103 protein-coding genes, 5 tRNA genes, 1 pseudogene and 1 riboswitch (1 of these 110 only partly in view) are annotated in these 114,711 nt (G+C 71.0%); of the genes and pseudogenes, 77 read left to right on the top strand and 32 right to left on the bottom strand.

What is annotated here, in order from left to right:
• Positions 1-143: 143 nt before the first annotated feature.
• On the bottom strand, positions 144-1,757 hold the full coding sequence (locus tag ACZ53N_RS06660; protein ID WP_469139856.1) for a purple acid phosphatase family protein: 1,614 nt from the start codon (positions 1,755-1,757) through the stop codon (positions 144-146).
• A gap of 130 nt (positions 1,758-1,887) precedes the next feature.
• Here ACZ53N_RS06660 and ACZ53N_RS06665 point away from each other — a divergent pair, with 130 nt between their 5' ends.
• From ACZ53N_RS06665 to cimA, 4 genes are all read left to right on the top strand, one after another.
• Positions 1,888-2,928, top strand: a complete 1,041-nt coding sequence (locus tag ACZ53N_RS06665; protein WP_469139857.1) for a 3-isopropylmalate dehydrogenase — start codon at positions 1,888-1,890, stop codon at positions 2,926-2,928.
• Positions 2,929-3,190: 262 nt separating this feature from the next.
• Positions 3,191-4,297: a branched-chain amino acid aminotransferase gene (locus tag ACZ53N_RS06670; RefSeq protein WP_469139858.1), complete on the top strand. Its 1,107-nt coding sequence runs from the start codon at positions 3,191-3,193 to the stop codon at positions 4,295-4,297.
• Between the two features lie 160 nt (positions 4,298-4,457).
• Positions 4,458-5,798, top strand: coding sequence for an MFS transporter (locus ACZ53N_RS06675; RefSeq protein WP_469139859.1), 1,341 nt, complete (start codon positions 4,458-4,460; stop codon positions 5,796-5,798).
• Positions 5,799-6,187: 389 nt separating this feature from the next.
• Positions 6,188-7,822 carry a citramalate synthase gene (gene cimA / locus ACZ53N_RS06680; RefSeq protein ID WP_469139860.1) on the top strand — a complete coding sequence of 545 codons (1,635 nt, stop codon included), beginning with the start codon at positions 6,188-6,190 and terminating at the stop codon, positions 7,820-7,822.
• Between the two features lie 63 nt (positions 7,823-7,885).
• On the opposite strand, the gene ACZ53N_RS06685 is transcribed toward cimA, so the two are convergent.
• The gene (locus tag ACZ53N_RS06685) at positions 7,886-8,533 is read right to left on the bottom strand and encodes a TetR/AcrR family transcriptional regulator (protein ID WP_469139861.1); all 648 of its coding nucleotides are present in this window, start codon (positions 8,531-8,533) and stop codon (positions 7,886-7,888) included.
• A 109-nt stretch (positions 8,534-8,642) separates the two neighbouring features.
• On the opposite strand from ACZ53N_RS06685, the gene ACZ53N_RS06690 reads away from it, so the two are divergent.
• On the top strand, positions 8,643-10,160 hold the full coding sequence (locus ACZ53N_RS06690; protein ID WP_469139862.1) for an FAD-dependent monooxygenase: 1,518 nt from the start codon (positions 8,643-8,645) through the stop codon (positions 10,158-10,160).
• Between the two features lie 12 nt (positions 10,161-10,172).
• Here the strand turns inward: ACZ53N_RS06690 and ACZ53N_RS06695 are convergent, their stop codons facing one another.
• Positions 10,173-10,802: a YceI family protein gene (locus tag ACZ53N_RS06695; RefSeq protein ID WP_469139863.1), complete on the bottom strand. Its 630-nt coding sequence runs from the start codon at positions 10,800-10,802 to the stop codon at positions 10,173-10,175.
• A 218-nt stretch (positions 10,803-11,020) separates the two neighbouring features.
• On the opposite strand from ACZ53N_RS06695, the gene ACZ53N_RS06700 reads away from it, so the two are divergent.
• From ACZ53N_RS06700 to ACZ53N_RS06710, 3 genes are all read left to right on the top strand, one after another.
• Entirely contained in the window at positions 11,021-13,423 is a 2,403-nt protein-coding gene (locus tag ACZ53N_RS06700) for a polysaccharide lyase 8 family protein (protein ID WP_469139864.1), read from the top strand.
• 199 nt (positions 13,424-13,622) lie between these two features.
• Positions 13,623-15,206 (top strand): acyl-CoA carboxylase subunit beta, encoded by a 1,584-nt coding sequence (locus ACZ53N_RS06705; RefSeq protein ID WP_130880088.1) that lies wholly within the window; start codon positions 13,623-13,625, stop codon positions 15,204-15,206.
• Positions 15,207-15,217: 11 nt separating this feature from the next.
• The gene (locus tag ACZ53N_RS06710; RefSeq protein WP_130880089.1) at positions 15,218-15,415 is read left to right on the top strand and encodes an acyl-CoA carboxylase subunit epsilon; all 198 of its coding nucleotides are present in this window, start codon (positions 15,218-15,220) and stop codon (positions 15,413-15,415) included.
• A 229-nt stretch (positions 15,416-15,644) separates the two neighbouring features.
• On the opposite strand, the gene ACZ53N_RS06715 is transcribed toward ACZ53N_RS06710, so the two are convergent.
• The 8 genes from ACZ53N_RS06715 to ACZ53N_RS06750 form a co-directional block, all read right to left on the bottom strand.
• Complete coding sequence (locus ACZ53N_RS06715; protein WP_130880090.1) at positions 15,645-16,226, bottom strand: GTP-binding protein; 582 nt, start codon at positions 16,224-16,226, stop codon at positions 15,645-15,647.
• Positions 16,207-16,728: a DUF742 domain-containing protein gene (locus ACZ53N_RS06720; RefSeq protein ID WP_130880091.1), complete on the bottom strand. Its 522-nt coding sequence runs from the start codon at positions 16,726-16,728 to the stop codon at positions 16,207-16,209. Before ACZ53N_RS06720 ends, ACZ53N_RS06715 begins: the two co-directional genes overlap by 20 nt.
• Before the next feature lie 84 nt (positions 16,729-16,812).
• A complete protein-coding gene (locus ACZ53N_RS06725) occupies positions 16,813-17,235 on the bottom strand; it encodes a roadblock/LC7 domain-containing protein (protein WP_130880092.1) in 423 nt (140 codons plus the stop codon).
• Between the two features lies 1 nt (position 17,236).
• The gene (locus ACZ53N_RS06730; protein ID WP_469139865.1) at positions 17,237-20,299 is read right to left on the bottom strand and encodes a sensor histidine kinase; all 3,063 of its coding nucleotides are present in this window, start codon (positions 20,297-20,299) and stop codon (positions 17,237-17,239) included.
• 329 nt (positions 20,300-20,628) lie between these two features.
• The gene (locus ACZ53N_RS06735) at positions 20,629-21,210 is read right to left on the bottom strand and encodes a GTP-binding protein (RefSeq protein WP_130880094.1); all 582 of its coding nucleotides are present in this window, start codon (positions 21,208-21,210) and stop codon (positions 20,629-20,631) included.
• Entirely contained in the window at positions 21,191-21,601 is a 411-nt protein-coding gene (locus ACZ53N_RS06740; protein WP_130880095.1) for a DUF742 domain-containing protein, read from the bottom strand. Before ACZ53N_RS06740 ends, ACZ53N_RS06735 begins: the two co-directional genes overlap by 20 nt.
• Before the next feature lie 104 nt (positions 21,602-21,705).
• Entirely contained in the window at positions 21,706-22,119 is a 414-nt protein-coding gene (locus ACZ53N_RS06745; protein WP_165451611.1) for a roadblock/LC7 domain-containing protein, read from the bottom strand.
• A 9-nt stretch (positions 22,120-22,128) separates the two neighbouring features.
• The gene (locus ACZ53N_RS06750; RefSeq protein ID WP_469139866.1) at positions 22,129-25,650 is read right to left on the bottom strand and encodes a sensor histidine kinase; all 3,522 of its coding nucleotides are present in this window, start codon (positions 25,648-25,650) and stop codon (positions 22,129-22,131) included.
• A gap of 471 nt (positions 25,651-26,121) precedes the next feature.
• On the opposite strand from ACZ53N_RS06750, the gene ACZ53N_RS06755 reads away from it, so the two are divergent.
• From ACZ53N_RS06755 to ACZ53N_RS06800, 10 genes are all read left to right on the top strand, one after another.
• Positions 26,122-26,313: a hypothetical protein gene (locus ACZ53N_RS06755; protein WP_469139867.1), complete on the top strand. Its 192-nt coding sequence runs from the start codon at positions 26,122-26,124 to the stop codon at positions 26,311-26,313.
• A gap of 88 nt (positions 26,314-26,401) precedes the next feature.
• Positions 26,402-27,184 carry a fumarylacetoacetate hydrolase family protein gene (locus ACZ53N_RS06760; RefSeq protein WP_184739495.1) on the top strand — a complete coding sequence of 261 codons (783 nt, stop codon included), beginning with the start codon at positions 26,402-26,404 and terminating at the stop codon, positions 27,182-27,184.
• A complete protein-coding gene (gene gltX, locus ACZ53N_RS06765; protein ID WP_469139868.1) occupies positions 27,177-28,655 on the top strand; it encodes a glutamate--tRNA ligase in 1,479 nt (492 codons plus the stop codon). The genes ACZ53N_RS06760 and gltX overlap by 8 nt, the downstream gene beginning before the upstream one ends.
• 299 nt (positions 28,656-28,954) lie before the next feature.
• A tRNA-Gln gene (locus ACZ53N_RS06770) sits at positions 28,955-29,029 on the top strand.
• A gap of 49 nt (positions 29,030-29,078) precedes the next feature.
• Positions 29,079-29,151 (top strand) — tRNA-Glu (locus tag ACZ53N_RS06775).
• A 63-nt stretch (positions 29,152-29,214) separates the two neighbouring features.
• Positions 29,215-29,287: transfer RNA gene (locus tag ACZ53N_RS06780), tRNA-Glu, on the top strand.
• Between the two features lie 12 nt (positions 29,288-29,299).
• Positions 29,300-29,371: transfer RNA gene (locus tag ACZ53N_RS06785), tRNA-Gln, on the top strand.
• A gap of 26 nt (positions 29,372-29,397) precedes the next feature.
• A tRNA-Glu gene (locus tag ACZ53N_RS06790) sits at positions 29,398-29,470 on the top strand.
• A gap of 88 nt (positions 29,471-29,558) precedes the next feature.
• Positions 29,559-30,452, top strand: coding sequence for an MEDS domain-containing protein (locus tag ACZ53N_RS06795; protein WP_469139869.1), 894 nt, complete (start codon positions 29,559-29,561; stop codon positions 30,450-30,452).
• On the top strand, positions 30,442-31,410 hold the full coding sequence (locus ACZ53N_RS06800; RefSeq protein ID WP_469139870.1) for an anti-sigma factor RsbA family regulatory protein: 969 nt from the start codon (positions 30,442-30,444) through the stop codon (positions 31,408-31,410). The genes ACZ53N_RS06795 and ACZ53N_RS06800 overlap by 11 nt, the downstream gene beginning before the upstream one ends.
• Before the next feature lie 60 nt (positions 31,411-31,470).
• On the opposite strand, the gene ndgR is transcribed toward ACZ53N_RS06800, so the two are convergent.
• Positions 31,471-32,199, bottom strand: coding sequence for an IclR family transcriptional regulator NdgR (gene ndgR, locus ACZ53N_RS06805; protein ID WP_469139871.1), 729 nt, complete (start codon positions 32,197-32,199; stop codon positions 31,471-31,473).
• Between the two features lie 128 nt (positions 32,200-32,327).
• Between ndgR and leuC the strand changes: the two genes are divergently transcribed.
• The 4 genes from leuC (at position 32,328) to ACZ53N_RS06825 (ending at position 35,600) form a co-directional block, all read left to right on the top strand.
• Complete coding sequence (leuC, locus tag ACZ53N_RS06810) at positions 32,328-33,770, top strand: 3-isopropylmalate dehydratase large subunit (RefSeq protein WP_469139872.1); 1,443 nt, start codon at positions 32,328-32,330, stop codon at positions 33,768-33,770.
• A gap of 6 nt (positions 33,771-33,776) precedes the next feature.
• Positions 33,777-34,370, top strand: a complete 594-nt coding sequence (gene leuD, locus ACZ53N_RS06815) for a 3-isopropylmalate dehydratase small subunit (RefSeq protein ID WP_130880105.1) — start codon at positions 33,777-33,779, stop codon at positions 34,368-34,370.
• A 169-nt stretch (positions 34,371-34,539) separates the two neighbouring features.
• Positions 34,540-34,785 carry an SCO5555 family protein gene (locus tag ACZ53N_RS06820; RefSeq protein WP_130880106.1) on the top strand — a complete coding sequence of 82 codons (246 nt, stop codon included), beginning with the start codon at positions 34,540-34,542 and terminating at the stop codon, positions 34,783-34,785.
• A gap of 125 nt (positions 34,786-34,910) precedes the next feature.
• Complete coding sequence (locus ACZ53N_RS06825) at positions 34,911-35,600, top strand: HU family DNA-binding protein (protein ID WP_469139873.1); 690 nt, start codon at positions 34,911-34,913, stop codon at positions 35,598-35,600.
• A gap of 114 nt (positions 35,601-35,714) precedes the next feature.
• Here the strand turns inward: ACZ53N_RS06825 and ACZ53N_RS06830 are convergent, their stop codons facing one another.
• Entirely contained in the window at positions 35,715-35,939 is a 225-nt protein-coding gene (locus tag ACZ53N_RS06830; protein ID WP_469139874.1) for a hypothetical protein, read from the bottom strand.
• Positions 35,940-36,127: 188 nt separating this feature from the next.
• On the bottom strand, positions 36,128-36,772 hold the full coding sequence (gene cofC / locus ACZ53N_RS06835) for a 2-phospho-L-lactate guanylyltransferase (protein WP_469139980.1): 645 nt from the start codon (positions 36,770-36,772) through the stop codon (positions 36,128-36,130).
• A 173-nt stretch (positions 36,773-36,945) separates the two neighbouring features.
• On the opposite strand from cofC, the gene ACZ53N_RS06840 reads away from it, so the two are divergent.
• From ACZ53N_RS06840 to ACZ53N_RS06850, 3 genes are read left to right on the top strand one after another with little or no spacing between them, the layout of a single operon-like run.
• Complete coding sequence (locus ACZ53N_RS06840; protein ID WP_469139875.1) at positions 36,946-37,704, top strand: lysophospholipid acyltransferase family protein; 759 nt, start codon at positions 36,946-36,948, stop codon at positions 37,702-37,704.
• Positions 37,701-38,702 carry an NAD(P)H-dependent glycerol-3-phosphate dehydrogenase gene (locus ACZ53N_RS06845; RefSeq protein ID WP_130880110.1) on the top strand — a complete coding sequence of 334 codons (1,002 nt, stop codon included), beginning with the start codon at positions 37,701-37,703 and terminating at the stop codon, positions 38,700-38,702. Before ACZ53N_RS06840 ends, ACZ53N_RS06845 begins: the two co-directional genes overlap by 4 nt.
• A gap of 46 nt (positions 38,703-38,748) precedes the next feature.
• The gene (locus tag ACZ53N_RS06850) at positions 38,749-39,903 is read left to right on the top strand and encodes a D-alanine--D-alanine ligase family protein (protein WP_469139876.1); all 1,155 of its coding nucleotides are present in this window, start codon (positions 38,749-38,751) and stop codon (positions 39,901-39,903) included.
• Between the two features lie 51 nt (positions 39,904-39,954).
• Here ACZ53N_RS06850 and ACZ53N_RS06855 read toward each other — a convergent pair whose 3' ends face one another.
• Positions 39,955-40,458, bottom strand: a complete 504-nt coding sequence (locus tag ACZ53N_RS06855) for a DUF3515 domain-containing protein (protein WP_469139877.1) — start codon at positions 40,456-40,458, stop codon at positions 39,955-39,957.
• Between the two features lie 20 nt (positions 40,459-40,478).
• A complete protein-coding gene (locus ACZ53N_RS06860; protein ID WP_130880113.1) occupies positions 40,479-40,712 on the bottom strand; it encodes an Lrp/AsnC family transcriptional regulator in 234 nt (77 codons plus the stop codon).
• Between the two features lie 146 nt (positions 40,713-40,858).
• On the opposite strand from ACZ53N_RS06860, the gene ACZ53N_RS06865 reads away from it, so the two are divergent.
• Together ACZ53N_RS06865 and thiD are read left to right on the top strand one after the other, a co-directional pair.
• Positions 40,859-41,830: a thiamine-phosphate kinase gene (locus tag ACZ53N_RS06865; protein WP_130880114.1), complete on the top strand. Its 972-nt coding sequence runs from the start codon at positions 40,859-40,861 to the stop codon at positions 41,828-41,830.
• A 27-nt stretch (positions 41,831-41,857) separates the two neighbouring features.
• Entirely contained in the window at positions 41,858-42,658 is an 801-nt protein-coding gene (thiD, locus tag ACZ53N_RS06870; protein WP_469139878.1) for a bifunctional hydroxymethylpyrimidine kinase/phosphomethylpyrimidine kinase, read from the top strand.
• 176 nt (positions 42,659-42,834) lie between these two features.
• Here thiD and rpmB read toward each other — a convergent pair whose 3' ends face one another.
• Positions 42,835-43,020: a 50S ribosomal protein L28 gene (gene rpmB, locus ACZ53N_RS06875; protein ID WP_078645170.1), complete on the bottom strand. Its 186-nt coding sequence runs from the start codon at positions 43,018-43,020 to the stop codon at positions 42,835-42,837.
• 334 nt (positions 43,021-43,354) lie between these two features.
• Between rpmB and ACZ53N_RS06880 the strand changes: the two genes are divergently transcribed.
• The 9 genes from ACZ53N_RS06880 (at position 43,355) to mutM (ending at position 52,771) form a co-directional block, all read left to right on the top strand.
• Positions 43,355-45,016, top strand: coding sequence for a DAK2 domain-containing protein (locus tag ACZ53N_RS06880; protein WP_469139879.1), 1,662 nt, complete (start codon positions 43,355-43,357; stop codon positions 45,014-45,016).
• Positions 45,017-45,176: 160 nt separating this feature from the next.
• On the top strand, positions 45,177-47,339 hold the full coding sequence (recG, locus tag ACZ53N_RS06885) for an ATP-dependent DNA helicase RecG (protein ID WP_469139981.1): 2,163 nt from the start codon (positions 45,177-45,179) through the stop codon (positions 47,337-47,339).
• A gap of 186 nt (positions 47,340-47,525) precedes the next feature.
• The gene (rsmD, locus tag ACZ53N_RS06890; protein ID WP_469139880.1) at positions 47,526-48,125 is read left to right on the top strand and encodes a 16S rRNA (guanine(966)-N(2))-methyltransferase RsmD; all 600 of its coding nucleotides are present in this window, start codon (positions 47,526-47,528) and stop codon (positions 48,123-48,125) included.
• Positions 48,126-48,151: 26 nt separating this feature from the next.
• A complete protein-coding gene (coaD, locus tag ACZ53N_RS06895) occupies positions 48,152-48,631 on the top strand; it encodes a pantetheine-phosphate adenylyltransferase (protein ID WP_469139982.1) in 480 nt (159 codons plus the stop codon).
• A gap of 111 nt (positions 48,632-48,742) precedes the next feature.
• On the top strand, positions 48,743-49,840 hold the full coding sequence (locus ACZ53N_RS06900; protein ID WP_469139983.1) for an ATP synthase F0 subunit B: 1,098 nt from the start codon (positions 48,743-48,745) through the stop codon (positions 49,838-49,840).
• A gap of 273 nt (positions 49,841-50,113) precedes the next feature.
• On the top strand, positions 50,114-50,707 hold the full coding sequence (locus tag ACZ53N_RS06905; protein WP_469139881.1) for a YceD family protein: 594 nt from the start codon (positions 50,114-50,116) through the stop codon (positions 50,705-50,707).
• A 2-nt stretch (positions 50,708-50,709) separates the two neighbouring features.
• Positions 50,710-50,883, top strand: coding sequence for a 50S ribosomal protein L32 (gene rpmF / locus ACZ53N_RS06910; protein WP_030087884.1), 174 nt, complete (start codon positions 50,710-50,712; stop codon positions 50,881-50,883).
• A gap of 19 nt (positions 50,884-50,902) precedes the next feature.
• Positions 50,903-51,748, top strand: a complete 846-nt coding sequence (gene rnc, locus ACZ53N_RS06915) for a ribonuclease III (protein WP_469139882.1) — start codon at positions 50,903-50,905, stop codon at positions 51,746-51,748.
• Positions 51,749-51,871: 123 nt separating this feature from the next.
• Positions 51,872-52,771, top strand: a complete 900-nt coding sequence (mutM, locus tag ACZ53N_RS06920; RefSeq protein ID WP_469139883.1) for a bifunctional DNA-formamidopyrimidine glycosylase/DNA-(apurinic or apyrimidinic site) lyase — start codon at positions 51,872-51,874, stop codon at positions 52,769-52,771.
• A gap of 28 nt (positions 52,772-52,799) precedes the next feature.
• On the opposite strand, the gene ACZ53N_RS06925 is transcribed toward mutM, so the two are convergent.
• Positions 52,800-53,222: a winged helix-turn-helix transcriptional regulator gene (locus tag ACZ53N_RS06925; protein WP_469139884.1), complete on the bottom strand. Its 423-nt coding sequence runs from the start codon at positions 53,220-53,222 to the stop codon at positions 52,800-52,802.
• Positions 53,223-53,329: 107 nt separating this feature from the next.
• Between ACZ53N_RS06925 and ACZ53N_RS06930 the strand changes: the two genes are divergently transcribed.
• Positions 53,330-53,914 (top strand): flavodoxin family protein, encoded by a 585-nt coding sequence (locus ACZ53N_RS06930; RefSeq protein ID WP_469139885.1) that lies wholly within the window; start codon positions 53,330-53,332, stop codon positions 53,912-53,914.
• A gap of 126 nt (positions 53,915-54,040) precedes the next feature.
• Here the strand turns inward: ACZ53N_RS06930 and ACZ53N_RS06935 are convergent, their stop codons facing one another.
• Positions 54,041-55,183: a CAP domain-containing protein gene (locus ACZ53N_RS06935; RefSeq protein WP_469139886.1), complete on the bottom strand. Its 1,143-nt coding sequence runs from the start codon at positions 55,181-55,183 to the stop codon at positions 54,041-54,043.
• 132 nt (positions 55,184-55,315) lie between these two features.
• On the opposite strand from ACZ53N_RS06935, the gene ACZ53N_RS06940 reads away from it, so the two are divergent.
• The 4 genes from ACZ53N_RS06940 to ACZ53N_RS06955 all read left to right on the top strand — a co-directional run bounded on the left by ACZ53N_RS06940 (position 55,316) and on the right by ACZ53N_RS06955 (position 61,710).
• A complete protein-coding gene (locus ACZ53N_RS06940; protein ID WP_469139887.1) occupies positions 55,316-55,597 on the top strand; it encodes an acylphosphatase in 282 nt (93 codons plus the stop codon).
• Between the two features lie 407 nt (positions 55,598-56,004).
• Positions 56,005-56,211, top strand: a complete 207-nt coding sequence (locus tag ACZ53N_RS06945) for a hypothetical protein (protein ID WP_045933597.1) — start codon at positions 56,005-56,007, stop codon at positions 56,209-56,211.
• 275 nt (positions 56,212-56,486) lie between these two features.
• Complete coding sequence (gene smc, locus ACZ53N_RS06950; RefSeq protein ID WP_469139888.1) at positions 56,487-60,083, top strand: chromosome segregation protein SMC; 3,597 nt, start codon at positions 56,487-56,489, stop codon at positions 60,081-60,083.
• A 208-nt stretch (positions 60,084-60,291) separates the two neighbouring features.
• Complete coding sequence (locus ACZ53N_RS06955; RefSeq protein WP_469139889.1) at positions 60,292-61,710, top strand: sugar porter family MFS transporter; 1,419 nt, start codon at positions 60,292-60,294, stop codon at positions 61,708-61,710.
• A 563-nt stretch (positions 61,711-62,273) separates the two neighbouring features.
• Here the strand turns inward: ACZ53N_RS06955 and ACZ53N_RS06960 are convergent.
• The gene (locus ACZ53N_RS06960; protein WP_469139890.1) at positions 62,274-63,737 is read right to left on the bottom strand and encodes a purine-cytosine permease family protein; all 1,464 of its coding nucleotides are present in this window, start codon (positions 63,735-63,737) and stop codon (positions 62,274-62,276) included.
• A 209-nt stretch (positions 63,738-63,946) separates the two neighbouring features.
• Here ACZ53N_RS06960 and ftsY point away from each other — a divergent pair, with 209 nt between their 5' ends.
• A complete protein-coding gene (ftsY, locus tag ACZ53N_RS06965) occupies positions 63,947-65,182 on the top strand; it encodes a signal recognition particle-docking protein FtsY (RefSeq protein ID WP_469139891.1) in 1,236 nt (411 codons plus the stop codon).
• Positions 65,183-65,300: 118 nt separating this feature from the next.
• On the opposite strand, the gene ACZ53N_RS06970 is transcribed toward ftsY, so the two are convergent.
• A complete protein-coding gene (locus ACZ53N_RS06970) occupies positions 65,301-65,969 on the bottom strand; it encodes a bifunctional DNA primase/polymerase (protein WP_469139892.1) in 669 nt (222 codons plus the stop codon).
• 407 nt (positions 65,970-66,376) lie between these two features.
• Between ACZ53N_RS06970 and nsdA the strand changes: the two genes are divergently transcribed.
• The 5 genes from nsdA to ffh all read left to right on the top strand — a co-directional run bounded on the left by nsdA (position 66,377) and on the right by ffh (position 74,140).
• A complete protein-coding gene (gene nsdA, locus ACZ53N_RS06975; protein WP_469139893.1) occupies positions 66,377-67,936 on the top strand; it encodes a transcriptional repressor NsdA in 1,560 nt (519 codons plus the stop codon).
• Between the two features lie 313 nt (positions 67,937-68,249).
• Complete coding sequence (locus tag ACZ53N_RS06980) at positions 68,250-69,527, top strand: ammonium transporter (RefSeq protein WP_469139894.1); 1,278 nt, start codon at positions 68,250-68,252, stop codon at positions 69,525-69,527.
• Positions 69,524-69,862, top strand: a complete 339-nt coding sequence (locus tag ACZ53N_RS06985; RefSeq protein ID WP_469139895.1) for a P-II family nitrogen regulator — start codon at positions 69,524-69,526, stop codon at positions 69,860-69,862. Before ACZ53N_RS06980 ends, ACZ53N_RS06985 begins: the two co-directional genes overlap by 4 nt.
• A gap of 61 nt (positions 69,863-69,923) precedes the next feature.
• Positions 69,924-72,425: a [protein-PII] uridylyltransferase gene (locus ACZ53N_RS06990; RefSeq protein WP_469139896.1), complete on the top strand. Its 2,502-nt coding sequence runs from the start codon at positions 69,924-69,926 to the stop codon at positions 72,423-72,425.
• A gap of 176 nt (positions 72,426-72,601) precedes the next feature.
• Positions 72,602-74,140: a signal recognition particle protein gene (gene ffh, locus ACZ53N_RS06995; RefSeq protein WP_469139897.1), complete on the top strand. Its 1,539-nt coding sequence runs from the start codon at positions 72,602-72,604 to the stop codon at positions 74,138-74,140.
• Between the two features lie 121 nt (positions 74,141-74,261).
• On the opposite strand, the gene ACZ53N_RS07000 is transcribed toward ffh, so the two are convergent.
• Positions 74,262-75,089 carry a class I SAM-dependent methyltransferase gene (locus ACZ53N_RS07000; RefSeq protein WP_469139898.1) on the bottom strand — a complete coding sequence of 276 codons (828 nt, stop codon included), beginning with the start codon at positions 75,087-75,089 and terminating at the stop codon, positions 74,262-74,264.
• Positions 75,090-75,487: 398 nt separating this feature from the next.
• Here ACZ53N_RS07000 and proS point away from each other — a divergent pair, with 398 nt between their 5' ends.
• The 18 genes from proS to ACZ53N_RS07090 all read left to right on the top strand — a co-directional run bounded on the left by proS (position 75,488) and on the right by ACZ53N_RS07090 (position 90,283).
• Positions 75,488-76,900, top strand: coding sequence for a proline--tRNA ligase (gene proS / locus ACZ53N_RS07005; RefSeq protein WP_130880134.1), 1,413 nt, complete (start codon positions 75,488-75,490; stop codon positions 76,898-76,900).
• Positions 76,901-77,141: 241 nt separating this feature from the next.
• The gene (locus ACZ53N_RS07010; protein ID WP_130880135.1) at positions 77,142-77,732 is read left to right on the top strand and encodes a hypothetical protein; all 591 of its coding nucleotides are present in this window, start codon (positions 77,142-77,144) and stop codon (positions 77,730-77,732) included.
• 154 nt (positions 77,733-77,886) lie between these two features.
• The gene (rpsP, locus tag ACZ53N_RS07015; protein ID WP_130880136.1) at positions 77,887-78,327 is read left to right on the top strand and encodes a 30S ribosomal protein S16; all 441 of its coding nucleotides are present in this window, start codon (positions 77,887-77,889) and stop codon (positions 78,325-78,327) included.
• A gap of 2 nt (positions 78,328-78,329) precedes the next feature.
• A complete protein-coding gene (locus ACZ53N_RS07020) occupies positions 78,330-78,569 on the top strand; it encodes an RNA-binding protein (RefSeq protein WP_362211881.1) in 240 nt (79 codons plus the stop codon).
• 124 nt (positions 78,570-78,693) lie between these two features.
• Positions 78,694-79,305, top strand: coding sequence for a ribosome maturation factor RimM (gene rimM, locus ACZ53N_RS07025; RefSeq protein WP_469139899.1), 612 nt, complete (start codon positions 78,694-78,696; stop codon positions 79,303-79,305).
• A complete protein-coding gene (gene trmD, locus ACZ53N_RS07030; protein ID WP_469139900.1) occupies positions 79,305-80,180 on the top strand; it encodes a tRNA (guanosine(37)-N1)-methyltransferase TrmD in 876 nt (291 codons plus the stop codon). The genes rimM and trmD overlap by 1 nt, the downstream gene beginning before the upstream one ends.
• Positions 80,181-80,312: 132 nt before the next feature.
• Positions 80,313-80,660: a 50S ribosomal protein L19 gene (gene rplS / locus ACZ53N_RS07035; RefSeq protein WP_130880139.1), complete on the top strand. Its 348-nt coding sequence runs from the start codon at positions 80,313-80,315 to the stop codon at positions 80,658-80,660.
• Positions 80,661-80,705: 45 nt separating this feature from the next.
• On the top strand, positions 80,706-81,578 hold the full coding sequence (lepB, locus tag ACZ53N_RS07040) for a signal peptidase I (RefSeq protein WP_469139901.1): 873 nt from the start codon (positions 80,706-80,708) through the stop codon (positions 81,576-81,578).
• Complete coding sequence (lepB, locus tag ACZ53N_RS07045) at positions 81,571-82,548, top strand: signal peptidase I (RefSeq protein WP_469139902.1); 978 nt, start codon at positions 81,571-81,573, stop codon at positions 82,546-82,548. The genes lepB (ACZ53N_RS07040) and lepB (ACZ53N_RS07045) overlap by 8 nt, the downstream gene beginning before the upstream one ends.
• On the top strand, positions 82,490-83,527 hold the full coding sequence (gene lepB / locus ACZ53N_RS07050) for a signal peptidase I (RefSeq protein WP_469139984.1): 1,038 nt from the start codon (positions 82,490-82,492) through the stop codon (positions 83,525-83,527). The genes lepB (ACZ53N_RS07045) and lepB (ACZ53N_RS07050) overlap by 59 nt, the downstream gene beginning before the upstream one ends.
• Positions 83,528-83,609: 82 nt before the next feature.
• Entirely contained in the window at positions 83,610-84,350 is a 741-nt protein-coding gene (gene lepB, locus ACZ53N_RS07055; RefSeq protein WP_469139903.1) for a signal peptidase I, read from the top strand.
• The gene (locus ACZ53N_RS07060) at positions 84,343-84,831 is read left to right on the top strand and encodes an NUDIX hydrolase (protein ID WP_469139904.1); all 489 of its coding nucleotides are present in this window, start codon (positions 84,343-84,345) and stop codon (positions 84,829-84,831) included. Before lepB (ACZ53N_RS07055) ends, ACZ53N_RS07060 begins: the two co-directional genes overlap by 8 nt.
• Before the next feature lie 39 nt (positions 84,832-84,870).
• Positions 84,871-85,179 (top strand): DUF2469 domain-containing protein, encoded by a 309-nt coding sequence (locus ACZ53N_RS07065; protein WP_009714730.1) that lies wholly within the window; start codon positions 84,871-84,873, stop codon positions 85,177-85,179.
• 166 nt (positions 85,180-85,345) lie between these two features.
• A complete protein-coding gene (locus tag ACZ53N_RS07070) occupies positions 85,346-85,705 on the top strand; it encodes a YraN family protein (protein ID WP_469139905.1) in 360 nt (119 codons plus the stop codon).
• The gene (locus ACZ53N_RS07075) at positions 85,705-87,321 is read left to right on the top strand and encodes a YifB family Mg chelatase-like AAA ATPase (protein WP_469139906.1); all 1,617 of its coding nucleotides are present in this window, start codon (positions 85,705-85,707) and stop codon (positions 87,319-87,321) included. Before ACZ53N_RS07070 ends, ACZ53N_RS07075 begins: the two co-directional genes overlap by 1 nt.
• Positions 87,318-88,574, top strand: coding sequence for a DNA-processing protein DprA (dprA, locus tag ACZ53N_RS07080; RefSeq protein WP_469139907.1), 1,257 nt, complete (start codon positions 87,318-87,320; stop codon positions 88,572-88,574). Before ACZ53N_RS07075 ends, dprA begins: the two co-directional genes overlap by 4 nt.
• A gap of 240 nt (positions 88,575-88,814) precedes the next feature.
• Positions 88,815-89,651 (top strand): RNA polymerase sigma factor WhiG, encoded by an 837-nt coding sequence (whiG, locus tag ACZ53N_RS07085; protein ID WP_469139908.1) that lies wholly within the window; start codon positions 88,815-88,817, stop codon positions 89,649-89,651.
• A 92-nt stretch (positions 89,652-89,743) separates the two neighbouring features.
• Positions 89,744-90,283, top strand: coding sequence for a TetR/AcrR family transcriptional regulator (locus tag ACZ53N_RS07090; protein ID WP_184739516.1), 540 nt, complete (start codon positions 89,744-89,746; stop codon positions 90,281-90,283).
• 285 nt (positions 90,284-90,568) lie between these two features.
• Here ACZ53N_RS07090 and ACZ53N_RS07095 read toward each other — a convergent pair.
• Positions 90,569-91,108: pseudogene (locus tag ACZ53N_RS07095) on the bottom strand (peptidoglycan DD-metalloendopeptidase family protein); the annotation flags it as partial.
• A gap of 314 nt (positions 91,109-91,422) precedes the next feature.
• Here ACZ53N_RS07095 and rpsB point away from each other — a divergent pair.
• The 9 genes from rpsB (at position 91,423) to ACZ53N_RS07140 (ending at position 101,161) form a co-directional block, all read left to right on the top strand.
• On the top strand, positions 91,423-92,304 hold the full coding sequence (gene rpsB, locus ACZ53N_RS07100) for a 30S ribosomal protein S2 (RefSeq protein WP_365371563.1): 882 nt from the start codon (positions 91,423-91,425) through the stop codon (positions 92,302-92,304).
• 95 nt (positions 92,305-92,399) lie between these two features.
• Complete coding sequence (tsf, locus tag ACZ53N_RS07105) at positions 92,400-93,236, top strand: translation elongation factor Ts (protein WP_130880151.1); 837 nt, start codon at positions 92,400-92,402, stop codon at positions 93,234-93,236.
• Between the two features lie 162 nt (positions 93,237-93,398).
• Positions 93,399-94,178: a UMP kinase gene (gene pyrH / locus ACZ53N_RS07110; RefSeq protein WP_130880152.1), complete on the top strand. Its 780-nt coding sequence runs from the start codon at positions 93,399-93,401 to the stop codon at positions 94,176-94,178.
• Positions 94,179-94,347: 169 nt separating this feature from the next.
• Entirely contained in the window at positions 94,348-94,905 is a 558-nt protein-coding gene (frr, locus tag ACZ53N_RS07115) for a ribosome recycling factor (RefSeq protein ID WP_130880153.1), read from the top strand.
• Positions 94,905-95,987 (top strand): phosphatidate cytidylyltransferase, encoded by a 1,083-nt coding sequence (locus tag ACZ53N_RS07120; RefSeq protein WP_362211920.1) that lies wholly within the window; start codon positions 94,905-94,907, stop codon positions 95,985-95,987. Before frr ends, ACZ53N_RS07120 begins: the two co-directional genes overlap by 1 nt.
• A 98-nt stretch (positions 95,988-96,085) precedes the next feature.
• Positions 96,086-97,192 (top strand): dual-specificity RNA methyltransferase RlmN, encoded by a 1,107-nt coding sequence (rlmN, locus tag ACZ53N_RS07125; protein ID WP_130880155.1) that lies wholly within the window; start codon positions 96,086-96,088, stop codon positions 97,190-97,192.
• Positions 97,193-97,230: 38 nt separating this feature from the next.
• Positions 97,231-97,336, top strand: a riboswitch (TPP riboswitch).
• Positions 97,332-98,414: a thiamine ABC transporter substrate-binding protein gene (locus ACZ53N_RS07130; protein WP_469139909.1), complete on the top strand. Its 1,083-nt coding sequence runs from the start codon at positions 97,332-97,334 to the stop codon at positions 98,412-98,414. (Overlaps the previous riboswitch by 5 nt.)
• 71 nt (positions 98,415-98,485) lie before the next feature.
• Positions 98,486-100,099, top strand: a complete 1,614-nt coding sequence (locus ACZ53N_RS07135) for an ABC transporter permease (RefSeq protein ID WP_469139910.1) — start codon at positions 98,486-98,488, stop codon at positions 100,097-100,099.
• Positions 100,100-101,161: an ABC transporter ATP-binding protein gene (locus tag ACZ53N_RS07140; protein ID WP_469139911.1), complete on the top strand. Its 1,062-nt coding sequence runs from the start codon at positions 100,100-100,102 to the stop codon at positions 101,159-101,161.
• 73 nt (positions 101,162-101,234) lie between these two features.
• Here ACZ53N_RS07140 and ACZ53N_RS07145 read toward each other — a convergent pair whose 3' ends face one another.
• From ACZ53N_RS07145 to ACZ53N_RS07170, 6 genes are all read right to left on the bottom strand, one after another.
• Entirely contained in the window at positions 101,235-102,170 is a 936-nt protein-coding gene (locus ACZ53N_RS07145) for a hypothetical protein (RefSeq protein ID WP_469139912.1), read from the bottom strand.
• 142 nt (positions 102,171-102,312) lie between these two features.
• Complete coding sequence (locus ACZ53N_RS07150; protein WP_469139913.1) at positions 102,313-103,485, bottom strand: LOG family protein; 1,173 nt, start codon at positions 103,483-103,485, stop codon at positions 102,313-102,315.
• A 123-nt stretch (positions 103,486-103,608) separates the two neighbouring features.
• Positions 103,609-104,811 carry a hypothetical protein gene (locus ACZ53N_RS07155; protein ID WP_469139914.1) on the bottom strand — a complete coding sequence of 401 codons (1,203 nt, stop codon included), beginning with the start codon at positions 104,809-104,811 and terminating at the stop codon, positions 103,609-103,611.
• Entirely contained in the window at positions 104,793-105,530 is a 738-nt protein-coding gene (locus ACZ53N_RS07160) for an ABC transporter ATP-binding protein (RefSeq protein WP_469139915.1), read from the bottom strand. The genes ACZ53N_RS07155 and ACZ53N_RS07160 overlap by 19 nt, the downstream gene beginning before the upstream one ends.
• Positions 105,531-105,936: 406 nt before the next feature.
• The gene (locus ACZ53N_RS07165) at positions 105,937-107,316 is read right to left on the bottom strand and encodes an aspartate aminotransferase family protein (protein WP_469139916.1); all 1,380 of its coding nucleotides are present in this window, start codon (positions 107,314-107,316) and stop codon (positions 105,937-105,939) included.
• Positions 107,301-107,789: an Lrp/AsnC family transcriptional regulator gene (locus ACZ53N_RS07170; protein WP_469139917.1), complete on the bottom strand. Its 489-nt coding sequence runs from the start codon at positions 107,787-107,789 to the stop codon at positions 107,301-107,303. The genes ACZ53N_RS07165 and ACZ53N_RS07170 overlap by 16 nt, the downstream gene beginning before the upstream one ends.
• A 177-nt stretch (positions 107,790-107,966) precedes the next feature.
• On the opposite strand from ACZ53N_RS07170, the gene ACZ53N_RS07175 reads away from it, so the two are divergent.
• Positions 107,967-109,418, top strand: coding sequence for a gamma-aminobutyraldehyde dehydrogenase (locus ACZ53N_RS07175; RefSeq protein ID WP_469139918.1), 1,452 nt, complete (start codon positions 107,967-107,969; stop codon positions 109,416-109,418).
• A 99-nt stretch (positions 109,419-109,517) separates the two neighbouring features.
• Here the strand turns inward: ACZ53N_RS07175 and ACZ53N_RS07180 are convergent, their stop codons facing one another.
• The gene (locus ACZ53N_RS07180; RefSeq protein ID WP_469139919.1) at positions 109,518-110,195 is read right to left on the bottom strand and encodes a TetR/AcrR family transcriptional regulator; all 678 of its coding nucleotides are present in this window, start codon (positions 110,193-110,195) and stop codon (positions 109,518-109,520) included.
• A 67-nt stretch (positions 110,196-110,262) separates the two neighbouring features.
• Between ACZ53N_RS07180 and ACZ53N_RS07185 the strand changes: the two genes are divergently transcribed.
• Together ACZ53N_RS07185 and ACZ53N_RS07190 are read left to right on the top strand one after the other, a co-directional pair.
• Positions 110,263-111,780 carry an MFS transporter gene (locus ACZ53N_RS07185; RefSeq protein WP_469139920.1) on the top strand — a complete coding sequence of 506 codons (1,518 nt, stop codon included), beginning with the start codon at positions 110,263-110,265 and terminating at the stop codon, positions 111,778-111,780.
• A 41-nt stretch (positions 111,781-111,821) separates the two neighbouring features.
• Positions 111,822-112,985: a polyamine ABC transporter substrate-binding protein gene (locus tag ACZ53N_RS07190; RefSeq protein WP_469139985.1), complete on the top strand. Its 1,164-nt coding sequence runs from the start codon at positions 111,822-111,824 to the stop codon at positions 112,983-112,985.
• Between the two features lie 67 nt (positions 112,986-113,052).
• On the opposite strand, the gene ACZ53N_RS07195 is transcribed toward ACZ53N_RS07190, so the two are convergent.
• Both ACZ53N_RS07195 and ACZ53N_RS07200 read right to left on the bottom strand, forming a co-directional pair.
• Positions 113,053-113,757, bottom strand: a complete 705-nt coding sequence (locus tag ACZ53N_RS07195) for a glycerophosphodiester phosphodiesterase (protein ID WP_469139986.1) — start codon at positions 113,755-113,757, stop codon at positions 113,053-113,055.
• A gap of 248 nt (positions 113,758-114,005) precedes the next feature.
• Positions 114,006-114,711, bottom strand: partial view of an adenosine deaminase gene (locus ACZ53N_RS07200; protein WP_469139921.1) — the 3' portion only. Its footprint extends 317 nt past the window's final position; the window shows 706 of its 1,023 coding nt (coding positions 318-1,023); the start codon falls outside the window, past its right edge — the gene reads right to left on this strand; its stop codon occupies positions 114,006-114,008.

The following is a 114,711-nucleotide window of genomic DNA, read 5'->3' on the forward strand; positions in this document are numbered from 1 at the left end:
GACCTGCGGCGGCGGGCGCCCTGCGGGCGCGTCCTCAATCGCCGGACGGGCTTGAATAAGCCCGTCCGGCGATTGAGGACACCGCCGCGCAGCGGTGGTGCGCGTGAGGCGGCCCGCAGCCGCTGATTCTCCTCCGCTGCGCGTCACGCCGCGCCCGCGCTCCGCGTCACCTCGCCGTGCTGGTCCTTCTCGGCTCCGCTCCGCGTCACCTCGAAGTGATCCACCCGTGCTCCGCTCTCCGCCAGCGCCGTCACCCGCAGTCGCGGGTGGCGGCCCGGCTCGGCCTCGACGGCGAGGAACGAGAAGCCGGTGTAGCGCACACGTGACCACTCCACCGTCTCCGGGCGCTTCACCCGGCCCTTCTCCCAGTGGTAGCTGGCGACGCCGTCGAGGTCCTTCACATGGCCCTCGTAGCTGTCCGGCACCGGGAAGTCGTACAGCGCCTTGCCCGCCCCGCCCGCGGTGACGTACACGATGCCCTCGCGCGTCGAATCGACGCTCCCGCCGATCGGGACCTTCCGGCCCACCCGCCTGCCCCGGATCGCGTCGGTCCGCTCGTAGACGTGGTTGTGCCCGTTGATCACCAGATCCACCTGGTGCTTCTCGAACAGCGGCAGCCACGCGTCACGCACCCCGCCGTCCGACGCGTGGGCCTTCGTCGTCGAGAACGCGCAGTGGTGGAAGAAGACGATGAGGAAATCGATCCCGCGCCGCCCACGCAGCTCCCGCAGCCGCCGGTCCAGCCAAGCGGTCTGTCTGCCGCCGGTGTAGCCGGTGTTGGCGGCGATCTCGTAGGAGACGTCGTTGGCGTCCAGCGCGACGACACCCACGTTTCCGTAGGTGAAGGAGTAGACGCCCGGCGCGTGGCGCGGGTCGAAGCCGTTGTCCGGCAGGGTCCAGCGGGCACGCTGACCGCCGTAGCCGTTGGGGGAGTACCAGGCCTCCATGTCGTGGTTTCCGGTGGTCACCATCCACGGCACCCGCGCCGCCACCGACTCGGTCTGGGCGAGGAACTGGTCCCACACCCGCGCGTCGTAGACGTCCGTCGGCTTGCCCGCGCCGCTGGAGTCGGCGTAGCAGATGTCGCCCGCGTGGAGATGGAACGCCGGGTCCTGGCCGAGGATCAGCTGGTCGTTGGCGAGCGCGTCGTAGCTGACGCCCTGGTCGCCGAAGGCGGTGAAGACGAATCTCTCCGCGCTCTCCGGAGCGGTGCGGAAGGTGCCGATGGTCGCGAAGTGGCGCGGGTCGGCGGGGTCGTGGCCGGTGTGGCCGACGCCGTAGTAGTAGGTCCTACCCGGGCGGAGGCCGTCCAGCGCGGCATGCAGATAGACCTGGTCGACGGCCGGGAGCTTGTTGCTGAGCGCCGGCGTGTGCAGGTCGCGTACCTCCGCGTCGATGCGCAGGCCGAGGTCCCACGGTTCGAGGCCCACCCGGACGAACGGACCCTTGACCGCGAACGGCACCTGCCAGGAGATCCGCATCTGCGTCTTCGGGTCGGCGCCGAAGGCGAGATGGCGGCCGAAGGGCGCGACCAGCGAGCCGTCCACCCGGGCGGTCGCGGGCGCGCCGACCAGGGCGGGGCCGGCGTACGCGCCCGCGCCGCCGAGGACGCCCACCCCGGCGACCGTGCCGGCCGTGGCGGCACCGGCGCGCAGCATCCCGCGCCGGGTGAGCTTCGTCCGCAGGTACTCGTGCTGCTCGGCCATCGTCATCCGGACGGCGAGGTGATCGGGGATGCCTACCCGTGGTGTCTCCATGCTCGAAAACGTCCCAGGAACGAGCGACACCGTCCCGTACTTGGGGTGAACGTGACCTGACCGGACCGCCATCTGTCCGGATCGTGGACATTGCGTGTCAACCACCGGGACGGCGGAGTACGGTCCCGCTATGTCTCGCACCATGCGCCTCGCAGTGATCCCCGGTGACGGTATCGGCCAGGAAGTCGTGGCCCAGGGCCTCAAGGTCCTCAGGGCCGTCCTTCCTCCGGACGTGAAGCTGGAGACCCGGGAGTACGATCTCGGCGCCCGACGCTGGCACGCGACCGGCGAGACCCTGACGGACGCCGAGCTCGAATCCCTCAAGGACCACGACGCGATCCTGCTCGGCGCGGTCGGCGACCCCTCCGTGCCGTCCGGCGTGCTGGAGCGCGGGCTGCTGCTCAAGCTGCGCTTCGCCTTCGACCACTACGTCAATCTGCGTCCGTCGAAGCTCTTTCCGCACACGTCCACCCCGCTCGCCGGGCGCCCGGAGATCGACTTCATCGTCGTCCGCGAGGGCACCGAGGGCCCCTACGTCGGCAACGGCGGCAGCCTGCGCACCGGCACCCCCGACGAGGTCGCCACCGAGGTCAGCCTCAACACGGCGCTGGGCGTGGAGCGCGTGGTGCGCGACGCGTACGAGCGCGCGCAGGCCCGGCCGCGCAAGAAGCTGACCCTCGTCCACAAGAACAACGTCCTCGTCTACGCGGGCCACCTGTGGAAGAACGTCTTCGACCGGGTCGGCCGGGAGTACCCCGAGGTCACCACCGACTATCTGCACGTCGACGCGGCGACGATCTTCTTCGTCACCCAGCCCGAGCGCTTCGACGTCATCGTCACCGACAACCTCTTCGGTGACATCCTCACCGACCTCGCCGCCGCGGTCACCGGTGGCATCGGGCTGGCCGCCTCCGGGAACATCAACCCGACCGGGGCCTTCCCGTCGATGTTCGAACCGGTCCACGGCTCCGCGCCCGACATCGCCGGCACCGGCAAGGCCGACCCCACGGCCGCCGTCCTCTCCGTCGCACTCCTGCTGCGCCACCTCGGCCACGAGGCGGAGGCGGCCCGCGTCGAGGCCGCCGTCGCCGACGACCTCGCCGCCCGCGGCGCCGGTCCCCGGACGACGGACGAGATCGGCGACGCGCTCGCCGCACGAGTATCCGGCTGACCCGGCCGCCACGGCTCCCGGCGCCATCCTCGACAGCAGTGCTGCACATGCAGAGCACCGCTGTATGAGATGGGTCGCTGTGCTACCGCGCGGTTGGGTGCGACCATCCATCCAGGGCCGCGCGCAGTTTTTTCGTCCACGGCCCCACGGGAGAGATAATCGAACGTGGGGCCGCGGCATGAGGGGAAGCTCGGACGTCCTCGAGCCGATCGGGACGGAATGAGCGCGGTCCGCCACACACCAAGGTGAAGGACACGCATTCATGACGACGCCCACGATCGAGCTCAAGCCCTCCTCGCACCCGCTGTCCGACGCGGAGCGCGAGAAGATCCTGGCCGCCCCTGGTTTCGGCCGGCACTTCACCGACCACATGGTCACCATCAAGTGGACCGAGGGCCGGGGCTGGCACGACGGGCAGCTCGTCCCGTACGCGCCGCTGTCGATCGACCCGGCCAACATGACCCTGCACTACGCGCAGGAGATCTTCGAGGGCCTGAAGGCCTACCGCCGCCCCGACGGCTCGGTCGCCACCTTCCGGCCCGAGGCCAACGCCGAGCGCTTCCAGAAGTCAGCCCGCCGCCTGGCGATGCCGGAGCTGCCCGTCGAGACCTTCATCGAGGCCTGTGACGTGCTCGTCGAGCAGGACAAGAAGTGGGTGCCCGAGCACGGCGGCGAGGAGTCGCTCTATCTGCGCCCGTTCATGATCGCGACCGAGGTCGGCCTCGGTGTGCGGCCCGCCAACGAGTACCTCTTCATCGTCATCGCCTCGCCCGCCGGCGCGTACTTCCCCGGCGGCGTGAAGCCGGTGTCCGTCTGGCTCTCGGAGAACTACGTCCGCGCGGTGCCCGGCGGCATGGGCTTCGCCAAGACCGGTGGCAACTACGCGGCCTCCCTGCTCGCCCAGGCCGAGGCGGCGGAGAAGGGCTGCGACCAGGTGGTCTGGCTCGACGCCCTGGAGCACCGCTGGGTCGAGGAGATGGGCGGCATGAACCTGTACTTCGTGTACGGGGCCGAAGCCAATGAGCAGCCCAGGATCGTCACCCCCGAGCTCACCGGCTCGCTCCTCGCCGGCGTCACCCGTGACTCGCTGCTGAAGCTGGCCAAGGACCTCGGCTACGAGTCCGAGGAACGCCGCATCTCCACCGACGACTGGAAGCGCGACACCGAGAACGGCACGCTCACCGAGGTGTTCGCCTGCGGCACGGCCGCGGTCATCACCCCGGTCGGCTCCGTGAAGTCCGCGGGCGCCGAGTGGACCCAGGCCGACGGCCAGCCGGGCGAGGTCACGATGAAGCTGCGCGAGGCGCTGCTCGCCATCCAGACCGGCAAGGCCGAGGACACCCGCGGCTGGATGCACCCGCTGGGCTGAGCCCCGCTCTTCGCCGCCGAGGCCGCCCCGACGAACCGTCGGGGCGGCCTCGGCCGTACGGGCTCCGAGGACGGTCGTGAACGCAACGCACGCAAGTTGGCATGATCGTTGCCGCCGTGCCCCTTGTCCGACACGTGTCGCTCCGCCACCGTGATCGACCATGGGACGACAGCACTGGAAGAAGATCTGGGTCGGCTCGGCCGGCAACATGGTCGAATGGTTCGACTGGTTCGTGTACGCCAGCTTCGCCACCTATTTCGCGGGCGCCTTCTTCCCCTCGGGTGACGACACGGCCAAGCTCATGAACACCGCGGGGCTCTTCGCCGTCGGCTTCTTCATGCGCCCCCTCGGCGGCTGGCTGCTCGGCCGCGTCGGCGACCGGCGCGGCCGCAAGTCGGCGCTCACCTTGACCGTCACTTTGATGTCGGCCTCCGCCGTACTGATCGCCATCGCGCCGACCTACGCGGTCGCGGGCTACGGCGGCGCGGCGGTCCTGCTGGTCGCCCGGCTGCTCCAGGGCCTCTCGGTCGGCGGCGAGTACGCGGCCAGCGCCACCTACCTCACCGAGGCGTCCGCGCCCGGCCGCCGCGGCTTCGCCTCCAGCTTCCAGTACGTGTCCATGACCGCGGGCCAGCTCGTCGGCCTCGGCCTGCAGATCCTGCTGCAACACACCCTGTCCGACAGCGCGCTGCACAGCTGGGGCTGGCGCATCCCCTTCGTCGTGGGCGCGCTGGGCGCGGCCGTCATCTTCTATCTGCGGCGCAACATGCTGGAGACGGAGGTGTACGAGGAGTCGGGCGGGACGACCGAGGAGGACCGCGGCACGATCAAGGCGCTGCTGCGGCACAAGCGCGAGGCGTTCCTCGTCGTCGCGCTGACCATGGGCGGCACGGTCGCGTACTACACATACACGACCTATCTCACCAAGTACCTCTCCAACAGCGCCGGTCTGTCGAAGCAGACGGCGACGCTCGTCAGCTTCTGCGCCCTCTTCGTCTTCATGTGCCTGCAGCCGCTCGCGGGTGCCCTCTCGGACCGCATCGGCCGCCGCCCGCTGCTCGTCACCTTCGCCGTGGGCTCCACCTTCCTGACCGTGCCGATCATGACGCTGCTCGGCCACGCGGGCTCCTTCTGGCCGGCGCTGGGCCTGGCCCTGCTGGCGCTGATCGTCGTCACCGGCTACACGTCGATCAACGCGTGCGTGAAGGCGGAGCTGTTCCCCACGGGAGTACGGTCGCTGGGCGTGGCCCTGCCCTACGCCATCGCCAACGCGCTCTTCGGGGGGACGGCGGAATACGTGGCGCTGTGGTTCAAGAAGGGTGGCATCGAGTCCGGCTACTACTGGTACGTGGCGGGCTGCGCGGCCGTCTCGCTGGTCGTCTACCTCACCATGCGCGAGACACGGGACATCGACCTGAAGAACGTCGGCACCACGGGGTCCGTGATTCCGGCCAGAGCGGCGACCGAGGACACGGCGGAGCCCAGCCGTCCCGGTGCCTGACGACGTCACGGGCCCGCGAAATTCAAGCCCGCCCGGCGTTTGAGGGCGACCCTGACCGCGTCATGGGATCCACCCGAACCGCCGGAGGCACCCGCATCCGCATTGTGAGACTCGGCAGCGCCGACACGAGACACCGTGCCAGGATGGCGCCATGCTCTCGTTCGCCATGATTATTGGCAGCAGGCGCGCCGGTCCGCAGTGACCGCCTCGTACCCAACCCGTACGACGCGGACACCGTCGTCCCAGACCCGCGCGCAGACCTCTCGCACCCGCGAGAGGTCTTTTCGTTTCCCGGCCCACCACGCCGGAGGCGTATCGCGCGGGATCATAGGGGGACGGTGGAACCGGTTATTCCGGTAGACCGAGATCTCGACAGGAGTCAGAGCAGCATGACGGACGCACCCGAGGACGGCTTTCCCGCCGAGGACGGCCTTCAGGTCGACGACAGCTTCCACGTCTTCGACACGACGCTGCGCGACGGCGCACAGCGCGAGGGCATCAGCCTCACCGTCGCGGACAAGCTGACCATCGCCCGGCACCTGGACGACTTCGGCGTCGGCTTCATCGAGGGCGGCTGGCCCGGCGCCAACCCCCGCGACACCGAGTTCTTCCAGCGAGCCGCCGCCGAGATCGACTTCCGGCACGCGCAGCTCGTCGCGTTCGGCGCCACGCGCAAGGCGGGCGTACGGGCCGAGGACGACCCGCAGGTCGCCGCGCTGGTCGACTCCGGCGCCCCGGTCGTCACACTGGTGGCCAAGTCCCATGACCGGCACGTCGAACTCGCCCTGCGCACCACGCTGGAGGAGAACCTCGCGATGGTGCGGGACACCGTCTCCTACCTGCGGGAGCGGGGACGTCGCGTCTTCGTCGACTGCGAGCACTTCTTCGACGGCTACCACGCCAACCCCGACTACGCGACGCGAGTCGTGCGCACCGCGCACGAGGCGGGCGCCGACGTGGTCGTGCTCTGCGACACCAACGGCGGCATGCTCCCCGCCCAGGTCCACAAGGTCGTGGCGGCCGTGCTGGCCGGGACCGGCGCCCGGCTCGGCATCCATGCCCAGGACGACACCGGCTGCGCGGTGGCCAATACGCTCGCCGCCGTGGACGCGGGCGCCACGCATGTGCAGTGCACCGCCAATGGCTACGGCGAACGGGTCGGCAACTCCAACCTCTTCCCCGTGGTCGCGGCGCTGGAGATCAAGTACGACCGGCGGGTGCTGCCGGCGGGAAAGCTGGCGGAGATGACGCGCATCTCGCACGCCATCGCCGAGGTCGTCAACCTCACGCCCTCCACCCACCAGCCCTATGTGGGGGTCTCCGCCTTCGCCCACAAGGCGGGACTGCACGCATCGGCGATCAAGGTCGACCCCGATCTGTACCAGCACATCGACCCGGAGCGGGTCGGCAACACCATGCGGATGCTCGTCTCCGACATGGCCGGGCGGGCGTCCATCGAGCTCAAGGGCAAGGAGCTGGGCATCGACCTCGGCGGCGACCGCGCCCTGGTCGCGCGCGTCGTCGAGCGCGTCAAGGAGCGTGAACTCGCCGGATACACGTACGAGGCAGCCGACGCGTCCTTCGAACTGCTGCTGCGCGCGGAGGTCGAAGGCAGAGCCCGCCGCTACTACCGTGTGGAGTCCTGGCGCGCGATCGTCGAGGACCGCCCCGACGGTACGCACGCCAACGAGGCGACCGTGAAGCTGTGGGCCAAGGGCGAGCGCATCGTCGCCACCGCGGAGGGCAACGGCCCGGTCAACGCCCTCGACCGCGCGCTGCGCGTCGCGCTGGAACGCATCTATCCGAAGCTGGCCGCCTTGAAGCTGACGGACTACAAGGTCCGCATCCTGGAGGGCAGTCTGGGCACGGGCTCGATCACCCGGGTCCTGGTCTCCACGAGCGACGAGCACGGCGAGTGGTCCACCGTCGGTGTCGCGGAGAACGTCATCGCCGCGTCCTGGCAGGCGCTCGACGACGCCTACGCCTACGGTCTGCGGCGCGCGGGGGTCGAGCCGCAGGAGTAGCTCCGGGGCCCTGGGGCGGGTGGCGCCGTGCGGCGCGCCCGCTCGGCGCCTCTGCCGTCGCCGTCAGCCGTAGTGGACCGCCAGGCCGCCGTCGAGCAGGTCGTAACCGAGGTCGGCGGCGGCGTGCGCCTCGGGCAGCGCCTGCTCGGCGGTGCGGCCGTCCGTGATCCTGCGCCAGTTCGCCTCGGCCAGACGCCGGTGGAGGGTGATGACCTGGGCGGCCGCGAGCCCGGCCGTGAACCGGGCCCCCGGCGCGCCGTCGTCGGCGGTCTCGTAGAGCGCCTCGGTCAGCTCCTCCTCGTCCCGGCCGGTGTAGCGCACGAGTCGGGCCAGCAGGCTGGGCGTGGTGTAGAGCATGTCGTTGAACGCCCGTATCCGGGCGTCGTCGTTGAGACCCGTGATCGGATCGTGGGCGTCGAGCCGCGCGTGGAAGTGGGCGCGCAGGGCGGCCAGCGGAGACTGGCCGGCGGCCCGGTCGCGCACGACGCGGGCGGACTCGCCCTGGTGGTCGGCGATCCGGTGCAGGGCCAGATCCTCCTTGGCCGGGAAGTAGCGGAACAGGGTCGGCTTGGACACCTCCACCGCGGCCGCCACGTCCGCGACCGACACCTGATCGAAGCCGCGCTCCAGGAAGAGCTCGATCGCCGTGCTGGACAGCGCCTCTCGTGTGCGCTGTTTCTTTCGTTCCCGCAGTCCGGTCGCCTCGTTCACGCGGCCCACCCTACCAGAAATTCTCGTTACCAAGAAAGATTCGTTACCCGGTTGCATTTTCTGCTCCGTGGGCCTTTCATGGAGACACCGAACGACGGAGGGACACCGCATGACATCCACAGTGCTGATCGTGGGCGCCGGGCCGACCGGGCTGACTCTCGCTTGCACGATCGCCCGGGCCGGGGTGCCGGTCCGCATCATCGACAAGTCCCCCGCCTTCCACCGCACTTCACGCGCCAAGGGCCCCAATCAGCGCAGCCGCGAGGTGTTCGCGGACCTCGGCCTGGCGGCGGAGTTCGATGCCGCGGGCGTGGAGCGCACGGTGCTGCGCAAGTACCGGGGAGGCGTCCCGCTGGCCGACGCCGAGATCTTCGCGGGAGCGGTCCCGACGCCCACCGCGCCGTACGGAAAGGGTCTGTCCCTGCCGCAGTGGCGCACCGAGGAGATCCTCCGCGCCAAGCTCGCCGAGTACGGGGTCGAGGTCGAACTCGGCTGCGAGGTGGCCGGGTTGACGCAGGGCGAGGAGAAGGCGACCGTCACCCTCGCGGACGGCCGAGGCATCGAGGCGTCGTACGTCGTCGGGTGCGACGGCGGGCGCGGTGTGCTGCGCAAGGCGCTCGGCGTGCCCTTCGAGGGCGAGTCCGAGGACGAGGAATGCATGGTGATCGGGGACGTGGAGGCCGACGGGCTGGACCGCGCCTACTGGCACCAGTGGTTCGACGAGGACGGCGCGATCATGCTCTGGCCCATTCCGGGCACCAACTCCTGGCAGCTCCAGGGGACGCCCGAGCGCGATGCCGGGGGCTGCTTGGTGGCACCTTCGCTGGATACCTTCCAGCGCCTCTTCGACCGGCACGCGCGGATACCCGGGGTGCGGCTCGCCAACCCCACCTGGATCTCGACCTACCGCATCAACGTACGGATGGCCGGGCGATTCAGGGTCGGTCGCGCCTTCCTCGCGGGCGACGCGGCCCATGTGCAGCCGATAGCGGGCGGCCTCGGGATGAACACCGGCATCCAGGATGCCTTCAACCTCGGCTGGAAGCTCGCGCTCGTCGCCAAGGGACAGGCGGGGGAGGGGTTGTTGGACACGTACGAGGAGGAGCGCCTCCCCGTCGCGGCCTGGACGCTCCGGACCACCGATGAGCGGATGCGGGTGGTGCGGGAGGCCGTCAAGGAAGCGGGCGTCGGCACGGAGGTGGTCGTCGACGACGCGGCCACCACGCTGGGTGTGGGCTACCGCTGGAGCTCGCTGGCCCACGGTGGGGAGACGGCGGGCGACCGGGCGCCGGACGCGCCCTGCGTGGACGCGGTCACCGGCCGGCCGGTGCGGCTCTTCGACGTCTTCGCCGGACCGCGTTTCACGCTGCTGGGTTTCGGCGAGGACAGCGCCAAGGCGCTGGCGGAGGTCGCGGGGGAGTGCGGTGCCTTTGTTCGCACCTGCCTTGTCGACGGGGGGCCCGGGGAGGGGCTCGCGGATCCCGAGGGGCATGCCCGCGCGGCGTACGGGGTGGCGGAAGGCCGGGGAAGTCTTGTGCTCGTGCGGCCCGACAACCACATAGCGCTGAGCGCGGCCGGTGACCGAGGCGCCGACGTCATCGACTGTCTGCGGCGCCTCGGTCGCTGATCCGCACGGGGGTCAGGCCTGGGTGGCGGTCTTGACGGCGGAGATGTCGAAGGTCAGCTTCACCTTGTCGCTGACCATCACGCCACCGGTCTCCAGGGCCGCGTTCCAGGTGAGGCCCCAGTCGGAGCGCAGGATCTCGGCGCTGCCCTCGAAGCCGACGCGCTCGTTGCCGTAGACGTCGGTGGCCGAGCCGTTGAACTCCAGGTCGATGGCGAGGGGGCGGGTGACGTCCTTGATGGTGAGGTCGCCGGTGATCCGATAGCGGTCGCCGCCGAGCTGCTCGGCGGTGGTGGAGCGGAAGGTCATCAGGGGGAACGCCGCTGCGTCGAAGAAGTCGTCACCGCGCAGATGGGCGTCGCGGTCCTTGATGCCGGTGTCCACGCTCTCGATCTTGACGTCGATGCGCGCCGTCGAGCGGGACGGGTCGGTGCCGTCGAGGTGGAGGCTGCCCTCGTGATCGGCGAAGGAGCCCTTCACATTGGTCACCATGGCGTGGCGGACGGTGAAGCCGATGCTGCTGTGGGCCGGGTCGATGGCGTAGTCACCGGTCAGGGACGCCAGCGCGGGGTCCACGTCGAGGACGGCGGTGACGCCGGGGGAGGCGACGGTGGTGGTGCTGCTCTTGCGGCTGAAGATGCCCATGACGTGCTCCTGGAGAAGTCGATAGTTGTTGAAGGTTCAACGAGAACGACGGTAACTCCATCTGGTTCAACTTTCAACATCTGGGTGGGGATTTTTCAGAAGGCCTTCGGGAAAGGGGGTCGGCCATGGCCGAGTCGGGGGTATTGCCGCACGTGCACAGGCCGTGCCACGGTGTGGCCCCGGTACCGCCCGCACCCCGTGCCCCGGGAGGACCCGCCGTGCCGTCTGCCCCGAGCTGGACCCGCCGCGGCTTCCTCGCCGCCTCCGCCGTGACCGCCCTCGGCCTCACCGCGGCCCGGCCACCGGACAGGGCCGCCGCGGCAGCCGCGGGCGCGGATCAGGCCGACGAGTTCCGGGTGCTGCGGGAGAGATGGCGCGACCTCATGCTCGGCACCGGGTTCGACGCCTCGGCCGAGCCGTACGCCTCGGCCCTGCGCCGCACCGGCGACCTCGCCCGCGCCCACCGGACGGGCATGCGGCCCGGCCCCGCCTGGCTCTGGCCCGACGCGCCCTTCGACCCGCCCGCCGGCATCACCCAGAGCTATGCGCGTCTGCACACCATGGCCCAGGCCTACGCCCAGCCCGGCACCGGCGGCACCGGTGACGCCGGGCTCGCCGCCGACGTCATCGCCGGGCTCGACCACCTCCACGAGCGGGTCTACCACCCCGGAACCACCCGCTACGGCAATTGGTGGGAGTGGCAGATCGGCAGCCCCCGACTGCTCCTCGACACCCTCACCCTCCTCCACGACCACATCGACCCCGGCCGGCGCGCGGCCCAACTCGCCGCCGTCGACCACTTCGTCCCCGACGCGATGCTCGGCGCCTACACCGGCACCAGCACCGGTGCTAACCGCGTCGACCTGTGCCGCGTCGTGGCCGTGCGCGGCATCCTGGGCGGGGCCCCCGCCAAGGTCGTCCTCGCCCGCGACGCCCTCTCGCCGGTCTTCCCCTACGTCACCAAGGGCGACGGGCTCTACGCCGACGGCTCCTTCATCCAGCACACCTGGGTCGCCTACTCCGGCACCTACGGCTATGTGCTGCTCGACGGGCTGGGACGGCTCTTCTCCCTGCTGCGCGGGTCGAGTTGGGAGATCACCGACCCCCGCCGCCAGATCATCCTCGACAGCGTCGAGCGGGCCTACGCCCCCCTGCTGTACAACGGCCTGATGATGGACAGCGTCTCCGGCCGCGCCATCAGCCGGGGGGCGCAGACCGCCGACCCCCGGCTGCTGATCCAGGGCGACCACCAGCGCGGCCACGCGCTCATCGCGGCCATCGCACTGCTGGCCGGCGGCGCGAGCACGGCGGAGCGGGACCGCTGGCACGCCCTGGTCAAGGGCTGGATCGCCCGCGACACCACCAGCCCCGTCCGCTCCGACCCCCAGTTCGGCGTCGCCGACCTGGCCCGGCTCGCCGCCGTCGCCGACAGCCCGGCACCCGCCGCCCCCGAGCCCGTCGGACACCGGCTCTTCGCCGCCATGGACCGGGCCGTCCACCGGCGTCCGGGCTGGGCCGCGAACATCGCCATGGCATCCGACCGCGTCAGCCACTACGAGAACGGCAACGGCGAGAACCCGCGCGGCTGGCACACCGGCGCCGGAATGCTCTACTGGTGGGGCCGCGACCACGGCGGCGGCCAGTACACGGACGGCTTCTGGCCCACCGTCGACCCGTACCGGCTGCCCGGCACCACCGTCTCCACCAAGCCCCTCGCCGACAACGAGGGCGGCGGCTGGGGCGAACCCAAACCCGCCGCGCGCTGGGTGGGCGGCGTCACCGACGGGGAGTTCGCCGCCGTCGGCCAGCATCTCAAGGGGCTCGGCTCCACCCTGGAAGCCAGGAAGTCCTGGTTCTGCGCCGCCGATTCCGTCATCTGCCTCGGCGCCGGGATCACCGCGCACGACGGCGTCCCCGTCGAAACGGTCGTCGACAATCGCAACCTCGGCGCCACCGGCACCCCGCGGCTCACCGTCGACGGCACCCCCCAGCCCCACGACGACGGCTGGTCACAGTCCTACGCGCGTGCCCACTGGGCCCACCTCGAAGGACACGGCGGCTATCTCTTCCCCGGCGGCACCCCGCTCACCGCAGAGCGCCGATCGCGCACCGGCGCCTGGCGGGACATCAACACCGGCGGCAGCCCCGACCGGATCACCCGCCGCTATCTCGCCCTCCTGCGCCCCCACGGCACCGACCCCGCGGACTCCTCGTACGCCTACGCCCTCATGCCGGGCGCCACCCTCCGCGAGGCCGCCGCCCACGCCAGGGACCCGCACCGGCTCACGATCCTCGCCAACTCCCACGACTGCCAGGCCGTCCAGTTGCCCGCGCAGGGACTCACCGCGGCCAATTTCTGGTCCCCGGGCACGGCCGGTACGCTCTGCGTCACGGCCCCCGCGGCCGTGCTCGTCCGTCGGCGGGGCCGCACCGCGACCCTCCACCTCGCCGACCCGCTGCGCGCGGGCACCCCGATCGACCTCCTCTGGACCCGGCCCGTGCGCCGGGTCACCGCGCACGACACCTCCGTCCGCGTGCTCGCCACGGGAGCCGCGCTGCGGCTGCGCGTCCAGCCGGGCACGGCATGCGCGTCCCACGCCTGCGAGGTGGTCCTCGGCTGAGGCTCCGCCGTCAAGACGCTCGCCCTACGGCTCGTGACGTGGAGATTTGTGGGATACCCACAGCGCTGTGAGCCCTCGCCGGGTGTGGTGAAGTGATAAAGCCCGTGTGGCTTTCTGTGATGCCTGCCCACCAAACAGCGCATGACGTTGTATGGAACCGACATGAGTTTCCAGCACCCCCGGCACGTACCGTCTATGCATGAGCAATCTCGAAGGTGCGCCCGTAGAGGCGAGTGACGTCCGTGGGCGCGTCGCCGAGCTGCACGCCATCCGCGAGCAGGTTCGGCGTGGCCCCAGTGACCGGGCGACCGAGGCCCAGAAGGCCAAGGGCAAGCTGACGGCTCGCGAGCGTATCGACCTCCTCCTCGACGAAGGCTCTTTCTCCGAGGTGGAGCCGCTGCGGCGGCACCGTGCTTCGGGCTTTGGCCTGGAGGCGAAGAAGCCCTACACCGATGGTGTGATCACCGGGTGGGGGACGGTGCACGGGCGTACGGTTTTTGTGTACGCGCATGATTTCCGGATCTTCGGTGGTGCGTTGGGTGAGGCCCATGCGACGAAGATCCATAAGATTATGGACATGGCGATCTCGGCGGGTGCTCCGCTGGTGTCGTTGAACGACGGTGCGGGTGCGCGTATCCAGGAGGGCGTTTCGGCGCTGGCCGGGTACGGCGGGATCTTCCAGCGCAATACGAAGGCGTCGGGTGTCATCCCGCAGATCAGTGTGATGCTCGGCCCGTGCGCGGGTGGTGCGGCCTACAGTCCGGCGCTGACGGACTTCGTGTTCATGGTCCGTGAGACCTCGCAGATGTTCATCACCGGCCCCGATGTGGTGCGGGCCGTGACGGGCGAGGAGATCACCCAGAACGGCCTCGGCGGCGCCGATGTGCACGCCGAGACCTCCGGCGTCGCGCACTTCGCCTACGACGACGAGGAGACCTGCCTCGAAGAGGTCCGCTACCTCCTCTCCCTCCTCCCGCAGAACAACCGCGAGAACCCGCCGCGGGTCGCCTCCGAGGACCCTGCCGACCGCACCGGCGACGCCCTCCTGGACCTGGTCCCGGCGGACGGCAACCGCCCGTACGACATGCGCAAGGTGATCGAGGAGCTCGTCGACGACGGCGACCACCTGGAGATCCACGAGCGCTGGGCCACCAACATCATCTGTGCGCTGGCCCGGCTCGACGGCCAGGTCGTGGGCATCGTCGCCAACCAGCCGCAGTCCCTGGCCGGTGTCCTGGACATCGAGGCCTCGGAGAAGGCCGCGCGATTCATCCAGATGTGCGACGCCTTCAACATCCCGATCATCACTCTTCTGGACGTCCCCGGCTTCCTGCCCGGGGTGGACCAGGAGCACGGTGGAATCATCCGCCACGGCGCGAAGCTGCTGTACGCGTACTGCAATGCCACGGTTCCGCGTATTTCGGTGATCCTGCGCAAGGCGTACGGCGGCGCGTACATCGTGATGGACTCCCAGTCCATCGGTGCGGACCTGACGTACGCGTGGCCGACCAACGAGATCGCCGTGATGGGCGCGGAAGGCGCGGCAAACGTGATCTTCCGGAAGCAGATCGCGGAGGCCGACGACCCGGAGGCCATGCGCGCCCGCATGGTCAAGGAGTACAAGGCGGAGCTGATGCATCCGTACTACGCGGCCGAGCGCGGGCTGATCGATGACGTGATCGACCCCGTCGAGACCCGTTCGGTGCTGATCAAGTCGCTGGCCATGCTCGCGACGAAGCACGCCGATCTGCCCTCGCGCAAGCACGGCAACCCGCCCCAGTAAGGGAGAAACACATGAACGACACGCTCGTACGCGTCGAGAAGGGCACCGCCGACGCCGAGGAACTGGCCGCGGTCACCGCCGTCCTCCTCGCCCGCGCCGCGGCCGGCAACGGCCACGAGGCCCCCGCCCGCCCGCGCCGCTCCTCCGCCGGCTGGCGCCGCCTGGAGCGCACCCCGGGCTTCCGGGCCCCGCACAGCTGGCAGGGCTGACGCGCCTCCGGCCGGGGGTCCGGGGGGTGCTCCCGGGTATGCGCAGCCGGGCCCCGCACAGCTGGCAGGGATGAGCCCAGGGGCCGCTACAGCGGCCCACCACACAGCGAAAGGTCCCCGCACTCGAATGAGTGCGGGGACCTTTTCGTCTGCGCGACCGAAAGCGATGGCTGTGCGGAGGTGCTGACACTCGGGCGTCAGCAGATCCGCACAGCCATCCCTGACCGCTCTACCGCAGCCGGGCCATGAGGGCGTGCTCGACGAGCGTGATGAGTGCGCTCTTGGCTTCGTTGCGGTGGCGGGCGTCGGTGGTGATGATCGGTGCGTCGGGGCCGATCTGGAGTGCTTCGCGGACTTCTTCGGGGTTGTAGGGCTGGTGTCCGTCGAAGCCGTTGAGGGCGATGACGAAGGGGAGGCCGCTGTTCTCGAAGTAGTCGACGGCGGGGAAGCAGTCGGCGAGGCGCCTGGTGTCGACGAGGACGACGGCGCCGATGGCGCCGCGGACCAGGTCGTCCCACATGAACCAGAAACGGTCCTGACCGGGCGTACCGAAGAGGTACAGGATCAGGTCCTGGTCCAAGGTGATGCGGCCGAAGTCCATGGCCACGGTCGTCGTGGTCTTGTCCGGCGCGTGCGTGAGGTCGTCGATCCCCGCCGAGGCGGAGGTCATGACGGCTTCGGTGCGCAGCGGGTTGATCTCCGAGACCGCGCCGACGAACGTGGTCTTGCCCACGCCGAAGCCACCGGCCACCACAATCTTCGCGGAGGTGGTGGAGCGGGCTGCCTCGCCGCTAGAGGTTCCGAAGTCCACTGAGCACCCTTTCGAGCAGTGTCACGTCAGGCTGGCCGCCGGCGGACTCGTCGCCGCCGGGCTGATGGATGGCGACGAGTCCGGCCTCCGCCAAGTCGGCGACGAGGATTCGGGCGACGCCGAGCGGGATGGAAAGAAGTGCCGAGATCTCGGCGACCGACTTGATCTCACGGCACAGTTGGCAGATGCGCTGGTGTTCCGGCAACTGCCCTTGGAGCTGGGACGGCTGAGCCGTGGTGTGCACCAGTGCCTCGATGGCGAGCTGGTAGCGCGGCCGCGTACGGCCGCCGGTCATCGCATACGGTCGCACCAGCGGGTTGTGCGCGCCCCCCGAGGGGGTCGCACGCCGGTGCTTCTGGGGCTGCGCGGGTGCCGAGTACGGCGACCGCGGAGCCTCCGGCTGAGCTTGGTGGCTCGGTGCGGAGGGGAAATTGAAGCGGTTCAGCGGGGGCTGAGCCTGCTGTTCATTGCCGTACGGGTAACCGCCGGGGGGCGTTGCCACGTCTCCTCCTCCAACTTGCCTGTCTGATGCTGGTCGCGCCACCGCACCTTATGGGGCGGTGGCGCGAAACGCACTGCCTCTTTGCTAGTTGAGAAGGCTCCCCTGCAATTCGGCGCGGAGGTCGGGCGTGAGCACACTGCCCGCGCGGTCGACCAACAGAGCCATCTCGTAGCCCACGAGGCCGATGTCGCACTCGGGGTGCGCCAGCACGGCCAGCGAGGATCCGTCGGAGACGGACATGATGAAGAGGAAACCACGCTCCATCTCCACCACGGTCTGGTTGACCGCGCCGCCCTCGAAGATCCGGGAGGCACCCGCGGTCAGCGAGGTCAGGCCGGAGGCTACTGCCGCCAGCTGGTCGGCGCGGTCCCGCGGGAACCCTTCGGACATGGCCAGAAGAAGTCCGTCGGCGGAGACCACGACGGTGTGGGACACCCCTGGGGTGTTGTCCACGAAACTGGTGATCAACCAGTTCAGGTTTTGCGCCGCCTGGCTCATCGGGCTCACACTAACGCTCCTGATCGTAGGTGCCGCCGGGGCCGAAGCCCTGGTCGTGTTGCTCATGTGCGGAGGTATCGGTCCCCGCGCTGCGCCCCTGCTGGACACCGCGGCGCAGGTTGCTCAACCTGCCGCGGACGTCCTCCGGGGCGCGGGATATCTGGGGGCCGCCCTGCGGGGTCGTTTCCGCCTTGCCCTCGACCAGGTTGGCCTTGGGAACCCGGCGGGGGAGACCGGAAGAGGTAATTCCACCGGCCTTCGGCTCACGGAGCTGCTCGGCGCGGTGCCAGCGCTCGTCGTTCGCCGACTGCCAGTCGGACTTATCGGCCTCGGGACGCTGCTGTGGGTCCTGCTGGGACTGCTCCGGTTCTCCGCCGGCCCCCGCGGCGCTCTCGCCCGACTCGGATTGCTGCCACTGCTTCCCGCGGCGCGGCAGACCGGACCCGGTCAGCGAGTGGGAGCCGCTCGAAGAGGGGCCCGGACGGTCGAACTCTACGCGCTCCGGCTGGGCCGTGTCAGCGGACGGCAGGGATTCCGAATCGGCTCCGCGACCCTGCTCGTAGCCGTGCTGGTACGGACCGGCTTCGCTCCACTCGCCTTGGGGGGCGGGGGTGTTGTAGTCGCCGTAGCCCTGCTGGTCGCCGTACCCGGAATCGGTATAGCCGGCTTCCGTATACGACTGCTGCCCGGTGTGCTCCGGCTCCTGCGCGAAGCCCTGCTGCTGGTCGTAATCCGGCTGCTCGTAACCCTGCTGGTCGTATCCCTGCTGCGGAACCTCGTCGCGGAACAGCGGACGGCTGTCGGCGGCCTGCGCCTCCAGCGCCGCGCGCCGCTCCTCGCGCATCAGCGAACGGCCGACCGGGTCCAGCGAAGGTCCGGTGCCGGCGTCCGGCCGGGGCTCGTAACGGGAGTCGTCGAAGCCCAGTTCGGCGGCGGTGCGCAGCCGGGGGCCCGTCGGCGCGGCAGGCGCGGCCTGCTGCTCGGGAACGGCCCGGGAGGTGAGCGTGAAGTCCTGGGGGGACATCTCGTCCAGCGAGCCGCCACCACCGTGCGTGATGGCGTCCGGCAGCATCACCAGCGAGGTGGTGCCGGCCTGCTCGCCCGACGGGCGCAGCTGGACGCGGATGCCGTGGCGGGTCGCCAGGCGGCCGACCACGAACAGACCCATGCGCTGGGCGATCGCGACGTCCACGGTCGGCGGATTGGCCAGCCGGTGGTTGATGTCGGCGAAGTCCGTGGGCGTCAGGCCGATGCCCTTGTCGTGGATCTCGACCATCACGCGGCCGTCGGGCAGCCGGGTCGCGGTCACCCGGACCTTGGTGTGCGGGGAGGAGAACGTGGTGGCGTTCTCCAGCAGCTCGGCGAGCAGATGCACGAGGTCGGTCACGGCAAGGCCGTGGATCTCGGCCTCCGGGACACCGCTCAGCTCGATGCGCTCGTACGCCTCCACCTCGGAGGAGGCGGCGCGGAGCACGTCCACCAGCGGGATCGGCTGGTCCCAGCGGCGGCCGGGCTCCTCGCCCGCGAGGACGAGGAGGTTCTCGCCGTTGCGCCGCATACGGGTGGCCAGGTGGTCCATCCGGAAGAGGTTTTCCAGCTGGTCCGGGTCCGCCTCGTTGTTCTCCAGGTCCGTGATGAGCGTCAGCTGACGCTCGATGAGGGCCTGGTTGCGGTGCGAGAGGGTCGTGAAGATCGCGTTGACGTTGCCCCGCAGCAGTGCCTGCTCGGCGGCCAGTCGCACCGCTTCGCGGTGGACCTGGTCGAAGGCGCGGGCGACCTCGCCGATCTCGTCACCGGTGTTGATCGGGATGGGCTCGATACGGGTGTCGACGTGACCGGGGTCGGTACGCGAGAGCTGGTCGACCAGGGCCGGCAGCCGCTGCTCGGCGATCTCGAAGGCGCCGCTGCGCAGTCGCAGCATGCTCCGGCTCATCGAGCGGGCCATCTTGCCCGCCACCACGAAGGCGGCGAACAGGGCCAGCACCATGATCGAGGAGTTGATGATCGCTTCCTGCTGGGCGTCCGAGGCGACCTTCTCGGCGTCGGCCACGGCCCGGTCGGCCAGCTGCACCTCGATGTAGCGGTACGCGTCGAACTTGCCCGTCGCGGTGGTGAACCAGGACTCGGCGGTGATGCCCTTGGCCTTCAGCGCCGCGGGCGGCGTGGTGGAGATGGCGGCGTACATCTTGTCCTGCTCGGTCACCTGGGCCTTGTCGGCCAGCGCCTTGTTGAGCCGGTTGATGTCGTCGTCGGTGCCCGCCTGGACGTACTCGCCGTGGGCGATGTACTCCAGGAAGTTGTAGGAGACGAAGGAGGTCGTCAGCTTCTCGCGGTTCTGCGCGCTGCCGGGCTTCTCCAGCAGGTGGGCGCCGATGGAACGCTGCAGCGACTCGGCGGCCTTGGCGAGCTGTACGGCATAGACCATGCGGCCGAAGGAGCTCGCGTTGTCCGTGCCGAGGCCCAGCTCGTTGGAGAAGGCCATGAGGGGACGCTGGATGGCGCCGTAGCCGTCCTCGGTGTCGGCACCGGCCAGTGCGGAGGAGTACGCGGCGCTGCGGAGCCTCGGCAGCCCGGCTTCAGCGTCACGCAGCAGCTTGAGGCGGCGCTTGACGCTCGGGGTGGCCGGCATGCTCTTGACGGCCTTGTCGAACTCGGCCCGGGCGGCGTCCGTCGCGTCCCGCGTCTTCTTGATCACCGGGTCGTCGCGGTGGCCCTCGAGCAGCGGCAGCGCCGTCTGGTCGCGCTCCTCGAGCACGGCGTGGGCGTACGTGGCCGCGGCCCGCACCCCTCGCGCGGTGTCCGTGGCGTCCTGCGCCTCGTTCCAGGTGTCGACGGAGGTCTTCACATGAAGGCCACCGAAGACCAGGGCGACGAGCACCGGGATCAGCAGAATGACGTTCAGCCGGGTGGGCACCCGCCAGTTGCGTGGGGAGAACCTGCCGCCGCTGCCCTTCATGGGCTCGGCGGGGGCTTCGGGCACGTCAGAGGGCAACGCCGCTGAGCGCGACGGTGGGGTGAAGTTGCCCCGCTCGTCCCGCGCCTGCTGCGTGGCGCCCGTCTTTCTACGCCTCACTCGACCAACAACCTCTCGGCGTCGGCACCTGACCTGTGCCGTGTATTTCCGCTGAGCCGTGACTGCTCAGCCCCGGAATTCCAGCACGGCAGGCAGGTGCATTCCAAACAGTGGGCACGGCCGCCGGACACGACGATTTGCCCGACATAAAACGGGCATTAAGAGCGAGCGGCGCCAAATGACGGGCGAATTGTGTGCAGAGCGAAGTTGACCGAACGCGCCGAGTGGTCACGTCCGGTCAATTCTCTTGTTGAAATGTTATGAACCCCGGGCGACGGTCCGTGGTCAATAACACAAAACCGCCCATCGCAACTGTGGGACGCGCAAAGCTACTTGAGCCGGGCCATGAGGGCGTGCTCGACGAGCGTGATGAGTGCGCTCTTGGCTTCGTTGCGGTGGCGGGCGTCGGTGGTGATGATCGGTGCGTCGGGGCCGATCTGGAGTGCTTCGCGGACTTCTTCGGGGTTGTAGGGCTGGTGTCCGTCGAAGCCGTTGAGGGCGATGACGAAGGGGAGGCCGCTGTTCTCGAAGTAGTCGACGGCGGGGAAGCAGTCGGCGAGACGTCTGGTGTCGACGAGGACGACGGCGCCGATGGCGCCGCGGACCAGGTCGTCCCACATGAACCAGAAACGGTCCTGACCGGGCGTACCGAAGAGGTACAGGATCAGATCGTCATCCAGTGTGATGCGGCCGAAATCCATCGCCACCGTGGTGGTGGTTTTGTCCTGGACATGGCTCAGGTCGTCGATCCCCGCCGAGGCGGAGGTCATGACGGCTTCGGTGCGCAGCGGAGAAATTTCCGAGACCGCACCGACGAATGTCGTCTTGCCCACGCCGAAGCCGCCAGCCACCACGATCTTCGCCGAAGTGGTGGAACGGCCGACGCTCCCGCTAGAGCTTCCGAAGTCCACTGAGCACCCTTTCGAGCAGTGTCACATCCGGCGTTCCACCGGACTCGCCGCTGCCGCCCGGCTGGTGGATCGCCACCATTCCGGCCTCCGCCAGGTCCGCCACGAGGATCCGTGCCACGCCCAGGGGCATGTTCAGCAGCGCGGAGACCTCCGCGACCGACTTGACCTCCTGGCACAGGTGGCAGATCCGCTGGTGCTCGGGAAGCAGCCCCGCGAGGTGGGCCGGGTCGGCCGTGGAGCTGACCAGTGCCTCGATGGCGAGCTGGTAGCGCGGCCGGGTACGGCCCCCGGTCATGGCGTAGGGGCGGACCAGCGGCTGGTCGCCTTCACTCCCGTACGACGCGTGATGATGCGAGGCGCCGTACGGGCCGGGCGAGGCGGGCGGGGTCATGAATCCTCCGGACGGGACAGCAGGATGGCAATAATGCCGTCGAGCGGGGGCCGGTGGGGGGTTTTCGGCCGTACGGTCGGACGGTATTTGCGGTATGCGTACGGTCAGTTCAGCAGACTGCCCTGAAGCTCCGCGCGGAGATCAGGCGTCAGCACCGTGCCCGCGCGGTCGACGAGCAGGGCCATCTCGTAGCCCACCAGGCCGATGTCGCACTCGGGGTGCGCCAGCACGGCCAGGGACGAACCGTCCGAGACGGACATGATGAAGAGGAAACCACGCTCCATCTCCACCACGGTCTGGGTGACGGGGCCGCCCTCGAAGATCCGGGAGGCCCCGGCCGTGAGGGAGGTCAGACCGGAGGCGACAGCCGCCAGCTGATCGGCGCGGTCGCGCGGAAAGCCTTCGGACATCGCCAGAAGGAGTCCGTCGGCGGACACCACCACCGTGTGGGACACCCCCGGGGTGTTCGCCACGAAGTTGGTGATCAACCAGTTCAGATTCTGCGCCGCCTGGCTCATCGGACTCAACTAACGCTCCTGCTGGTAAGTGGGGCCAATGTTGTGACTGCCGGTGGTCGAGCCGTTTCCGGCCTGACGACCCTGCTGGATGCCCCGGCGAAGATTGGTCAGTCGGCCGCGTACGTCATCGGGCGCACGCGAGACCGCCGGACCGGTCGGGTTGTTCTGTTCCTGTTCCTGCGCGGCACCCTCGACGAGGTTCGCACGCGGCACGCGCCGCGGCAGACCGGAAGAGGTGATACCGCCGGCCGCCGGCTCGCGGAGCTGTTCGGCCCGCTGCTGGCGTTCGTCGTTGGGGTTGCGCCAGTCGTCCGCCGGAGCCTGCTGAGCCTTGGGGGCCTGCGGGTTGCGCGGCGTGCGCTGGGCCTTGGGGGCCCGGTCGCCCTGCGGAGTGGGCGTCGGCTGCGGCTCGCGCCGCGGCAGCGACCGCCCGTTCTTCGCGGGCTGCCCGGCCGCCGGGGCGGACGTGTTCTGAGCGGTCCCGGCGTTCTGGGCGTTCCCGCCCCGGCGCCAGTTCGACTCCAGCTCCTCGAAGAGCGGCGCCCGCCCGTCGCCGGGCCCGGCCGCCGGCAGCTGGCCCGACTCGGGCCTGCCGCCGGGCTGCGCGAACTGCCCGGTGTCACCGGGGCGCTCGAACTGGCCGGTGGTGTTGTTCTGCCCGTTGTCGACGCCACCGACCTGCGGGAACGACGACGTGTCGGCGGGAGAGCCGGGCAGCGCGAACTGGCCGGTGTCACCGGGGCCGGCGGACGGCTGCGCGCCCGTCGGCCGGGGGAACTGGCCGGTGGTGTTGTTGCGGGGCTCGTCGGCGGCGCCGATCCGCGGGAACTCGGACGTGTCACCGGGACCGCCGGAGCCGGGCCGCGGGGTGCCGGGCTGCGGGAACTGACCCGTGGTGTCCGGGCGCGCGGGCTGCGCGAACCGGCCCGTGTTCTCCACGTCCTCGTGGCCGCGCGGGCTGTCCTGCGCCGAGCGCCGGGAGCCGCCGTCCGAGGCCAGGGGCCAGTCGTCGACCGGGGCGGCCGGAGCCGGGGTGCCGGAAGCGGGCGTGGGGGCCGCGGGCGACTGCTCGTTGCCCCAGCTCGGAGCCGTGCGGCCGGGAAGCTCGGGAGCCGCGCCGCGAGCGGGCAGCTGCGCACGACGGCCGCCGCGGTCACCGGCGGGCGGGGTGGCGGAGGGGCCACCCGTGTTGCCCCGGGGCGGAAGCGCGGGACGGTCGCCGCCGCGCGCTCCGCTGTCGAAGAGGCTGCCGCCAGTCGAGCCGGCACCGGCACCGGTACCGCCCGCCGGAGCGGGGCGCGTCGGCAGACCCTTGTCCGTCGTACCGGGACGACCCGGCAGCGCGGTCCGCGGCCCGCCGGCCGGGGGAACCTGCCGACGGGGAGCCTGGCCGCCGCCCATGAGGCCGGCCTGTCCGGCGCCCGGGTTGCCGCCGCCCATGGCGGGCTGGCCCGGCATGCCCGGAACCGGCTTCTTGCCGCCCTGGGCGACGTCGACCGGCAGCATGACGAGCGCGGTCGTGCCGCCCGAGTCGGAGGGCCGGAGCTGAATGCGGATGCCGTGTCGCAGGGACAGACGGCCGACCACGAACAGACCCATGCGTCGGGAGACGGAGACGTCCACCGTGGGCGGGCTGGCGAGCCGCTCGTTGATCGCGGCCAGGTCCTCGGGGGACAGGCCGATGCCGGTGTCGTGGATCTCGACCAGCACCCGGCCGTCGGGCAGGGCGTGACCGGTGACCTTGACCTTGGTCTGCGGCGACGAGAAGGACGTCGCGTTCTCGAGCAGCTCGGCGAGCAGGTGCACGAGGTCGTTGACCACGCGGCCGGCGACCTCGGTCGGCGGCACACCGCTCAGCTCGATGCGCTCGTACTGCTCCACCTCGGACGCGGCGGCACGCAGCACGTCGACGAGCGGCACCGGGCGGGTCCACCGGCGGCCCGGCTCCTCGCCCGCGAGGACGAGGAGGTTTTCGCCGTTACGGCGCATACGGGTCGCGAGGTGGTCGAGCCGGAAGAGCGAGGAGAGCTGGTCGGGGTCGGCCTCGCGGCTCTCGAGCTCGGAGATGAGCGAGAGCTGACGCTGGATGAGGCCCTGGCTGCGGCGCGAGAGGTTGGTGAACATCGCGTTGACGTTGCCTCGCAGCAACGCCTGCTCGGCGGCGAGGCGGACCGCCTCGCGGTGCACGTCGTCGAAGGCCGCGGCCACCTTGCCGATCTCGTCCCGGCTGTGCACACCGACGGACTCGACCGTGGTGTCGACATCCTGCGGGTCCGTCTCGGACAGCTGCTTGACGAGCTCGGGCAGACGTTCCTGGGCGACCTTCTGGGCGGTGTCCTGCAGTCGGCGCAGCGACCGCACCATGGACCGGGCCACGACGAACGCGCCGACGAGCGAGATGCCGAGGACCAGGATGATCAGCACACCGTTGAGGATGGCGTCCTGCTGGGCGTCGTCGCGGAGCTCGCGCGCCTTCTGGTCCATCTGGGACAGCAGGGTCTGCTCGATCTTGGACATCTCTTCGAGCTTCACGCTGTCCTGGTCGTACCAGTCCATGTACGTGTACGGCGCGGACTTGAGGCCCTCGGTCTTGCCGAGCGCGCGCTCGGCGAAGGTGTTCGCCGAGGTGATCTCCGTCTGGCCGCCGTTGAGAGCCTGGAGCAGTTCGGCGGAGTCGCCGGCGCGGATCGCGGTGAAGCGGCGCAGCGCCTCGTCCTCGCTGTCCAGCGCGTTCTTGCCGTACTGCAGGTCGTTCGCGGAGAGCCGCGCGCCCTTGGGGTTGGCGAGCGCGGCGCTGATCACGGCCCGCTGGATGGAGGCGTACTCCTTGGCGGAGGAGAACGTCGCCAGCGCACGGGTGCTGGTGATCATGTCGCTGTTGCTGGTGGCCTGGGCCATGTCCTGGGACAGCGACAGCAGCGAGGTGATCAACGCGTTGTAGTCGTTGACCGTCTGCGCGATGTAGTCGGTCTCCTGGTACGCCCGCAGACGGTGATTCTTGATCTTGTCGAGCTGCTTGGTGATGTCGACAAGGGTCGTCTGGACGCCGATCATCGTCGTGTCGTTCGACTCGACCTTGGTGGTGGCCTGCCGGAACGCGTCGATGGCGCGGTCGGTCTTCTCGCGCGGGGCGACGACCCGGTCGTCCTTGTCGTTACCGCCGACCAGCGGACCCGCGGACTTGTCGCGCTCCTCCTGGAGCGCGTCCGCGAGCTGAGTGGCCTTACCGGTCATCTCGGTGAGGATCTTCATGTGGTCGAGCTGGTCGACGTTCTCGAGCGAACCGTCGATACGTAGCGCACCCAGGGTCGTCGCGGCGACCACGGGCAGGGCTAGCAGGGAGACCAGTCGGGTGCTGATGCGCCAGTTGCGCAGGGCTATTCGTGAGCCCGGCCCGTTCGGCTTTTTCGCCTTCGGCTTGTCGGCGGGCTCGCCACCGTTCGGCGCGTCGGCGGGCGTGCCGCGGTCGGTCGCACCGCGCGGCTCCGGCTCCGCCGCAGCGCTGCCATCCCTCTTGAAACGTCCCTGCACTAGCGTCGCAACCTCTGGACCAGGCGTCCCTCCGGATGAGCGGCGGGACGGTGTCGAGTCGTGGGGGGACCGCGGTTGCCCCCTGGCGGTCCGTGGAATTCCAGCACAGTGCCGGATCTCCAACAAGGCCGGTGCACGGCACCGGGAATGGCGTGACGCTATGTGCGGAATGGGTCACCAGATGTAGAAAGCTGCACCCCTTAAAACGCCCTCAATCCGGCAATTCACCCCCCGGACCTGAAGGGGTGCCCGGTGTCCCAGTCGCCATGATCAGGAGCGGAACGTCTGGTTCAGCCCTGCAATGTCCGTTTCGCGAGGGTGAAATGTCCGACCGATATGCGGCATTTTTTGAGGTACTCGTGAGCAAACTCACAGCAGACTCAGGACTTCTCCAGCGGGCCGGTGGGGAAGGGCAGGCCTAGCCTGGACCTTTACACCCGCTGCGAAAACGACAACGCGAGGCCACTCACAGTGAAGACGACGACGCCGTCCCGGAAGACCGCCAACCCGCGCCGCACCACGCTCGCGCACCTCGAGGACGCCGCGGGGCTCAGCGCGGCGGGCGACCTCGTCCGCGAGCACGCCGTCGAGCTGCCGGCCGTCACCGCCAACCCGCGCCGCACCGTCCTGATGACCGCGCCCGTGACGGTCCCCCAGGGCTGACCCACGGCGGCGCACGGGCCGTCGGCGACCCCCGCGATAGCCTGGGGTGTCAGTCTCCGGCCGGACCAGATAGGGGCAAAAGCTTCCCGTGCGCATCGCCAGGTTCTCCATCGACGGCAACGTCGCCTTCGGTGTCGTGGAAGGGGACGCCTCCACAGAAGGCGGCCCCGTCCTCGACATCATCAAGGGCCACCCCTTCGCCGAGTTCGAGCGCTCGGGGCAGAAGATCCCGCTGAGCAAGGTGCGGCTGCTGCCGCCCGTCCTGCCCAACAAGGTCGTCGCCATCGGCCGCAACTACGCCGAGCACGCCGCCGAGCTGGGCAACGAGGTTCCGGACGCCCCCGTCGCGTTCTTCAAGCCGTCCACCGCGGTCATCGGCCCCGGCGACCCCATCGCGTACCCCTCCTTCTCCAGCGAGGTGCACCACGAGGCCGAGCTGGCCGTGGTCATCGGCCGCATGTGCCGCGAGGTCCCGCGCGAGCGCGTGAAGGACGTCATCCTCGGCTACACCTGCGCCAACGACATCACCGCGCGTGATGTCCAGGAGCGCGAGAAGCAGTGGGCCCGGGCCAAGGGCTTCGACACCTCCTGCCCGCTGGGCCCCTGGGTGGAGACCGAGCTGGACCCGAGCGACCTCGGGATCATGTGCACGGTCAACGGCCAACAGCGCCAGCTGGGCCGCACGAGCGACATGGTCCGCTCCATCGAGGACCTGATCGTCCACATCACCGAGGCGATGACGCTGCTCCCCGGCGACGTCGTCCTCACCGGCACCCCGGCCGGGGTCGGACCCCTGAACGTCGGCGACGAGGTCGCCGTCACCATCGAAGGCATCGGCACTCTCACCAATAAGGTGATCAAGCGTGGCTAGCGCAACTCCCGTACGCGTCCGTTTCTGTCCCTCGCCGACCGGCAACCCCCATGTGGGTCTGGTCCGCACCGCCCTGTTCAACTGGGCGTTCGCCCGCCACCACGGCGGCACCCTCGTCTTCCGCATCGAGGACACCGACGCGGCGCGCGACTCGGAGGAGTCGTACCAGCAGCTGCTGGACTCGATGCGCTGGCTGGGCTTCGACTGGGACGAGGGCCCCGAGGTCGGCGGCCCGCACGCGCCGTACCGCCAGTCGCAGCGCATGGACATCTACCAGGACGTCGCGCGGAAGCTGCTGGACGGTGGGCACGCCTACTACTGCTACTGCACCACCGAGGAGCTCGACGCCCGCCGCGACGCCGCCCGCGCCGCCGGCAAGCCGTCCGGCTACGACGGCCAGTGCCGGGTGCTCACCCCCGAGCAGAAGGCGGCGTACGACGCCGAGGGCCGCACCTCGATCGTCCGCTTCCGGATGCCCGACGAGCCGATCACCTTCACCGACCTGGTCCGTGGCGAGCTGACCTTCACCCCGGAGAACGTGCCGGACTTCGGCATCGTCCGGGCCAACGGCGCGCCCCTCTACACGCTCGTCAACCCCGTCGACGACGCGCTGATGGAGATCACCCACGTGCTGCGCGGCGAGGACCTGCTGTCCTCCACGCCGCGCCAGATCGCCCTCTACCGGGCGCTCGCCGAGATCGGCGTCGGCAACGGCACCACCCCGCAGTTCGGCCACCTGCCGTACGTGATGGGCGAGGGCAACAAGAAGCTCTCCAAGCGCGACCCGCAGGCGTCCTTGAACCTCTACCGGGAGCGCGGCTTCCTCCCCGAGGGCCTGCTGAACTACCTCTCCCTGCTCGGCTGGTCCCTCTCGGCCGACCAGGACATCTTCACGATGGACGAGATGGTCGCGGCGTTCGACATCAAGGACGTCAATGCCAACCCGGCTCGCTTCGACCTCAAGAAGTGCGAGTCGATCAACGGCGACCACATGCGCCGCATGGACGTGAAGGCGTTCATCGAGGCCTGCGGCCCCTGGCTGAAGGCCCCGTTCGCCCCGTGGGCCCCCGACGCCTTCGACCAGGCGGTCTTCGAGGCCATCGCCCCGCACGCGCAGACCCGGCTGACGGTGCTCTCCGACATCACCGCCAACGTCGACTTCCTCTTCCTCGACGAGCCGGCCCACGACGAGGCGTCCTGGGCCAAGGCGATGAAGGAGGGCTCGGACGCGCTGCTGCGCACCGCGCGCGCCGAGCTGGAGGCCGCCCAGTGGAACCCCGAGGCCCTCAAGGCGGCCGTCCTCGCCGCCGGTGAGGAGCACGGGCTCAAGCTCGGCAAGGCCCAGGCGCCGGTCCGCGTCGCGGTCACGGGCCGCACGGTGGGCCTGCCGCTGTTCGAGTCGCTGGAGATCCTCGGCCGTGAGCGCACCCTGGCGCGCATCGACGCCGCTCTGGTGAAGCTCGCCGACTGACGGGACAGGGCCGCTCAGGCGGCCACAGGGCCCGTTCGCGGGCCCGGGGGCCCGTTCCCGCGGTTGTTCGACCGCGGGGGCGGGCCCTGTCGCCTGTGGCGGCCCGTGCGGCCGTGCGGGTGCGGGTACGGGCGCCGCGCGAGGTGTCGCGGGGCGCCCGGGCAGGCCCGGCGGGTTATCGGTTTTGGAGCCCCGTCCACCTTCGGGTAATGTTCTTCCTGCGCCGCCCGAGAGGGCCGAGAGGCCGGAGCGGACGGTGCAAGCCCGAGCAAGACCCTTTAACTGAGGTCGAGTTCTGGTGGGGTATGGTGTAATTGGCAGCACGAGGGTTTCTGGTTCCCTTAGTCTAGGTTCGAGTCCTGGTACCCCAGCCAAAGGAAATTCGATCGAATTTCTTTTGGTAAATTAGTAAGCGCAGTGCGAGCCCCCGTTGTGTAGCGGCCTAGCACGCCGCCCTCTCAAGGCGGTAGCGCCGGTTCGAATCCGGTCGGGGGTACAGATCCTGAATTCCGTCACCATCCGGACAACGTCCGGAGGCGATGATGAATGGATCGCTAGGGCCCCCGTTGTGTAGCGGCCTAGCACGCCGCCCTCTCAAGGCGGTAGCGCCGGTTCGAATCCGGTCGGGGGTACTGGTATCACCATGGGATATGGTGTAATTGGCAGCACGAGGGTTTCTGGTTCCCTTAGTCTAGGTTCGAGTCCTGGTATCCCAGCGCAGATAGCTCTGCAAACAAAGCTAGCCCCCGTTGTGTAGCGGCCTAGCACGCCGCCCTCTCAAGGCGGTAGCGCCGGTTCGAATCCGGTCGGGGGTACAAGAAGAAAAAATGCCTTTCGCGCAAGCGGAGGGCATTTTTTCGTGCGCTCTTCCGCGCCGCCGGATGTCGCCCCGATAATTCCCGCATGGTCCATCCCCACGGCGGCCGCCGCCGGGTCCACGTCGGCGATCTCCGGCCCGGCGACCACGTGTGCCTCCTCTTCGACTCGGACGAGGAGCGGGCCCTGCTCCTCGGCGACTTCCTGCTCGGGGGCCTGGACGCCAAGGACAAGATCCTCTATCTCGCGGGGGAGGGCGGCCCGGCCGGCCACGAGGCCCTGCTGGACCGCTGCCGCTTCCCCGCCGGGCCGCCCGACCTGTCCGGACAGCTGGAGATCGTGGGCCCGGCCGAAATCTCCTCGGACCGCGGGGAGTTCGAGCCCGCCGTCCTCCTGGACCGGCTCCGGGCCGCCGCCGACCGCGGCCGCCGGGAGGGCTACCGCGCCCTGCGGGTCGCGGCCGATCTGGGCGCCCTCCTGCACGACGGGCGCGACGTGCACCGCTTACTGCGGTACGAAGCCCTGCTGGCCGCGGAGTTCATCGACGACGAGGCGCTGGCCGTCTGCCAGTACGACCTCCGCCGCTGTGACCCCGCCGCGCTGGACACCCTCGCGGCCGCCCACCCCAGGAGCGTCGAAGTGGATCCACTCGTCCGCACGGCCGACCTGGTCGTCGTCCGCACCTTCAGCCCCCCGGGCCTGCGGATCGAGGGGGCGGTCGACGCCGGCTCGCACGGGCACCTCAGGGAGGCCCTGCAGTCGGTCGCGGCGGTCAGGGGCGACGTCCGACTGGAGATGTCCCGGGTGGAATTCCTGGACCTCGGCGGGCTGCGGCTGCTGATGACCTTCGCCAGGGCCCGCGCCGCCCGCCACTACGCCGTCGAGCTGACGGGGCTGCTGCCGCATCTGCTGCGCGTCATCACTCTCATCGGCTGGGATCGGACCCCCGGCCTCCGGCTGGGGGCCGCGCATGCCTACTGACCACGCCGACGGGACCGGATTCGTCCATCACGCCTGCCTGTACGGGAGCGACGAGCAGTTCCTCGCGACGGCCCTGCCGTTCGTCCGGGACGGGCTGGTGGCCGGGGAGCCCGTCCTGGCCGCGACGACGCCCGCCAACATCGAGCTGCTCCGGGACGCCCTCGGCGAGCGGGCGCACGCCCTGGACACCGCCGAGACCGCGTACTTCGGCCGCCGGCCCGTGGAACGCGTCTCCGCCTTCCTGCGCTACCACGACCGCCGGGCCCGGCCCGGGCGGCGCGTGCGGATGCTCGCCGAGCCGGTGTGGGGCGGCAGATCCGACCGTCAGATCGCCGAGTGGAAGCGGATGGAGTCCGGGCTCAACGTGCTGCTCGCACAGCTGCCGGTCTGGATGATCTGCCCGTACGACACCCGGGCCGTGTCCGCCGACGTGGCGGCGGCCGCCTGTGTCACCCACCCGGTGCGGACGGACGGCGGCCGGGCACAGCCCTGTGCCGGCTACACGGACCCGATGGCGTACGCGGAGGCCATCGGACCACCGCCGGAGACCGCCCCCGCCACCGCCGCGCGGATGGGCCCGACGGCCGACACCTCGGCGGTACGGCTCTTCGCCCGTGAGCGGGCGGCCGCGGCGGGTCTGACGGGCGAGCGGCTCGCCCTGGCCGAGTTCGCCGTCGCCGAGGCGGCGGGCTATCTGCTGGCCGCCGACGGCGCCCGGGTCGCCCTGCGCATCTGGGAGGAGCCGGGCGCCCTGGTCTGCGAGCTGCTGCGCGAGGACCCCCACGGCGCGAGCGTGCCGGTCTTCGCCGGCTTCCTGCCGCCCGACGAGGCACCGGACCCCGAGGACGGCCTCTGGCTCGCGCGCACCCTCAGCGAGACCCTCGAGGTGCGCGCCGAGGGGCCCCGCACCCGCCTCGGCCTGCGCCTCGCGGGCCTGCGTGACGCGGAGTGCGCATGACCGCACGAAAGGTCACCCCCGGACGGCCGGCCGTCCGCGGGTGACCCGGTCGGCGCGGCTTCAGTTGTTGCGGCGCAGGGCCTCGCTGAGGCGCAGGGCGGCGTCGATGACCGCCTGGGCGTGCATCCGGCCCGGGTGGCGGGTCAGCCGCTCGATGGGGCCGGAGACCGACACGGCGGCCACCACGCGGTTCGAGGGGCCGCGCACGGGGGCGGAGACCGAGGCGACACCCGGCTCCCGCTCGCCGATCGACTGGGCCCAGCCCCGGCGCCGGACGCCCGAGAGCGCGGTCGCCGTGAAGCGGGCGCCCTGCAGACCGCGGTGCAGCCGCTCGGGCTCCTCCCAGGCCATGAGCACCTGGGCCGCCGAGCCCGCCTTCATCGGCAGCGTCGAGCCGACCGGCACGGTGTCCCGCAGTCCGGACAGCCGCTCCGCCGCCGCCACACAGATCCGCATGTCGCCCTGGCGGCGGTAGAGCTGCGCGCTCTCGCCCGTCACGTCCCGCAGATGCGTGAGCACCGGCCCGGCCGTGGCCAGCAGCCGGTCCTCACCGGCCGCCGCCGCCAGCTCGCTGAGCCGGGGGCCGAGGATGAAACGGCCCTGCATGTCCCGCGCCACCATCCGGTGGTGCTCCAGCGCCACCGCGAGCCGGTGCGCCGTCGGCCGGGCGAGCCCGGTCGCCGCCACCAGCCCGGCCAGCGTCGCCGGACCGGACTCCAGAGCGCTCAGCACCAGAGCAGCCTTGTCGAGAACGCCCACGCCACTCGAGGCGCCACCAGAGTTGTCCATGAAACGATATTCGCGTCTCACAGTGTGAAACGCAAGTTCAATTTTCCGAGATTGGCGCCAACCTGGACGGACAGGACCCCACTGGCACACGAGTTGGGTCGGCAGCGACGCCGGCCGGAGGGACAGCGATGGGACGGACACTCGCGGAGAAGGTCTGGGACGACCACGTCGTCACGCGCGCCGAAGGCGAGCCCGACCTCCTCTACATCGATCTGCACCTGCTGCACGAGGTCACCAGCCCGCAGGCCTTCGACGGTCTGCGCAAGGCCGGCCGCGGCGTCCGCCGCCTCGACCTGACCATCGCCACGGAGGACCACAACACCCCCACCCTCGACATCGACAAGCCCATCGCGGACCCGGTCTCCCGGGCCCAGCTGGAGACGCTGCGCAAGAACTGCGCGGACTTCGGCGTCCGGCTGCACCCGCTGGGCGATGTCGAGCAGGGCGTCGTCCACGTCGTGGGCCCGCAGCTGGGGCTGACCCAGCCCGGCACCACCGTCGTCTGCGGCGACAGCCACACCTCCACCCACGGCGCCTTCGGCGCGCTGGCGTTCGGCATCGGCACCAGCCAGGTCGAGCACGTGCTGGCCACCCAGACGCTGCCGCTCGCCCCCTTCAAGACCATGGCCGTCACCGTCGAGGGCGAGCTGCCGGACGGCGTCTCCGCCAAGGACCTGATCCTCGCCGTCATCGCCAGGATCGGCACCGGTGGCGGCCAGGGCTACGTCATCGAGTACCGCGGCTCCGCCATCGAGAAGCTGTCGATGGAAGCCCGGATGACCGTCTGCAACATGTCCATCGAGGCGGGCGCCCGGGCCGGCATGATCGCCCCCGACGAGACCACCTTCGCCTACCTGGAGGGCCGGGCCCACGCGCCCCGGGGCGCGGACTGGGACGCCGCCGTCGCGTACTGGCGCACCCTGCGCACCGACGACGACGCGGTCTTCGACCACGAGGTGGTCATCGACGCCACCGAGCTCTCCCCGTTCGTCACCTGGGGCACCAACCCGGGCCAGGGCGCCCCGCTGTCCGCCGACGTTCCCGACCCCGCCTCGTACCAGGACGCCTCCGAGCGGCTGGCAGCCGAAAAGGCCCTGGAATACATGGGGTTGACGGCGGGTCAGGCGCTGCGCGACATCCGGGTGGACACCGTCTTCGTCGGCTCGTGCACCAACGGCCGGATCGAGGACCTGCGCTCCGCCGCCGATGTCATCGGGGGCCGGAAGGTTGCCGACGGCGTCCGGATGCTGGTCGTCCCCGGGTCCGTGCGCGTGGCGCTGCAGGCCGTCGAGGAGGGGCTGGACAAGGTGTTCACCGCCGCCGGCGCCGAGTGGCGGCACGCGGGATGTTCGATGTGTCTGGGTATGAACCCCGACCAACTCGCGCCCGGCGAGAGGTCCGCGTCGACCTCCAACCGCAACTTCGAGGGCAGGCAGGGCAAGGGCGGACGCACCCACCTGGTCTCGCCCCAGGTCGCCGCCGCCACCGCCGTACTGGGCCATCTGGCCTCCCCGGCGGACCTCTCCGGTCCGGCCGCCACCTCCGACGTCACGACTCCCGTGGGGGCCTGAACAGTCATGGAAGCTTTCACCACGCACACCGGCCGGGCCGTCCCGCTGCGCCGCGGAAATGTCGACACCGACCAGATCATCCCGGCGCACTGGCTCAAGAAGGTGACCCGCGACGGCTTCGAGGACGGGCTCTTCGAGGCCTGGCGCAAGGACCCGGAGTTCGTGCTCAACCGGCCCGAGCGCGCGGGCGCCACGGTGCTGGTCGCCGGCCCCGACTTCGGCACCGGCTCCTCCCGCGAGCACGCGGTCTGGGCGCTGCAGAACTACGGCTTCAAGGCCGTGGTCTCGTCGCGCTTCGCCGACATCTTCCGTGGGAACTCGCTCAAGAACGGTCTGCTGACCGTCGTCCTGCCACAGGAGACCGTCGACGCGCTCTGGGAGCTGACCGAAGCCGACCCCACCGCCGAGGTCACGGTGGACCTCGTGGCGCGCGAGGTCCGGGCCGAGGGCATCACGGCTGGATTCGACCTTGACGAGAACGCCCGGTGGCGACTCCTGGAGGGGCTGGACGACATCAGCCTGACCCTCCGGCAAGAGGCCGACATCGCCGCCTTCGAGGCCCGGAGGCCTTCCTACAAGCCGTCCACGGCCCGGATCTGACATCAATTTCGGGCCCGAACGGCCCATCGTCCGAGCCCCTTGCCGACCCCGGATTTTCGCTGTTCACCCAGGGTTTGACATGATGCGCCCCCTGTCTTCGGACAGGGGGCGCATCGCTCTGTTGAGGCCCTGTGAAGCGACAACTCGCCTCAGATGGCACAATCGGTGCATGGAACGCGACAGCCAACTCGAGCTCTACCGGCTCGTCGCCGACCAACTCAAGGAAGCGCACACAAGGGTGCGCGCACTGCAAGTCCCGGAGGGCGTACGGATGGCGCTGTCCCGGAAGCTGCTGGTCATCACGGCCGCGGCAAAGCACGATCTCTCAGGCGCGGCAAGGCGTCTGGACCGGCTGATGAACGACCTCGACGAGGGCCGTTTCCCCGAAGAGCCCGACCCCGACGGAACTCCGTGATGGTCGAGTTCGTTGCGGCACAAGGGTGATTAGACCGTTTCGTGTTTGATTTGCGGTATATATCTGCCTAACGTGCGAAAAGGCTGGAACGCATTCGTTCCAGCAATGTCTCCGAAGGGGAAGACGTGAACAAGGCGCAGCTCGTTGAAGCGATTGCCGACAAGCTCGGCGGCCGTCAGCAGGCCGCAGACGCTGTCGACGCGGTACTCGACGCGATCGTCCGTGCGGTGGTCTCCGGCGACCGGGTCTCGGTCACCGGCTTCGGCTCGTTCGAGAAGGTCGACCGTCCGGCCCGTTACGCCCGTAACCCGCAGACGGGTGAGCGCGTGCGGGTCAAGAAGACCTCGGTGCCCCGCTTCCGCGCGGGTCAGGGCTTCAAGGACCTGGTGAGCGGCTCGAAGAAGCTCCCGAAGAACGATGTCGCGGTGAAGAAGGCGCCCAAGGGCAGCCTTTCCGGTGGCGTGAAGACCACCACCAAGGCCGCGGCCAAGAAGGCCGCCGCGAAGAAGGCCACCACGGCCACCACCGCGAAGAAGACCGCGGCGAAGACCACGGCGAAGAAGACCACCACCGCGGCAGCGGCCAAGAAGGCCACCACCGCGAAGAAGGCCACCGCCAAGAAGACGACGGCCACCGCCACCAAGGCCGCCGCCAAGAAGGCGACCCCGGCGAAGAAGGCCACCACGACGGCCGCCAAGAAGACCACGGCGAAGAAGACCGCGCCCGCCAAGAAGGCCACGGCGACCAAGGCTCCGGCGCGCAAGACCACCGCGCGCAAGACCACCGCCAAGAAGACGGCCGCCAAGAAGAAGTAACGGCGACGCACGGCGTCACGCGCCGGGCCGGGCTCCCCTCGGGGAGCCCGGCCCGCGGTGTGTCCCCAGCCGGGAGGCCGCGCCGGAAGCCGTTCCGGGAACGTCCCCGGGAAACTAGAAGGTCTGCAGCGTTACCAACGTCACGCGTCGGCCCGCGTCGCCGCCCTCGGTGCCGCCCGGGGCCTGTCCGAGCTCGATCCGCACGCGCTGCCCGGGCCGCAGCAGCCGCAGGCCGCCCGCGTCGAACGCCGCCGCGTCGAAGGGCACCGGGGTGCCGTCGTCCAGGAGCACGCTCCCGGCGCGGGTCTGAGGGTCGTAGGTGTACGCGGTGGCCTGCATGGGGCCAGCCTAAGCCTGTTCGGCGTTTTCTTTGGCTGCGGCTCGTCTTGCCGCCTGCGGCGGCTCAGCGCCCTGCGGGCGCGTCCTCAAGCGCCGGACGGGCTTGATGTGGCTGAGCCCGGCCGAACCAGCCCGTCCGGCGCTTGAGGACAGAGCACGACAGCCGTCCGGCGCTTGAGGACAGGGCACTACGCGAGGCCCACCGCCGGGCCGGAGGTCGCCGCGGCCGCCGTGTGCGGCCCCACGCCCAATGCCAGAGCCGACCGCAAATCCTGCTCCGTATCCACGTCCTGGCGCACGGAATCCACCCCGGCCAGCTCGATCTCCCAGGCACCCGAAGCGCGGTGACGGGCACGCGACCGGCCCTCGAACGCCGGCGCCAATTCATTTCCGGCGGTCGCCGACAGCAGTGTCGTACCGATTCCCGCGGCATCCGCGAGAAATGCGCGCGGGAATTCGGCGGCCGAATCGAGCACCCGCCCGAGTTCCGCCGGGCGCAGCGCCGGCAGATCCGCGTTGAGCGTCGCCACCCCGGTATGCGGCCATCGCGTCCGGGCGGTGTGCGCCCCGTGCGCGAGGGCGCTGTTCAGGCCACCGCCCCCCGTCGGCTCGGGCAGCACCCAGGCGCCGAGCGCGGACAGCTCCGCCCCCGCCCGGCGATCGTCCGTGACGACCACCACATCCCGCACGGCCCGGCAGGTCAGCGCGGCGCCCACGGTGTCCAGGGCGAACGCCAGCGCGAGGGCGGGCCGGGGCAGCCGCCCGGTGCCGTCCGTGAGGCGGCTCTTGGCCAGGGCCAGCGGCTTCACGGGCACCACCAGCGTCCAGACCACGTCCGCTCCCTCCCGTCGCATGGCTCTTATTGTCACCTGCTGCCGCAGCCCGCCGGGGACCGCCGGGGTTACGGTGTTCTCGACAGACCGGGTACCTGGGGCCACACTTGTCCGGCCCCCGGGTTCGGACGGCTCCCGAGCCCGGCTTCAGGTTCCAAGAGAAGGGTGTCCGAGTGTCCCGCCACAGAATCGGCTTCTGGTACCGCTTTACGGCGGTGTTGGCAAAACCGCCGCTCGTGGTTCTGTTCAAGCGGGACTGGAGGGGAATGGAGAACATTCCGGCTGACGGCGGATTCATCACCGCGGTCAACCACAACTCCTATCTCGACCCGCTCTCGTACGCCCACTTCCAGTACAACACCGGGCGCGTCCCCCGCTTCCTGGCCAAGGCCGCCCTGTTCAGGACCACCTTCGTCGGAACGTTGCTGCACGGCACCGGGCAGATTCCGGTCTACCGCGAGACCACCGACGCCGCCACCGCCTTCCGGGCCGCCGTCGACGCCATCAACAGGGGCGAGTGCGTGGCCTTCTACCCCGAGGGCACCCTCACCCGCGACCCCGACATGTGGCCCATGGAGGGCAAGACCGGGGCCGCCCGGGTCGCCCTGCTCACCCAGGCCCCGGTCATCCCGGTCGCCCAGTGGGGCGCCAACGAGGCCATGCCGCCGTACGCCAAGGAGAAGAAGCTGCGGCTCTTCCCCCGCAAGACGCTGAGGGTCGTGGCGGGCCCGCCCGTCGACCTCTCCGCGTACTACGGCAAGGAGCCGACCGCCGAGGTGCTGCGCGAGGCCACCGAGAAGATCATGGCCGCGATCACCGAACTCCTCGCCGAACTGCGTGGCGAGCCGGCGCCCGCCGAGCCGTACAACCACAAGCGGGCCCGCGCCGCGGCCCGCCGGACACCACAGCAGACACAAGGGGACAGCAAGTGACGCGCTGCGCCGTCTACGGCACCGGCTCCTGGGGCACGGCCTTCGCGATGGTCCTCGCGGACGCCGGCTGCGAGGTGACCATGTGGGGCCGACGCGCCGCCACCGTGGACGCCGTCAACACCGGCCGCACCAACCCCGACTACCTCCCGGGCGTCGAGCTGCCCGCCACGGTCCGGGCCACCACCGACCCCGCCGAGGCGGCCGACGGCGCGCAGTTCACCGTGCTGGCCGTGCCGTCCCAGACGCTGCGCGGCAATCTCGCCGAGTGGGCGCCCCTGCTGCCCGCCGACACCGTGCTCGTCTCCCTGATGAAGGGTGTCGAACTGGGCACGGCCAAGCGGATGAGCGAGGTGATCGAGGAGGTCGCCAAGGTCTCCGCCGATCAGGTCGCGGTCCTCACCGGCCCCAATCTCGCCCGCGAGATCGCCGCCCGGCAGCCCGCAGCGGCCGTCGTCGCCTGCCGCGACGAGTCCGTGGCCAAGCGGCTCCAGGCCGCCTGCCACACCCCGTACTTCCGCCCGTACACCAACACCGACGTGGTCGGCTGTGAGCTCGGCGGCGCCGTGAAGAACGTCATCGCCCTCGCCGTGGGCATCGCCGACGGCATGGGCCTCGGCGACAACGCCAAGGCGTCGCTCATCACCCGCGGGCTGGCCGAGACGACCCGGCTGGGCCTCGCCATGGGTGCCGACGCGCACACCTTCGCCGGACTGGCCGGTATGGGCGATCTCGTCGCCACCTGCTCCTCGCCGCTCTCGCGCAACCACACCTTCGGCACCAACCTCGGCCGCGGCATGACCCTCGCAGAGACCATCGCGGTCACCAAGCAGACCGCCGAGGGCGTCAAGTCCTGTGAATCCGTGCTGGATCTGGCCCGGCGCCACGACGTCGACATGCCGATCACCGAGACGGTCGTGGACATCGTGCACGAGGGCAAGCCGCCACTGGTGGCCCTCAAGGAGCTCATGTCGCGCAGCGCCAAGCCCGAGCGACACTGAAGCGCTGGATCGCACCCGGCACACCACGAGGTACTCTCGACGCGATATGAGCAGCGAGACCTCCTCCCACAGCCCTGACCGGAGCCGGAAGCCGCGAGTCGCGGTCGTGTTCGGCGGTCGCAGTTCCGAGCACGCGATCTCCGTGGTCACCGCCGGCGCGGTGCTGCGCGCGATCGACCGCACGAAGTACGACGTGCTGCCGATCGGCATTACCACCGACGGCCGTTGGGCGCTCACCGCCGACGACCCCGAGCGGATGGCCATCACCGACCGCGCGCTGCCGAGCGTGGAGGGGCTGGCCCAGTCCCTCGACGGCACCGTGGTGCTGCCGGTCGACCCCGCCGACCGCGAGGTCGTCTACACCGAGCCGGGCGCCATGCCCAAGGCGCTGGGCGAGGTCGACGTCGTCTTCCCCGTGCTGCACGGCCCCTACGGCGAGGACGGCACCCTGCAGGGCATGCTGGAGCTGGCCGGGATCCCCTACGTCGGAGCGGGCGTGCTCGCCTCGGCCGTGGGCCAGGACAAGGAGTACATGAAGCGCGTCTTCATCTCCTTCGGACTGCCCGTCGGCCCGTACGAGGTCGTGCGGCCCCGTGAGTGGCGGGCCGACCCGGCCGCCGCCCGGAAGAAGATCGTGGACTTCGCCGGGGAGCACGGCTGGCCCGTCTTCATCAAGCCCGCCCGCGCCGGCTCCTCCATGGGCATCACCAAGGTCGACGACGTCGCTGGCCTGGACGAGGCGATCGCCGAGGCACACCGCCACGACCCGAAGATCATTGTCGAGTCGCTGCTGAGCGGCCGCGAGATCGAGTGCGGCGTGCTGGAATTCGAGGACGGGCCGCGCGCGAGCCTGCCCGCCGAGATCCCCCCGGTCACGGCCCACGACTTCTACGACTTCGAGGCCAAGTACATCGACTCCGCCGCCGGCATCGTGCCCGCGCCGCTGAGCGAGGAGCAGACCGCCCGGATCCAGGAGCTGGCCGTCCAGGCCTTCGAGGCCACCTCCTGCGAGGGTCTGGTCCGCGCGGACTTCTTCCTCACCGAGGACGGCGAGTTCGTGATCAACGAGGTCAACACCATGCCGGGCTTCACGCCCATCTCCATGTACCCGCGGATGTGGCAGGAGAGCGGCGTCGGCTACCAGGAACTGGTGGACCGGCTCGTCCAGGCGGCGCTGCGCCGCTCGACCGGCCTGCGCTGACGGCACACGAGCGGGCCGGTCGTGGGACGACCGGCCCGCTCGGCCCGCTTCTCAGACGACGCCCTCGGGGATCGTCTTCTTGACGGCGTCGGCGAAATCGGTGAGCGCACTGATGTCGCCGGCGTCGCCGACGTACTTCTTCGGCAGGGTGACCTCCACCCACGCCGCCCGCAAGGTGGTCGTGCAGCGGACGCTGCCGTCCGGCTGTCGCTCCGGCAGCCACTCCACGCCGTCGATCTCCACCGAGTCCGCGGCGGGGTTGTAGTGTTCGGAGCCGGACGTAAGGATCTTGGGGCGGCCCACCCCGCACCGCAGCGCGATCGCGGGCGCGCCCCACACGGCCGTGAAGTCCGAGACGGGATCGGCGGTACGCCGCTTGTGCCCGTCCACGGCCTCGGGCAGTTCCTTGTGCAGTGCCCGGCAGAGCTTGGCCTCCCGCGCCGACGGCGTGGGAACCACCACACCCGCCGCGTCGTCCGTGGATGAGCAGCCAACGGCCGCGCACAGCACGGCGACAGCGGACAGGCCGAGGGGCCGGCGGAGTAAAGACTTCACCGGCCGAGCATACGGGGGAGCTACAGATGGACGACCGGGCAGGTCAGTGTGCGGGTGATGCCGTCCACCTGCTGCACCTTCGCGACCACCATCCGGCCGAGTTCGTCCACGGTGTCGGCCTGCGCCCGCACAATGACGTCGTAGGGTCCGGTCACGTCCTCGGCCTGGATCACCCCCGGGATCTTCGCGATGACTTCGGCCACGGTCGACGCTTTGCCGACCTCGGTCTGGATCAGGATGTACGCCTGTACCACGGAACCTCCAGGGCGGCTTCGAGGATCATGTGGGGAGAAGAGACGCCACGGTACCGCGTCGTCGCACGGTGCGGGGAGACCCGCGCGGCCTGCGCGGCGCGGGAGACGTCACGAACAGGGCAACCGACACTCCGAGGAGGAGCTCAGTGAAAGGCACCGTGGGCGAGTTGGGGGAGTTCGGGCTCATCAGAGAGCTTACTTCCCGGCTCACCACCACCCCGGCGGTCCGACTCGGGCCGGGTGATGACGCCGCGGTGGTCGCAGCCCCCGACCGGAGGGTCGTGGCCAGCACGGACGTACTCCTGGAGGGGCGGCACTTCCGCCGCGACTGGTCCACCGCCTACGACGTCGGACGCAAGGCCGCGGCGCAGAACCTCGCCGACATCGCCGCCATGGGCGCGGTGCCCACCGCGATCCTGCTCGGCCTCGTCGTGCCCGCGGAACTCCCCGTCACCTGGCCGACCGAGCTGATGGACGGCATCCGCGACGAGTGCCAGGTCGCGGGCGCGGCCGTGGTCGGCGGGGACGTGGTGCGCGGCGAGACGATCACCGTCGCCATCACGGCCCTGGGCGATCTGCGCAACCACGAGCCGGTCACCCGGTCCGGCGCCCAGGCGGGCGATGTCGTCGCCGTCACGGGCTGGCTGGGCTGGTCCGCGGCCGGGCACGCGGTGCTCTCCCGCGGCTTCCGCTCCCCGCGCGCCTTCGTCGAGGCCCACCGGCGGCCCGAGCCGCCGTACCACGCCGGACCCGCGGCGGCCTCCCTCGGCGCCACCGCGATGACCGACATCAGCGACGGCCTCATCGCCGACCTCGGGCACATCGCCGAGGCCAGCAAGGTCCGCATCGATCTGCGCACGGCCGCCATCGACGTACCGACGCAGATGTCCGACATCGGGCAGGCCGTCGGCGTCGACCCGCTGCAGTGGGTGCTGACCGGGGGAGAGGACCACGCCATCGTCGCGACCTTCCCGCCGGACGTGAAGCTCCCCGCCCGCTGGAAGGTCATCGGCGAGGTGGTCAACCCGTCCGCCCTGCCGCAGGTGACCGTCGACGGCGCCCCCTGGGACAAGGCGGGCGGCTGGGACCACTTCGGCGACATGGAGCCCGAGGAGTAGCGGGGAGGAGCCGGTAGATTCGGGCCCATGGGCATACCTCCACGCGTCCTGACCGTCGCCGGCTCCGACTCCGGCGGCGGTGCGGGCATCCAGGCCGACCTCAAGACGATGCTCGCGCTCGGCGTGCACGGCATGAGCGTGCTCACCGCCGTCACCGCCCAGAACTCCCTGGGCGTCCAGGGGGCCTGGGAGCTGCCGGCCGAGGCCGTACGGGCCCAGTTCCGCAGTGTGGTGGACGACATCGGCGTCCAGGCCGTCAAGACCGGCATGCTCGCCTCGGTGGAATTGGTCGAGACCGTCGCGGAGCTGCTCACCGAGGTCGGCGCCCCCGTGGTCGTCGACCCGGTGGGCGTCTCCAAGCACGGCGACGCGCTGCTCGCCGCCTCCGCGCTCGACGCGGTCCGCACGAAACTGCTGCCGACCGCCACGGTCGCCACCCCCAATCTGGACGAGGTCGCCTGGCTCACCGGCGTGCGCGTGCGCACGGAGAGCGACCTGCGGCGGGCGGCGGACGCGGTGCTCTCCCACGGCCCGCGCTGGGCGCTGATCAAGGGCGGTCATCTGGCGGGCGACGCCGTCGACCTGCTGACCGACGGCACCGAGGAGCACTGGCTGCGGGCCGTGCGGCACGACAACCGTCACACCCACGGCACCGGCTGCACCCTGGCGAGCGCCATCGCGGCGCGACTGGCGCGGGGACGCTCGGTGCCGGAGGCGGTGGCCGACGCCAAGGACTACGTCACCGGCGCCATCGCGGCCGGCTTCCCGCTCGGCGGCGGGATCGGACCGGTGGACCACGGGTGGCGGTTCCGGGACGACCAGGACTGAGCAGCCGTGTGCGGGGCCCCTACGGGGCCTTCCGTCCGCGAAAAGTGCCCGGACATGCGAAAAACCGGCCCATCGTGAGATGGGCCGGTATTTCAGGCAACCGGAGGGGGCTGCGCCACGACGTAAACGTCATTGCGAGACCGGCTCACCCCCGCTTGCGCGGGGAGGACCACTCGCTAGCGCGAGACCTTGCCGGCCTTGATGCACGAGGTGCAGACGTTGAGCCGCTTCGGCGTGCTCCCGACCACTGCACGCACCCGCTGGATGTTGGGGTTCCAACGGCGGGGGGTACGGCGGTGCGAGTGCGAAATAGCGTTGCCGAAGCCCGGCCCCTTGCCGCAGACGTCGCAGTTGGCAGCCACGGGTCACTCCAAAGACTTCAGATGCTCTTACGGTGAAATCCCGGCAAGCCGAGATCGAAGTCTTGAGGAAGTCGATGACCGGCAGTGCCAGGAAGGGATGGCCTGATTCTCATCAGGCAACCGGAGCAGCATACAACGGCCGCTCCTGTTCAACGAAACTACCACGAACGCTCCCCCACCCGCCCGGCCGCCCCGGGCCGCCCGCTCCGGCCCGACGGGCCCCCGGCAGGGCCGGTCGGAGCCCCGACCGGGCTGGTCAGGGTCCCATCGGGCCACCCCACGGACTAACCTGCCCAGCATTGCCACCGCCCCCAGGAGTCCGAGGAGGACACAGGTGTCGCAGACGCTGGACGCCGACGCGGTTCGTGCCTGGTGCGCCCTGGCACTCGACGCGCTCGGCCGGGCCCGCGAGGAGATCGACGCGATCAACGTCTATCCGGTCGCGGACGGCGACACCGGCACCAACCTCTACCTGACCGTCGAATCCGCCACCCGGGCCGTCGACGACGTCTTCCACGGCCACGCCACGACGGACCCCGCGTCGCCCCCCGCCTTCCCCGACGCCGTCCGGGCCATGGCGCACGGCGCGCTGATAGGAGCGCGCGGCAACTCCGGGACGATCCTCGCGCAGCTGCTGCGCGGCATGGCGGAGGTCCTCACGGGCGACGCCGGGACGTCGCCCCGCCCCGACGACGCCGAGCGGCTGCGGCGGGCCCTGCGGCGCGCGGTGGAGTCCGCGTACGAAGGCGTGGCCCGGCCCGTCGAGGGCACGGTGCTGACCGTCGCGGCGGCCGCCGCCGACGGGGCCGCGAACGCCTCGGGCGACGCCGCCGCCGTGGCCCGCGCCGCGTACGAGGCGGCCCGCACCGCCCTCGCGGCCACCCCGGGCCAGTTGGAGGTCCTCGGCCGCGCCGGGGTCGTGGACGCGGGCGGACTCGGTCTGGTCGAGGTGCTGGGCGCGCTGACACGGGCGCTGGCGGGGGAGACGGGTGGCGAACCGTCCCATGACGCCGCCGCCCCCGAAACGTCCGCCACGCGCGCGTGGCGGACCGAGAACTGCCACGCCGACCTCGGAGGCGGCGCCGAACCCTCCTACGAGGTGATCTACCTGCTGGAGGCGGACGACTCCGCCGTCGCACGGCTGCGCGCCCGGCTGGACGCCCTCGGCGAATCGCTCGTCGTCGTCGGCGGCGACGGGCTGTGGAACGTCCACGTGCACGTCGACGACGCCGGAGCCGCCGTGGAGGCCGGCGTCGAGGCCGGCCGGCCCTACCGGATCCGGATCACCCACTTCGGCGCGGCCCAGGAGGAGCGGACCCGCACCCGCGAGCGCGCCCAGCGGGCCGTCGTCGCCGTCGTGCCCGGGGAGGGACTGGCCGGGCTGTGCGCCGAGGCCGGGGCCACGGTCGTCGCGCCCCGGCCCGGACAGCAGCCCACCGGCGAGGAGCTGCTCGAAGCGATCCGGCGCGCCCACGCGCGCGAGGTGGTCCTGCTGCCCAACGACGCGGAACTGCGGCAGACCGCCGCCACGGCCGCCGAGCAGGCACGCGCCGAGGGCGTCCGCGTCGCCCTCATCCCCACCCGCTCACCGGTCCAGGGCATCGCGGCCCTCGCCGTCCACGAACCCGGCCGCCGCTTCGACGAGGACGTCGTGGCCATGACCGCCGCCGCCGGCGCCACCCGCTACGCCGAACTGGCCGTCGCCGAGCGGCAGTCCTGGACCATGGCCGGGGTCTGTCAAGCCGGGGACGTGCTCGGGCTGATCGACGGTGACGTGGCCGTCATCGGCGCGGAGCTGGCCGCCACCGCCGAGACCGTCCTCGACCGCATGCTCGCGGCGGGCGGCGAGATGGTCACCCTCGTCCTCGGCGCGGACGTCCCCGACGCCGTCGCGGACCGCCTGGAGAGGCACGTACGCGGCGGGCACCTGGCCGTGGACACCGTGGTCTACCGGGGCGGGCAGCAGTCCGCGCCCCTGATCGTCGGGGTGGAGTGAGCCGGCCCCCACGATCAGGGGCGCGACACCCCGGGCCCGGTCTTCGGGGCCGGTTCCCCGGGCGTGCCACCGCGATGTCAGTGGGGTGGTGTCCAATGGTCGCGTGCCCGCGCTCGATGAACCCCTGAAGAAGATCCTCGGCGGCAACACCGCGAAGGTGATGGCCGAGCACCTCGACCTGCACACGGCCGGCGACCTGCTGCACCACTACCCGCGCCGCTACGCCGAGCGCGGCGAGCTGACCCGGCTCGCCGATCTGCCGCTCGACGAGCACGTCACGGTCGTCGCCCAGGTGGCCAAGGCCGCCATGAAGACCTTCAACCACGGCAAGGGCGTCCGCCTGGAGGTCGTGGTCACCGACGGCAGCGGCTCGCTGACCCTGGTCTTCTTCGGCCGCGGCGCCTACGCGCGCGAGAAGGAGCTGCTGCCCGGCCGCCGCGGCATGTTCGCGGGCAAGGTCTCGGTCTTCAACCGCACCCGGCAGCTGCTCCACCCCGACTACGAACTCCTGGACCGCGAGAGCGGCGCGGACGCCGCCGAGTCCTTCGCCGGGCGGCTGCTGCCGATCTACCCGGCGTGCAAGCAGTTCCAGTCCTGGAAGCTCACCAAGGCCGTCGACACCCTGCTGGACCTCTTCGAGGCGGACGCCTGGCAGGGCATCGTCGACCCGCTGCCCCCCGCGCTGCGCGACGGCCGCGGCCTCGCCGCCCTCGCGGACGCGTTCCGCAAGGTCCACCGGCCGGCCTCGAAGGCCGACATCGAGGACGCCCGGGCCCGGCTGAAGTGGGACGAGGCCTTCGTGCTCCAGGTCGCCCTCGCCCGTCGCCGCCACACCGACGCCCAGCTCCCGGCCGTGGCCCGCAAGCCCGTGGCGGGCGGCCTGCTCGACGCCTTCGACGCGAAGCTGCCCTTCACACTGACCGACGGCCAGCGGACTGTCTCGGCGGAGATCTTCGACGACCTGGCCACCGAGCACCCCATGCACCGCCTCCTCCAGGGCGAGGTCGGCTCGGGCAAGACGATGGTCGCCCTGCGCGCCATGCTCGGCGTCGTGGACGCGGGCGGACAGGCCGCGATGCTCGCCCCCACCGAGGTGCTCGCCCAGCAGCACCACCGGTCGATCACCGAGATGATGGGCGAGCTGGCCGAGGGCGGCATGCTCGGCGGCGCCGAGCAGGGCACCAAGGTCGTGCTGCTCACCGGCTCCATGGGCGCGGCCGCGCGCCGGCACGCGCTGCTCGACCTCGTCACCGGCGAGGCCGGGATCGTCATCGGCACGCACGCGTTGATCGAGGACAAGGTCCAGTTCCACGACCTCGGCCTGGTGGTCGTGGACGAGCAGCACCGGTTCGGCGTCGAGCAGCGCGACGCCCTGCGCTCCAAGGGCAAGCAACCCCCGCACCTGCTGGTGATGACCGCGACCCCGATCCCGCGGACCGTCGCCATGACCGTCTTCGGCGACCTGGAGACCTCGGTCCTCGACCAGCTCCCCGCCGGCCGGTCGCCCATCGCCACCCACGTCGTGCCCGCCAAGGACAAGCCGCACTTCCTGGCGCGCACCTGGGAGCGGGTGCGCGAGGAGGTCGAGGGCGGCCACCAGGCGTACGTGGTGTGTCCGCGCATCGGCGACACCCTGGGGGACGAGCCTCAGCCAGAGGGCGGCAGCCCGAAGAAGAAGACGGCCGCCGAGGAGCCGGAGGCGGAGAAGCGACCGCCGCTCGCGGTCCTCGACATCGCCGAGCAGCTCGCCAAGGGGCCGCTCGGCGGGCTGCGCGTGGAGGTGCTGCACGGGCGGATGCAGCCCGAGGCCAAGGACGACGTCATGCGCCGCTTCGCCGCGGGCGAGGTGGACGTCCTGGTCGCGACGACCGTCATCGAGGTCGGTGTGAACGTCCCCAACTCCACCGTCATGGTGATCATGGACGCGGACCGGTTCGGCGTCTCCCAACTGCACCAGCTGCGTGGCCGCGTGGGCCGCGGCTCCGCCCCCGGTCTCTGTCTGCTGGTCAGCGAGGCGTCCGAGGCGAGCCCCGCGCGGGCCCGGCTGGCCGCCGTCGCCGGCACGCTGGACGGCTTCGAGCTGTCCCGCATCGACCTGGAGCAGCGCCGCGAAGGCGATGTGCTCGGTCAGGCGCAGTCCGGCGTCCGTTCGTCGCTGCGGATGCTCACGGTCATCGAAGACGAGGAGGTCATCGCCGCCGCCCGCGAGGAGGCCACCGCGATCGTCACCGCCGATCCCGAGCTGGAGCGGCTGCCCGAACTCCGCACCGCGTTGGACGCCCTGCTGGACAAGGAGCGGGAGCGCTATCTGGACAAGGGCTGACACGGGCGGGCCGGACGGGCACCGGATGGCACGGACCGAGGGGCCCTCGTCGGCCGCGCCCGGGCCACCGGGCAGGGCCGGGACGCCACCGACGCCCTAGGCTGATGGGGCGGGCCCGCCGCTCACCGCGGCGGTCCGACACCCACCAGCCCCCTCACCCCCGACCCGCGAAGGACCGAAAACCCCATGACCCGCGTGATCGCCGGCACCGCCGGCGGACGCCGCCTGGCCGTACCGCCGGGCAATGGCACCCGCCCGACCTCCGACCGGGCGCGCGAGGGCCTGTTCTCCACCTGGGAGTCGCTGCACGGCCCCCTGGAGGGCAGCCGGGTCCTGGACCTCTACGGCGGCTCGGGCGCCGTCGGCCTGGAGGCGCTCTCGCGGGGCGCCGAGCACGCCCTGCTGGTGGAGGCCGACGCCCGCGCGGTCCGCACCATCCGGGACAACGTCCGCGCGGTCGGTCTGCCCGGCGCCGAGGTCCGCAGCGGCAAGGCCGAGCAGGTCGTCGCCGGTGCCGCGCCGCAGAGCCCGTACGACGTGGTCTTCCTCGACCCGCCCTACGCCGTCACCGACGCCGAACTGTGCGAGATCCTCCTCACACTGCGCACCCGGGGGTGGCTCGCGGACGACGCGCTGGTCACTGTGGAGAGAAGCACCAGGGGCGGGGAATTCCCCTGGCCGGACGGCTTCGAGGCCCTGAGGGCCCGTCGCTACGGGGAGGGGACGCTTTGGTACGGTCGCGCCGCCTCTACGCGCACCGCCGACCCGGCTCCGTGCACGTCATGAATGGACCGGAGAGCGAGGAACCACCGTTGCGCCGCGCCGTCTGTCCGGGGTCGTTCGACCCCGTCACCAATGGACATCTCGACATCATCGCCCGGGCTTCCAGGCTGTACGACGTCGTGCACGTCGCAGTGATGGTGAACCAGTCGAAGAAGGGCCTGTTCACCGTCGAGGAGCGGATAGAGCTGCTCCGCCGGGTCACCGCCGAATACGGCAATGTAGAGGTGGAGTCCTTCCACGGTCTGCTCGTGGACTTCTGCAAGCAGCGCGAGATCCCCGCCATCGTCAAGGGGCTGCGGGCGGTCAGCGACTTCGACTACGAGCTGCAGATGGCCCAGATGAACAACGGGCTCTCGGGCGTGGAGACCCTCTTCGTCCCCACCAACCCCACCTACAGCTTCCTCTCCTCCAGCCTCGTCAAAGAGGTGGCGGCATGGGGCGGCGACGTCTCCCATCTGGTGCCGTCGCTGGTGCTGGAATCCCTCACCGAGCGGCTCGCCCAGCGCTGACACACCGGCCGCACCACCGGCGGGCTGTCATCGGGTGTCGAGCGGGGGCCACTGGCCGTACAGTCGTCCCCGTTCGTGCCCATCCGTCAAAAGAGAGTGGCGAGCGCCAAGGTGGACGTGCAGAAGAAGCTCGACGAGATCGTCGCGACCGTCTCCGGCGCCCGGTCCATGCCCATGTCGGCCTCCTGTGTGGTCAACCGGGCCGAGCTGCTCGCCCTGCTCGAAGAGGTGCGGGCCGCCCTGCCCGGCTCCCTCGCCCAGGCGCGGGAGCTGATCGGCGGCCGGGAGCAGCTCGTCGCGGACGCGCGCGAGGAGGCCGAGCGGATCATCGAGTCCGCGCGCGCCCATCGCGGCTCGCTGATCTCCGACACCGAGGTCGCCCGGCAGTCCCAGGAGGAGGCCGACCGCATTCTCGCGGAGGCCCGCCGGGAGGCCGACGAGATCCGCGCGGAGGCCGACGACTACGTCGACAGCAAGCTCGCCAACTTCGAGGTCGTCCTCACCAAGACCATCGGTTCCGTCGACCGGGGCCGCGAGAAGCTGCTCGGCCACGCGGACGACGCCGGGTACGGCTCCTCCGGCGGCCTGGCCGAGGACGCCCCCGAGCGCAGCGCCGACCCCCAGACCCAGCGGATGAACGCCGACGCCTACGTGGACGCCAAGCTCGGCGCGGTCGCCGCGGTGCTGGCCAAGACGCTCGAAGCCGTGGGCAAGGGCCGCGAGAAGCTGCTCGGGGCCCGGCCGGCCGACGAGCTGGGCGCCCACATGGCCGCCCAGGACAGCCTTCCCGGTGGCCACCACACCAGCGACGCCGACTTCCTCTCCGAGCTGGCCGCCCCCCAGGGACCGGCCGTCCCGCCCCCCGCGCCGCCCCAGCAGGACTACTACGCGCCCGTGGGCGGCTACGCCCAGCAGGACCCGTACGAGTACCAGCAGCACTACACCCACCAGGCGGACCCGTACGCGGCCCATGGCGGCTATCAGCAGGACCCGTACGCCTGGGCCCCCCACGACGGCGGCCAGGGCCTCGACCAGGGGGGCCACGGGGAACAGCCGGGCTACGGCCCGCACGGCGGATACGCCCCCGCGCAGGCCCCGCCGCAGCCGACGGCGGTGCAGCAGGGCGGTGGCTCGCTCGACGAGACGAGCCTCTTCGACACGAGCATGATCGATCTCGACCAGCTCCGGCGCTACGAGCAGGGGCGCTGAACCCCGGCCGCGGTGTCCCCCGTAGGGTGAAACCGGACCGGTTCCGTCCGCCAGGTCTGACCTGGCCCGGGCCGGGTGCCGCCCGTCGGCGGCCCGACCGCTCCCCATGGGTGCGGATTGGGTCTACGGCGGCCCGTCCAGTATCCTGGCTCTTCGGTCGCGTGTACGTTCGCGATCTCGGCTGCCCTCAGCGCATTCAGCGTCGGGCCGCCGTCGCCGCAGTGTAGAAAGCAGGAAGCCCTGAACACCCGCCTCGATCACCGTGCCCCTCTCGTGTTCGACACACGCGAGCTGGGTCGGCGTCCCGGTGCGCTGAAGAGGGTCTCCCGCTCCATTCCGGCCCCCCAGGACCTCGGCATCGAGGTCATCGGGGTCGCCGAGGGCGCGACCGTGGAGCTCGACCTCCGACTGGAGTCGGTCATGGAAGGGGTGCTTGTCACAGGCACCGCCCGTGCGCCGCTGACAGGGGAGTGCGTAAGGTGTCTGGAGCCGCTCGAGCGTGAGCTCGACGTGGACTTCCAGGAGATGTTCTCCTACCCCGACGCCGACGACCGGAGCCGCCCCGCGGACGCCGGCGACGACGCCGAGGAAGAGGAGGACATGCTCTTCCTCGAGGGCGACCTGTTCGACCTCGAACCCGTGCTGCGTGACGCGGTGGTGCTCGCACTGCCGCTGCAGCCGGTGTGCCAGGAAGACTGCCCGGGTCTGTGCGCCGAGTGCGGCGCGCGACTGGCGGACGACCTGGACCACCACCACGAGTCCGTCGACATTCGTTGGGCGGCACTGCAGGGCCTCGCCGGGTCCAACCAGGACGGCGAGATGGACAACGCACCCCGCTCCGGCGGGGATGACTCACAGGAGAAGTAGCCGTGGCTGTTCCGAAGCGGAAGATGTCGCGCAGCAACACGCGCCACCGCCGGTCGCAGTGGAAGGCTGCGGTCCCCACCCTGGTGGCATGCGCTAGCTGCCACGAGCCGAAGCTGCAGCACATCGCGTGCCCCAGCTGCGGCACCTACAACAAGCGCCAGGTCCTCGAGGTCTGATCGGCGGGTGACAGGCTTCATGTCAGACGCCATTACGCCGAAGAAGGCGCCGGCGGACACGGCCTCGTCTCACACGCTTCTGGAAGGGCGGCTCGGGTACAGACTCGAGACCGCCCTTCTGGTGCGTGCACTGACCCACCGTTCCTTCGCATACGAGAACGGCGGTCTGCCCACCAACGAGCGGCTGGAATTCCTCGGGGATTCCGTGCTCGGCCTGGTGGTCACGGACACGCTGTACCGCATCCACCCCGATCTGCCCGAAGGCCAGCTGGCCAAGCTGCGGGCCGCGGTGGTCAACTCGCGTGCGCTGGCGGAGGTCGGTCGCGGCCTTGAACTCGGTTCCTTCATCCGGCTCGGCCGCGGTGAAGAGGGCACGGGCGGCCGGGACAAGGCGTCCATCCTCGCCGACACCCTGGAAGCGGTGATCGGTGCGGTCTATCTCGACCAGGGCCTCGAGGCCGCCGCCGAACTGGTGCACCGGCTCTTCGACCCGCTGATCGAGAAGTCCTCGAATCTCGGGGCCGGCCTGGACTGGAAGACCAGCCTCCAGGAGCTGACCGCGACGGAGGGGCTGGGCGTTCCCGAATACCTGGTCTCCGAGACGGGTCCCGACCACGAGAAGACCTTCACGGCTGCTGCCCGCGTCGGTGGTGTCGCGTACGGCACCGGCACCGGCCGCAGCAAGAAGGAAGCGGAGCAGCAGGCGGCGGAATCCGCCTGGCGCGCCATCCATGGAGCGGCGGAGGCTCGCGCCTCGGCCGCACAGGCAGCGGCCGAGGCCGCCCCCGCCCCGGCGGACGAGACGCCGGCCGAGGGTGTGCCGGCCGAGCCCGCTACGGACGGCGCGCAGGGCGCTTCGCACTGAAAGCGCCATTCCGCGACGTGACACACCCGACCGCCGGGCGGGCTCGGTTCCCCGAGCCCGCCCGGCGGTCGCGGTAGCGCGGCGCGGGGAACGACATCCCGGCGAACCTTCCGGAGGAGCACCGTGCCCGAGTTGCCCGAGGTCGAGGTCGTACGGCGCGGGCTGGAGCGCTGGGTCCGTGGCCGCACGGTCGCGGACGTGGCCGTGCTGCACCCCCGCGCGATCCGCCGTCACCTCGCCGGACCCGAGGACTTCGCCGCGCAACTGCGCGGGCGCCGACTCGGCGTCGCCCGGCGCCGGGGCAAATACCTCTGGCTGCCCCTCGAAGCCGAGACATCCGCCGGGACGCCTGCCCAGGTCGCTCCCGACCGGGCCGTCCTCGCCCATCTCGGCATGAGCGGCCAGCTCCTCGTCCAGCCGCACGACGCGCTCGACGAGAAACACCTGCGCATCCGCGTCCGCTTCGCCGACGCCGACGGCACCGAGCTGCGTTTCGTCGACCAGCGCACCTTCGGCGGCCTGTCGTTGCACGACACCGTCCCCGGCGACCCCGACGGGCTTCCCGACGTCATCGCGCACATCGCCCGCGATCCCCTCGACCCCGCCTTCGACGAGGACGCCTTCCACGCGGCGCTGCGCCGCCGCCGCACGACCGTCAAGCGCGCCCTGCTGGACCAGTCGCTGATCAGCGGCGTGGGCAACATCTACGCGGACGAGGCGCTGTGGCGCGCCCGGCTGCACTACGACCGCCCCACCGCCACCCTGACCCGCCCGCGCAGCGCCGAGCTGCTCACCCACATCCGCGACGTCATGCACGCGGCCCTCGCCGTCGGCGGCACCAGCTTCGACAGCCTCTACGTCAATGTGAACGGCGAATCCGGCTATTTCGACCGGTCGTTGGACGCCTACGGACGCGAGGACGAGCCCTGCCGCCGTTGTGGCACGGCCATGCGCCGACGGCCGTGGATGAACCGGTCCAGCTACTTCTGCCCGCGTTGCCAGCGCCCGCCGCGGGTGTCCTAGAGCGCGCTCCACTGGGCCCCGGCCGGTCTCAGCGGCCTTCGGCGCGCTCCGCGTCGTACCGCTTCCGTGCGGCCAGCACCTCCGGCATGCGCTCCTCCACCAGCTCGATGAGCCCCATCAGCCGCTCGGTGACCGCCTGCCCCAGCGGGGTCAGGGCGTAGTCCACCCGGGGCGGGTTGGTCGGCTGTGCCTCGCGGTGCACGAGCCCGTCGCGCTCCAGCGCGTGCAGGGTCTGCGACAGCATCTTCTCGCTGACGCCGTCGACGCGCCGCCGCAGCTCGTTGAAGCGGAACGTGCCGTCGTGCAGGGCGCCCAGGGTCAGGCTGCCCCAGCGGCCGGTGACGTGCGCGAGGGTGTCCCGGGAGGGACAGGTCCGTGCGAAGACGTCGAAGGGCAGTTGTTCGTCCGTGCCGGGGTCGGTGGCTTCGTGAACGGTGCCGTCTGTCGCCATGCGGAACACCGTACTCCCGCACAGCGCCCACCACAGGATTGCGCTTTCCGAAAATTAGTGCTTTTTTGGGCCATCGCACCGCTCGTCCCCCTTCCCAGGAGTTCGCTGTGACCACTCCCGTCGTTTCCATCGCCTACCACTCCGGCTTCGGCCACACCGCGGTCCTCGCCGAGGCCGTCCGGGCCGGCGCCGCCGACACCGGCGCGACCGTCCACCTCATCAAGGTCGACGAGATCAGCGAGGCGCAGTGGGAGCTGCTCGATGCCTCCGACGCGATCATCTTCGGCTCGCCCACCTACATGGGCACCGCTTCCGGCGCCTTCCATGTCTTCGCCGAGGCCACGTCCAAGCGCTGGGCGACCCGCGCCTGGCAGGACAAGATCGCGGCCGGCTTCAGCAACTCCGGTTCCAAGAGCGGCGACAAGCTGCACACCCTCCAGTTCTTCACGGTCCTCGCCGCCCAGCACGGCATGCACTGGGTCGGTCTGAACCTGTCGCCCGGCTGGTGCAGCTCCACGGGTTCCGAGAACGACATCAACCGCCTCGGCTTCTACCTCGGCGCCGGTGCCCAGACCGACACCGACCAGGGCCCGGAAGGCGTCCACAAGGCCGACATAGCGACCGCCGAGCACCTCGGCCGCCGCATCGCCGAGCAGGCCCGGATCTACGTCGCGGGCCGCGCGGCCGTCTGACCGGTGCCCGCGCCTGTTGAACGATGACGTCGGCCGTCGCGGACCGGGATCCCTCCCGGCCCGCGACGGCCGACGTCGTTCAACGGGCGCCGGGTGACGGCGCGTTGGGCGCGTCCCTCAATGCCCTCAGTAGCCGAAGTCCTGCGTCCACCACGGGCCCCCGGGGCCGGTGTGCATGCCGATGCCGATCGTCCGGTAGTCGCCGTTCAGGATGTTCCGCCGGTGGCCCGGGCTGCGCATCCAGGCCTCCATCACGGCCTGTGCGTCGCTGTGGCCACGGGCGATGTTCTCCCCGCCGAGGGTGGTGATGCCGCGCTTGGCGGCCCGGTCCCAGGGCGTCCGGCCGTCCGGGTCGGTGTGGGCGAAGAAGCCCCGCCTGGCCATGTCCTCGCTGAAGTCCTGCGCGAGCCGGGCCAGTCGGGCGTCGGCGCGCACCGGGCGGCGGCCCGCCCGCACCCGCTCCCGATTGACCAGCGCGAGCAGATGGGCCGCGACCGAGGCCCGGGGCACCGCGACCGCCTGGGCCGCGTCCGGCACCGGAGGGCCATCGGCCCGGGGCGGCGAGGAGGAAGGGGGCGGGGCGGACGGCGCCGCGGTGGTCCGGGCGGCTTCCGGCGGCGGCGCCGCGTCGCTGCCACGGGGATCGGCACCGAAGCCGGTCTCCCGGGGGGACGGCGCGGCGGATGCCGAGGGCTCGGCCACGGGCTCCCGCCACGGGGCCGCCGTGGGCGCATGCGACGGCTCGGCCTCCCGGTGCGGAGGGAACCACTCCCGCTCCACGGGCTCCCTGGGCTCCAGCGGCCGGGGCCGTTTGGTGAGGAGATCGCGGGGGAGGTCGTCGCCGAAGTCGGGCGGCAGATCGGGGTCGGGCGGCTCCTCCACCTCGAACCGGCCCCGGGTGCTCTCGCTGCCCGTGCCGCTGTTGAGCGTGTAGGTGTCGCTGCCGCCCGGCATCAACCCGGAGGCCACCACGACCGCGCCCATCGCCATCGCGGCTGACGCGCCCAGCAGTCCGGTCCGCACGGGCCCCTTCGCCCTGCTCCGGGCCCCCCGGCGGGGGCTCCGGTGCCGTCCCGTGCCGGCCGCGGGGACGGACGCGCCGAAGGGGCTGCGGGAGTTCGCCGGGAAGGGCTTGGCGGACTGTCGCGTCGGTGTGTTCGGGGGATCGCTGCGTTCGATCGACTCGCTCGTCAGGGACGCGCCGGCTGCCTGGGAAATCGCGGCCGTGTCGTCGGAGGTCTCGGGGGCAGAGCGTCGATGGCGACCCATCCGCTGCCTTCCTTACGTGCTCGGCGTCATCGTGCGTCACTCGTACGGCGGAGTCTTAACGAGCGGCGACTGTACGCCAAGACGTGGGGGGCCGAGGTGCTACCTACGCAATTGCCCGGTTAACGTGCAGACATGAACGAGAATGTCCGTCTTACCGCCTGGGTTCGTGGTCATGTGCAGGGTGTCGGCTTCCGATGGTTCACGCGGGAGAACGCTCTGGGTATCGGTAATCTGATCGGCTTTGCTTCGAATCTCGACGACGGGCGCGTCCAGGTGGTCGCGGAGGGTCCCCGTGATCGGTGCGAACGGCTGCTCGATTGGCTCCGCGACGGGGACACGCCCGGGCGCGTGGACGGTGTCACCGAGATCTGGGCCACACCCAAGGGTGGTTATGACGCCTTCGAGATCCGCTGACCGGACGGCCCGGAAAGCGGTTCGCGGGGTGCGGCGAAGAGATTTGGCGGGGCATGAGAGTCGTATTCATATGCCGCTGGCATATTCGCTGGGCAGAAATTGCCTGATGGTTGCCAACTCGGCCCCGTCGTGGAAGGCTGCAACTCAACGGATGATCTCCACGCCCCCTCGGGGCCCCGGGAGAGGAAAGCGCCGCGCATTCGCCGCCGCGCACCCCTGGGACGCCCGTGGATACGGGGTGTGATCGTGTTGACCGTCAAACCTTTTGGTGAGACTCTGGAAGCCCCGCGCACCTTAGCTGTTTGGCCATTGAACAACGCAGTAGCTGATGGCAGACACCGCGGGTGCGAATCCCTCACGACCCACACCGCTTCCGGTCGGTCACTCAGTGTGGAGGACCATCCATCATGGCAAAGGCGCTTCTCGGTTACGTCGGCGGCTCCGACCCCCGAGTCCTCTCCGAGATGCGACGGCTTCAGCAGCGTGTCCAGGACCTCGAATCCGAGCTCATTCGGATGCAGGCCGAGAACGACGCACTGTCTGCCGCCGCGCACCACGGCGACTCGTTGCTCGACAGCATCGACGTACCCCAGGCGGAGCCTGCGCTCGCCTGACCCGCAAGCCCTTCCTCCGGGGGCTCGGTCAGGCTGCACTGTCAGCCGCTTGTGATCTGCAAGGGACGCTTCGGCGTCCCTTCGTCGTATCCCCCCGGCTGCCGCCCGACGTGGGCACCTGGCTCCTGGACGCCTGTCTGAATTTCGTCGCACCGCCCCCTCACCGTCTGATGTGCCCTGCGCTTTCCCGGGTGAAACCGAAATGAAGACGCGGTGTCGCCCGCGCCTCGTGCCAGCACGCGACGGGAGACGGGCGGACGGTAGAGTCCCACCGCGTGCACCTCAAGAGCCTGACCCTGCGTGGGTTCAAATCCTTCGCCTCGGCCACGACGCTGCGCTTCGAACCCGGCATCACCTGCGTCGTGGGCCCCAATGGTTCGGGAAAGTCCAATGTCGTGGACGCGCTTTCCTGGGTCATGGGCGAGCAGGGTGCCAAGTCGTTGCGCGGCGGCAAGATGGAAGACGTCATCTTCGCCGGGACGACCGGCAGGCCGCCGCTGGGCCGCGCCGAGGTCTCGCTCACCATCGACAACTCCGACGGTGTGCTGCCCATCGACTACGCGGAAGTCACCATCACGCGGATCATGTTCCGCAACGGCGGCAGCGAGTACCAGCTCAACGGCGACACCTGCCGGCTTCTGGACATCCAGGAACTCCTCTCCGACTCCGGCATCGGCCGCGAGATGCACGTCATCGTCGGACAGGGCCAGCTCGACTCCGTCCTGCACGCCGATCCGACGGGGCGCCGCGCCTTCATCGAGGAGGCGGCGGGCGTCCTCAAGCACCGCAAGCGCAAGGAGAAGGCGCTGCGGAAGCTCGACGCGATGCGCGCCAACCTCGCCCGCGTCCAGGACCTGACCGACGAACTCCGCCGCCAGCTCAAACCGCTCGGCCGGCAGGCGGCCGTCGCCCGCCGCGCCGCCGTCATCCAGGCCGATCTCCGCGACGCACGGCTGCGGCTGCTCGCCGACGACCTGGTGACCCTGCGCGAGGCGCTACGCGCGGAGATCGCGGACGAAGCCGCGCTCAAGAGCCGCAGGGAGGCCGTGGAGGCCGAGCTGCGGGCGGCGACCGACCGTGAGGCGGCGCTGGAGGAGCGGGTACGGACGCTGACGCCGCGGCTGGGACAGGCGCAGCAGACCTGGTACGAGCTCTCCCGGCTCGCCGAACGCGTGCGGGGCACGGTCAGCCTCGCGGACGCGCGGGTCACCAGCGCGACCACCGCCCCCGAGGAGGAGCGGCGCGGCCGCGACCCGGAGGACCTGGAACGCGAGGCGGCCCGGGTCCGGGAGCAGGAAGCGGAGCTGGAGGCCGCGCTGGAAGCGGCGAGCCGGGCACTCGAGGACACGGCCGCGCACCGCGCCGAGCTGGAGCGACGGCTGGCCGAAGAGGAACGGCGACTGAAGGACGCCGCCCGCGCCCTCGCCGACCGCCGCGAACAGCTCGCCCGGCTGCACGGCCGGGCCACCGCCGCCCGCGGCCGGGTCGCCTCCGCCCAGGCGGAGATCGACCGGCTCGCCGCCGCGCGTGACGAGGCCCGGGAACGGGCCGCCGAGGCCGAGGCCGAGTACGCGGCACGGCAGAGCGAGGTGGACGGCCGGGGCGCGGACGACGCCGAGCTGGCCGGGCGCCACGAGAGCGCGAAGCGCGAGCTCGCCGCGGCGGAAGCCGGGCTGAACGCGGCCCGCGAGGCGGCGACGGACGCCGAACGGCACCGCGCGGCCCTCGCCGCCCGCCGGGACGCGCTCGCCCTGGGGCTGCGCCGCAAGGACGGAACGAGCACGCTGCTGTCGGCGAAGGATCGTTTGTCCGGCCTGCTGGGACCGGCCGCGGAACTCCTCACCGTCACCCCCGGTCACGAGCTCCCCGTCGCCGCCGCCCTCGGCGCCGCCGCCGACGCCATCGCCGTCACGGACACCGCCACGGCGGCCGAAGCCCTGCGCCTGCTCCGCAAGGAGGACGCTGGGCGCGCGGCACTGCTGGTGTCGGCACCGGCGCCCGACGGACCGGACGACGCCGCACCAGGCCCCGACGGCCGCGGCCGGCTGCCGGGCACCCCGCGCCCGGCGGCGGAACTCGTGGCCGGCCCGGCGGGGTTGCTGCCCGCCGTACGCCGGCTGCTGCGCGACGTCATGGTCGTCGCGACCCTGGAGGACGCCGAAGGACTGGTGGCGGCACGTCCTGAACTGATCGCCGTCACCGCCGAAGGCGACGTGCTCGGCGCGCACTTCGCGCACGGCGGATCCGGTGGGGCGCCGAGCCTGCTGGAGGTCCAGGCGGCCGTCGACGAGGCGAGCGCCGAGCTCACCGAACTGGACGCGCGGTGCGGGGAACTGGCCGCCGCGATGCGGGCCGCCGCCCAGCAGCGCGCCGAAACCGCCGAGCGGGTCGAGGAACTGGCGCTCCGGCGCAGCGCCGCGGACCGGGAGAAGTCGCAGGTCGCGCAGGACCTGGGACGGCTCGCGGGCCAGGCGCGGGCGGCGGCCGGCGAGGCCGGGCGCACGGCCGCCGCGGCCGAGCGCGCCGCCGAGGCGCTCGAACGGGCCACCGAGGAGGCCGAGGAGCTGGCCGAGCGGCTGGCGGTCGCCGAGGAACTGGCTGCCGACGGCGACGAGACGGCGGACGAGCCGGACTCGTCCGTCCGCGACCGGCTGGCCGCCGACGGTGCCAACGCGCGGCAGACCGAGATGGAGGCACGGCTCCAGGTCCGCACGCACGAGGAGCGGGTCAAGGGCCTCGCCGGCCGGGCGGACGCCCTCGACCGCGCGGCCCGTGCCGAGCGGGAGGCCCGAGCCCGGGCCGAGCAGCGGCGGGCACGACTGCGCCACGAGGCGCGGGTCGCCACCGCCGTGGCCGCGGGCGCCCGGCAGCTGCTGGCCCACGTCGAGGTCTCGCTCGTACGGGCAGACGAGGAGCGGCGGGCCGCCGAGACGGCCAAGGCCGAGCAGGAACGGGAGCTGGTCGCCGAACGGAACCGGGCGCGGGAACTCAAGGCGGAGCTCGACAAACTGACGGACTCGGTCCACCGCGGCGAGGTGCTGGGCGCGGAGAAGCGGCTGCGCATCGAGCAACTGGAGGCCAAGGCCCTGGAGGAACTCGGCGTCGAACCGGCCGGGCTCATCGCCGAGTACGGCCCGGACCAGCCTGTACCGCCCTCGCCCGCCGCCGAGGGCGAGGAGCTGCCCGAGGATCCCGGCCACCCGCGGAACCAGCCCGTGCCGTACGCACGGGCCGAGCAGGAGAAGCGGCTGCGCGCGGCCGAGCGGGCGTACCAGCAGCTCGGCAAGGTGAATCCGCTCGCGCTGGAGGAATTCGCGGCGCTCGAGGAGCGGCACCAGTTCCTCTCGGAGCAGCTTGAAGACCTGAAGAAGACGCGCTCCGATCTGCTCCAGGTCGTGAAGGACGTCGACCGGCGGGTCGAGGAGGTCTTCACGGCGGCCTACCACGACACGGCCCGGGAGTTCGAGGGCGTCTTCGCGCGTTTGTTCCCCGGCGGCGAGGGCAGGCTGGTGCTCACCGATCCGGACGACATGCTGTCCACCGGTGTCGACGTGGAAGCCCGGCCGCCGGGCAAGAAGGTCAAGCGGCTGTCCCTGCTGTCGGGCGGAGAACGGTCGTTGACCGCCGTGGCGCTGCTGGTGGCGATCTTCAAGGCGCGGCCGAGCCCGTTCTATGTGATGGACGAGGTCGAGGCGGCGCTGGACGACACCAACCTCCAGCGGCTGATCGGGATCATGGAAGAGCTCCAGGAGAGCTCCCAGCTGATCGTCATCACGCACCAGAAGCGGACGATGGAGGTGGCCGACGCGTTGTACGGCGTTTCCATGCAGGGCGACGGGGTCTCGAAGGTCATCAGCCAGCGACTTCGATGATCAAAAAGGCCTAGTTCAAGTGTTGAACTCAAGCGCGGGGAAACTCACAGGAAACTTCTTGGTTACGACCTATTGACTTCGAAAGTTGAAGGCATAGGGTCTGCAACGTTGCTTTTACCTTTCAGTGGTGGGTGCCGATGCCCCATGTACCACTGGAAGGGCCAGCCCCCCCACGCCCGGCAACGCGGCCGGGTCTCAGGAGTACACGTTGACCAGCACTGCGACGGCGCAGGGGTCCGAGGGCCGCAAGGCCCAGCCGGACCACCTCGGCCACGTCATTTTCATCACCGCGGCCGCGGCCATGGGTGGCTTCCTCTTCGGCTACGACAGCTCCGTGATCAACGGCGCGGTCGAGGGCATCCGCGGTAAGTACGACATCGGTTCCGCCGCCCTCGCCCAGGTCATCGCCATCGCCCTGATCGGCTGCGCGATCGGTGCCGCCACCGCGGGCCGGATCGCGGACCGCATCGGGCGGATCCGCGTGATGCAGATCTCCGCGACCCTCTTCACGATCAGTGCGGTGGGCTCGGCGCTGCCCTTCGCGCTGTGGGACCTCGCCTTCTGGCGGGTGCTCGGCGGCATCGCGATCGGCATGGCCTCGGTCATCGGTCCGGCCTACATCGCCGAGGTCTCGCCGCCCGCCTACCGCGGCCGCCTCGGCTCCTTCCAGCAGGCCGCGATCGTGGTCGGCATCGCCGTCTCGCAGCTGGTCAACTGGGGCATCCTCAACCTCGCCGACGGTGACCAGCGCGGCAAGCTCATGGGCATAGAGGCCTGGCAGCTGATGCTCGGCGTGATGGTCGTCCCGGCCGTGCTCTACGGTCTGCTCTCCTTCGCGATTCCCGAGTCGCCCCGGTTCCTGATCTCGGTCAACAAGATCGACAAGGCGAAGGCCGTCCTGGCCGACGTCGAGGGCAGCCACATCGACCTCGACGCGCGCGTCAACGAGATCGAGCTGGCGATGCGCAGCGAGCACAAGTCGTCCTTCAAGGACCTGCTCGGCTCCAAGATGGGCTTCATGCCGATCGTCTGGGTCGGCATCGGCCTCTCGGTCTTCCAGCAGCTCGTCGGCATCAACGTCGCCTTCTACTACTCGGCGACCCTGTGGCAGTCCGTGGGCATCGACCCGAGCGACTCGTTCCTCTACTCCTTCACCACGTCGATCATCAACATCGTCGGCACCGTGATCGCGATGATCTTCGTCGACAGGATCGGCCGTCGCCCGCTCGCCCTCATCGGCTCGGCCGGTATGGCCGTCTCCCTCGCCCTCGAGGCCTGGGCCTTCTCCGCCCAGGCGGCGGACGGCTCGCTGCCGACCACGCAGGGCACGGTGGCCCTGATCGCGGCCCACGCGTTCGTGCTCTTCTTCGCCCTCTCCTGGGGTGTCGTGGTCTGGGTCTTCCTGGGCGAGATGTTCCCGAACAAGATCCGCGCCGCGGCGCTCGGCGTCGCCGCCGCCGCGCAGTGGATCGCGAACTGGGCCATCACGGCGAGCTTCCCGAGCCTGTCGGACTGGAACCTCTCGGGTACGTACATCATCTACGCGTTCTTCGCGTTGCTCTCGATCCCCTTCGTGATGAAGTTCGTGAAGGAGACCAAGGGCAAGGCGCTGGAGGAGATGGGCTAACCCCCCCGCTGCCCGTCTCCTCGAAGGACGCCGCCCCGGCTCATGATGAGCCGGGGCGGCGTCTTTGTGTCGTACCTGTGGTGGCTGGGCCGACGCCGGGCCGCTCCGGGGGCTGCTACGCCCCCGACCCCCCTGCGCGTCCCGCCCCCGGCGTTGTCGGCCGCCCGTGTATGGGAGCAACGGAACCGGATACGTCCGGCTCCCGCGACGGGAGGGGCCGGGACGCGGAGGGGTGGGTTCGGGGCGTAAAGCGAAGCAGCCCCGGACCAACCTCGGAGCGGTGTGGCACCGGGGTCGGCCCCGACGGATTTCGTCACGCGATCCGGGCGGTGCGGCACCGGGGTCGGCCCCGACGGGTTTCGCGACGCGATACGGACGGCGTGGCACCGGGCCCGGTCCCGACGGGTTTTGCCACGCGAGACGGGCGGTGCGGCACCGTGGGCGGCCCCCACGGGTTTCGCCCAGGACGCCGTAGGCAGACCGCACGCCGCAGGCGAAACGCGGACGCCCCCTCCGCCGCACACGCGGCGAAGGGGGCGTCCGAACAGTCCAGCGACCAGCGACTACGCGACAGCGGACTCCCGCTCCGAAGTGGCCGAGTCGGCGGCCGAGGCCGTTTCCCGGGGGGCCGGCAGCACTGCCATCAGCAGGGCGGAGATGGCGATCGTCGCCGCCCAGCTCAGCCCGTACTTTCCGACGAACGTCGAGGCGAGCGGCCCCGTGAACCAGTCGCACTTCGTGAAGCAGATGCCCGCGATCAGGGCGATCGTCCAGGCCGTCATGGCCTGCCAGCAGAAGCCGCCCACGTACCAGTAGCGGCTGGTGCGGCCGGTGTCCATGAGGCCCTCGGGGTCGTAGCGCACGGCGCGGGCCCGGCGGCGGGCCATGTCGACGACGTAGACGCCGATCCAGGCGGAGAAGGAGACCGCGAGCAGGATCAGGAAGGTGATGAAGGAGCTGAGGAAGCTCTTCGCGACCAGCATCAGCAGCAGACCGCCGACCAGGGAGATCACGGCGTTGATGCTGACGGCCATCGCGCGGGGCAGCTTCACGCCCATGGTCTGCGCGGTGAAGCCGGCCGAGTACATCGACAGGCTGTTGATCAGCAGCATGCCCACGATCGCCGTGACGAGGTAGGGCACGGCCAACCAGGTCGGCAGGATGTCGCCCAGGAAGGAGACCGGGTCCGGAGCCTCGGCGAGACCCGGGGTGGCCACGGCCATGACCGCGCCCATTAGCACCATCGGGACCATGACCAGACCCGCGCCCGAGATCGTCGCGCCGACGATCTTCTTGCCGGAGGCGGCGTGCGGGAGGTAGCGGGTGAAGTCGGGGCCGGTGGGCACCCAGCTGATGCCGCCGGCGGCGATCGTGCCGATGCCGGTGATCATCATGGCGGTGGTGCCGGCGGGCTTGGAGAAGACCTCGTCCCAGTCCATGGTGGCGATCAGGTAGCCGAGGACCAGCACGCTGAAGATGCCGAAGAGGTACGTCGACCACTTGTTGCACACGTTCAGAGCCTTGCGGCCCATTCCGCTGACCAGGAACGTGCAGGCGACGAAGAGGAACAGCGTGATCACGATGAGCACGTTGTTGCTCTTGATGCCGAAGAGCAGGTCGAGGACGGTCAGCACCGCATACGCGCCGGTGACCGCGTTGATCGTCTCCCAGCCGAAGCGGGCGACCCACAGGATCGCGTTCGGGAAGAGGTTGCCGCGCACACCGAAGGTCGCGCGGGAGAGCATCGCGCCCGGGGCGCCGCCCCACTTGCCCGACACCGACAGCACGCCGACCATGCCGAACGACGCGAGCGCGGCGCAGGCGGCGACGATCAGTACCTGCCAGAAGTTCAGCGCGTTGAAGACGACCAGGGCCGCGCCCATGGTGAGCAGCAACACGCTGATGTTGGCCGCGACCCACGTCGGGAAGAGTTCCCGGACTCTGCCGTGACGCTCCTGATCCGGTACGGGCTCGATGCCGCGGGTTTCTATCGCGCCTTCTGAATCGGCGAGGACGACGTTGTCCATGAGGTGGGGCTCCGTGCGGGTGAAGCGAGGCGGGAGGCCTGGGCAGAGGGGGACGTGGGGACTCTACGCGCGTCGCATCGTCGCACGCCACCGTAGTTTGCTCCAACTTTGGCGGGTTGGTCGCTTTGGTCCTCACAACCAAGATCGAACACGCGCACCACCGTTGGTGGAGTAGCCCCGGCGGCTCGGTGTCCGATACTGGGTCCGTTATGGAAATCGTCATCCTTGCTGTAGTCATCGCTGTGGTCGCGCTCGGCGCGATCAGCGGGCTCGTGGTCAGCAGCCGCAAGAAGAAGCAGCTGCCCCCGGCCCCGCCGAGCAGCCCGTCCGTCACCGCGCCGCCCGCCGAGCCACACGTCGGCGAGGAGGCCGAGACCCCGCGCGCGGAGCCGCGCCGGACCATTGAAGAGGTGGACCTGCCGCCGGCCGAGGCGCCGGCGGCGGAGGCACCCGTCGCCCCGCCGGAGGCCCCCGAGGCACCGGCCGCCCCCGAGATCGAGGTCCCCGAGCCCACCGCGGGCCGGCTCGTGCGGCTTCGCGCCCGGCTCTCCCGCTCCCAGAACTCCCTGGGCAAGGGACTGCTCACCCTGCTCTCCCGAGAGCACCTCGACGAGGACACCTGGGAGGAGATCGAGGACACCCTGCTCACCGCCGACGTCGGCGTCGCGCCGACGCAGGAGCTCGTGGAGCGGCTGCGCGAGCGGGTCCGGGTGCTCGGCACCCGCACCCCTGAGGACCTGCGCAATCTGCTGCGCGAGGAACTGCTCGCCCTCATCGGCACGGACTTCGACCGCAGTGTCCACACCGAGCCCGGTGTGGGGACGAACGGCGAGGAGAAGCCCGGCGTCGTCATGGTCGTCGGCGTGAACGGCACCGGCAAGACCACCACCACCGGCAAGCTCGCGCGCGTGCTCGTCGCCGACGGCAAGTCCGTCGTCCTCGGCGCGGCGGACACCTTCCGTGCCGCGGCCGCCGATCAGCTGCAGACCTGGGGCGAGCGCGTCGGCGCCCGTACGGTCCGCGGGCCCGAGGGCGGCGACCCGGCGTCGATCGCCTTCGACGCGGTCAAGGAGGGCATCGCCGAGAGCGCGGACGTCGTCCTCATCGACACGGCCGGCCGACTGCACACCAAGACCGGGCTCATGGACGAGCTGGGCAAGGTCAAGCGGGTCGTGGAGAAGCACGGCTCGGTGGACGAGGTGCTGCTGGTGCTGGACGCGACCACCGGACAGAACGGCCTGGTCCAGGCGCGGGTGTTCGCCGAGGTCGTGAACATCACGGGCATCGTCCTGACCAAGCTGGACGGCACCGCCAAGGGCGGCATCGTCATCGCGGTCCAGCGTGAGCTGGGCGTGCCGGTGAAGCTGGTGGGCCTCGGAGAGGGCGCGGACGACCTCGCGCCGTTCGAGCCGGAGGCGTTCGTCGACGCCCTCATCGGTGACTGAGGTACGGGGTTCCGCCGATATCGGCGGAACCCCGTAAGAAAAGGCCCCGCCATGGACACCTGTCCGTGGCGGGGCCTCTTTCTTGTGGGGGGTGAACTCGAGGGGGAACTCCGCGCACTCAGCTCGCGGCCGAGCGGTGGCAGACGTAGGCGAGGGTGCCCAGCAGTAGCCGGGCCTGCGGGGGGCGGGCCGCGCTGTCCAGGGCCGGCGGGCGCAGCCAGCGCATCGGGCCGAGGCCCGCGAAGTCGGAGGGCGGGGCGGTGATGTGGTCACCGGCCCCCAGGCAGCGCAGATCGAGCCGGGCGTCGTCCCAGCCCATGCGGTAGAGCAGCTGGGGGAGTTCGGCGGCGGCGCCCGGGGCGACGAAGAACAGCGCCCGGCCGTGCGGGGTGAGGGCCACCGGGCCGAGCGGCAGCCCCATCCGCTCCAGTCGCACCAGCGCGTGCCGGCCCGCCGCCTCCGCGACCTCCAGGACGTCGAACGCGCGGCCCACGGGCAGCAGTACAGCCGCGCCCGGTACCTCGGCCCAGGCGGCCGTGGCCTCGTCCAATGTGGCACCGGCCGGGACGGGTGGGGCGAAGGAGAGTGGATGGGCGCCCGGTGCGGGGCAGTCGGCGGCGCCGCACGAACACGTCACGCTTCCGCCGCGGGCCGCCCGGGCGCCGGGTACCACGTCCCACCCCCAGAGGCCGGTGTACTCCGCTACCGTCGTCGCGCACTCCGACGCGCGCCACCGGCGCCGAGAGCTCGAGCGCAGATCCCGGATGCCGCCGATTGTGAAGCCCATACCCCCTCCAACGGGTCGTGCTCGCAGATGGTTACGACTCGGAGTGTCCCGAACACGTACGGTCGCCGACGCCTGCTCTGCGGCGGCGCGACGGTGCGCGACGGGTGGTGCGGCGCGGTCTGCACGCCCTGGTGTGCATCAACCCGCCCCCTCCTGATCGTTCCCCTGTCAAGTCAATCGCGTTGTGACGTGGAGGAGTTCATTCGTTGGGGTGGCGAATGGTGGCGATTGCTGGACTCTTCTCGCCGAAGCCGTGATCGTAGGATTACTTTCGGTACGCGAACCCGGAGACGCACCCGCCGGTGGGTATGCCGGGGGCATTGCTCCGTCCCGGTGCTCCTTGCCTCGCGACCGTTTATTACCGGCCGAGATGGTGCATCACCGGACAAGCAGTCGCAACAGGCGGCATGCTGTGGGCGGTTCGAGCGCAGAGCAGAGTTCCGGATGGGGGCGTTCCAGTGGGCGGCAACGGCAACGGCAGCGGCATCGGTGGGGCCGACCAGCCCGACAAGGGCGACAAGCGCCCCAATGAGCAGTTGGGCTCATGGTTCCTGCGCAGTGGTCTGTCGAAGGGCGAGTTGGCTCGTCAAGTCAACCGCAGAGCGCGTCAGTTGGGCGCCCATCACATCAGCACGGACACCTCGCGGGTGCGGCGCTGGCTCGACGGCGAGCAGCCGCGCGAGCCGATCCCGAAGATCCTCTCCGAGTTGTTCTCCGAGCGCTTCGGGTGTGTGGTGGGCGTCGAGGACATCGGTCTGCGTGCCGCCCACCAGTCACCGTCCGTCTCCGGGGTGGATCTGCCCTGGGCGGGGTCCCAGACCGTCGAGCTGATCAGTGAGTTCTCGCGCAGCGACCTGATGCTGGCGCGGCGCGGTTTCCTCGGCACCTCGCTCGCCCTGGCGGCGGGGCCCGCGCTGATCGAGCCCATGCAGCGCTGGCTGGTGCCGATCCCGGCGGGTCGTGAGCCCGAGCGGCCGGCCGTGCCCGAGGGCGGGCGCCGCGGCGCCAAGCTCTCCAAGCCGGAGCTGGACCTGCTGGAGTCGACGACCATGATGTTCCGGCAGTGGGACGCCCAGTGCGGTGGCGGGCTCCGCCGCAAGGCCGTGGTCGGGCAGCTCCACGAGGTCACCGACCTGCTCCAGGAGCCCCAGTCCGACGCCACGTCCAAGCGGCTGTTCAAGGTCGCGGCCGAGCTGGCCGAGCTGGCGGGCTGGATGAGCTACGACATCGGTCTGCATCCCACCGCGCAGAAGTATTTCGTGTTGGCCCTGCACGCCGCCAAGGAGGCGGGCGACCGCCCCCTCGGTTCGTACATCCTTTCCAGCATGAGCCGCCAGATGATCCACCTCGGCCGGGCGGACGACGCGCTGGAGTTGATCCACCTCGGGCAGTACGGCTCCCGCGAGACGGCCACCGCACGGACTCAGGCGATGTTGTATGCGATGGAGGCCCGCGCCTACGCCAATATGAGCCAGCCCGCCAAGTGCAAGCGCGCGGTGAACATGGCGGAGGACTGCTTCGGTGACTGTGAGCCGGGCGACGGGGACCCCGATTGGATCCGTTTCTTCTCCGAGGCCGAGCTCAATGCGGAGAACGCCCATTCCTATCGGGATCTCGCATATGTGGCCGGTCGCAGCCCCACCTACGCCTCGCTCGCGCGGCCCAAGATGGAGACGGCCGTCGAGCTGTTCGAGCAGGATCTGGAGCATCAGCGGTCGTATGCGCTCAACCTCATCGGCATGGCCACCGTGCACCTGATGGAGCGCGAGCCCGAGCAGTCCACGGTGCTCGCCGGAAAGGCCCTCAAGATCGCCAAGCAGGTGCGTTCGGAGCGGGTCAACAACCGGCTGCGCAAGACCGTCGACACCGCCGTGCGCGACTTCGGCGATGTGGCCGAGGTCGTCGACCTGACCGAGCAACTCGCCGTTCACCTGCCGGAATCCGTGGAGACCGCCCACGCGGTCTGACCCCTTCCGGCCCCCAGACCCGGCCGCGACGACCATCCCGTACAGCCCGACTCGGCTCCCCCCACGCCAGGTCACTTCGGTTGGTCGTCGCGGTCGGCCTCCTTTCACCGCCCGACCGCGGCCGTCCGCGCGGTCCGGCGAGCCGTGCGGCGCGGTTCATCGGGGCGTAACACGTCGGCCGCCTTCGTCACTGTCGCGAAACAATCGATGGCATCGGCTGAAATCGCGCTGCGTCAGCCTCGAGGCCATACCGGCCCATCGCATTTCCCGCCCGCACGGGTGTACGGGTCGCCGCTTCGAGGAGACGACGACATTGAATGGCGCAGATACCGCATTCGTATTGATCAGTGCCGCGCTCGTGATGCTGATGACACCGGGCCTTGCCTTCTTCTACGGCGGCATGGTGCGGGTGAAGAGCACGCTCAACATGCTGATGATGTCCTTCATCTCGCTCGGTATCGTCTCGGTGCTCTGGGTGCTGTACGGCTACTCGCTCGCCTTCGGTGACGACCTCGGCGGTGGGCTGCTGGGCAACTTCGACCACATCGGCCTCAAAGGCATCAGCCCCGAGACCCTGACGGGCGGCAAGGAAGGCATCCCCGTCCTCGCCTTCGCCCTCTTCCAGCTGATGTTCGCGGCCCTCACCCCCGCGCTGATGAGCGGGGCCCTCGCGGACCGGGTGAAGTTCAGCGCCTGGGCGCTGTTCATCACCCTCTGGGTGACGGTCGTCTACTTCCCGGTCGCGCACTGGGTCTGGCAGGCCGACGGCTGGCTCTTCAAGCTCAAGGTGATCGACTTCGCGGGCGGCACGGCCGTCCACATCAACGCCGGTATCGGCGCGCTCGCCGCCGTCCTCGTCGTCGGCAAGCGCATCGGCTTCAAGAAGGACCCGATGCGACCGCACAGCCTGCCGCTGGTGATGCTCGGCGCGGCGCTCCTGTGGTTCGGCTGGTTCGGCTTCAACGCGGGCTCGGCGCTCGCCGCCAACGGCGTCGCCGCCAACATGGCGATGAACACCCAGGTGGCCACCGGTGCCGCGATGCTCGGCTGGCTCGTCTACGAACGCATCCGGCACGGCGCCTTCACCACCCTCGGCGCGGCCTCCGGCGCCGTCGCGGGCCTGGTCGCGATCACCCCGGCCGGCGCCGCCGTGAACGCCTTCGGCGCGATCCTCATCGGACTCGTCGCCGGTGCCGTCTGCTCCTGGGCCGTCAGCCTCAAGTTCAAGCTGGGCTTCGACGACTCCCTCGACGTGGTCGGCGTGCACCTCGTCGGCGGTGTGATCGGCACCCTCCTCGTCGGCGTCCTCGCCACCGGCGGTGTCGGCGGCGCGACCCAGCTCGGCCGGCAGGCCGCCGGGGCGTTCGCCGTGATGGGCTACTCCTTCGTCGTCTCCTGGCTCCTGGCCAAGGGCGTCGACAAGGCGATCGGCTTCCGCGCCACCGAGGACGACGAGGTCAGCGGTGTTGACCAGGCCTACCACGCGGAGAGCGCCTACGACTTCAGCGCGGTCGCGGGCGTCTCCTCCGCACGGGCCGCCGCGCCGGCCGCCGTATCCGACAAGGCGCAGAACAAGAAGGTGGACGCATGAAGCTCATCACCGCGGTCGTCAAGCCGCACCGGATCGACGAGATCAAGGACGCGCTGCGGACCTTCGGCGTCCAGGGCCTGACCGTCACCGAGGCCAGCGGCTACGGCAGGCAGCGCGGCCACACCGAGGTCTACCGCGGCGCCGAGTACGAGATCGACCTCGTCCCGAAGATCCGCATAGAGGTGCTGGTGGAGGACGCCGACGCCGAGGACGTCGTCGACGTCATCGTGAAGACGGCCCGCACGGGGAAGATCGGCGACGGCAAGGTCTGGGTCGTCCCGGTCGAGTCGGTGGTGCGCGTCCGGACCGGAGACCGCGGCCCGGACGCGCTCTGAGCCCGGAGCGAGCCCGCCGGAAGAGCAGCCGAGCAGGGGCCGGAAGAGGGGAAGCCTCGAGTTGACCGAGATCAAGACGGACGCGACTGATCCTGGCCGTCCCGGCCGCCCCGACCCCGGCGGCTACGCGGCGGCCCGGCTGCACCTCCTGCACGAGGAAGCGCCGGCCGGGCCGCCGCGCCGCGCCGCGCTGGCGCGCGCCACCGACGCGTGGCTGGGCGGACTGCTCGGCGCGGCGCGGGGCGTCGCGCTGGTGGCCGTCGGCGGTTACGGGCGCGGCGAGCTGTCGCCGCGCAGCGACCTCGACGTGCTCCTCCTGCACGACGGCTCGGCGGACGCGCCCACCATCGCGGCGCTCGCCGACCGCGTCTGGTACCCCGTGTGGGACCTGGGCCTCGCCCTCGACCACTCCGTCCGCACCCTCTCCGAGGCACGCAAGACCGCGGCCGGCGACCTCAAGGTCCACCTCGGTCTCCTCGACGCCCGCCACATCGCCGGCGACCCCGCCCTCACCGCCGCGCTGCGCACGGCGGCCTACGAGGACTGGCGGGCCCAGGCGCCCGCCCGGCTGCCGGAGCTGCGCGAGCTGGGGGAGGAGCGGGCCCGCCGCCAGGGAGAACTGCGGTTCCTGCTGGAACCCGACCTCAAGGAGGCGCGCGGCGGGCTGCGCGACGCGACCGCGCTGCGGGCCGTCGCCGCGTCCTGGCTGGCCGACGCGCCCCGCGAGGGCCTGGAGGAGGCCCGGGCCCTGCTGCTCGACACCCGCGACGCGCTGCACCTGGTCACCGGCCGGGCCACGGACCGGCTCGCCCTCCAGGAACAGCACCAGGTCGCCACCGGGCTCGGGCTGCCCGGCGCCGACGCGCTGCTGCGCGAGGTCTACGAAGCGGCCCACACCGTCTCGTACGCCGCCGACATCACCTGGCGCGAGGTGGGACGGGTGCTGCGGGCCCGGTCCGGGCGGCCCCGGCTGCGCCGGCTCCTCGGGGGGCGGGGCGGGCGCGGAGGGTTCGTGGAGCCCGAGCGGACACCGCTGGCGGAAGGCGTGGTCGAGCAGGACGGCGAAGCCGTGCTCGCCCGTACCGCACGGCCCGAGCGCGACCCCGTCCTGCCGCTGCGCGCGGCGGCCGTGGCGGCGCAGGCGGGGCTGCCGCTGTCCCGGCACGCCGTACGCCGCCTCGCGGGCGCCGGCCCGCTGCCCGTGCCGTGGCCCGACGAGGCCCGCGAGCAACTCGTCACGCTGCTCGGGGCGGGGGAGTCCACGGTCGGCGTCTGGGAGGCCCTCGAAGCGGAGGGCATCGTCTCCCGGCTCCTGCCCGAGTGGGAGCACGTGCGCTGCCGCCCGCAGCGCAACCCCGTCCACCGCTGGACCGTCGACCGGCACCTGGTCGAGACGGCCGTCAGGGCCGCCGCCCTCTCCCGTCGCGTCGGCCGCCCCGACCTGCTGCTCGTCGCGGCCCTCCTGCACGACCTCGGCAAGGGCCTGCCCGGCGACCACAGCGTCGTGGGCGAGACCATCGCCCGGGACGTGGCACCCCGGCTGGGCTTCGGCTCGGCGGACACGGAGACCCTCGCCACCCTCGTGCGCCACCATCTGCTGCTCGTCGAGACCGCCACCCGCCGCGACCTCGACGACCCGGCCACCGTCCGCTCGGTCACGGACGCCATCGGGCACCCGGACACCCTGGAGCTGCTGCACGCCCTCACCGAGGCAGACGCCCTCGCCACCGGCCCGGCGGCCTGGAGCGCCTGGCGGGCCTCGCTGGTCGCCGACCTGGTCCGCCGGGCCCGCGCCGCCCTCGCGGGTGGTGTGACCCCGAGCCGCGCGGAGGCGGCGGCGCCGACCGTGGAGGAGGAGCGGCTGGCGATCGAGGCGCTGCGCACGGGCGGCCCGGTCCTGATCCTGCGCACCCGGCCGGAAGGCACCGACGCGCCGACGGACAGCCCGACGGATCCGCTGCGGGACCCCCTGACGGAACCAGGTGCCCCGGCGCCCGTCGGCATCGAGCTGCTCGTCGCCGTCCCCGACCAGCCGGGCGTGCTGCCCGCGACCGCCGGGGTGCTCGCCCTGCACCGGCTGACGGTCCGCGCGGCGGAACTGCGCACGATCACGCCCGACCCCGCCATCGGCGGCAGCGCCCTGGTGCTGAACTGGCGGGTGGCCGCGGAGTACGGCGCGCCCCCCGAGGCGGCCCGCCTGCGGAACGACCTGGTGCGGGCCCTGGCGGGCACCCTGGACATCGCGGGCCGGCTGGCCGAGCGCGAGGCCGCCTACGGCAAACGGCGCCGGGGCGTGAGCCACGCGCCGCCGCGGGTGAGCGTGGTGGAGGGCGTCTCGCGGGCCGCGACGGTGGTGGAAGTGCGGGCGCACGACGCCCCCGGGCTGCTGCACCGGATCGGCCGGGCCCTGGACGCGGCCGGGGTGTGGGTGCGCAGCGCCCATGTCTCCACGCTGGGGGCGAACGCTGTGGACACCGTCTATCTCACCCGGCAGGACGGCTCACCGCTGCCGGACACGGCGGCGGTGGCGCTGGCGAGGGCAGTGGAGAACGCCCTGCGGTGACCGCGCCACGGGGGCGGCCCGGCCCCGCGAGGCGGGCGGCCGGGCCGCCCCTTCCCGCCCCCGCGGGAATCCCCTCTTCGTCTCATATCCGGCGGGCGAGGACACCGGCTCGGCGCGGCCGGATACCCTGGGAGGCGATTGACTCTGCCCCCCGACTCCGAGGACCTACGAGCGCCGTGTTCGATACCCTCTCCGATCGCCTTTCCGCGACTTTCAAGACCCTCCGGGGCAAAGGCCGCTTGAGCGAGGCGGACATCGACGCCACGGCGCGCGAGATCCGCATCGCGCTGCTGGAAGCGGACGTGGCCCTCCCCGTCGTCCGGGCCTTCATCAAGCAGGTCAAGGAGCGCGCGCTCGGGGCCGAGGTCTCCAAGGCCCTCAATCCCGCGCAGCAGATCATCAAGATCGTCAACGAGGAGCTCATCGGCATCCTCGGCGGCGAGACCCGGCGGCTGCGCTTCGCCAAGACCGCGCCGACCGTGATCATGCTCGCCGGTCTCCAGGGTGCCGGTAAGACCACCCTCGCCGGAAAGCTCGGCCACTGGCTGAAGGGCCAGGGCCACAGCCCGCTGCTCGTCGCCTGTGACCTCCAGCGCCCCAACGCCGTGAACCAGCTCAGCGTCGTCGCCGAGCGCGCCGGCGTCGGCGTGTACGCGCCGCAGCCGGGCAACGGCGTGGGCGACCCCGTCCAGGTCGCCAAGGACTCGATCGACTTCGCTCGTACCAAGCAGTACGACATCGTCATCGTCGACACCGCCGGCCGCCTCGGCATCGACGCCGAGATGATGCAGCAGGCCGCCGACATCCGCGACGCGGTCTCGCCGGACGAGATCCTCTTCGTCGTCGACGCGATGATCGGCCAGGACGCGGTCAACACCGCCGAGGCCTTCCGCGACGGCGTCGGCTTCGACGGCGTGGTGCTCTCCAAGCTCGACGGCGACGCCCGCGGTGGTGCCGCCCTGTCGGTCGCGCACGTGACCGGCAAGCAGGTCATGTTCGCCTCCAACGGCGAGAAGCTGGACGACTTCGACGCGTTCCACCCGGACCGCATGGCGTCCCGCATCCTCGGCATGGGCGACATGCTCAGCCTCATCGAGAAGGCCGAGCAGACCTTCAGCCAGGACGAGGCCGAGAAGATGGCGGCCAAGCTGGCGAAGGGGCCGAAGGAGTTCACGCTCGACGACTTCCTGTCCCAGATGGAGCAGGTCCGCAAGATGGGCAGCATCAGCAAGCTGCTCGGGATGCTGCCCGGCATGGCGCAGATGAAGGACCAGATCAACAACCTCGACGAGCGCGACGTGGACCGCACCGCCGCGATCATCAAGTCGATGACCCCGGCCGAGCGCCAGGATCCGCACATCATCAACGGCTCGCGCCGCGCCCGTATCGCCAAGGGCTCGGGCGTGGAGGTCAGCGCGGTCAAGAACCTCGTGGAGCGCTTCTTCGAGGCCCGCAAGATGATGTCGCGCATGGCCCAGGGCGGCGGTATGCCGGGCATGCCGGGAATCCCGGGCATGGGCGGCGGCCCCGGCCGGCAGAAGAAGCAGCAGAAGCAGGCCAAGGGCAAGCGCAAGAGCGGCAACCCGATGAAGCGCAAGGCGGATGAGCAGGCCGCGGCCGCGCGCCGCGAGCAGGGCGACAACCCGCTGGGGCTGCCCGCTCAGGCTCCGCAGAACTTCGAACTGCCCGACGAGTTCAAGAAGTTCATGGGCTGAGGCCGACCCGCCGGCCACAGCCGGTGAAATCGCCCGTCACGGCTCTCCGTGGCGGGCGATTTCGTTGTCCGGTCGAAGGGTTCGAAGGGGTTCGGGGGAGGGGCGCGGGCGGGGGTGTGTCCTAGACGCGCGCGATGAGATAGCGGAAGACATTCGGCATCCAGACGGTCCCGTCCCGGCGCAGATACGGGTGCAGGGCCTCGACCAATTCCTTGGTCACCTGCTCCTCGTCCGTCGCCCGCATCGCCGCGTCGAAAGCGCCCGTCGACAGCAGACCGCGCACCGCGCTGCCCATGTCGGCGTAGCCGTACGGGCACGACACCCGCCCCGAACCGTCCGGCACGAGCCCGGCCCGGCGGGCCAGGTCCTCCAGGTCGTCACGGCCACTGGGCCGCCAGCGGGCAGGCGCGCACATCGGGTCCGCGAGCCGGGCCGCGACTCGAAGCGCTCCCGAGGCCGCGCAGCGCTCCTGCGGTCCCCAGCCGGCCAGGACGACCGGAGCGCCGTGCTGGGCGCAGGCGGCGGCCCGGGACAGCGCCTCCGCCATGCCGCGGGCGCTGCCGCCCGCGCAGTACAGCGGATCGAAGGCCGTGATGAGGTTGAAGGCCGGAGCGCCCGGTTCGAGGACGCACTCCGGACCGCCGTGGCCCAGTCGTGTGCCGTCGCCGCCGGATCCCTTGGGTATCAGCCGTTCCCGGGCCAGCTCGAGCCTGCGCCCGTCCTGGTCGACGCCGGAGACGGCGGCCCCGCGGGCCGCTGCCATCAGCAGCGCCAGGCCGGAGCCGCAGCCGAGGCTGAGGAGCCGGGTGTCGGGGCCGACCTCCAGTCGTTCGTAGACCGCTTCGTAGAGCGGCACCAGCATCCGTTCCTGGATTTCCGCCCAGTCGCGGGCCCGGGGATCGGGCGACGTGGAGGACGGCCGGTGCCGCCGTACGAGCGTTGGTGTCATCGAAAGCGCCCCAATCCGCCGAGAGACGTGATCTGGTCCTGCTTGCCGCCCCCGTGTGCTGCTGTGCGCGCTGCTGTGAAACACCCCCGATAGCCAGAGAACTCCGCTTCCGTCCCCGAGTCCAGAGGGACGGTGCCAGAACGTTCCCGTCTGCCCACGATGGCATGTGCCGGGTGTCATCGCACGGAGAGGATTCCGGGGAGGGGCCGGGAAGAAATCGGCACCGGGAAGAGGCCGACCGGGCGAATCGCGGGCGGACGCGCGGTGGCCGGGGACCGGCCGACAGGTTTCCGGCAAGGGGGCCGGGGCTGCCCGGGAGAGGGACCGGGGCAGGAGCCGGACAGGGGCCGGGACGGGGGATTCACGCTCGGCCCTGAGTGCCCCGTACCATTCGCACCATGGCAAAGGCTCCCATTCTCACCCCCCAGGCGGAAGATTTCCCGCGCTGGTACCAGGACTTGATCAACAAGGCCGAGCTGGCCGACAACGGCCCGGTGCGCGGCACCATGGTCATCCGCCCGTACGGGTACGGGCTCTGGGAGCGCATGCAGCAGGAGATGGACGCGCGCATCAAGGACGCGGGCGCCCAGAACGCGTACTTCCCGCTCTTCATCCCGCAGTCCTACCTGACGAAGGAAGCCGAGCACGTCGAGGGCTTCGCCCCCGAGCTGGCGGTCGTCACGCACGGCGGCGGCAAGGAGCTCGAAGAGCCGGTCGTCGTCCGGCCGACCTCCGAGACGATCATCAACGAGTACTTCTCCAAGTGGGTGCAGAGCTACCGCGACCTGCCCCTGCTGATCAACCAGTGGGCCAACGTGGTCCGTTGGGAGATGCGCCCGCGCGTCTTCCTCCGGACGAGCGAGTTCCTCTGGCAGGAGGGCCACACCGCCCACGCCACCTACGAGGACGCCCGCGACTACGCCGCGCGGATCCACCGCGACGTCTACGCCGACTTCATGGTCAATGTCCTCGGCATCGATGTGGTCCTGGGCCGCAAGACCGCCAAGGAGCGGTTCGCCGGTGCCATCAACACCCTCACCCTCGAGGGCATGATGGGCGACGGCAAGGCCCTCCAGCTGGGCACCAGCCACGAGCTGGGCCAGAACTTCGCCAAGGCCTTCAACACCCAGTACCTGTCCAAGGACAGCAAGCAGGAGCTGGTCTGGCAGACCTCGTGGGGCGTCTCGACCCGCATGGTCGGCGGCCTGATCATGTCGCACGGCGACGACAGCGGTCTGCGCGTCCCGCCGCGGCTGGCGCACGTCCAGGTCGTCGTCATGGCGATCAAGGGCGACGAGGCCGTGGCCAAGGTCCGTGAGCTCGGTGACCGCCTGAAGGCCGCGGGCATCCGGGTCCAGGTCGATGACCGCGTGGACACCCCCTTCGGCCGCCGGGCCGTGGACTGGGAGCTCAAGGGTGTACCGGTCCGCATCGAGATCGGCCCGCGCGACCTGGAGAACGGCACCGCGATGCTGGCCCGCCGGATCCCCGGCGGCAAGGAGCCGGTGACGATCGACTCCCTCGTCGACCTGCTGCCCAAGGTGCTGGAGGAGGACCAGGCGCAGCTGCTGCGCGAGTCGCGCGAGCGCCGTGAGTCCCGTACGGCCGACGTCAGCACCATCGAGGAGGCCGCCGAGGCCGCCGTCGCCGGTGGCTGGGCGCGGATCCGCTGGGCGGACCTGGGCCCCGAGGGCGAGGCCAAGCTCGGTGAGCAGGCCGTGTCCGTGCGCTGCCTGGTCGCCGAGGACGGTTCGGTGCCGGACGCGGACGACGCCCCGGGCACCATCGCCATCGTCGGCCGCTCCTACTGAGCGCACCCGGGCGCCCACCGGCGCCCGGGCCGCCAAGGGGCACGCCCCCGGCGTGAGCCGGTCGATTCACCCTTACCGGTGAGTCAGTACGTCCACTCTTGCGAACGGGTGCGCGGCTTCTCCACAGATCTGCGCACCCGCCCTCGTCAGGACGCATGAGCGTGAAACTGACTGGTACGTGCAAATTATTTGGGATGGCCCGGTATCGGAACACCGGGCTGTCCTTGCTCGTTGTCACGACGTGAGCACGACACCACCTGTTCTCGCCGCAGAGCTGGCGCAGGCGTGGGCCGACATTCAGCGGTACCACCCCGAGCTGCCAGATCTTGCCGCGCCCGAATCGTTGATCGGGGAGTCGTCGTCCGCCTGCGGCGCCGAGCTCTCCTTCGAACGGCTGCTGCACGAGGCAGTTCACGGCATCGCGGCCGCCCGCGGTATCCGTGACACCTCACGCGCCGGCCGCTACCACAACCGCCGGTTCCTCGCGATCGCCGAGGAGCTGGGGCTCGACCACAGTGATGAGCCGCATCCCAGCAGTGGTTTCTCCCTGGTCGTGCTCAACCCGGAGGCGCGCAAGCGCTACCGCCCGACCATCGACAGACTCCAGCGTGCCCTCAAGGCGCACACGGTCGCGACCGCCGCCGACACCTCGCGCACGTTCCGGGGCCCGGCCGCGCGGCACGGCTCCTCCGGCGGAGGGGTGCGCGTGAAGGCGGTGTGCGACTGCGGCCGTAATGTCCGAGTCGTGCCCTCCGTGCTGGCCCAGGCGCCGATCATGTGCGGCGGCTGTGGCAAGCCCTTCCGCATCCCCGAGGCCGTATCGGTCGGCTGACCTGGAGCGGTGTGGCACAATGGGACGCTGTACTCGACAGTCGCATAGGACCCCTCTCTCCTCCGGCTGACGCGTCCATCGGGCACCCGAGTACCGCAACCCCACGTGGCATCTCATGTGCCCAACCACGTCAAGACCAGGAGACACCACTCCAGTGGCAGTCAAGATCAAGCTGAAGCGTCTGGGCAAGATCCGTTCGCCTCACTACCGCATCGTCGTCGCCGACTCCCGTACCCGCCGTGACGGCCGGGCCATCGAGGAGATCGGTCTGTACCACCCGGTGCAGAACCCCTCGCGCATCGAGGTCGACACGGACCGCGTCCAGTACTGGCTGAGCGTCGGCGCGCAGCCGACCGAGCCCGTCATGGCCATCCTCAAGGTCACCGGCGACTGGCAGAAGTTCAAGGGTCTGCCGGCCCCGGCCCCGATGCTCCTCCCCGAGACCAAGGAGGACAAGCGTCGCGCGTTCGACGAGTTCACCAAGGGTCTCGAGGCTGGCGCCGCGAAGGGTGAGGCCATCACCCCGAAGGCCAAGAAGTCGGAGAAGAAGGACGAGGCCGCCGCGGCCGAGTCCGCTGAGTCGACCGAGGCCTGAGGATGCTCGAGGAGGCCCTTGAGCACCTCGTAAAGGGCATCGTCGACAACCCCGACGAGGTGCAGGTCGCTTCGCGCGACCTGCGTCGTGGTCGCGTGCTCGAGGTTCGGGTCCACCCCGATGACCTCGGCAAGGTGATCGGCCGTAACGGCCGCACCGCACGCGCACTGCGCACCGTCGTGGGCGCCATCGGCGGCCGTGGTATCCGCGTCGACCTCGTCGATGTGGATCAGGTCCGCTGAGAAGCGATAGAGCACCGGCACGGGCCGGGAAGGGTTACGGCCCTTCCCGGCCCGTTGTCGCGTTCGTACGCAAAAGCCGCGTCCGCGTGCGGAAGCCGTACGCGGAAGCAGAGAAGGATTCACAGTGCAGCTGGTAGTCGGCAGAATCGGCCGCGCCCATGGGATCAAGGGCGAGGTCACGGTTGAGGTGCGTACGGACGAGCCCGAGCTGCGGCTCGGCCCCGGCGCCGTCCTGGCCACGGACCCCGCCGGGGTGGGGCCGCTGACCATCGAGACCGGCCGGGTGCACAGCGGCCGGCTGCTGCTGCGGTTCGCCGGCGTCAAGGACCGCACGGGCGCCGAGGCGCTCCGCAACACGCTCCTGATCGCCGAGATCGACCCCGAGGACGTCCCCGAGGACCCCGAGGAGTTCTACGACCACCAGCTGATGGACCTCGACGTCGTCACCGTCGACGGGGTCGAGATCGGCCGGATCACCGAGATCTCCCATCTGCCGTCGCAGGACCTGTTCATCGTGGAGCGCCCCGACGGCAGCGAGGTGATGATCCCCTTCGTCGCCGAGATCGTCCCGGAGATCGACCTGGAGGCGCAGCGCGCGATCATCGACCCGCCGCCGGGCCTGATCGACGCCGACCAGGCCGTGATCGCGAGCGCGCGGGACGCCGAGGCATCCGACGAGACCTCTGCCGCTCCGGAGTCCGGCAAGGCGGGCGACGACGAGAAGGGTGACGCGTGATGCGGCTCGACATCGTCACGATCTTCCCCGAGTACCTGGAACCGCTGAACGTCTCGCTCGTCGGCAAGGCCCGGGCCCGCGGGCAGCTCGATGTGCGCATCCACGACCTGCGGGAATGGACGCACGACCGGCACAACACCGTCGACGACACGCCGTACGGCGGCGGACCCGGCATGGTCATGAAGCCCGAGCCCTGGGGCGAGGCGCTCGACTCGATCATCGGGTCCGGGAGCGGCTCCGGTGACTCCGGCTCCGGGGATTCCGGTGACAGTTCCAGTGACGGCTCCGGTGTCGCCGAGGCCCGCCCCGTTCTGGTCGTTCCGACGCCCAGCGGTAAGCCCTTCACCCAGCAGCTCGCCGTGGAGCTGTCCGAGAAGCCGTGGCTGGTCTTCACCCCTGCCCGCTACGAGGGCATCGACCGCCGCGTCATCGAGGAGTACGGCGACCGCCTCGACGTGCGCGAGGTCTCCATCGGCGACTATGTGCTGGCGGGCGGCGAAGCCCCGGTGCTGGTCATGGTCGAGGCCATCGCCCGGCTGCTGCCCGGTGTGCTCGGCAACGCCGAGTCGCACCGGGACGACTCCTTCGCCCCCGGCGCCATGGCCGACCTCCTGGAGGGCCCGGTCTACACCAAGCCTCCCCAGTGGCGCGGCCGCGGCATCCCGGACGTCCTGCTCAGCGGCCACCACGGCAAGATCGCCCGGTGGCGCCGCGACGAGGCCTTCCGACGGACGGTGCAGAACCGGCCCGACCTGATCAACCGCGCCGACCCGGCCGCCTTCGACAAGAAGGACCGCGAAACGCTCTCGATCCTGGGCTGGGCCCCGGGGCCCGACGGCCGATTTGGGCCACTGGCCCCGGACGTGGAAGAATAAGCCGTTGCCTTGCGTCCGGCGCGCGCCCCTGCCACAGGGGGAACGACGTTCGCCCGATGTTTCGGTACACCCCCATCATCATTACTAATTTCCGCTGATGACCTGTGGCATCGGCGAGGAGAGCAGACGGTTATGAACCTTCTCGACAACGTCGACGCCGCATCGCTGCGCACGGACGTCCCGAACTTCCGCCCCGGTGACACCGTGAACGTTCACGTTCGCGTCATCGAAGGCAACCGCTCCCGTGTGCAGCAGTTCAAGGGTGTCGTCATCCGTCGCCAGGGTGCGGGCGTCCGCGAGACCTTCACGGTCCGCAAGGTCTCCTTCTCCGTCGGCGTCGAGCGCACCTTCCCGGTGCACAGCCCGATCTTCGAGAAGGTCGAGCTCGTCACCCGCGGTGACGTGCGTCGCGCCAAGCTGTACTACCTCCGTGAGCTCCGCGGCAAGGCCGCGAAGATCAAGGAGAAGCGCGACAACTGAGCTTCTGTCGGGGGTCCTGGCCGGGCCGGATAGGCTTTCGGCTCGATGGACACCGACGCACAGCTTTCGGAGCGCGACCACTCTCCAGAACCCGTCGAGGGGGAGGAGCAGGGGTCGCGCTCCGCGCGTATTTCCGGGGACTCCCCGGACGAGCCCGCCGAGCGGGCGGACGAGCGCTCCGGGCGCCTCTCCCTCGCCGCCGTGGGGCAGTGGCTGACCGGCGGGGGACCGCTGCGCCGTGCCGGGCTGCTGCTGACCGCCTGCATGATCTTCCTGCTCCTGGTCAGCAGCTTTCTCGTGCAGCCGTTCCTGATCCCGTCCGGCTCGATGGAGAACACCTTCCAGGTCGGCGACCGGGTGCTGGTCAACAAGCTCGTCTACCGCTTCGGCGGCGAGCCGCGCCGCGGTGACGTGGTGGTCTTCGACGGCACCGACTCCTTCGTCCAGGGCAGACCGACCGAGAACCCGGTGGCCGCGCTGGTGCGCGAGGGGGCCTCGGCCGTCGGGCTGATGCGGCCGGCGGAGACGGACTACATCAAGCGGGTCGTCGGCATCGGCGGCGACCGGGTCCGCTGCTGCGACCGGCGCGGCAGGCTGGAAGTGAACGGTCGGCCGGTGATCGAGGACTATCTCCACCCGGGCGACGCGCCCTCCGAGGTGCCGTTCGACATCGTGGTGCCGGAGGGCAAGCTCTGGGTGATGGGCGATCACCGCAGCGACTCCCGTGACTCCCGTGACCACCTCGGCGAGCCCGGCGGCGGCACGGTCCCCGTGGACAGGGTCATCGGCCGGGCGGACTGGATCGGCTGGCCCTTCGGCCGGATGACGTCGGTGAAACGGCCCGACGCCTTCGCGCGCGTACCGGAACCGGGGCACGGGCAGGGGCAGCCGGGGCACGGCGGGAGCCCGCATGGGTAGCCGGGGGCGTACGGAGCCGGTGCCGGGCGGGCGGGCCGCACGGCGGAAGGCGGCGCGGCGGGTCAAGCGGCGGCGGCGCCGGTCGGCGGTCAAGGAGGTGCCGATCCTCATAGCGGTGGCCCTGCTGATCGCGCTGGTGCTGAAGACCTTCCTGGTGCAGGCGTTCGTGATCCCGTCCGGCTCGATGGAGCAGACCATCCGGATCGGCGACCGGGTGCTGGTGGACAAGTTGACGCCGTGGTTCGGATCGAAACCGGAGCGCGGTGACGTCGTGGTCTTCAAGGACCCGGGCGGCTGGCTCGACGGGGAACCGAAGGCCGGGCCCGACCCGGTGGTCATCAAACAGGGAAAGCAGTTTCTGACGTTCATCGGCCTGCTGCCGTCCGCCGATGAACAGGATTTGATCAAGCGGGTCGTCGGGGTCGGCGGCGATACTGTCAAGTGCTGTGACAAGGACGGCCGGGTCACGGTCAACGGAACGCCGCTCATCGAGCCGTATCTCAACCCGGGGGATGTTCCCTCGCAGTTGAAATTCGAGGTGAAGGTTTCGCCCGGGCGGATCTTCGTGATGGGTGATCACCGCTCGGATTCGGCCGATTCCCGCTATCACCTGGACGAGCCGGGGAACGGCACGATCGCCGAGGACCTGGTCGTGGGGCGCGCCACGGTCATCGCCTGGCCGTTCGGCCACTGGCGGCGGCTGGCCGAACCGAACACCTTCGCATCGGTCGGGGACGCGCCGGGGACGAGGACGTCGGCGCGCGGTTCGCCGAATAGTGTGTATCCCATGGATCGGCAAGGAATGATCCAGCTCCCGACCCCTGCGGAACTCCCGCTCGTTATGGGAGTGGTGGGCCTGCGTCGTATGCACGACAGGCGGCAGCGCGGAGTGAGGAGTGGATGTGGGGGATTTGGCGGTAGGCGCCCGTTCCGGTCACGGAGAGCCGGAAAAGCGGCCCGGGGAAGCTGAGCAGTCGCCCGCGGGCGAGGCGCCGGAGGTGGCTGTGTCCCAGGCGTCCCAGCCAACCCCGGCGCCCCACAGCTCGCAGGCGCCCCAGACCTCGCAGGAAGCGACGGGTGGACCCGTGGGAGGACCGACAGGCGGATCGCCGGGCGCGGACCCCGGTGATGTGACGCCCGAGAGCGACGCGCAGCAGGACGGACATCGGGCGGCCAAGAAGCAACGATCCTTCTGGAAGGAACTGCCGATCCTCATCGGCATCGCCCTGTTGCTCGCGCTGCTCATCAAGACGTTCCTGGTCCAGGCGTTCTCCATCCCCTCCGACTCGATGCAGGACACCCTGCAGCGCGGCGACCGGGTGCTGGTGGACAAGCTGACGCCGTGGTTCGGGTCGAAACCCGAGCGCGGCGAGGTAGTGGTCTTCCACGATCCGGGCGGCTGGCTCGACGAGACGACGACGGCGGACCCCGGCCCGGTCGCGGGCGGCATCCAGAAGGTCCTGAGCTTCATCGGCCTGATGCCCTCCGCCGAGGAGAAGGACCTGATCAAGCGGGTCATCGCGGTCGGCGGCGACACCGTCGAGTGCAAGGGCAACAACGACCCGGTGACGGTCAACGGCAAGGCCCTCAAGGAGCCGTACATCTTCCCGGGCAACACCCCCTGCGGTGACAAGCCCTTCGGACCCATCAAGGTCCCCGAGGGCCGGATCTGGGTGATGGGCGACCACCGCCAGAACTCCCTGGACTCGCGCTACCACCAGGAACTGGACAAGTTCCAGGGCACGGTCTCGGAGGACGAGGTCGTCGGGCGCGCGATCGTCATCGCCTGGCCGATCAACCGCTGGTCCACCCTGCCCGTCCCGGACACCTTCGACCAGAAGGGGATCGGCGCGGCCGTCGCGCCGCCGGCCCTCGGGCTCGCGGGCGCGGTGCCGCTGGTGCTCTGGCGCCGCAGCCGGATCGCCAGGAAAGCCGCCCCGAAGGGCTGACCCGCGTCCGTACCGCCGGGTAGTGTGCGATTCCATGCCCCCGGGCATGGAATCCGATCTTCTACGCGGGGCGGGACACGGGATGAGCGTGACGCAGACGACCGACGGTCACGGCCGCGCGGGCAGGACACTGTCCGGGCTGGCCGTGGCCGTCGGTCTTTTGCTCTTCCTCGGTGGATTCGTGTGGGGAGCCGTCCTCTACCGCCCCTACACCGTGCCCACCAACTCGATGTCGCCCACCATCGGGATCGGCGACCGGGTCCTCGCCCAGCGGATCCACGGCGACGACGTGCGGCGCGGGGACGTCGTCGTCTTCGAGGACCGGCTCTGGGCCGACCAGCCCATGGTCAAGCGGGTCGTCGGGGTCGGCGGTGACAAGGTCGCCTGTTGCGACCGGCAGGGCCGGATGACGATCAACGGCGAGCCGCTCGTGGAGCCGTACGTGCCGGGGCCGGGACCGGCCTCGCCGACCGGCTTCGCCGCCACCGTGCCCGACGGGCAGCTCTTCCTCCTCGGCGACCACCGCGCCGACTCCCTGGACTCCCGTACCCACCTGACCGACGCCGGCCGGGGATCGGTGCCGCGCACGGCGGTCAAGGCACGGGTGGACGCCACCGCCTGGCCCATGGCCGGCTGGGGCATGATCGACCGGCCCGCCGCCTTCGCCGCGCTGCCGGGCGGCACCTCACGGCCCGGACCGCTGCCGCTGGTGGTGACCTCCGTCGTCGTGGGGGCCGCGCTTATCCTGGGCGGTGCGGCGTACGGGCCCCTCGCGCGCCGGCTGACCAGGAACGGAAGGGCGATGGCGGAATCGCATGGCTGACGGCACGCGCAGGGCGGCGCGCGTCATCCTGCTCGATGCGCGGGACCGCGTCCTGCTGATGAACGGCTTCGAGCCGGCCGACCCCACGAGCACCTGGTGGTTCACCCCGGGCGGCGGGCTGGAGGGCGACGAGACCTGGGAACAGGCGGCGCGCCGGGAACTGGCCGAGGAGACCGGGATCACAGAGATCGAACTGGGCCCGGTGCTCTGGCGCCGGTTCTGCTCCTTCCCCTTCGACGGGCGGCGCTGGGACCAGGAGGAGCAGTACTTTCTGGCCCGCACCGAGCAGGCGGGCCAGTGGACCGGAGGCGGGACCGAACTGGAGCGCCGCAGTGTCACGGGCCTGCGGTGGTGGACCTGCGAGGAACTCCTCGCGGCCCGTGAGACGGTGTATCCGACCAGACTCGGCGAGCTGCTGCGTACGCTGCTCGACGAGGGACCCCCGAGTACGCCGGTGCTCCTGGAAACTGAGTGCGCCTGACGCACAATGGGGGGACGCACGGCTGAAGGGGAACATGCCATGAGCGCCGAGGACCTCGAGAAGTACGAGACCGAGATGGAGCTGAAGCTCTACCGGGAGTACCGCGATGTCGTCGGTCTGTTCAAATACGTGATCGAGACCGAGCGTCGTTTCTACCTCACGAACGACTACGAGATGCAGGTCCACTCCGTGCAGGGCGAGGTCTTCTTCGAGGTCTCGATGGCCGACGCGTGGGTGTGGGACATGTACCGCCCGGCCCGGTTCGTGAAGCAGGTGCGGGTCCTCACGTTCAAGGACGTGAACATCGAGGAGCTGAACAAGAGCGACCTCGACCTTCCGGGTGGCTGAGTCGTCCAGATGATCCGCCTGGCTGAGCCGCTGGGTGATCCGCCTGGCTGAGCCGCTCGGGGGGCAAGCCTTCCGGGTGACGGGGTTTTCCACAACCACCGGGTTATCCACCAAGATCCAATAGTTCAGGGTGGGCGCGGCACAGTCGGTGCCGGAGGTGGTGCCCGTGAACGCCCGAGGAGCACTCGGCCGCTACGGCGAGAATCTGGCGGCCCGACGGCTGACCGAGGCCGGGATCGTCATCCTGGAGCGCAACTGGAGATGCCGGGCCGGCGAGATCGACGTCGTCGCCCTGGACGCCGACGCGCTGGTGGTGTGCGAGGTGAAGACCCGCCGCTCCGGGGCCTACGAACACCCGATGGCCGCCGTCACCCCGGTGAAGGCCGAGCGACTGCGGTGGCTCGCCGCATGCTGGCTGGAGCGGCATGGCGGCCCGCCGCCGGGCGGGGTGCGGATCGATCTGGTCGGGGTCCTCGTCCCCGACCGGGGCGCGCCCGTCGTCGAGCACGTCAAGGGGGTGGCCTGATGGGTTTCGCCCGTACCTGCTCGGTGGCCCTCGTCGGTGTCGAAGGGGTCGTGGTGGAGGTCCAGGCCGATCTGGAGCCGGGCGTCGCGGCCTTCACCCTCGTCGGCCTCCCCGACAAGAGCCTCGTCGAGAGCCGGGACCGGGTCCGCGCCGCGGTCGTGAACTCCGGGGCGGAGTGGCCGCAGAAGAAACTGACGGTGGGTCTGAGCCCGGCCTCGGTCCCCAAGGGCGGCAGCGGCTTCGATCTGGCGGTTGCCTGCGCGGTGCTGGGGGCCGCCGAGCGCATCGACCCGCGCGAGATCGCCGACCTGATGATGATCGGTGAACTGGGCCTCGACGGCCGGGTCCGCCCGGTGCGCGGCGTCCTCCCCGCGGTCCTCGCCGCCGCCGAGGCCGGATACCGCCAGGTCGTCGTCCCCGAACGCACGACGGCCGAGGCCGCCTTGGTGCCCGGAGTCTCGGTGCTCGGAGTCCGCAGCCTGCGTCAGCTGATCGCCGTCCTGACGGACGAGCCGGTGCCCGAGGAGGAGGACCGGCCGCGCGAAGGCAGCCCCGACCCGATGCTGGCGGGGCTGTCGGTGCCGGGGATGGGGATCGGGGCGGGCGCCCTCCTCGGCGAGCACCGACCGGACCTCGCCGAGGTCGCCGGCCAGAGCAGAGCGCGCCGGGCGCTGGAAGTCGCCGCGGCCGGGCGCCACCACCTGTACTTCCAGGGCCCGCCGGGCGCCGGCAAGACCATGCTCGCGGAGCGGCTGCCCGGTCTGCTGCCGCCGCTCACCCCGCAGGAATCCCTGGAGGTCACCGCGGTGCACTCGGTGGCCGGGGTGCTGCCCGCCGGGCAGCCGCTCGTCGAGCGGGCACCGTACTGCGCGCCCCATCACTCCGCGTCCATGGCCTCGCTCGTCGGCGGCGGTTCGGGGATGCCCCGGCCCGGGGCGGTGTCATTGGCGCACAGAGGCGTGTTGTTCATGGACGAGGCCCCGGAGTTCTCGGGCCGGGTGCTCGATGCCCTCCGGCAGCCACTGGAGTCGGGGCACGTGATCGTGGCCCGTTCCGCGGGGGTGATGAGACTGCCCGCCCGCTTCCTCCTCGCCCTGGCTGCCAACCCCTGCCCGTGCGGGCGGCACGGACTGACCGGCGAGGGGTGCGACTGTGCCCCTCAGGCGGTCAGACGGTACCGATCACGTCTGTCCGGGCCGCTCATGGACCGCGTCGACCTGCGGGTGACGGTCGAACCGGTGGCCCGGTCCGAGCTCATCGGCCTGGGCACTGGGCAGGGGGCGGAGTCGACCGCCGATGTCGCCGCACGTGTCCGCGCCGCCCGGGACCGGGCCCTCTTCCGGTACGCGGACACGCCCTGGCGCACCAACAGCGAGGTGCCCGGACACGAACTGCGGACCCGCTGGCGCGTCGCCCCGGAAGCCCTGGCCGAGGCCGAACGAGACATGGAGCGAGGGCTGCTGACGGCACGTGGCCTCGACCGGGTCCTGCGGGTGGCCTGGACGCTGGCGGACCTCGCGGGACACAACCGCCCCGACGCGGCGGACGTGAACCACGCGCTCGAACTACGTACGGGCTTTCAGCGCGGCCCCGCCCTGACGGGAGCCCCGACATGACGCCGTCCATCCCGGACTTCACGCCGGATGCGACCACGACATCCACGCCGGATCTCACCGCGGATTCCACCCCGGGCTCCGTACCGGACGGTGAGCGGCTCGCCAGGGCGGCGTTGACGCGGCTGACCGAGCCGGGGGACGAGATTGTGGGGCGGTGGGTGCGGGAGCTGGGGGCCACCGCCCTGGTCCGGGGGCTGACGGGGGCGGGGCGGCCGCCGAAGGGGGCGCGCGAGGAGCGGCTGGCGGGGTGCCGCGCCCGCGCCGCCCTCCTCGACCCGGCGGGCGACCTCGATGCCGTGGCCCGGCTGGGCGGCCGCTTCCTCTGCCCCGGCGACCGGGAATGGCCCGGGCAGCTCGACGACCTGGGTGATGCCCGACCCCTCGGCCTGTGGGTGCGTGGCCGTGCGAACGTTCGACTGTGGGCGCTGCGTTCCGTCGCCGTGGTCGGCGCCCGGGCCTGCACCGACTACGGATCGCATGTGGCGGCCACCCTCGGGGCCGGGCTGGCCGAGCGCGGCTGGGTGGTGGTCTCCGGCGCCGCCTACGGGGTCGACGGGGCTGCGCACCGCGGGGCACTCGCCGCGGGCGGGGCGACGGTGGCCGTGCTGGCCTCGGGGGTGGACGTGCCCTATCCGCGCGGACACACCGAGTTGATCGACCGGATCGCGGAACAGGGGCTCGTCCTGGCAGAGTTGCCCCCCGGTGGTCATCCCACGCGAAGCCGGTTCGTGCTGCGCAACCGCGTCATCGCCGCGTTGACCCGGGGGACGCTCGTGGTGGAGGCCGAATACCGCAGCGGATCCCTCGTCACGGCGCGCCACGCAAGGCGGCTCGGTCGGCACACCATGGGCGTTCCCGGTCCGGTCACGTCCGGACTGTCGGCCGGCGTGCACGAACTGCTGCGCGAGGAGGCGAGCCTGGTGACCGACGCCGACGAGGTCGTCGAGCTGGTCGGCGGCATCGGCGAGCTGGCGCCCGAGCGGCGCGGGCCGATCGTCGCCCGGGACCTGCTGGAGCCCGCGGCGGCCGGAGTGCTGGAAGCCCTGCCCGGACGGGGCGGCGGACGCCTGGACGGCATCGCCCGGGACGCGGCCCTGAGCCGGGACCGGACGCTCGCCGGACTCTACGAACTCCAGGCCCTGGGCTTCGTCGAACGCCGTGGTGACCTCTGGCAGTTGGCCGGGCCGCCGTCAACATCCGGCACCCCCAAGCCCCCCGGACGACGCCCGACCGTGCGGCGAGGCGGTACTTGACCTGGGGCGATCGGGTGAAAGGGTTAAGGCGATGACCGAGGCAGCCGATGCGGCGAGCTCTGTACGGCCGCCGTGCGACCAGGCGGCCGCCATGCCGGGGCGCGGGCGGCGGAGCATATCCGCGCATCACCGAAGGAGTTCCCTTCGCTCACCGCGACGCCCCAGTCACGCTACGCTCACGGGAATCCCGCCATTCGTACCCCTCGATCCACGTCACACCAGAACGGCTCAAGACGACGAATGCCCCAGCACACCTCCGGGTCCGACCGCGCGGCTGCGCCGCCCGCAGCTCGCGGCGCCGCGCGCCCTCCCGCGCCCTCGACGCTCGACGAGCTGTGGCGGTCGTACAAGGCCTCGGGCGACGAACGGCTGCGGGAGCAGTTGATCCTGCACTACTCGCCGCTGGTGAAGTACGTGGCGGGCCGGGTCAGCGTCGGTCTGCCGCCCAATGTGGAGCAGGCCGACTTCGTCTCCTCCGGGATCTTCGGGCTGATCGACGCCATCGAGAAGTTCGACCCCGCACGGGCCATCAAGTTCGAGACCTACGCCATCACCCGGATCCGGGGGGCGATGATCGACGAACTGCGCGCGCTGGACTGGATCCCGCGCTCGGTTCGGCAGAAAGCGCGTGCCGTCGAGCGTGCCTACGCCACGCTGGAGGCCCAGCTGCGCCGTACGCCCTCCGAGGCGGAGGTCGCCGCGGAGATGGGCATCGCGCTGGAGGAACTGCACGGCGTTTTCAGCCAGTTGTCCCTGGCCAACGTGGTGGCGCTGGAAGACCTGCTGCACGCCGGCGACGAGGGCGGCGAGCGGCTCAGCCTGATGGACACGCTGGAGGACACCGCCGCCGACGACCCGGTCGAGGTGGCCGAGGATCACGAGCTGCGCCGACTGCTGGCCCGTGCCATCAACACCCTCCCGGAGCGCGAGAAGACCGTCGTCACCCTGTACTACTACGAGGGCCTCACGCTGGCCGAGATCGGTCAGGTGCTCGGCGTCACCGAGAGCCGGGTCAGTCAGATCCACACCAAGTCGGTGCTCCAGCTGCGGGCCAAGCTGGCGGACGTCGGACGCTGAATCGTCCCTCCAGCGTCGTCCTCGACGGGGTAGGTCCGTAGAGTGGACGCGTGCCCAGGATTCGAGCGGCCTCCGTGGCCGAGCACCGGACGATGCAGCGCGGCGCCCTGCTGGACGCCGCCCGCTCCCTGCTGTCCGAAGGCGGTACGGAGGCGCTGACCTTCCCCGCCCTCGCCGAGCGCACCGGACTCGCGCGGTCCTCGGTCTATGAGTACTTCCGCTCGCGGGCGGCGGTGGTCGAGGAGCTGTGCGCCGTCGACTTCCCGGTCTGGGCGGCGGAGGTCGAAGCCGCCATGGACCGGGCGGACACGCCCGAGGCGAAGATCGAAGCGTATGTGCGACAGCAGCTCGCGCTCGTCGGCGACCGCCGTCACCGGGCCGTCGTCGCCATCTCGGCGGGCGAGCTGGACGCGGGTGCGCGCGAGAAGATCCGCGCCGCGCACGGCGGGCTGATCGCCATGGTCGTCGAGGCCCTCATGGGCCTCGGCCACGAGCAGCCCCGACTGGCCGCCATGCTCCTCCAGGGTGTGGTGGACGCCGCGGTCCGCCGGATCGAGCTGGGCGCCGCCGAGGAACCGCACCGGATCACCGAAGCGGCGGTCTCCATGGCCCTGCGCGGCGTCCGCGGCTGAGCCGCCCCCCTCCTTGGCCTTTTTGGCCTCCTTGGCTAGCCGGGCCCCTTCTTCCGTCCTTCCGGCTCCTGTGCCCCCTACGGCTCCCTCGGTGGCCGGCGCCCCGGATGGTGCCGGCATCGATACGGCGCTCGCGCCTCCCAAGGGAAGCGGCGGGAAGGCGCCGGTCAGCGGGAGCAGGCGGGACGGGGCGCGGCGGAGCATGTCCGGTGGCAGCAGGCTCAGCGGGTCGAGATAGGCCTCACCGCGCCGCAGCCCCCAGTGCAGACAGCCTCCCGAGGTAGGGGCACCTCCCACGCCGCTTCGGCAGTGGGAGAAGAACGACCCGCCCGCCAGGATGCCGATCACCTCTCCCGCCGCCACCCGGTCGCCCACCCGCGCCGTCGCCCGTACCGGCTCGTACGTGGTGCGCAGCGGGGGATCTCCGGTGCCGGACAGCTCCACCACCAGCACCGGGCGCCCCGCGACCGGGCCGGCGAAGGTGATCGTGCCCGGCGCCGCGGCCCGGACCGGCTGCCCGGCGGCGCCGGCGAGGTCCACCCCGCGGTGGCCCGCCCTCCAAGGCTCCGGAGGCGGGTCCCAGCCCCGCACGACCAGGGGCCGCGCCCCGCGCGCGCCGCTGACCGGCCAGGCCCGGTCGCCGGCCGCCCGCCCCGGGCCGCCGGCCGCCCGCCCCGGGTCCGCGGGCGCGGCGGCCCCGCCCGGCGGGGGCCGGCCGGCCGCTGGATACGTCGCCGAAACCGCGGCCGGAGCCGTGGCGCACAGGATGATGGCCGGCAGCGCCCAGAGGGCGAGGGCTCGCACGGCCGAGCCGAGTCGTCGCATGCCGTCACCGTCCCGCACTGCGCCGTCCGGTGGGGATCTTGACCCGGATCTGTGGACTACTCGCGGGTTGTGGACATCGCCGTCACCCGGGCCTTCACCGGTCCCGTACACTTCTCATGGCGATCCGGGTCACCGGATCGACTTCGCACGCCCCGCCACTGGCGCGTCAGTCCCTTTCGGGCAGCACGGTGGCCGTGTCTCTCGGTCCGTGGAACGGCTTCTCGCAAGAGTTCCCTCCGCGGCAGGCACGCCGGGGCGTCAGGAGCGGCGGCCGCCCGGCCGCCGTGGAACCGAGCAATACGAGGAGCGCGGCCATGGCCGTCGTCACGATGCGGGAGCTGCTGGAGAGCGGCGTCCACTTCGGTCACCAGACCCGTCGTTGGAACCCGAAGATGAAGCGTTTCATCTTCACGGAGCGCAACGGCATCTACATCATCGACCTGCTCCAGTCGCTGTCGTACATCGACCGCGCCTACGAGTTCGTCAAGGAGACCGTCGCGCACGGCGGCTCCATCATGTTCGTCGGTACGAAGAAGCAGGCCCAGGAGGCCATCGCCGAGCAGGCGACCCGCGTCGGGATGCCGTACGTCAACCAGCGCTGGCTGGGCGGCATGCTCACCAACTTCTCGACCGTCTACAAGCGCCTGCAGCGCCTGAAGGAGCTCGAGCTCATCGACTTCGAGGATGTGGCCGCGTCCGGCCTCACCAAGAAGGAGCTGCTCGTCCTCTCCCGCGAGAAGACCAAGCTCGAGAAGACCCTCGGCGGTATCCGCGAGATGCAGAAGGTGCCCAGCGCCGTCTGGATCGTGGACACCAAGAAGGAGCACATCGCCGTCGGTGAGGCGCGCAAGCTCCGCATCCCGGTCGTCGCGATCCTCGACACCAACTGCGACCCCGACGAGGTCGACTACAAGATCCCGGGTAACGACGACGCGATCCGTTCCGTCACGCTGCTCACCCGCGTGATCGCCGACGCCGTCGCCGAGGGCCTCATCGCCCGTTCCGGTGCCGCCACCGGTGACGCCAAGGCCGACAAGGCCGCCGGCGAGCCGCTGGCCGAGTGGGAGCGCGACCTGCTCGAGGGCGACAAGAAGTCCGACGAGGCCGAGAAGCCGGCCGAGGCCGCTGCCGAGGCCCCCGCCGAGGCTGCTGCCGAGGCCCCCGAGGCCCCGGCCGCGGACGCCGAGCAGGCCTGACCACTCAGTCGCGGTAGATGACGGGGTCGGCGCGAGACGCGCCGCCCCCGTCGTGCACCGTAGTCACAACGACTTTCGAGAAGAGATTCACGAAAATGGCGAACTTCACCGCCGCTGACGTCAAGAAGCTCCGTGAGCTCACCGGCGCCGGCATGATGGACTGCAAGAAGGCGCTGGACGAGGCCGAGGGCAACGTCGAGAAGGCCGTCGAGATCGTTCGCGTCAAGGGCCTGAAGGGCGTGGCCAAGCGCGAGAGCCGCACCACCTCCAACGGTGCCGTCGTCTCCGTCATCGCCGACGACAACACCTCCGGTGTGATCGTCGAGCTGAAGTGCGAGACCGACTTCGTCGCCAAGGGTGACAAGTTCGTCACCGTCGCCGACGCGCTCGCCGCCCACGTCGCCAAGACGGCCCCGGCCGACATCGAGGCGCTCATGGCGTCCGAGATCGAGTCCGGCAAGACCGTCCAGGCGTTCGTGGACGAGGCCAACGCCACCCTCGGTGAGAAGATCGTCGTGGACCGCTTCGCGCAGTTCGCCGACGGCTTCGTCTTCGCGTACATGCACCGCACGGCCGCTGACCTGCCGCCGCAGGTCGGTGTCCTCGTCGAGCTCGACAAGGAGAACGCCGAGGTCGCCAAGGACGTCGCGCAGCACATCGCCGCGTTCGCGCCGAAGTTCCTCTCCCGCGAGGAGATCCCGGCCGACGTCGTCGACAACGAGCGCCGCGTCGCCGAGGCCACCGCTCGCGAGGAGGGCAAGCCCGAGGCTGCCCTGCCGAAGATCGTCGAGGGTCGCGTCACCGGCTTCTTCAAGGAGAGCGTGCTGCTGGACCAGCCGTTCGCCAAGGACAACAAGAAGACCGTCCAGAAGATCCTGGACGAGGCCGGTGTCACGCTGAAGCGCTTCTCGCGCATCCGCGTCGGCGCCTGAGCCGTCAGCAGGACGCGAATGACCTGCGACCCGCTAGGGTCGTACGCAGCCGCCCGTCCACCGGCCGGCCGCTGATGTGACGAGGAGGCCATTGCCGTACAGGGATCTGATAAGGACCCATCCGGCAATGGCCTTCTTCGTATGTGCACGAGGAGATCTCCAATGAATCAGGGTGCGGACGCCCCACAGGCCGCCGACGACGAGAGCACCGACCACGGCAAGCGCCGTCGGTTCATGCTGAAACTGTCCGGCGAGGCCTTCGCCGGCGGCGGAGGGCTCGGCGTCGACCCCGATGTCGTGCACGCCATCGCCCGGGAGATCGCGGCGGTCGTCCGCGAGGGCTACGAGATCGCCGTCGTCATCGGCGGCGGCAACTTCTTCCGCGGCGCCGAGCTGCAGCAGCGCGGCATGGACCGGGCCCGCTCGGACTACATGGGCATGCTCGGCACGGTCATGAACTGCCTCGCCCTCCAGGACTTCCTGGTCAAGGAAGGCATCGAGACGCGGGTGCAGACCGGCATCACCATGGGACAGGTCGCCGAGCCGTTCATCCCGCTGCGCGCCGTGCGCCACCTGGAGAAGGGCCGCGTCGTGATCTTCGGCGCCGGCATGGGCATGCCCTACTTCTCCACCGACACCACCGCCGCCCAGCGCGCCCTGGAGATCCACGCCGAGGCGATCCTGATGGGCAAGAACGGTGTCGACGGGGTCTACGACTCCGACCCGAAGAAGAACCCCGACGCGGTGAAGTTCGACGCCCTCGAATACGGCGAGGTCCTCTCCCGCGGCCTCAAGGTCGCCGACGCCACCGCCATCACCCTGTGCATGGACAACAAGCTGCCGATCCTCGTCTTCGAACTGCTCGCCGAGGGCAACATCGGCCGCGCGGTCAAGGGTGAGAAGATCGGCACGCTGGTGAGCGACCAGAGCACGCGGGCCTGACGGGCTCGCACAACCGCCCGTACCGGCCAGGTGCCGGTCCGGGCGGCAACTCCGGGCCGCGGGAAGACCTCGGCACGGGGATGGACAACTGCCTGCCGGTCGGACACCGTGCAGGAGAAGACGCGCGCAGGGGCGAGGCTCTGCTTACTGATAACACCAGGAGCAAGTGGTGATCGAAGAGATCCTCCTCGAGGCCGAGGAGAAGATGGAGAAGGCCGTCGTGGTCGCCAAGGAGGACTTCGCGGCGATCCGCACGGGGCGTGCGCACCCGGCGATGTTCAACAAGATCGTGGCGGACTACTACGGTGCGCTGACGCCCATCAACCAGCTGGCGTCGTTCTCGGTTCCCGAGCCGCGCATGGCCGTGGTGACCCCGTTCGACAAGAGCGCGCTGCGCAACATCGAGCAGGCCATCCGCGACTCCGACCTGGGCGTCAACCCCAGTAACGACGGCAACATCATCCGGGTGACCTTCCCGGAGCTGACGCAGGAGCGCCGCAAGGAGTTCGTCAAGGTCGCCAAGACCAAGGCCGAGGACTCCAAGATCTCGATCCGCTCCATCCGCCGCAAGGCCAAGGAGCTCCTCGACAAGCTCGTCAAGGACAAGGAGTCCGGCGAGGACGAGGTGCGCCGCGCGGAGAAGGAGCTCGACGACACCACCCAGAAGTACGTCGCTCAGGTGGACGAGCTGCTCAAGCACAAGGAATCCGAGCTCCTCGAGGTCTGATGAACGACGCATCCTGGGGGGCCCCGCCGCGCGTCGGCTCTTGGGGGTCCACCGACCAGGGACCCGCCGGTACGGCGGGTCCTGTGCACGAGGCGGCCTACGCGGCGCAGACTCGCCCCATGCCCATCGTGCCCGACGCAGGCGGAGACCAGGACGACCGTGATCAGGGGGCCGCTGACTTCGGCGGCCCCCTGTTCCGCGATGAACAGGAGCCCGACATCCGGCCGCAGGAGCCTGCTGCCCCCCAGACGGCGAACGCGGCGAAGAAGAGCGCCGGGCGCGATCTGCGGGCAGCGATAGGGGTGGGTATCGGCCTCGGCGCCGTCATCCTCGCCTCCCTGTTCATCTACAAGCCCGTCTTCCTCGGGGTCATCGTGGTGGCCGTGGTCGTCGGGCTGTGGGAGCTGACCTCCAGGCTGGCCGAGAAGAAGGCCATCCGGGCACCTCTGGTGCCGCTCGCGGTCGGCGGCGCCGCCATGGTCGTCGCCGGCTTCGTGAACGGCGCCGAGGGCGCGTGGGTGGCCATGGCCTTCACCGCGCTCGCGGTGCTCGTGTGGCGCATGACGGAGCCGCCGGAGGACTATCTCCGCGATGTCACGGCGGGTATCTTCGCGGCCTTCTACGTGCCGTTCCTCGCCACCTTCGTGGCGCTGATGCTGGCCGCGGACGACGGTGCCTGGAGGGTGCTGACCTTCCTGGTGCTCACGGTGGTCAGCGACACCGGCGCCTACGCGGTGGGCTGGCGGTTCGGCAAGAAGAAGCTCGCTCCGCGCATCAGCCCCGGCAAGACCCGGGAGGGGCTGCTCGGCGCGGTGGCGTTCGCCATGGTGGCGGGCGCGCTGTGCACGCACTTCCTGATCGACGGGGGAGCGTGGTGGCAGGGCCTGCTGCTGGGCCTCGCGGTCGCGGTCAGTGCCACGCTGGGTGATCTCGGCGAGTCGATGATCAAGCGGGACCTGGGCATCAAGGACATGGGCGCCCTGCTGCCGGGCCACGGCGGGATCATGGACCGGCTGGATTCGCTGCTGCCGACCGCCCCGGTGGTGTGGCTGCTGCTGGTCGTCTTCGTCGGCAGCACCTGAGTCGCGACAGGGGTCCTACCTGCGGTTTCTTCGGTGAGGGGTGCGTTGTCCACAGGGCGGCGGGCCCCTCTCCGTATGTCTGCGACACTGGTAGGACCATGCCTGCACCTGGAGAACTCACTTTCGTCGCGCCGCGCGGGGCCAAGAAGCCCCCGCGGCACCTTGCCGACCTCACCCCCGCCGAGCGCCGCGAGGCCGTCGCCGCGATCGGCGAGAAGCCGTTCCGTGCGAAGCAGCTGTCCCAGCACTACTTCGCCCGCTACGCGCACGACCCGGCGGCATGGACGGACATCCCGGCGGCGGCCCGCGAGAAGCTCGCGGCCGAGCTGCTGCCCGAGCTGATGAGCGTCGTCAGGCACATCTCGTGCGACAGCGACACCACCCGCAAGACCCTGTGGCGACTGCACGACGGCACGCTGGTCGAGTCCGTGCTCATGCGTTACCCCGACCGGGTCACCATGTGCATCAGCTCCCAGGCCGGCTGCGGCATGAACTGCCCGTTCTGCGCCACCGGTCAGGCCGGGCTGGACCGCAATCTGTCGACCGCCGAGATCGTGCACCAGATCGTCGACGGCATGCGCGCCCTGCGCGACGGCGAGGTGCCCGGCGGCCCGGCGCGGCTGTCCAACATCGTCTTCATGGGCATGGGCGAGCCGCTCGCCAACTACAAGCGCGTCGTCGGCGCGATCCGCCGTCTCACCGACCCCGAGCCGGACGGCCTCGGGCTCTCGCAGCGCGGCATCACCGTCTCCACCGTCGGCCTGGTGCCCGCGATGCTGCGCTTCGCCGACGAGGGCTTCAAGTGCCGTCTCGCGGTCTCCCTGCACGCGCCGGACGACGAGTTGCGCGACACCCTGGTGCCGGTCAACACCCGCTGGAAGGTCCGCGAGGTTCTCGACGCCGCCTGGGAGTACGCGGAGAAGTCCGGTCGCCGGATCTCCATCGAGTACGCCCTGATCCGGGACATCAACGACCAGGCGTGGCGTGGTGACCTGCTCGGCCGGCTCCTCAAGGGCAAGCGCGTGCACGTCAACCTCATCCCGCTCAACCCCACCCCGGGGTCGAAGTGGACCGCGTCCCGCCCGGAGGACGAGCGGGCGTTCGTCCAGGCCATCGCCGCGCACGGCGTGCCCGTCACGGTCCGTGACACGCGCGGCCAGGAGATCGACGGAGCGTGCGGTCAGCTCGCCGCCGCCGAGCGCTGATACTGTCCACTCGCCCAGGCGAACACCTCGCACAAATGAACATCCGACAGGGGAGCGCGCAGAGCGCTGAGAGTGCGGCACAGGCCGCAGACCCTCGGACCTGATCCGGGTCATACCGGCGTAGGGAGTCAACCCACTCATGAACACCACCTTCCGGCGTGCCGTCGGCGCGGCCGTCATCGCCGCGCTCGGCGTCCCCGTGCTGGCCGCCTGCGGCGGCTCGGACGACTCCGGCTCCGGCTCGAAGACCGTCACGCTCGTCTCGCACGACTCCTTCGCCGCGTCGGACGCGGTGCTCAAGGAGTTCACGCGGGCCACCGGGTACAAGGTCAAGGTGCTCAAGAGCGGGGACGCCGGGACGGCCGTCAACCAGGCCGTCCTCTCCAAGAACCACCCGCAGGGCGACGTCTTCTTCGGCGTCGACAACACCCTCCTGTCTCGGGCGCTCGACAACGGCCTGTTCGCCCCGTACGAGGCCAAGGGCCTGGACCGGGTCCCCAAGGAGCTGCAGGCCGACGCCGGCCAGCACCGGGTCACGCCCGTCGACTTCGGCGACATCTGCGTGAACTACGACCGCGCGTACTTCGCCGGCCACAAGCTCAGCCCGCCGGCGTCCTTCGACGACCTGATCAAGCCGGAGTACAAGAACCTCCTGGTCACCGAGAACGCGGCGACCTCGTCCCCCGGGCTCGCCTTCCAGCTGGGCACCGTCGCCAAGTACGGCGACGCCGGCTGGCAGGACTACTGGAAGAAGCTCAAGGCCAATGGCGTCGAGGTCGTGGACGGCTGGGAGCAGGCGTACAACGACCGCTTCTCCGGTTCCGCCGCGGGCAAGAAGGCCAAGGGCGACAAGCCGCTCGTCGTCTCCTACGCCTCCAGCCCGCCCGCCGAGGTGCTCGGCGTGAAGCCGCTGCCCAAGGAGGGGCCGACCGGCGTCGCGACGGGCACCTGCTTCCGGCAGACCGAGTTCGCCGGGCTGCTGAAGGGCGCGAAGAACACCAAGGGCGGTGAGGCTCTGATCGACTTCCTGCTGGGCAAGAAGTTCCAGGAGGACATGCCGCTCCAGATGTTCGTCAACCCGGCGAACCGGGACGCCGCGCTGCCCGAGGAATTCACCAGGTTCGGTGCCAAGATCACCGATCCCGCGACCCTCGCCCCGGAGAAGATCGCCAAGAACCGCGACCAGTGGGTCAAGGCATGGTCCTCGCTCGTCCTGAAGTAGACGACCCGAAGCGACACGTCCCGAAGCGACCGAAGAGGCTCTCCCGGCAGACGGCGGTCCGGCTCGGCCTGATGGCCCTGCCGGTCGCCTTCTTCGCCCTGTTCTTCGCCTACCCGGTCTCCGCCATCGTGGCCCGGGGACTCAAGGACGGCGGACGGTGGCAGTTCGCCCGCGTCACAGAGGTACTCGGCGACGAGCGGATCGGCCACGTCCTGTGGTTCACCACCTGGCAGGCCCTCGCGTCCACGGCCCTGACCCTGGCCCTTGCCCTCCCCGGCGCCTATGTCTTCGCCCGCTTCGACTTCCCCGGCAAGCAGCTGCTGCGGGCGGTGGTCACTGTCCCCTTCGTCCTGCCGACCGTCGTGGTCGGCTCGGCCTTCCTGGCGCTGCTCGGACGCGGCGGACTGCTGGACGAGCTGTGGGGGATGCGCCTGGACACCACGGTCTGGGCGATCCTCCTGGCCCATGTGTTCTTCAACTACGCCGTCGTCGTACGGACCGTCGGCGGCCTCTGGGCACAGCTCGACCCCCGCCAGGAGGAGGCGGCCCGGGTGCTGGGCGCCGGGCGCCTCGCCGCCTGGCGCCGGGTGACGTTGCCGGCGCTCGCGCCCGCCGTGGCCGCCGCCGCCCTCATGGTCTTCCTCTTCACCTTCACCTCCTTCGGCGTGGTCCAGATCCTCGGCGGCCCCCGCTACGCCACCCTGGAAGTGGAGATCTACCAGCAGACCGCGCGGCTGCTCGACCTGCCGACGGCCGCCGTGCTCACCCTCGTGCAGTTCCTGGCCGTGGCCGTACTGCTGGGGGTGCACGCGTGGACGGTGCGGCGGCGGGAATCCGCGCTGAAACTGGTCGACGCGGCCCACACCTCCCGCCGCCCGCGGGGGGCGGCCCAATGGGCGCTCCTGGCGTCGGTGCTGGCCGTGGTGGCGCTGCTGATCCTGGTGCCGCTCGTCGTGCTCGTCCTGCGCTCCTTCGAGGGGCCCGACGGTTACGGATTGGCCTTCTACCGCGCCCTGGCCTCGGCGGACGACAACGGCGGCACCTTCGTCGTCGCCCCTCTGGAAGCCATCGGCAACTCCCTGGCCTACGCGCTGGCCGCCACCGGCATCGCCGTCGTCGTGGGCGGCCTCGCCGCCGCCGCGCTGACCCGGCGGGCGGGACGGCTCGTACGGGGCTTCGACGCCCTGCTCATGCTGCCGCTGGGCACCTCCGCGGTGACCGTCGGCTTCGGCTTCCTGATCACCCTGGACGAGCCGCCGCTGGATCTGCGCTCGTCCTGGATCCTGGTCCCGCTGGCACAGGCCCTGGTGGGCGTGCCCTTCGTCGTCCGGATCATGCTCCCCGTGCTGCGCGCGGTGGACGCGCGGCTGCGCGAGGCGGCCGCGGTGCTCGGGGCGTCACCGCTGCGCGCGTGGCGCGAGGTGGACCTGCCGCTGGTCGGGCGGGCCCTGGCGGTGGCGGCGGGGTTCGCGTTCGCCGTGTCGCTGGGCGAGTTCGGGGCGACCGTCTTCATCGCCCGGCCCGACAACCCCACCCTGCCGGTGGCCGTTGCCCGGCTGCTCGGCCGCCCCGGGGAAATCAACTACGGCCAGGCCATGGCCCTCAGCACGATCCTGATGCTGGTGTGCGCGGCGGCGCTGCTGGTACTGGAGCGCGTGCGCACCGACCGTTCGGGAGAGTTCTAGATGTACCGGCTGCGACAGGATCTGCTGCGCCTGGACAGCGTCACGGTCCGCTTCGGCGGGCGCACGGCCCTGGACGCGGTGGACCTTCAGGTCGCCGAGCACGAGACGGTGTGTGTCCTCGGGCCGAGCGGCAGCGGGAAGTCCACGCTGCTGCGGGTCGTCGCGGGGCTGCAGCACGCGGACGCCGGGCGGGTCTTCCTCTCCGGTGCCGACCAGGGCCAGGTGCCCGTCCATCGGCGCGGGGTGGGCCTGATGTTCCAGGACCACCAGCTCTTCCCGCAGCGGGACGTCGGCGGCAATGTCGGCTTCGGGCTGCGGATGCGCAAGGTCGGGCGCGCGGAGACGGAGCGCCGCGTCGCGGAGCTGCTCGACATGGTGGGCCTGCCGGGCGCGCAGCGGCGGTCCGTCGCGGCGCTGTCCGGTGGCGAGCAGCAGCGGGTGGCCCTGGCGAGGGCGCTCGCGCCACGGCCGCGGCTGCTGATGCTCGACGAACCGCTGGGACAGCTCGACCGGAGCCTGCGCGAGCGCCTCGTGGTCGAGCTGCGGCAGCTCTTCGGCCGGCTGGGCACCACGGTGCTGGCCGTCACCCACGACCAGGGGGAGGCCTTCGCGCTCGCCGACCGGGTGGTGGTGATGCGTGAGGGGCGGATCGCGCAGGCCGGGACGCCGCTGGAGGTGTGGCAGCGGCCGGCGTCGGAGTTCGTGGCCCGCTTCCTCGGCTTCGACAACGTGGTCGAGGCGACGGTCGGCGGTGAGCGCGCCGACACCGTGTGGGGGAGTGTGCCGGTGCCGACGGGGACGCGGCAGGGCCCGTGCAGGCTGCTCGTACGCCCCGCCGGGGTGCGGCTGCTGCCCGCGGGGGAGGGGCTGCCGTGCACCGTCACCGGCCGGACGTTCCGGGGCGACCATGTCGTGGTGCTGCTGCGGCCCCCGAACGGGCCGGAGCTGGAGGCGGCGTGCGAACTGCGGGGCGCCCCACAGCCGGACGCCCACGTGGGCGTCGGCTTCGATGTGAACGACGTGGTGGTGCTCTCTCCCGCCGAGGACGGCTCCGCCGCCTGAGCCCGAACGGGAGAGCCCCCCGCACCGTCGCCAAGGACAGTGCGGGGGGCTCTCCCGTGGACGGTGGCGGCCCTCAGCCCGTTTTCGTCGGGGCCGGTGCGAGGTCCCGTGCCCCGGCTTCGGACTCCGGCACCACCACGCTCTCCGGTTCGCCGTACCAGGCGACCGCGACCGCGCCCGCCACGGCCAGCAGGAAGCCCGCGACGGCCATCCAGGCGAGGCCGTCACGGGAGGTGTCGCCGAGCATCAGCACGCCGATGAGGCCGGGCAGGACGGTCTCGCCGACGACCAGGGCGGCCGTGGCACCGTTGACCGAGCCGATCTGCAGGGCGACCGTGTGCAGGTACATGCCGATGGTGCCCGATATGAGGATGGCGTAGAGCGCCGGGTCCGCGATCAGCGTGGGCAGGTCGAACGGGTCGATGCCGTCGAGGATGCGCACGCCCACGCCGATGGCGCCGAAGCCGAGTCCGGACAGCAGACCGGCGAGGATCGCGGACTTCGAGCCCAGCAGACGGACGGCGATCGTGCCGCCGATCATCAGCACCAGCGAGATGATCAGCAGCCACCAGTGGGTGGAGCGCGCGGTGTCGCCGCTGCCCTCGTGGCCCGCGGCGGTCGCCAGCAGCACCAGCGCAGAGCAGACGACACCGATCGACAGCCACTCGGGCTTGGTCAGCCGGATGCCCAGGAGCTTGATGCTCAGTACGGCGGTGACGACGAGGTTGGCGCTGATGACGGTCTGGGAGAGGAACAGCGGCAGCATGCGAGCGGCCAGCGCGCCGAGTCCGAAACCGAGGAAGTCCAACACCGTACCGACCATGAACTCCCAGGTCACCGCGGCCTTGGCGGTGGAGGAGAGGCTGGGGCCGCCATGCTGCGTCGTACCCGTCGTGGAGGCCGCCGCGGCCTCCCGGCGGGCCGATTTGCGCGATCCCACGGCTTGCAGGACCGAGCCTGTGCCGTAACAGGCCGAGGCCGCGACAGCCGTCAGAAGGCCGATGATCACCAATAGCTCCGTTCGCCTGATAAACCGTCGTGCTCCTGAAGCAGACGCGTTTTTCGGCGTGGAAGTTGCCTTGGGTCAAGAAATAGTCAAGGACTTGTTGTGCGCGGGGGCGCCGCGGGCCGCCGGTGGCCGCGCCCGCCGCTCACCGTGACCCCGCCGTGAGCCGCGCCAGCGCCGCCGGTGCCTCGTCGACCGAGTCGACCAGCGCGATGCGTCCGGCCATCGGCCGTCCGGCCGCCAGCGCCTCCAGCAGGGGCCAGGCCGGGAGCTCGCGCGTCCAGTGCGCGCGGTTCACCAGCACCATCGGGGTCGGCTCGCCGCGCGACTGGTAGTAGTTGGGCGTCGCGTTGTCGAAGATCTCCTGCACGGTGCCCGCCGCGCCCGGCAGGAACACCACGCCGGCATTGGCGCGGGCGAGCAGGCCGTCCTCGCGGGTGGCGTTCGCGAAGTACTTCGCGAGGTGCGAGGCGAAAGCGTTCGGCGGCTCGTGTCCGTAGAACCAGGTGGGGATGCCCACCGAGGCCCCGCCGCCGGGGAAGGCCGAGCGCACGGCGAACGCGGCGGCCGCCCACTCGGCGACCGAGGGCGTGAAGTGCGGGACGCCGGCCAGCAGCGACAGGGCCTCGTCCAACATGGTGTCCGCGAGGGGCGCGGCGTACGCGCCGAGGTTCGCGGCCTCCATGGCGCCCGGCCCGCCGCCGGTGGCGACGGTCAGGCCCTCGCGTGCCAGTGTCCGGCCCAGCCGGGCCGCCCCGGCGTACCCGGCGGAACCGCGCTCCAGGGCGTGACCGCCCATGACGCCCACGACGCGCCGGCCTGCCAGCAGTTCGTCCAACGCGTCGGACACGGCGTCGTCGTGGATGCTGCGCAGCATGGAGGCGAATATGTCGCCGTCCGACTTCGTCCTCTCGAACCACGCGTACGCGAGGGCGTCGGGGGTGTTCTCATAGCCCTTCTCCAGGCCCTCGAACAGCTCCTCCGGGCGGTAGAGCGTGGCCCGGTAGGGGTTGAACGGCAGGAAGGGCACCGGCGGGAAGACCAGCGCGCCTCCGGCCCGCAGCTTCGCGGCCGCCTCGGGCTCCATCGGGCACCCGAGGAACACGGCCTCCATGGTGTCCACGGCCGCCAGCTCGGCCGTACGGGCCGTCAGATCGACGGACTGCACGCGGTATCCGCCGAGCGAGCCCGAGGCGACGACCCGGTCGAACTCCTCCAGGCTCTCGATCTCACGGTCGGAGCCGAGGGGGGAGCCGGCGGGGGAATCGAGGGGGGATTCAGCGGGGAGACCGGCGGGGCGAGGGGCATTCGGCTGCATCCGGCCATGCTAGGCCCTGGCCATGGGTCGCTTGCGGCCTTTGCCCCGGCCTTTGCCCCGGCCTTTGCCCCGGGCGGGACGTCGCGACGACGGCCCGCCCGCCCCTCGGCGGCAGCTCCGCCGTCACTTGGTCAGCGGCATGACCGCCAACTCCCCGACCACCCAGGTCAGCGGGGCCATCACGGCCACCAGCGCGCAGGTCCGCACGGCGGCCGCACTGCGCAGCAGGGAGGCGGGGATGCCCAGCCGCAGCAGCGTCGCCGCGGTGTCGGCGCGGGACTGCCGGGTGTCCAGGGCCGCGGTGAGCGCCGTGGCCGTCACGCAGGCCATGACGAGCGCCGCGCCGAGACCGGTGAGCGGGCCGAAGGGGCGCGCGCCGGAGGGCTCCCAGGCCGCGCCGTACAGCTCGACGGCTACCAGGGCGCCCGAGGCGACGGCGCAGAGCACACCGAGCGGGCGGCCGAGCCGTGGCGCCGCGTCCTGCAGTATGCGCCCGGCCAGCAGTCGTACGGGTCCGGGTCGGCCGGCCGACAGCAGTACCCCGCACCAGTGGGTCAGCCCCGGTCCGGCCAGGCAGAAGCCGAGGCATGCGAGCAGCCAACCGCCGACGAGCCCGGGGGAGGCGCCGTCGGCCCGGCCGGGCAGATTCAGCAGCGCTTCGGCGGGGGGTGCCGATCCGTTACTCGCGTAGGCCTCCAGGGCGAGGCCGGTGGCGATCACGGCGACGCCCCAGGGCAGGCCGCTGTACGTGCGCCTGGGCTCGGGTGCCTTGACGGCGGGTGAGGTGTCGTCGGCCCGCGGGCCCTCCGGGGATTGGTCGCCGGGGCGCAGCATGACCGCGCAGGCCGCGGCCGCCAGCACCGGCAGCAGGGACAGCAGGGTCAGGACCGCGGCCCACGGCAGGGGCTCGCCCCCGTCCAGCAGCTTGGTCGCGGAGCCGCTCAGCGACGTCAGATGGAGATTGCCGCGCAGTTCGAGGTAGACGAGCAGCGCGGCGCAGCTGCCGACGGCGCAGGAGAGCGCCGTCGAGACGGCGGCCAGCAGCGAGAGCGCCACGGGCCCGAGGCCCACCGCGTCCAGGCCCTCCCGGAGGCGGGTGGCCGGGTCCGTGCGGGCGACGGCGACGGCGAACTGCACCACGGCGGCCAGCGGCACCACACACCACAGGAGCCGCACGACCGAGCCCTCGGCCTCCTTCGGGTGGGCCACCGCGTGCCCCAGGGTGCACAGCAGCAGGAAGCCGACTCCCGCCGCGGCGGCGGCGACCAGCAGCCGGCGCAGCAGGACGAGCGGGTGCGCGCCGCGCGCTAGGCGGAGACTGAGCACGCGGCCCTGCCCTCTCCGCCCGGCGACTCGGGCGCCGGGATCGCGCCGCCCCGGCGGCCGTCGGTCAGGCTGACCGTGCGGTCGGCGAGGGTGGCGCTCTCGTCGTCGAGCGTGGCGAGGACGACTGTGATCTGGTGCGAGCGGGCGGCGGTGGTCAGGGTGCGCAGCACCTGGGCCCGGTCGGTGGTGTGCAGTGGGGCGGTCGGCTCGTCCGCGAAGACCACGGTCGGCTCGCCCGCCAGGGCCCGGGCGATGGCGATCCGCTGGCGCTGCGCCTGGAGCATGGCCTTGGGGCGCTTGCGGGCGCAGTCGCCGACGTCGAGGCGCTCCAGCCACTCCCCGGCGGTCCGCTTGGCGGCACGGTGGCCGATGCCGCGGGCCAGCAGCGGCAGGGCGGCGTTCTCCCAGCCGGTCAGCTCGGGCAGCAGGTGCGGTTCGCTGCCGATCCAGCCGAACCGCTCGCGGCGCAGCCGCTCCCGTGCGGCGCGGGAGAGGGTGTGCACGGGCGCGCTGTTGAACCACACCTCGCCGGGGTCGGGCACGAGCTGACCCGAGAGGCACTTGAGGAGTGTGGACTTCCCGGAGCCGCGCGGCCCGGTGACGGCGAGGATCTCGCCTTCGCGGACGCCGATGGAGACACCGGCGAGAGCGGGGGAACCGCTGTAGGCGTAATGCAGACCGCGTGCCCAGAGCACGTCGTTGTCCGGCGGGGCCACCATGTCGAGCACCTCGGGTCGCTGAAGGGTCCGTTCCCCTGTCCGGGTGAACGAACCGGGAGGCCATTGGGTCACTGGCACCGTACGGAACGGGGATCCTAGCCTCCGCCCAGGCTCGACGCTGGAGCGGCCCAGTTTCCTCCGGTCGGGCTCATCCCGGAGGGTCGTTTTCGAGCCGGAGCCCGTCGGAGCGCATCCGCGCGGCACGCGCGAGCGGAGGTGCGACGGCGCGCGGGCCGGGACGGGCCGGGCTGCCGGGGACGCCGGGACACGCGGAAAACCGTGGTCCCCCGCGCGCGTGGTGGGGTGTGGGGGTGCGCGCGGGGGACCACGGCCGGGGACGGGCCGGTGGGCTGCCCGTCGGGTCCGGATCGGAGCGGGGCCGACGGCCCGGTCGGATCCCGTCCGGTCAGATCTTCGTCCAGGCCTCGGTGAGGACGCCGCGGACGATCTGCTCGATCTCGTCGAACGTCGACTGGTCGGCGGTCAGCGGCGGCGAGAGCTGGATGACCGGGTCGCCGCGGTCGTCGGCCCGGCAGTACAGACCGTTCTCGAAGAGCTTCTTCGACACGAAGCCGTAGAGCAGCCGCTCGCACTCCTCGGAGGTGAACGACTCCTTGGTGGCCTTGTCCTTCACGAGTTCGATGCCGTAGAAGAAGCCGTTGCCCCGGACGTCACCGACGATCGGCAGGTCGTGCAGCTTGGACAGGGTCGACAGGAACGCCGACTCGTTGTCCAGCACGTGCTGGTTGAGGCCCTCGCGCTCGAAGATGTCGAGGTTGGCGAGCGCGACCGCCGCGGAGACCGGGTGGCCGCCGAAGGTGTAGCCGTGCAGGAACGTCGCGTCGCCCTTGTAGAACGGCTCGGCGATGCGGTCGGAGACGACGGTGGCGCCGAGCGGGGAGTAGCCGGAGGTCATGCCCTTGGCGCAGGTGATGATGTCCGGCACGTAGCCGAACTTGTCGCACGCGAACATCGTGCCGAGACGGCCGAAGGCGCAGATGACCTCGTCCGAGACGAGCAGCACGTTGTACTGGTCGCAGATCTCGCGCACCCGCTGGAAGTAGCAGGGGGGCGGCGGGAAGCAGCCGCCCGCGTTCTGCACGGGCTCCAGGAAGACGGCCGCGACGGTGTCCGGGCCCTCGAAGAGGATCTGCTGCTCGATCTGGTCGGCGGCCCAGCGGCCGAAGGCCTCGGGGTCGTCGGCGTGGATCGGCGCGCGGTACAGATTGGTGTTCGGGGCCTTGTGGGCACCGGGGACCAGCGGCTCGAAGGGGGCCTTCAGCGCCGGCAGGCCGGTGATGGACAGGGCGCCCTGGGTGGTGCCGTGGTAGGCGACGGCCCGGGATATGACCTTGTACTTCGTGTGGTTGCCCGTGAGCTTGTGGTACTGCTTCGCCAGCTTCCAGGCGGTCTCGACGGCCTCGCCGCCGCCGGTGGTGAAGAAGACCTTGTTCAGGTCGCCCGGCGCGTAGTTCGCCAGCCGCTCCGCCAGCTCGATGGCCTTGGGGTGGGCGTAGCTCCACAGGGGGAAGAAGGCCAGTTCCTGCGCCTGCTTGTTGGCCGCCTCGGCGAGCTCGACGCGGCCGTGGCCGGCCTGGACCACGAAGAGCCCCGCGAGACCGTCGAGGTAGCGCTTGCCCTTGTCGTCGAAGATGTATGTGCCTTCGCCGCGGACGATGGTCGGCACGGGGGCGTTCTCGTACGACTGCATGCGGGTGAAGTGCATCCACAGGTGGTCGTACGCCGTCTGGGAGAGGTCCTTGCTCACGGCTATCGGGTTCCCCATGTGTAGGTCTGCTTGCGGAGCTTGAGGTAGACGAAGCTTTCGGTGGAGCGCACACCCGGAAGGGTCCGGATGCGCTTGTTGATCATTTCCAGGAGGTGGTCGTCGTCCTCGCAGACGATCTCGATGAGGAGATCGAAGGAGCCCGCGGTCATGACGACGTACTCCACCTCGTCCATCGCGGTCAGGGCGTCGGCGACCGGGTCGAGATCGCCCTCGACGTTGATGCCGACCATCGCCTGCCGCCTCAGTCCCACGGTGAGCGGGTCGGTGACGGCGACGATCTGCATGACGCCCTGGTCGAGAAGCTTCTGTACGCGCTGCCGGACCGCGGCCTCGGAGAGGCCGACGGCCTTGCCGATCGCCGCGTACGGGCGGCGCCCGTCCTCCTGGAGCTGCTCGATGATCGCCAGGGAGACGGCATCGATCGGCGGCGTGCCGTGCACGCCTTTCGGATCTGCGCTACGAGTGGCCACGAGCACCACTGTGCATGGGACTCGCCCGTCTCGCAACCCTGGAGCGATGAAATTCGTTGCGAGCGCCATTGGATTTAACTGAATCCGTTGTTCATGGCTGACGGGTATGTCGAAAGCGTTGCCCCAGTGACTAGGCTGTGTCTCATCCATCGGACATCAGACAGGAGGGGTGGCACAGTGACCACCGAGCTGCGCCGTTTGCGCAACTACATCGCGGGGGAGTTCCGGGACGCCGCCGACGGCCGCACCACCGAGGTGGTCAACCCGACCACGGGCGAGGCGTACGCCACCGCCGCGCTGTCCGGTGCCGCGGACGTCGACGCGGCCATGGCCGCGGCGGAGGAGGCGTTCCCGGCCTGGCGGGACCTGGTGCCCGCGGAGCGGCAGAAGGTTCTCCTCAAGATCGCCGACGCCTTCGAGGCGCGGGCGGAGGAGCTGATCGCCGCCGAGTCCGAGAACACCGGCAAGCCGATCGGGCTCACCCGCAGCGAAGAGATCCCGCCGATGGTGGACCAGATCCGCTTCTTCGCCGGTGCCGCCCGACTGCTGGAGGGCCGCTCCGCCGGCGAGTACATGGAGGGGCTGACCTCCATCGTCCGGCGCGAGCCGATCGGCGTCTGCGCGCAGGTCGCGCCGTGGAACTACCCGATGATGATGGCCGTGTGGAAGTTCGCCCCGGCGCTCGCCGCGGGCAACACGGTCGTCCTCAAGCCTTCGGACACGACCCCGGCCTCCACCGTCCTCATCGCCGAGATCATCGGTGGGGTGCTGGAGGAGCTCGGCCACCCCAAGGGCGTCTTCAACGTCATCTGCGGTGACCGTGAGACCGGTCGGCTGATGGTCGAGCACCCGGTGCCCGCCATGGCCTCGATCACCGGTTCCGTGCGGGCCGGCATGCAGGTCGCCGAGTCCGCCTCCAAGGACCTCAAGCGCGTCCACCTGGAGCTGGGCGGCAAGGCGCCGGTCGTCGTCTTCGAGGACGCCGACATCGCCAAGGCCGTCGAGGACATCGCGGTCGCGGGCTACTTCAACGCGGGCCAGGACTGTACGGCCGCGACCCGCGTGCTCGTGCACGAGTCGATCCACGACGAGTTCGTCACCGCGCTGGCCAAGGCCGCGACGGACACCAAGACCGGACAGCCGGACGACGAGGACGTGCTGTACGGCCCGCTCAACAACGCCAACCAGCTCAAGCAGGTGAGCGGCTTCATCGAGCGGCTGCCCGCGCACGCCAAGGTCGAGGCCGGTGGCCACCGGGTCGGCGAGAAGGGCTACTTCTACGCCCCGACCGTCGTCTCCGGGCTCAAGCAGGACGACGAGATCGTCCAGCACGAGGTCTTCGGTCCGGTCATCACCGTGCAGCCCTTCACGGACGAGGCGCAGGCCGTCACGTACGCCAACGGGGTCGAGTTCGCGCTGGCCTCGTCGGTGTGGACCAAGGACCACGGGCGCGCCATGCGGATGTCCAAGAAGCTCGACTTCGGCTGTGTGTGGATCAACACCCACATCCCGCTGGTCGCCGAGATGCCGCACGGCGGCTTCAAGAAGTCCGGCTACGGCAAGGACCTCTCCGCCTACGGCTTCGAGGACTACACCCGCGTCAAGCACGTGATGACGTCGCTCGACTGACGCCCGCACGTCAAGGTCGTCCGCCGCGCCCCAGGGTGCGGCGGACGGTGGCCCCACCGGAACCCCCGGTGGGGCCACCGTCGTTCCGGGCCGCAGGCCTTAGGTCGCGTTGTCCGGCCCGTACAGCCGCAGGAACGTGTGGACGCCCGTGGCGACGATGGAGTCGACCTCGGACTCGGGCATCTCCAGGGCGCCGAAGAGCGACTTCTGGCTGACGTCCGAGACGGCCAGCAGGGCGAAGTGGCGCGCCGCGAGATCCGTGTCGTCGACATCGATCAGTCCCTCGTCGGCCAGCTCGCCCAGACGGTGGGACAGTCCACGGAACGCCGCCCGGGGGCCCGTCTCCTGCCAGGCCTCGATGACGTCCGGGGGCAGATGGCCCGCCTCCGCGTGGATCTGGCGTACGAGCGCGAAGTGGTCCGCGAACTCCCGCGGCGGCGAGGCCCATTCGAGCCCGAAGGCGGTGAGGTCACGCTCCAGATCGGTGATCTTGCCGAGGTGGCGGCCCAGCATCTCCCGGTGCCAGGCGGCGACGGACCCGGCGCTCTCGATGAGGACGGAGCGGAACAGCTCCTCCTTGTCCGTGAAGTGGTTGTAGATCGTGCGCTTGGACACCCCGGCCTCCGCCGCGATGGCGTCCACGCTCGCCCGGGTGAAGCCGTCGCGGGCGAACACCGTGCGGGCCGCCCGGGTGATCGACTGGCGCTTCTCCGCCAGACCGCGGCGCGGGCGCCCGGCCGCCGGCTCTCGGTCCGTCGGCTCCTGTGCTGCGGGCATCGCCGCTCCCTTCCAGAAATTGCACTGTTCGGTTTACCTAGTGCACTGCACGGTGTAGTTTACCCGTATGCCTTCCGAGTCCTCGCGGACCCGGCAGTCCGGTGCCGCCATAACGGTGCTCGTGGTCCTGCTGGGTTTCCTCACGCTGTCCATGTCCATGTCCGGCACCACCGTCGCCATCCCGCGCATCGGCGAAGACCTGCACGCCTCCGGGGCGGCCCTGCAATGGGTGGTCACCGGTTACTTCCTGACCGCCTCCTCTTTCATGCTCGTCTCCGGTTCGCTCGCCGACCTCTTCGGGCGGCGCCGGATATTCACCACCGGCGCCGCGGTCTACACGGCCGGCGCCGTGGGCAGCGCGGTCGCGAGCGACATCGCCCTGCTGGACGTGGCCCGCACGCTCTCCGGGGTCGGCGCGGCGGGCGTCATGGCAGGCGGTGGCGCGCTGCTGGCGAGCACCTTCCAGGGCGCCGCCAGAACGCGGGCGTTCGCCGCGATGGGCACCGTGGGCGGAGTCGGCCTCGCCATCGGTCCGACGTTGTCGGGCTGGCTCGTCGGCGGACTCGGCTGGCGGGTCACCTTCGGCCTCTTCGCCGGGATCGGCCTGGTCCTGCTCGCGGGCGCCCCCTTCGCGACCGAGTCCCGGGCCGACCACCGGCCGAAGGTCGACCGGCCCGGCGTGGCGACGTTCATCAGCGGCCTCGCCCTGCTGATGTTCGGCATCACCCAGGGCGCGCAGGCCGGATGGGGGAACTGGCGGGTGCTCGGCCCGGTCACCGCGGGCCTCGCGCTGCTGGTGGTGTTCGTGGGCGTCGAGCGGCGCAGCGACCACCCCGTCCTCGATCTGACACTGCTCCGCGACCGCCGCTTCCTGGGATGGTGCCTGGCCGCCCTGACCGTCCCCGTCGGCTCCGCCGGTGTCCTGGTCTTCCTGCCGACCTACCTCCAGGGGGTGAACGGCGTCTCCGCCCGCGACGCGGGGCTGACCATGCTGATGCTGACCGCGCCCGTCCTCTTCCTGCCCGCGATCGGCGGGCGGCTGGTCAACCGCGGTATCCCCGCCCGCCATCTCGCCGGCCTCGCCCTGCTGCTGCTCGCCGGCGGAAACGCCTGGCTGACCGTGCTGCGCCCCGGTATAGCCCCCCTCGCGCTGCTCGGCCCCCTGCTGTGCCTGGGCGTCGGCAATGGCCTCGTCCTCGGTATCATCGACGCCCAGGCGATGAGCCTGGTGGAGCCGGCCCGGGTCGGCATGGCCGCGGGATTCCTCAACACCGTCAAGGGCGGGGGCAACGCACTCGTCCTGGCCGTGATCGGCGCGGTGCTGACCAGCCTCGTCCAGGCCCGTACGGGCTCGGCCGAGCTGGCCGGGCGGATCGCGGCGGGCGACCTCTCGGGCCCCGGGCGGGAACTGCACGCCGCGCAGTTCACCGACGCCTGGCATCTCGTACTCTGGTCGGCTGCCGCCCTGTGCGCTCTGAGCGCGCTCACCGTCCACACGCTGCTTGTCCGGCCGGCCCGGCCCGGCAGGGTGCCGGGGACCGAGGGCGTCTCCCGGACAGGCCGTACCTTGTCCGCCAAGATCTGACCAGCCATCCTGCCGGAATGCGAGTGAACGCCGTGAAGTCCCTGACCCGCCGGTCCCTGCTGCGCACTCTGGGCGCCGGCGTCGGGGGCGCCGCTCTCGCCGGCTGCGGGGTGCCGGCCGCCTATGTGGGGCCGGGGGACCGGGCCGCGGCGGACCGCTCCGGCAGCGACAAGCGTCTCGTCTTCGCCAACTGGCCGCTCTACATCGACACCGACGAGGAGGACGCGGAGGTCCGGCCGACGCTGGCGGAGTTCGAGAAGGCCAGCGGTGTGTCGGTGAAGTACACCGAGGAGATCAACGACAACGACGAGTTCTTCGGGAAGGTCAGCCCGGCCCTGATGAACCATCAGGACACCGGCCGGGACCTCGTCGTGGTCAGCGACTGGATGTGCGCGCGCTACGTCCACCTGGGATGGGTGCAGGAGATGGACCGCTCCCGGCAGCCGAACGTCACCCGGCACCTCGACCCCCTGCTGCGCAAGCCCCCCTTCGACCCGGGGCGCAAGCACGCCGTCCCCTGGCAGTCCGGCATCACCGGCATCGCCTACAACCGCAAGAAGCTCGGCCGCGAGATCCGGCACACCTCGGAGCTGTGGAAGGACGACCTGCGCGGCCGGGTCACCCTGCTGGCCGGGCTGGACGAGGCGTTCTGCCTGCTCATGCAGGGCAACGGCGCCGACGTCACCCGCTGGACCGCCGACGACTTCCACACCATGACCGATCAGCTGCGCCATCTCGTCCGCAAGCGCCACATCCGCCGCTTCACCGGCAACGACTACATCAAGGACCTCTCCTCCGGCGATGTCCTGGCCTGCCAGGCCTATTCCGGTGATGTCATCCAGCTCCAGGCCGACAACCCCGACATCGAGTTCGTCGTCCCGGAGGAGGGCGCGGAGCTGTGGGCCGAGAGCCTGATGATCCCCAACCTCGCCCGCCACAAGCGCAACGCGGAACAGCTCGTCGACTACTACTACCGGCCCGACGTCGCCGCGCGGCTGGCCACCGCGGTCAACTACGTCTGTCCCGTGCCGGCCGCGCGTGAGGTCCTCGCCTCCTCGAAGGACAAGGAGCTCGCGGAGCTGGCCGAGAACCCGCTGATCTTCCCCAGCGACGACATGCGCAAGCGCCTCGCCACTGCCCGCGACATGACCTCCAAGGAGCGCCCCGGCTTCGCCAAGGAGTGGAACGAGATCGTCGGCCTGTGAGGCCGCGTCCGTGACGCCGAGCCCATGAGGCCGACGGGCGGCTGCCCCCGTCGCGTGCTCCGACGTCTCAGCCGGGCATCAGCGCGCGCAGGGCGTCGATGCGGTTCGTGGTGATCGCGTCCACGCCGGCGGCCAGCAGCCGCCGCATGGTGAAGCGGGTGTCCGCCGTCCATGCCGACACCAGCAGCCCGTCGGCGTGATTGCGGGCGACCAGCTCCGGGCTGACCAGCCCGAAGCGGTAGTTGAGCCAGCGCGGACGCAGCTCGGCGAGCAGCGTCGCGCGGGGCGGGACGACGGTGGTCCAGGAGAGCGCGGTCTCCGCCTCCGCGTCCGCGCGGCGGACGGCGAGCATCGAGGCCGGCCCGCCGCAGTAGTACACGCGGTCGGCGGCACCGCTCGCGTGCACCTCGGCCACGGTCTCGGTGGCGGCCGAGGCGTCCGGCAGATCGATGAACAGCCGCCCGGTGGCGGGCTCGGCGAGCGCCTCGCGCAGAGTCGGCAGCTCGCCGTCGGTCAGCTCGCGCAGTTCGGCGGCCGAGACCGCGCAGAGGCGCACGTCGTGGCGCCACAGACGCCACAGGTCCGCGTCGTGCAGCAGCACGGGCACACCGTCGCGGGTCAGCCGGACATCGATCTCCACCGCCCCGGCCCCGGCCCGCAGCGCCGAACGGATCGAGGGGAGGGTGTTCTCCCGATGGACGTACGGGTCGCCGCGGTGGGCGACGGCGGTGAAGGCGGTGGCGGGGGCGGCCGGTGCGGGGCCCGCCCCCATGGCGTCGGTGCCCCGGGCGCCGCTGTTCTTGGCGCCGCTGTCCTTGGTGTCCGTGATGGCCATGGGGTCATTGTGGCGGGAGCTCTGCCAAGGCGGAGAGGTTCGGCGCGCTGGCCCCTTCCGCCTCTCTGACTGCCCCTGCCTCTCTGCGGGCCCCTGCCTCCGTCACCGCCCCTGCGTGTCTGCCGTCCCTGCCCTGTGCCCGTCCCTGCCCCGTACCGCCCCTGACCCGTGCCCGTCCCGCCCCGTCAGCCTTGCCAGAGCGCGGTGTAGGCGTCGATCTCCTTGGTCAGCGCCGCCTTGCCCGCGGTGTCCATGAAGGACGCCTCGACGGCGTTCTTCGCGAGGGCCGCGACGCCGGTCGCGTCGAGGTCCAGCAGCCGGGCGGCCACCGCGTACTCCGTGTTGAGGTCGGTGCCGAACATGGGCGGGTCGTCGCTGTTGATCGTGACCAGCACGCCCGCCGCGACCATCTCCTTGATGGGGTGGGCGTCCAGGTCGGCCACCGCGCGGGTGGCCAGGTTCGAGGTGGGGCAGACCTCCAGCGGGATGCGCCGCTCCGCGAGATGGGCCAGCAGCTTCGGGTCCTGGGTGGCGCTCGTGCCGTGTCCGATGCGCTCCGCGCGCAGGTCGACGAGGGCGTCCCAAATGGTCTGCGGCCCCGTCGTCTCCCCCGCGTGCGGGACGCTGTGCAGCCCGGCGGCGATGGCCCGGTCGAAGTAGGGCTTGAACTGGGGCCGGGGGACACCGATCTCCGGGCCGCCGAGCCCGAAGGAGACCAGGCCCTCCGGCTTCAGATCACAGGCGATCCGAGCCGTCTCCTCGGCGGAGACCAGACCGGCCTCACCCGGAATATCGAAGCACCAGCGCAGCACCACACCCAGCTCGGCCTCCGCGGCCTTCCGGGCGTCCTCGATGGCCTCCACGAACGCCTCGTCCGGGATGCCGCGCCGG

The sequence above is a fragment of the Streptomyces sp. NPDC033229 genome, assembly GCF_055576875.1.

Excerpts from the sequence above, each read along its gene's own strand:
- ACZ53N_RS06660 (WP_469139856.1), bottom strand. The coding sequence starts at position 1,757 with ATGGAGACACCACGGGTAGGCATCCCCGATCACCTCGCCGTCCGGATG.
- ACZ53N_RS06665 (WP_469139857.1), top strand. The coding sequence starts at position 1,888 with ATGTCTCGCACCATGCGCCTCGCAGTGATCCCCGGTGACGGTATCGGC.
- ACZ53N_RS06670 (WP_469139858.1), top strand. The coding sequence starts at position 3,191 with ATGACGACGCCCACGATCGAGCTCAAGCCCTCCTCGCACCCGCTGTCC.
- ACZ53N_RS06675 (WP_469139859.1), top strand. The coding sequence starts at position 4,458 with ATGGGACGACAGCACTGGAAGAAGATCTGGGTCGGCTCGGCCGGCAAC.
- cimA (WP_469139860.1), top strand. The coding sequence starts at position 6,188 with ATGACGGACGCACCCGAGGACGGCTTTCCCGCCGAGGACGGCCTTCAG.
- ACZ53N_RS06690 (WP_469139862.1), top strand. The coding sequence starts at position 8,643 with ATGACATCCACAGTGCTGATCGTGGGCGCCGGGCCGACCGGGCTGACT.
- ACZ53N_RS06695 (WP_469139863.1), bottom strand. The coding sequence starts at position 10,802 with ATGGGCATCTTCAGCCGCAAGAGCAGCACCACCACCGTCGCCTCCCCC.
- ACZ53N_RS06705 (WP_130880088.1), top strand. The coding sequence starts at position 13,623 with ATGAGCAATCTCGAAGGTGCGCCCGTAGAGGCGAGTGACGTCCGTGGG.
- ACZ53N_RS06710 (WP_130880089.1), top strand. The coding sequence starts at position 15,218 with ATGAACGACACGCTCGTACGCGTCGAGAAGGGCACCGCCGACGCCGAG.
- ACZ53N_RS06740 (WP_130880095.1), bottom strand. The coding sequence starts at position 21,601 with ATGACCCCGCCCGCCTCGCCCGGCCCGTACGGCGCCTCGCATCATCAC.
- ACZ53N_RS06745 (WP_165451611.1), bottom strand. The coding sequence starts at position 22,119 with ATGAGCCAGGCGGCGCAGAATCTGAACTGGTTGATCACCAACTTCGTG.
- ACZ53N_RS06795 (WP_469139869.1), top strand. The coding sequence starts at position 29,559 with ATGGTCCATCCCCACGGCGGCCGCCGCCGGGTCCACGTCGGCGATCTC.
- ACZ53N_RS06800 (WP_469139870.1), top strand. The coding sequence starts at position 30,442 with ATGCCTACTGACCACGCCGACGGGACCGGATTCGTCCATCACGCCTGC.
- ndgR (WP_469139871.1), bottom strand. The coding sequence starts at position 32,199 with ATGGACAACTCTGGTGGCGCCTCGAGTGGCGTGGGCGTTCTCGACAAG.
- leuC (WP_469139872.1), top strand. The coding sequence starts at position 32,328 with ATGGGACGGACACTCGCGGAGAAGGTCTGGGACGACCACGTCGTCACG.
- leuD (WP_130880105.1), top strand. The coding sequence starts at position 33,777 with ATGGAAGCTTTCACCACGCACACCGGCCGGGCCGTCCCGCTGCGCCGC.
- ACZ53N_RS06820 (WP_130880106.1), top strand. The coding sequence starts at position 34,540 with ATGGAACGCGACAGCCAACTCGAGCTCTACCGGCTCGTCGCCGACCAA.
- ACZ53N_RS06830 (WP_469139874.1), bottom strand. The coding sequence starts at position 35,939 with ATGCAGGCCACCGCGTACACCTACGACCCTCAGACCCGCGCCGGGAGC.
- ACZ53N_RS06850 (WP_469139876.1), top strand. The coding sequence starts at position 38,749 with ATGAGCAGCGAGACCTCCTCCCACAGCCCTGACCGGAGCCGGAAGCCG.
- thiD (WP_469139878.1), top strand. The coding sequence starts at position 41,858 with ATGGGCATACCTCCACGCGTCCTGACCGTCGCCGGCTCCGACTCCGGC.
- recG (WP_469139981.1), top strand. The coding sequence starts at position 45,177 with ATGGCCGAGCACCTCGACCTGCACACGGCCGGCGACCTGCTGCACCAC.
- rsmD (WP_469139880.1), top strand. The coding sequence starts at position 47,526 with ATGACCCGCGTGATCGCCGGCACCGCCGGCGGACGCCGCCTGGCCGTA.
- rnc (WP_469139882.1), top strand. The coding sequence starts at position 50,903 with ATGTCAGACGCCATTACGCCGAAGAAGGCGCCGGCGGACACGGCCTCG.
- ACZ53N_RS06925 (WP_469139884.1), bottom strand. The coding sequence starts at position 53,222 with ATGGCGACAGACGGCACCGTTCACGAAGCCACCGACCCCGGCACGGAC.
- ACZ53N_RS06935 (WP_469139886.1), bottom strand. The coding sequence starts at position 55,183 with ATGGGTCGCCATCGACGCTCTGCCCCCGAGACCTCCGACGACACGGCC.
- ACZ53N_RS06940 (WP_469139887.1), top strand. The coding sequence starts at position 55,316 with ATGAACGAGAATGTCCGTCTTACCGCCTGGGTTCGTGGTCATGTGCAG.
- ACZ53N_RS06945 (WP_045933597.1), top strand. The coding sequence starts at position 56,005 with ATGGCAAAGGCGCTTCTCGGTTACGTCGGCGGCTCCGACCCCCGAGTC.
- ACZ53N_RS06960 (WP_469139890.1), bottom strand. The coding sequence starts at position 63,737 with ATGGACAACGTCGTCCTCGCCGATTCAGAAGGCGCGATAGAAACCCGC.
- ftsY (WP_469139891.1), top strand. The coding sequence starts at position 63,947 with ATGGAAATCGTCATCCTTGCTGTAGTCATCGCTGTGGTCGCGCTCGGC.
- ACZ53N_RS06970 (WP_469139892.1), bottom strand. The coding sequence starts at position 65,969 with ATGGGCTTCACAATCGGCGGCATCCGGGATCTGCGCTCGAGCTCTCGG.
- nsdA (WP_469139893.1), top strand. The coding sequence starts at position 66,377 with ATGCTGTGGGCGGTTCGAGCGCAGAGCAGAGTTCCGGATGGGGGCGTT.
- ACZ53N_RS06985 (WP_469139895.1), top strand. The coding sequence starts at position 69,524 with ATGAAGCTCATCACCGCGGTCGTCAAGCCGCACCGGATCGACGAGATC.
- ACZ53N_RS07000 (WP_469139898.1), bottom strand. The coding sequence starts at position 75,089 with ATGACACCAACGCTCGTACGGCGGCACCGGCCGTCCTCCACGTCGCCC.
- proS (WP_130880134.1), top strand. The coding sequence starts at position 75,488 with ATGGCAAAGGCTCCCATTCTCACCCCCCAGGCGGAAGATTTCCCGCGC.
- ACZ53N_RS07020 (WP_362211881.1), top strand. The coding sequence starts at position 78,330 with ATGCTCGAGGAGGCCCTTGAGCACCTCGTAAAGGGCATCGTCGACAAC.
- trmD (WP_469139900.1), top strand. The coding sequence starts at position 79,305 with ATGCGGCTCGACATCGTCACGATCTTCCCCGAGTACCTGGAACCGCTG.
- rplS (WP_130880139.1), top strand. The coding sequence starts at position 80,313 with ATGAACCTTCTCGACAACGTCGACGCCGCATCGCTGCGCACGGACGTC.
- lepB (WP_469139901.1), top strand. The coding sequence starts at position 80,706 with ATGGACACCGACGCACAGCTTTCGGAGCGCGACCACTCTCCAGAACCC.
- lepB (WP_469139902.1), top strand. The coding sequence starts at position 81,571 with ATGGGTAGCCGGGGGCGTACGGAGCCGGTGCCGGGCGGGCGGGCCGCA.
- lepB (WP_469139903.1), top strand. The coding sequence starts at position 83,610 with ATGAGCGTGACGCAGACGACCGACGGTCACGGCCGCGCGGGCAGGACA.
- ACZ53N_RS07060 (WP_469139904.1), top strand. The coding sequence starts at position 84,343 with ATGGCTGACGGCACGCGCAGGGCGGCGCGCGTCATCCTGCTCGATGCG.
- ACZ53N_RS07065 (WP_009714730.1), top strand. The coding sequence starts at position 84,871 with ATGAGCGCCGAGGACCTCGAGAAGTACGAGACCGAGATGGAGCTGAAG.
- ACZ53N_RS07075 (WP_469139906.1), top strand. The coding sequence starts at position 85,705 with ATGGGTTTCGCCCGTACCTGCTCGGTGGCCCTCGTCGGTGTCGAAGGG.
- dprA (WP_469139907.1), top strand. The coding sequence starts at position 87,318 with ATGACGCCGTCCATCCCGGACTTCACGCCGGATGCGACCACGACATCC.
- whiG (WP_469139908.1), top strand. The coding sequence starts at position 88,815 with ATGCCCCAGCACACCTCCGGGTCCGACCGCGCGGCTGCGCCGCCCGCA.
- ACZ53N_RS07090 (WP_184739516.1), top strand. The coding sequence starts at position 89,744 with ATGCAGCGCGGCGCCCTGCTGGACGCCGCCCGCTCCCTGCTGTCCGAA.
- rpsB (WP_365371563.1), top strand. The coding sequence starts at position 91,423 with ATGGCCGTCGTCACGATGCGGGAGCTGCTGGAGAGCGGCGTCCACTTC.
- tsf (WP_130880151.1), top strand. The coding sequence starts at position 92,400 with ATGGCGAACTTCACCGCCGCTGACGTCAAGAAGCTCCGTGAGCTCACC.
- pyrH (WP_130880152.1), top strand. The coding sequence starts at position 93,399 with ATGAATCAGGGTGCGGACGCCCCACAGGCCGCCGACGACGAGAGCACC.
- ACZ53N_RS07120 (WP_362211920.1), top strand. The coding sequence starts at position 94,905 with ATGAACGACGCATCCTGGGGGGCCCCGCCGCGCGTCGGCTCTTGGGGG.
- rlmN (WP_130880155.1), top strand. The coding sequence starts at position 96,086 with ATGCCTGCACCTGGAGAACTCACTTTCGTCGCGCCGCGCGGGGCCAAG.
- ACZ53N_RS07130 (WP_469139909.1), top strand. The coding sequence starts at position 97,332 with ATGAACACCACCTTCCGGCGTGCCGTCGGCGCGGCCGTCATCGCCGCG.
- ACZ53N_RS07135 (WP_469139910.1), top strand. The coding sequence starts at position 98,486 with ATGGCCCTGCCGGTCGCCTTCTTCGCCCTGTTCTTCGCCTACCCGGTC.
- ACZ53N_RS07140 (WP_469139911.1), top strand. The coding sequence starts at position 100,100 with ATGTACCGGCTGCGACAGGATCTGCTGCGCCTGGACAGCGTCACGGTC.
- ACZ53N_RS07150 (WP_469139913.1), bottom strand. The coding sequence starts at position 103,485 with ATGCAGCCGAATGCCCCTCGCCCCGCCGGTCTCCCCGCTGAATCCCCC.
- ACZ53N_RS07160 (WP_469139915.1), bottom strand. The coding sequence starts at position 105,530 with ATGGTGGCCCCGCCGGACAACGACGTGCTCTGGGCACGCGGTCTGCAT.
- ACZ53N_RS07165 (WP_469139916.1), bottom strand. The coding sequence starts at position 107,316 with ATGGGGAACCCGATAGCCGTGAGCAAGGACCTCTCCCAGACGGCGTAC.
- ACZ53N_RS07180 (WP_469139919.1), bottom strand. The coding sequence starts at position 110,195 with ATGCCCGCAGCACAGGAGCCGACGGACCGAGAGCCGGCGGCCGGGCGC.
- ACZ53N_RS07185 (WP_469139920.1), top strand. The coding sequence starts at position 110,263 with ATGCCTTCCGAGTCCTCGCGGACCCGGCAGTCCGGTGCCGCCATAACG.
- ACZ53N_RS07195 (WP_469139986.1), bottom strand. The coding sequence starts at position 113,757 with ATGGGGGCGGGCCCCGCACCGGCCGCCCCCGCCACCGCCTTCACCGCC.